Origin of the sequence: Stutzerimonas kunmingensis (assembly GCF_014764705.1) — a bacterium.
Classification (GTDB): Bacteria; Pseudomonadota; Gammaproteobacteria; order Pseudomonadales; family Pseudomonadaceae; genus Stutzerimonas.
The window spans coordinates 114,373-226,009 of sequence record NZ_JACXXG010000001.1; the positions used below are offsets into that span (position 1 = coordinate 114,373).

The 111,637-nt window shown below is 64.3% G+C and carries 110 protein-coding genes (2 of these 110 running past the window's edge); 35 read left to right on the top strand and 75 right to left on the bottom strand.

Going from position 1 to position 111,637, the window contains the following annotated elements:
* Both IEG05_RS00560 and orn read left to right on the top strand, forming a co-directional pair.
* A protein-coding gene (locus IEG05_RS00560; RefSeq protein WP_191121455.1) for a class I SAM-dependent methyltransferase crosses the window boundary here: on the top strand, window positions 1-746 show its 3' portion. Its footprint begins 61 nt before the window's first position; 746 of the gene's 807 nt are visible here — the last part of the coding sequence; the start codon falls outside the window, past its left edge; its stop codon occupies window positions 744-746.
* 28 nt (window positions 747-774) lie between these two features.
* Window positions 775-1,317, top strand: coding sequence for an oligoribonuclease (gene orn, locus IEG05_RS00565; protein WP_041015886.1), 543 nt, complete (start codon window positions 775-777; stop codon window positions 1,315-1,317).
* Window positions 1,318-1,503: 186 nt separating this feature from the next.
* On the opposite strand, the gene IEG05_RS00570 is transcribed toward orn, so the two are convergent.
* The 3 genes from IEG05_RS00570 to IEG05_RS00580 all read right to left on the bottom strand — a co-directional run bounded on the left by IEG05_RS00570 (window position 1,504) and on the right by IEG05_RS00580 (window position 4,371).
* The gene (locus IEG05_RS00570; protein WP_191121456.1) at window positions 1,504-2,145 is read right to left on the bottom strand and encodes an oxidoreductase; all 642 of its coding nucleotides are present in this window, start codon (window positions 2,143-2,145) and stop codon (window positions 1,504-1,506) included.
* A 19-nt stretch (window positions 2,146-2,164) separates the two neighbouring features.
* Window positions 2,165-3,838, bottom strand: a complete 1,674-nt coding sequence (locus tag IEG05_RS00575; RefSeq protein ID WP_191121457.1) for a C13 family peptidase — start codon at window positions 3,836-3,838, stop codon at window positions 2,165-2,167.
* 77 nt (window positions 3,839-3,915) lie between these two features.
* A complete protein-coding gene (locus IEG05_RS00580; protein ID WP_042921821.1) occupies window positions 3,916-4,371 on the bottom strand; it encodes a MaoC family dehydratase in 456 nt (151 codons plus the stop codon).
* Between the two features lie 229 nt (window positions 4,372-4,600).
* Here IEG05_RS00580 and IEG05_RS00585 point away from each other — a divergent pair, with 229 nt between their 5' ends.
* Genes IEG05_RS00585 through IEG05_RS00595 form a run of 3 tightly spaced genes read left to right on the top strand, consistent with a single transcriptional unit; the run spans window position 4,601 to window position 6,274 of the window.
* Window positions 4,601-4,963 carry a CidA/LrgA family protein gene (locus IEG05_RS00585; RefSeq protein ID WP_014818946.1) on the top strand — a complete coding sequence of 121 codons (363 nt, stop codon included), beginning with the start codon at window positions 4,601-4,603 and terminating at the stop codon, window positions 4,961-4,963.
* A complete protein-coding gene (locus tag IEG05_RS00590) occupies window positions 4,960-5,679 on the top strand; it encodes an LrgB family protein (RefSeq protein ID WP_014818947.1) in 720 nt (239 codons plus the stop codon). The genes IEG05_RS00585 and IEG05_RS00590 overlap by 4 nt, the downstream gene beginning before the upstream one ends.
* A gap of 10 nt (window positions 5,680-5,689) precedes the next feature.
* Window positions 5,690-6,274 carry an LON peptidase substrate-binding domain-containing protein gene (locus IEG05_RS00595; RefSeq protein WP_191121458.1) on the top strand — a complete coding sequence of 195 codons (585 nt, stop codon included), beginning with the start codon at window positions 5,690-5,692 and terminating at the stop codon, window positions 6,272-6,274.
* 76 nt (window positions 6,275-6,350) lie between these two features.
* On the opposite strand, the gene IEG05_RS00600 is transcribed toward IEG05_RS00595, so the two are convergent.
* On the bottom strand, window positions 6,351-8,105 hold the full coding sequence (locus tag IEG05_RS00600) for a bifunctional alpha/beta hydrolase/class I SAM-dependent methyltransferase (RefSeq protein ID WP_191121459.1): 1,755 nt from the start codon (window positions 8,103-8,105) through the stop codon (window positions 6,351-6,353).
* 169 nt (window positions 8,106-8,274) lie between these two features.
* Window positions 8,275-9,594, bottom strand: coding sequence for a bifunctional DedA family/phosphatase PAP2 family protein (locus IEG05_RS00605; RefSeq protein WP_191121460.1), 1,320 nt, complete (start codon window positions 9,592-9,594; stop codon window positions 8,275-8,277).
* A 203-nt stretch (window positions 9,595-9,797) separates the two neighbouring features.
* Between IEG05_RS00605 and IEG05_RS00610 the strand changes: the two genes are divergently transcribed.
* The 13 genes from IEG05_RS00610 to IEG05_RS00670 all read left to right on the top strand — a co-directional run bounded on the left by IEG05_RS00610 (window position 9,798) and on the right by IEG05_RS00670 (window position 21,369).
* Window positions 9,798-11,063: a glutamate-5-semialdehyde dehydrogenase gene (locus IEG05_RS00610; RefSeq protein ID WP_191121461.1), complete on the top strand. Its 1,266-nt coding sequence runs from the start codon at window positions 9,798-9,800 to the stop codon at window positions 11,061-11,063.
* Entirely contained in the window at window positions 11,063-11,722 is a 660-nt protein-coding gene (gene nadD, locus IEG05_RS00615; RefSeq protein ID WP_191121462.1) for a nicotinate-nucleotide adenylyltransferase, read from the top strand. The genes IEG05_RS00610 and nadD overlap by 1 nt, the downstream gene beginning before the upstream one ends.
* 15 nt (window positions 11,723-11,737) lie before the next feature.
* The gene (gene rsfS, locus IEG05_RS00620; protein WP_014818953.1) at window positions 11,738-12,097 is read left to right on the top strand and encodes a ribosome silencing factor; all 360 of its coding nucleotides are present in this window, start codon (window positions 11,738-11,740) and stop codon (window positions 12,095-12,097) included.
* Window positions 12,098-12,100: 3 nt separating this feature from the next.
* Window positions 12,101-12,568: a 23S rRNA (pseudouridine(1915)-N(3))-methyltransferase RlmH gene (rlmH, locus tag IEG05_RS00625; protein ID WP_014818954.1), complete on the top strand. Its 468-nt coding sequence runs from the start codon at window positions 12,101-12,103 to the stop codon at window positions 12,566-12,568.
* Between the two features lie 18 nt (window positions 12,569-12,586).
* Window positions 12,587-14,476 carry a penicillin-binding protein 2 gene (gene mrdA, locus IEG05_RS00630; protein WP_179485595.1) on the top strand — a complete coding sequence of 630 codons (1,890 nt, stop codon included), beginning with the start codon at window positions 12,587-12,589 and terminating at the stop codon, window positions 14,474-14,476.
* Window positions 14,473-15,618 carry a rod shape-determining protein RodA gene (gene rodA / locus IEG05_RS00635; protein ID WP_023444920.1) on the top strand — a complete coding sequence of 382 codons (1,146 nt, stop codon included), beginning with the start codon at window positions 14,473-14,475 and terminating at the stop codon, window positions 15,616-15,618. Before mrdA ends, rodA begins: the two co-directional genes overlap by 4 nt.
* 47 nt (window positions 15,619-15,665) lie before the next feature.
* The gene (mltB, locus tag IEG05_RS00640) at window positions 15,666-16,643 is read left to right on the top strand and encodes a lytic murein transglycosylase B (RefSeq protein ID WP_041015894.1); all 978 of its coding nucleotides are present in this window, start codon (window positions 15,666-15,668) and stop codon (window positions 16,641-16,643) included.
* Window positions 16,640-17,632, top strand: a complete 993-nt coding sequence (locus IEG05_RS00645; protein ID WP_014818958.1) for a septal ring lytic transglycosylase RlpA family protein — start codon at window positions 16,640-16,642, stop codon at window positions 17,630-17,632. The genes mltB and IEG05_RS00645 overlap by 4 nt, the downstream gene beginning before the upstream one ends.
* Window positions 17,633-17,679: 47 nt before the next feature.
* Entirely contained in the window at window positions 17,680-18,837 is a 1,158-nt protein-coding gene (locus tag IEG05_RS00650) for a D-alanyl-D-alanine carboxypeptidase family protein (RefSeq protein ID WP_125860019.1), read from the top strand.
* 67 nt (window positions 18,838-18,904) lie between these two features.
* The gene (locus IEG05_RS00655; protein ID WP_023444922.1) at window positions 18,905-19,186 is read left to right on the top strand and encodes a DUF493 domain-containing protein; all 282 of its coding nucleotides are present in this window, start codon (window positions 18,905-18,907) and stop codon (window positions 19,184-19,186) included.
* Window positions 19,186-19,842 (top strand): lipoyl(octanoyl) transferase LipB, encoded by a 657-nt coding sequence (gene lipB / locus IEG05_RS00660; RefSeq protein WP_023444923.1) that lies wholly within the window; start codon window positions 19,186-19,188, stop codon window positions 19,840-19,842. The genes IEG05_RS00655 and lipB overlap by 1 nt, the downstream gene beginning before the upstream one ends.
* A complete protein-coding gene (lipA, locus tag IEG05_RS00665; protein WP_191121463.1) occupies window positions 19,835-20,812 on the top strand; it encodes a lipoyl synthase in 978 nt (325 codons plus the stop codon). The genes lipB and lipA overlap by 8 nt, the downstream gene beginning before the upstream one ends.
* 212 nt (window positions 20,813-21,024) lie before the next feature.
* Complete coding sequence (locus tag IEG05_RS00670; RefSeq protein WP_191121464.1) at window positions 21,025-21,369, top strand: hypothetical protein; 345 nt, start codon at window positions 21,025-21,027, stop codon at window positions 21,367-21,369.
* Window positions 21,370-21,442: 73 nt separating this feature from the next.
* Here the strand turns inward: IEG05_RS00670 and IEG05_RS00675 are convergent, their stop codons facing one another.
* The 5 genes from IEG05_RS00675 to leuS all read right to left on the bottom strand — a co-directional run bounded on the left by IEG05_RS00675 (window position 21,443) and on the right by leuS (window position 27,385).
* The gene (locus tag IEG05_RS00675) at window positions 21,443-22,738 is read right to left on the bottom strand and encodes a lytic murein transglycosylase (RefSeq protein WP_191121465.1); all 1,296 of its coding nucleotides are present in this window, start codon (window positions 22,736-22,738) and stop codon (window positions 21,443-21,445) included.
* A 62-nt stretch (window positions 22,739-22,800) separates the two neighbouring features.
* A complete protein-coding gene (gene arfA / locus IEG05_RS00680; protein WP_003285150.1) occupies window positions 22,801-22,959 on the bottom strand; it encodes an alternative ribosome rescue factor ArfA in 159 nt (52 codons plus the stop codon).
* Between the two features lie 104 nt (window positions 22,960-23,063).
* Window positions 23,064-24,092, bottom strand: a complete 1,029-nt coding sequence (gene holA, locus IEG05_RS00685; protein ID WP_191121466.1) for a DNA polymerase III subunit delta — start codon at window positions 24,090-24,092, stop codon at window positions 23,064-23,066.
* Window positions 24,093-24,129: 37 nt separating this feature from the next.
* On the bottom strand, window positions 24,130-24,735 hold the full coding sequence (locus IEG05_RS00690; protein WP_041015900.1) for an LPS-assembly lipoprotein LptE: 606 nt from the start codon (window positions 24,733-24,735) through the stop codon (window positions 24,130-24,132).
* Window positions 24,736-24,778: 43 nt separating this feature from the next.
* Window positions 24,779-27,385 carry a leucine--tRNA ligase gene (leuS, locus tag IEG05_RS00695; protein ID WP_191121467.1) on the bottom strand — a complete coding sequence of 869 codons (2,607 nt, stop codon included), beginning with the start codon at window positions 27,383-27,385 and terminating at the stop codon, window positions 24,779-24,781.
* A 305-nt stretch (window positions 27,386-27,690) separates the two neighbouring features.
* On the opposite strand from leuS, the gene IEG05_RS00700 reads away from it, so the two are divergent.
* Together IEG05_RS00700 and IEG05_RS00705 are read left to right on the top strand one after the other, a co-directional pair.
* Window positions 27,691-28,098 carry a hypothetical protein gene (locus IEG05_RS00700; protein WP_104098965.1) on the top strand — a complete coding sequence of 136 codons (408 nt, stop codon included), beginning with the start codon at window positions 27,691-27,693 and terminating at the stop codon, window positions 28,096-28,098.
* A gap of 60 nt (window positions 28,099-28,158) precedes the next feature.
* Window positions 28,159-28,932, top strand: coding sequence for a YdcF family protein (locus IEG05_RS00705; protein ID WP_191121468.1), 774 nt, complete (start codon window positions 28,159-28,161; stop codon window positions 28,930-28,932).
* Window positions 28,933-29,177: 245 nt separating this feature from the next.
* Here IEG05_RS00705 and lnt read toward each other — a convergent pair whose 3' ends face one another.
* The 10 genes from lnt to IEG05_RS00755 all read right to left on the bottom strand — a co-directional run bounded on the left by lnt (window position 29,178) and on the right by IEG05_RS00755 (window position 38,741).
* Window positions 29,178-30,683 carry an apolipoprotein N-acyltransferase gene (lnt, locus tag IEG05_RS00710; protein WP_191121469.1) on the bottom strand — a complete coding sequence of 502 codons (1,506 nt, stop codon included), beginning with the start codon at window positions 30,681-30,683 and terminating at the stop codon, window positions 29,178-29,180.
* A 117-nt stretch (window positions 30,684-30,800) separates the two neighbouring features.
* Window positions 30,801-31,643 carry an HlyC/CorC family transporter gene (locus tag IEG05_RS00715; protein ID WP_003301723.1) on the bottom strand — a complete coding sequence of 281 codons (843 nt, stop codon included), beginning with the start codon at window positions 31,641-31,643 and terminating at the stop codon, window positions 30,801-30,803.
* A 9-nt stretch (window positions 31,644-31,652) separates the two neighbouring features.
* Entirely contained in the window at window positions 31,653-32,135 is a 483-nt protein-coding gene (ybeY, locus tag IEG05_RS00720) for an rRNA maturation RNase YbeY (protein ID WP_191121470.1), read from the bottom strand.
* Entirely contained in the window at window positions 32,128-33,135 is a 1,008-nt protein-coding gene (locus IEG05_RS00725) for a PhoH family protein (protein WP_003301727.1), read from the bottom strand. Before IEG05_RS00725 ends, ybeY begins: the two co-directional genes overlap by 8 nt.
* 119 nt (window positions 33,136-33,254) lie before the next feature.
* Window positions 33,255-34,568, bottom strand: coding sequence for a tRNA (N6-isopentenyl adenosine(37)-C2)-methylthiotransferase MiaB (miaB, locus tag IEG05_RS00730; RefSeq protein ID WP_191121471.1), 1,314 nt, complete (start codon window positions 34,566-34,568; stop codon window positions 33,255-33,257).
* Between the two features lie 97 nt (window positions 34,569-34,665).
* Window positions 34,666-35,202, bottom strand: coding sequence for a tetratricopeptide repeat protein (locus IEG05_RS00735; protein WP_191121472.1), 537 nt, complete (start codon window positions 35,200-35,202; stop codon window positions 34,666-34,668).
* A gap of 117 nt (window positions 35,203-35,319) precedes the next feature.
* A complete protein-coding gene (locus IEG05_RS00740) occupies window positions 35,320-35,943 on the bottom strand; it encodes a hypothetical protein (RefSeq protein ID WP_191121473.1) in 624 nt (207 codons plus the stop codon).
* 8 nt (window positions 35,944-35,951) lie between these two features.
* Complete coding sequence (gene hemL, locus IEG05_RS00745) at window positions 35,952-37,235, bottom strand: glutamate-1-semialdehyde 2,1-aminomutase (RefSeq protein WP_191121474.1); 1,284 nt, start codon at window positions 37,233-37,235, stop codon at window positions 35,952-35,954.
* A 55-nt stretch (window positions 37,236-37,290) separates the two neighbouring features.
* Window positions 37,291-37,932, bottom strand: a complete 642-nt coding sequence (gene thiE, locus IEG05_RS00750) for a thiamine phosphate synthase (protein ID WP_191121475.1) — start codon at window positions 37,930-37,932, stop codon at window positions 37,291-37,293.
* Window positions 37,933-37,946: 14 nt separating this feature from the next.
* Window positions 37,947-38,741: a hydroxymethylpyrimidine/phosphomethylpyrimidine kinase gene (locus IEG05_RS00755; protein ID WP_191121476.1), complete on the bottom strand. Its 795-nt coding sequence runs from the start codon at window positions 38,739-38,741 to the stop codon at window positions 37,947-37,949.
* A gap of 223 nt (window positions 38,742-38,964) precedes the next feature.
* Between IEG05_RS00755 and IEG05_RS00760 the strand changes: the two genes are divergently transcribed.
* A complete protein-coding gene (locus IEG05_RS00760; RefSeq protein ID WP_191121477.1) occupies window positions 38,965-40,965 on the top strand; it encodes a sensor histidine kinase in 2,001 nt (666 codons plus the stop codon).
* 148 nt (window positions 40,966-41,113) lie between these two features.
* The gene (locus tag IEG05_RS00765; RefSeq protein WP_191121478.1) at window positions 41,114-42,760 is read left to right on the top strand and encodes an acyl-CoA dehydrogenase family protein; all 1,647 of its coding nucleotides are present in this window, start codon (window positions 41,114-41,116) and stop codon (window positions 42,758-42,760) included.
* A gap of 22 nt (window positions 42,761-42,782) precedes the next feature.
* Here the strand turns inward: IEG05_RS00765 and IEG05_RS00770 are convergent, their stop codons facing one another.
* Window positions 42,783-43,625: an ion transporter gene (locus IEG05_RS00770; RefSeq protein ID WP_191121479.1), complete on the bottom strand. Its 843-nt coding sequence runs from the start codon at window positions 43,623-43,625 to the stop codon at window positions 42,783-42,785.
* Window positions 43,626-44,148: 523 nt separating this feature from the next.
* On the opposite strand from IEG05_RS00770, the gene IEG05_RS00775 reads away from it, so the two are divergent.
* Both IEG05_RS00775 and amn read left to right on the top strand, forming a co-directional pair.
* Window positions 44,149-45,660: a succinate CoA transferase gene (locus IEG05_RS00775; protein WP_023444942.1), complete on the top strand. Its 1,512-nt coding sequence runs from the start codon at window positions 44,149-44,151 to the stop codon at window positions 45,658-45,660.
* A gap of 222 nt (window positions 45,661-45,882) precedes the next feature.
* Window positions 45,883-47,358, top strand: a complete 1,476-nt coding sequence (gene amn, locus IEG05_RS00780) for an AMP nucleosidase (RefSeq protein WP_191121480.1) — start codon at window positions 45,883-45,885, stop codon at window positions 47,356-47,358.
* Here the strand turns inward: amn and IEG05_RS00785 are convergent, their stop codons facing one another.
* The 7 genes from IEG05_RS00785 to IEG05_RS00815 all read right to left on the bottom strand — a co-directional run bounded on the left by IEG05_RS00785 (window position 47,359) and on the right by IEG05_RS00815 (window position 53,348).
* Complete coding sequence (locus tag IEG05_RS00785) at window positions 47,359-49,401, bottom strand: pyrroloquinoline quinone-dependent dehydrogenase (RefSeq protein ID WP_003283008.1); 2,043 nt, start codon at window positions 49,399-49,401, stop codon at window positions 47,359-47,361. It abuts the gene before it with no gap.
* Between the two features lie 9 nt (window positions 49,402-49,410).
* A complete protein-coding gene (locus tag IEG05_RS00790) occupies window positions 49,411-49,770 on the bottom strand; it encodes a hypothetical protein (RefSeq protein WP_003283009.1) in 360 nt (119 codons plus the stop codon).
* A 161-nt stretch (window positions 49,771-49,931) separates the two neighbouring features.
* The gene (locus tag IEG05_RS00795) at window positions 49,932-50,504 is read right to left on the bottom strand and encodes a HupE/UreJ family protein (protein WP_003283010.1); all 573 of its coding nucleotides are present in this window, start codon (window positions 50,502-50,504) and stop codon (window positions 49,932-49,934) included.
* Window positions 50,505-50,533: 29 nt separating this feature from the next.
* Window positions 50,534-51,148 carry an urease accessory protein UreG gene (ureG, locus tag IEG05_RS00800; RefSeq protein WP_003283012.1) on the bottom strand — a complete coding sequence of 205 codons (615 nt, stop codon included), beginning with the start codon at window positions 51,146-51,148 and terminating at the stop codon, window positions 50,534-50,536.
* A 361-nt stretch (window positions 51,149-51,509) separates the two neighbouring features.
* Complete coding sequence (locus tag IEG05_RS00805) at window positions 51,510-52,202, bottom strand: urease accessory protein UreF (protein ID WP_191121481.1); 693 nt, start codon at window positions 52,200-52,202, stop codon at window positions 51,510-51,512.
* Window positions 52,199-52,699: an urease accessory protein UreE gene (gene ureE / locus IEG05_RS00810; protein WP_023444947.1), complete on the bottom strand. Its 501-nt coding sequence runs from the start codon at window positions 52,697-52,699 to the stop codon at window positions 52,199-52,201. Before ureE ends, IEG05_RS00805 begins: the two co-directional genes overlap by 4 nt.
* A gap of 163 nt (window positions 52,700-52,862) precedes the next feature.
* Window positions 52,863-53,348, bottom strand: coding sequence for a GNAT family N-acetyltransferase (locus IEG05_RS00815; RefSeq protein WP_102832162.1), 486 nt, complete (start codon window positions 53,346-53,348; stop codon window positions 52,863-52,865).
* Window positions 53,349-53,614: 266 nt separating this feature from the next.
* On the opposite strand from IEG05_RS00815, the gene IEG05_RS00820 reads away from it, so the two are divergent.
* Both IEG05_RS00820 and IEG05_RS00825 read left to right on the top strand, forming a co-directional pair.
* Window positions 53,615-54,487: a DMT family transporter gene (locus IEG05_RS00820; RefSeq protein WP_191121482.1), complete on the top strand. Its 873-nt coding sequence runs from the start codon at window positions 53,615-53,617 to the stop codon at window positions 54,485-54,487.
* Between the two features lie 100 nt (window positions 54,488-54,587).
* Window positions 54,588-55,451, top strand: a complete 864-nt coding sequence (locus IEG05_RS00825) for an isocitrate lyase/PEP mutase family protein (RefSeq protein ID WP_003301755.1) — start codon at window positions 54,588-54,590, stop codon at window positions 55,449-55,451.
* Between the two features lie 6 nt (window positions 55,452-55,457).
* On the opposite strand, the gene IEG05_RS00830 is transcribed toward IEG05_RS00825, so the two are convergent.
* Window positions 55,458-56,183: a TorF family putative porin gene (locus IEG05_RS00830; protein WP_191121483.1), complete on the bottom strand. Its 726-nt coding sequence runs from the start codon at window positions 56,181-56,183 to the stop codon at window positions 55,458-55,460.
* 203 nt (window positions 56,184-56,386) lie between these two features.
* Between IEG05_RS00830 and IEG05_RS00835 the strand changes: the two genes are divergently transcribed.
* Entirely contained in the window at window positions 56,387-56,653 is a 267-nt protein-coding gene (locus IEG05_RS00835) for a DksA/TraR family C4-type zinc finger protein (RefSeq protein ID WP_102838738.1), read from the top strand.
* Here IEG05_RS00835 and IEG05_RS00840 read toward each other — a convergent pair whose 3' ends face one another.
* From IEG05_RS00840 to urtA, 13 genes are all read right to left on the bottom strand, one after another.
* Complete coding sequence (locus tag IEG05_RS00840) at window positions 56,654-57,835, bottom strand: GAF domain-containing sensor histidine kinase (protein WP_191121554.1); 1,182 nt, start codon at window positions 57,833-57,835, stop codon at window positions 56,654-56,656.
* 69 nt (window positions 57,836-57,904) lie between these two features.
* A complete protein-coding gene (locus IEG05_RS00845; RefSeq protein ID WP_191121484.1) occupies window positions 57,905-59,377 on the bottom strand; it encodes an NCS1 family nucleobase:cation symporter-1 in 1,473 nt (490 codons plus the stop codon).
* Window positions 59,378-59,705: 328 nt separating this feature from the next.
* Complete coding sequence (locus IEG05_RS00850) at window positions 59,706-60,434, bottom strand: hypothetical protein (protein ID WP_191121485.1); 729 nt, start codon at window positions 60,432-60,434, stop codon at window positions 59,706-59,708.
* 344 nt (window positions 60,435-60,778) lie between these two features.
* A complete protein-coding gene (ureC, locus tag IEG05_RS00855; RefSeq protein WP_014818995.1) occupies window positions 60,779-62,479 on the bottom strand; it encodes an urease subunit alpha in 1,701 nt (566 codons plus the stop codon).
* A 149-nt stretch (window positions 62,480-62,628) separates the two neighbouring features.
* Window positions 62,629-62,934 carry an urease subunit beta gene (locus tag IEG05_RS00860; protein ID WP_191121486.1) on the bottom strand — a complete coding sequence of 102 codons (306 nt, stop codon included), beginning with the start codon at window positions 62,932-62,934 and terminating at the stop codon, window positions 62,629-62,631.
* Window positions 62,931-63,485, bottom strand: coding sequence for a GNAT family N-acetyltransferase (locus IEG05_RS00865; protein WP_191121487.1), 555 nt, complete (start codon window positions 63,483-63,485; stop codon window positions 62,931-62,933). The genes IEG05_RS00860 and IEG05_RS00865 overlap by 4 nt, the downstream gene beginning before the upstream one ends.
* Window positions 63,486-63,496: 11 nt before the next feature.
* Window positions 63,497-63,799: an urease subunit gamma gene (gene ureA, locus IEG05_RS00870; RefSeq protein WP_014818998.1), complete on the bottom strand. Its 303-nt coding sequence runs from the start codon at window positions 63,797-63,799 to the stop codon at window positions 63,497-63,499.
* A gap of 136 nt (window positions 63,800-63,935) precedes the next feature.
* Window positions 63,936-64,769 carry an urease accessory protein UreD gene (locus tag IEG05_RS00875; RefSeq protein ID WP_191121488.1) on the bottom strand — a complete coding sequence of 278 codons (834 nt, stop codon included), beginning with the start codon at window positions 64,767-64,769 and terminating at the stop codon, window positions 63,936-63,938.
* Between the two features lie 219 nt (window positions 64,770-64,988).
* Window positions 64,989-65,687 carry an urea ABC transporter ATP-binding subunit UrtE gene (urtE, locus tag IEG05_RS00880; RefSeq protein WP_191121489.1) on the bottom strand — a complete coding sequence of 233 codons (699 nt, stop codon included), beginning with the start codon at window positions 65,685-65,687 and terminating at the stop codon, window positions 64,989-64,991.
* 104 nt (window positions 65,688-65,791) lie between these two features.
* On the bottom strand, window positions 65,792-66,643 hold the full coding sequence (gene urtD / locus IEG05_RS00885; protein ID WP_003283036.1) for an urea ABC transporter ATP-binding protein UrtD: 852 nt from the start codon (window positions 66,641-66,643) through the stop codon (window positions 65,792-65,794).
* On the bottom strand, window positions 66,640-67,719 hold the full coding sequence (urtC, locus tag IEG05_RS00890) for an urea ABC transporter permease subunit UrtC (RefSeq protein WP_191121490.1): 1,080 nt from the start codon (window positions 67,717-67,719) through the stop codon (window positions 66,640-66,642). The genes urtD and urtC overlap by 4 nt, the downstream gene beginning before the upstream one ends.
* A complete protein-coding gene (gene urtB, locus IEG05_RS00895; protein ID WP_179485623.1) occupies window positions 67,716-69,287 on the bottom strand; it encodes an urea ABC transporter permease subunit UrtB in 1,572 nt (523 codons plus the stop codon). The genes urtC and urtB overlap by 4 nt, the downstream gene beginning before the upstream one ends.
* A 176-nt stretch (window positions 69,288-69,463) precedes the next feature.
* A complete protein-coding gene (urtA, locus tag IEG05_RS00900) occupies window positions 69,464-70,732 on the bottom strand; it encodes an urea ABC transporter substrate-binding protein (RefSeq protein ID WP_003298281.1) in 1,269 nt (422 codons plus the stop codon).
* Window positions 70,733-71,023: 291 nt separating this feature from the next.
* On the opposite strand from urtA, the gene IEG05_RS00905 reads away from it, so the two are divergent.
* Window positions 71,024-71,662 carry a pseudouridine synthase gene (locus IEG05_RS00905; RefSeq protein ID WP_041015929.1) on the top strand — a complete coding sequence of 213 codons (639 nt, stop codon included), beginning with the start codon at window positions 71,024-71,026 and terminating at the stop codon, window positions 71,660-71,662.
* 21 nt (window positions 71,663-71,683) lie between these two features.
* Here the strand turns inward: IEG05_RS00905 and IEG05_RS00910 are convergent, their stop codons facing one another.
* The 5 genes from IEG05_RS00910 to IEG05_RS00930 form a co-directional block, all read right to left on the bottom strand.
* A complete protein-coding gene (locus IEG05_RS00910; protein ID WP_003298283.1) occupies window positions 71,684-71,902 on the bottom strand; it encodes a DUF2788 domain-containing protein in 219 nt (72 codons plus the stop codon).
* 175 nt (window positions 71,903-72,077) lie between these two features.
* A complete protein-coding gene (locus tag IEG05_RS00915) occupies window positions 72,078-72,470 on the bottom strand; it encodes a globin (RefSeq protein ID WP_191121491.1) in 393 nt (130 codons plus the stop codon).
* 163 nt (window positions 72,471-72,633) lie between these two features.
* Window positions 72,634-73,113 carry an Lrp/AsnC family transcriptional regulator gene (locus IEG05_RS00920; protein ID WP_191121492.1) on the bottom strand — a complete coding sequence of 160 codons (480 nt, stop codon included), beginning with the start codon at window positions 73,111-73,113 and terminating at the stop codon, window positions 72,634-72,636.
* 344 nt (window positions 73,114-73,457) lie between these two features.
* A complete protein-coding gene (locus IEG05_RS00925) occupies window positions 73,458-74,348 on the bottom strand; it encodes a cation diffusion facilitator family transporter (protein WP_041015930.1) in 891 nt (296 codons plus the stop codon).
* Window positions 74,349-74,373: 25 nt separating this feature from the next.
* Window positions 74,374-74,790: a polyribonucleotide nucleotidyltransferase gene (locus tag IEG05_RS00930; protein WP_101275179.1), complete on the bottom strand. Its 417-nt coding sequence runs from the start codon at window positions 74,788-74,790 to the stop codon at window positions 74,374-74,376.
* 213 nt (window positions 74,791-75,003) lie between these two features.
* Here IEG05_RS00930 and IEG05_RS23170 point away from each other — a divergent pair, with 213 nt between their 5' ends.
* Window positions 75,004-75,504, top strand: a complete 501-nt coding sequence (locus IEG05_RS23170) for a hypothetical protein (RefSeq protein ID WP_224742619.1) — start codon at window positions 75,004-75,006, stop codon at window positions 75,502-75,504.
* A 59-nt stretch (window positions 75,505-75,563) separates the two neighbouring features.
* The gene (gene hrpB, locus IEG05_RS00940; RefSeq protein WP_191121493.1) at window positions 75,564-78,089 is read left to right on the top strand and encodes an ATP-dependent helicase HrpB; all 2,526 of its coding nucleotides are present in this window, start codon (window positions 75,564-75,566) and stop codon (window positions 78,087-78,089) included.
* Between the two features lie 2 nt (window positions 78,090-78,091).
* Here hrpB and IEG05_RS00945 read toward each other — a convergent pair whose 3' ends face one another.
* Window positions 78,092-78,907, bottom strand: a complete 816-nt coding sequence (locus tag IEG05_RS00945) for a substrate-binding periplasmic protein (RefSeq protein ID WP_191121494.1) — start codon at window positions 78,905-78,907, stop codon at window positions 78,092-78,094.
* 86 nt (window positions 78,908-78,993) lie between these two features.
* On the opposite strand from IEG05_RS00945, the gene IEG05_RS00950 reads away from it, so the two are divergent.
* The gene (locus IEG05_RS00950) at window positions 78,994-79,824 is read left to right on the top strand and encodes an SDR family oxidoreductase (RefSeq protein WP_014819011.1); all 831 of its coding nucleotides are present in this window, start codon (window positions 78,994-78,996) and stop codon (window positions 79,822-79,824) included.
* Between the two features lie 10 nt (window positions 79,825-79,834).
* On the opposite strand, the gene IEG05_RS00955 is transcribed toward IEG05_RS00950, so the two are convergent.
* Window positions 79,835-80,263: a VOC family protein gene (locus tag IEG05_RS00955; protein WP_191121495.1), complete on the bottom strand. Its 429-nt coding sequence runs from the start codon at window positions 80,261-80,263 to the stop codon at window positions 79,835-79,837.
* Window positions 80,264-80,340: 77 nt separating this feature from the next.
* Window positions 80,341-81,021, bottom strand: a complete 681-nt coding sequence (locus IEG05_RS00960) for a YciC family protein (protein ID WP_014819013.1) — start codon at window positions 81,019-81,021, stop codon at window positions 80,341-80,343.
* A 116-nt stretch (window positions 81,022-81,137) separates the two neighbouring features.
* Here IEG05_RS00960 and IEG05_RS00965 point away from each other — a divergent pair, with 116 nt between their 5' ends.
* On the top strand, window positions 81,138-81,614 hold the full coding sequence (locus IEG05_RS00965; RefSeq protein WP_191121496.1) for a LabA-like NYN domain-containing protein: 477 nt from the start codon (window positions 81,138-81,140) through the stop codon (window positions 81,612-81,614).
* Between the two features lie 97 nt (window positions 81,615-81,711).
* On the opposite strand, the gene dxs is transcribed toward IEG05_RS00965, so the two are convergent.
* The 12 genes from dxs to IEG05_RS01025 all read right to left on the bottom strand — a co-directional run bounded on the left by dxs (window position 81,712) and on the right by IEG05_RS01025 (window position 96,229).
* Window positions 81,712-83,610, bottom strand: coding sequence for a 1-deoxy-D-xylulose-5-phosphate synthase (gene dxs, locus IEG05_RS00970; RefSeq protein ID WP_191121497.1), 1,899 nt, complete (start codon window positions 83,608-83,610; stop codon window positions 81,712-81,714).
* A 109-nt stretch (window positions 83,611-83,719) separates the two neighbouring features.
* A complete protein-coding gene (locus IEG05_RS00975; protein ID WP_191121556.1) occupies window positions 83,720-84,607 on the bottom strand; it encodes a polyprenyl synthetase family protein in 888 nt (295 codons plus the stop codon).
* The gene (locus tag IEG05_RS00980; protein ID WP_125896903.1) at window positions 84,607-84,849 is read right to left on the bottom strand and encodes an exodeoxyribonuclease VII small subunit; all 243 of its coding nucleotides are present in this window, start codon (window positions 84,847-84,849) and stop codon (window positions 84,607-84,609) included. Before IEG05_RS00980 ends, IEG05_RS00975 begins: the two co-directional genes overlap by 1 nt.
* A 139-nt stretch (window positions 84,850-84,988) precedes the next feature.
* The gene (locus tag IEG05_RS00985) at window positions 84,989-85,750 is read right to left on the bottom strand and encodes a siderophore ferric iron reductase (protein WP_191121498.1); all 762 of its coding nucleotides are present in this window, start codon (window positions 85,748-85,750) and stop codon (window positions 84,989-84,991) included.
* Window positions 85,734-87,542 (bottom strand): IucA/IucC family protein, encoded by a 1,809-nt coding sequence (locus IEG05_RS00990; protein ID WP_191121499.1) that lies wholly within the window; start codon window positions 87,540-87,542, stop codon window positions 85,734-85,736. Before IEG05_RS00990 ends, IEG05_RS00985 begins: the two co-directional genes overlap by 17 nt.
* Entirely contained in the window at window positions 87,539-88,126 is a 588-nt protein-coding gene (locus IEG05_RS00995) for a GNAT family N-acetyltransferase (protein ID WP_015275595.1), read from the bottom strand. Before IEG05_RS00995 ends, IEG05_RS00990 begins: the two co-directional genes overlap by 4 nt.
* Window positions 88,123-89,277: an MFS transporter gene (locus tag IEG05_RS01000; protein WP_191121500.1), complete on the bottom strand. Its 1,155-nt coding sequence runs from the start codon at window positions 89,275-89,277 to the stop codon at window positions 88,123-88,125. The genes IEG05_RS00995 and IEG05_RS01000 overlap by 4 nt, the downstream gene beginning before the upstream one ends.
* The gene (locus IEG05_RS01005) at window positions 89,274-90,593 is read right to left on the bottom strand and encodes a lysine N(6)-hydroxylase/L-ornithine N(5)-oxygenase family protein (RefSeq protein ID WP_191121501.1); all 1,320 of its coding nucleotides are present in this window, start codon (window positions 90,591-90,593) and stop codon (window positions 89,274-89,276) included. Before IEG05_RS01005 ends, IEG05_RS01000 begins: the two co-directional genes overlap by 4 nt.
* An 11-nt stretch (window positions 90,594-90,604) precedes the next feature.
* Complete coding sequence (locus IEG05_RS01010; RefSeq protein WP_191121502.1) at window positions 90,605-92,128, bottom strand: pyridoxal phosphate-dependent decarboxylase family protein; 1,524 nt, start codon at window positions 92,126-92,128, stop codon at window positions 90,605-90,607.
* A 197-nt stretch (window positions 92,129-92,325) separates the two neighbouring features.
* Entirely contained in the window at window positions 92,326-92,823 is a 498-nt protein-coding gene (locus tag IEG05_RS01015; RefSeq protein ID WP_224742620.1) for an RNA polymerase sigma factor, read from the bottom strand.
* Window positions 92,824-92,912: 89 nt separating this feature from the next.
* Window positions 92,913-95,303 (bottom strand): putative bifunctional diguanylate cyclase/phosphodiesterase, encoded by a 2,391-nt coding sequence (locus tag IEG05_RS01020; protein ID WP_191121503.1) that lies wholly within the window; start codon window positions 95,301-95,303, stop codon window positions 92,913-92,915.
* A complete protein-coding gene (locus tag IEG05_RS01025) occupies window positions 95,297-96,229 on the bottom strand; it encodes an ABC transporter substrate-binding protein (RefSeq protein ID WP_125896897.1) in 933 nt (310 codons plus the stop codon). The genes IEG05_RS01020 and IEG05_RS01025 overlap by 7 nt, the downstream gene beginning before the upstream one ends.
* A 245-nt stretch (window positions 96,230-96,474) precedes the next feature.
* On the opposite strand from IEG05_RS01025, the gene IEG05_RS01030 reads away from it, so the two are divergent.
* The gene (locus IEG05_RS01030; RefSeq protein ID WP_224742621.1) at window positions 96,475-97,959 is read left to right on the top strand and encodes a sensor domain-containing diguanylate cyclase; all 1,485 of its coding nucleotides are present in this window, start codon (window positions 96,475-96,477) and stop codon (window positions 97,957-97,959) included.
* 241 nt (window positions 97,960-98,200) lie between these two features.
* Here the strand turns inward: IEG05_RS01030 and IEG05_RS01035 are convergent, their stop codons facing one another.
* The 3 genes from IEG05_RS01035 to IEG05_RS01045 all read right to left on the bottom strand — a co-directional run bounded on the left by IEG05_RS01035 (window position 98,201) and on the right by IEG05_RS01045 (window position 100,260).
* Window positions 98,201-98,659 (bottom strand): transcriptional regulator, encoded by a 459-nt coding sequence (locus IEG05_RS01035; RefSeq protein WP_191121504.1) that lies wholly within the window; start codon window positions 98,657-98,659, stop codon window positions 98,201-98,203.
* A gap of 1 nt (window position 98,660) precedes the next feature.
* Window positions 98,661-98,981 carry a hypothetical protein gene (locus IEG05_RS01040; protein WP_191121505.1) on the bottom strand — a complete coding sequence of 107 codons (321 nt, stop codon included), beginning with the start codon at window positions 98,979-98,981 and terminating at the stop codon, window positions 98,661-98,663.
* Window positions 98,982-99,165: 184 nt separating this feature from the next.
* A complete protein-coding gene (locus tag IEG05_RS01045) occupies window positions 99,166-100,260 on the bottom strand; it encodes a type I restriction endonuclease (RefSeq protein ID WP_191121506.1) in 1,095 nt (364 codons plus the stop codon).
* A gap of 128 nt (window positions 100,261-100,388) precedes the next feature.
* Between IEG05_RS01045 and IEG05_RS01050 the strand changes: the two genes are divergently transcribed.
* Entirely contained in the window at window positions 100,389-100,601 is a 213-nt protein-coding gene (locus IEG05_RS01050) for a hypothetical protein (protein ID WP_191121507.1), read from the top strand.
* A 313-nt stretch (window positions 100,602-100,914) separates the two neighbouring features.
* Here IEG05_RS01050 and IEG05_RS01055 read toward each other — a convergent pair whose 3' ends face one another.
* From IEG05_RS01055 to IEG05_RS01085, 7 genes are all read right to left on the bottom strand, one after another.
* Window positions 100,915-102,975 carry an AAA family ATPase gene (locus IEG05_RS01055; protein ID WP_191121508.1) on the bottom strand — a complete coding sequence of 687 codons (2,061 nt, stop codon included), beginning with the start codon at window positions 102,973-102,975 and terminating at the stop codon, window positions 100,915-100,917.
* Between the two features lie 274 nt (window positions 102,976-103,249).
* Window positions 103,250-103,456, bottom strand: coding sequence for a hypothetical protein (locus tag IEG05_RS01060; protein WP_191121509.1), 207 nt, complete (start codon window positions 103,454-103,456; stop codon window positions 103,250-103,252).
* Window positions 103,453-103,671, bottom strand: a complete 219-nt coding sequence (locus IEG05_RS01065) for a helix-turn-helix transcriptional regulator (RefSeq protein ID WP_419581649.1) — start codon at window positions 103,669-103,671, stop codon at window positions 103,453-103,455. The genes IEG05_RS01060 and IEG05_RS01065 overlap by 4 nt, the downstream gene beginning before the upstream one ends.
* Before the next feature lie 87 nt (window positions 103,672-103,758).
* The gene (locus tag IEG05_RS01070; RefSeq protein ID WP_191121511.1) at window positions 103,759-104,280 is read right to left on the bottom strand and encodes a hypothetical protein; all 522 of its coding nucleotides are present in this window, start codon (window positions 104,278-104,280) and stop codon (window positions 103,759-103,761) included.
* Window positions 104,277-105,533: a tyrosine-type recombinase/integrase gene (locus IEG05_RS01075; protein ID WP_191121512.1), complete on the bottom strand. Its 1,257-nt coding sequence runs from the start codon at window positions 105,531-105,533 to the stop codon at window positions 104,277-104,279. Before IEG05_RS01075 ends, IEG05_RS01070 begins: the two co-directional genes overlap by 4 nt.
* A 192-nt stretch (window positions 105,534-105,725) precedes the next feature.
* Window positions 105,726-106,253 (bottom strand): inorganic diphosphatase, encoded by a 528-nt coding sequence (gene ppa / locus IEG05_RS01080; RefSeq protein WP_014819027.1) that lies wholly within the window; start codon window positions 106,251-106,253, stop codon window positions 105,726-105,728.
* A gap of 106 nt (window positions 106,254-106,359) precedes the next feature.
* Window positions 106,360-107,172, bottom strand: coding sequence for a M90 family metallopeptidase (locus IEG05_RS01085; protein WP_046619172.1), 813 nt, complete (start codon window positions 107,170-107,172; stop codon window positions 106,360-106,362).
* 148 nt (window positions 107,173-107,320) lie between these two features.
* Between IEG05_RS01085 and IEG05_RS01090 the strand changes: the two genes are divergently transcribed.
* Complete coding sequence (locus IEG05_RS01090; RefSeq protein WP_191121513.1) at window positions 107,321-108,874, top strand: alkaline phosphatase D family protein; 1,554 nt, start codon at window positions 107,321-107,323, stop codon at window positions 108,872-108,874.
* Between the two features lie 6 nt (window positions 108,875-108,880).
* On the opposite strand, the gene eutC is transcribed toward IEG05_RS01090, so the two are convergent.
* The 3 genes from eutC to eat all read right to left on the bottom strand — a co-directional run.
* Entirely contained in the window at window positions 108,881-109,675 is a 795-nt protein-coding gene (gene eutC, locus IEG05_RS01095; RefSeq protein WP_191121514.1) for an ethanolamine ammonia-lyase subunit EutC, read from the bottom strand.
* A gap of 85 nt (window positions 109,676-109,760) precedes the next feature.
* Window positions 109,761-111,152: an ethanolamine ammonia-lyase subunit EutB gene (locus IEG05_RS01100; RefSeq protein WP_191121515.1), complete on the bottom strand. Its 1,392-nt coding sequence runs from the start codon at window positions 111,150-111,152 to the stop codon at window positions 109,761-109,763.
* Window positions 111,153-111,167: 15 nt separating this feature from the next.
* Window positions 111,168-111,637, bottom strand: the end of a protein-coding gene (eat, locus tag IEG05_RS01105; RefSeq protein ID WP_191121516.1) for an ethanolamine permease. The gene runs 979 nt beyond the window's last position; only the last 470 of its 1,449 coding nucleotides appear in the window; its start codon lies beyond the right edge, outside the window — the gene reads right to left on this strand; its stop codon occupies window positions 111,168-111,170.

Here is a 111,637-nt window from a genome sequence, read left to right on the forward strand (position 1 = left end):
CGCTGCTGGTGGTCTGGCTGCTATTGCTCGGACTGGTCGGCGTGCTGGGTGTGCGTCCCGGTCTCATCCTTGTGGCAGTCGCGCAGGGCTGTCTGGCGGCGCTGATCGGGGCCCGGCTCGGGCTGTCGGCCTGGTGGCTGGCGATCAACCTGATGTTCGTTCCTGGCCTGGCGTTACTGCGTGATTTCGACGTGCCGGGCTGGTTGCCGCTGGGCGCGTTCACGTTGTTGTTGCTGTTGAACTGGAATGCCTTCACCGAGCGCGTGCCGCTCTACCTGACCGGTCGTGAAGCCGAGCGCCAGTTGCGCAACCGGCTGAGCGAGCTGCCGGCGGGTTTCCGCTATATCGACTTGGGCAGCGGCCTGGCCGGCACGTTGTCGCGCCTGGCACGGGACTTTCCGGCGGCGCAGTTCATTGGCGTGGAAACCGCGCCGCTGACCTTCGCACTGTCCTGGCTGCGCTGCCTGCCGCGGCGCAACTGCCATATTCGCCTGCTCAGTCTGTGGCGGGTCGATCTCGCCGAGTACGACGTGGTCTATTGCTTCCTCTCACCGGCACCCATGGCCGCCCTGTGGAACAAGGCGCACGCCGAGATGCGTCCCGGCGCGCTGTTGATCAGCAACAGCTTCGCGGTGCCAGGGGTCGAGCCGGTTGAAGTGCAGCAATTGAATGACTGGCGCCGCTCGCGGCTGCTTATCTGGTACCCCGGTGGCGCGACACCTGACGGCGTCGATACGAGCGGCTAAACTGCGCCGCACAGCCAAGGAGCCCGCCATGCAGAACCCGCAGAACCTGATCTGGATCGACCTGGAAATGACCGGTCTGGATCCGGACAACGACGTCATCATCGAGATGGCGACCATCGTCACCGACAGTCAGCTCAACGTGCTGGCCGAGGGGCCGGTGATCGCGGTACACCAGAGCGATGAAACACTGGCGCGCATGGATGAGTGGAACACCCGTCAGCACGGCGGCTCGGGCCTGACCCAGCGCGTGCGTGAGAGCAGGATTTCCACCGCCGAGGCCGAGCAGGCGACGCTGGCCTTCCTCGAGCAGTGGGTGCCCAAAGGCAAGTCGCCGATCTGCGGCAACAGCATCTGCCAGGACCGACGCTTCCTCTACCGGCAGATGCCGACGCTCGAGGCCTACTTCCACTACCGCAATCTGGACGTATCGACGCTCAAGGAGTTGGCGGCACGTTGGGCGCCGCAGATCATGGAAGGTTTCAAGAAGAGCGGCACGCACCTGGCGCTTGACGACATCCGTGACTCCATCGCCGAGCTGCGGCATTACCGCGAGCATTTCATCAAGGTCTGAAAGGGGCGTTAACGCCTGACGCGTTTGGGGATCGTAGGGTGGGTCACGCTTCACCGATCCACCGACGAGGCCAGGTGGATGTTAAAAGCGACATCCACCCTGCGTCACTGATGATGATCGTGAGAGCGATGCCACAGCGTCGTCCATCCAGTGGTCAATCGCCGCCTTTTGGCAAGGCGCCGACAGTCATTTCCCCAATTTGCGCAGCTCGTCCGATTCGACGATGCGCACGCCGTCGCCTTCTTCCAGCGCCAGTCGCCACAGCGCGCGGGCGAGGGTGCAGGTCTCGATGCCGTGGTACTTGCCCGGCAGCAGCTGCGACAGGGGCGCCGCGATGCGTTCGCTCAACCGCGGCTCCAAGCGTGGGCCGATCAGTTGAGAGGGGCGGGCGATGGTCAGCTGTGGCCAGTCCTGCTGCTGCAATGCCGCCTCCATTTCGCCTTTGACCTTGAGGTAGAAGATCGAACTGTCCGGGTTGGCCCCCAGCGAGCTGATCACCAGCAGGTGACGCGCGCCCATCTCCTTAGTCCGGCGGGCAAACGCCAGCACCAGATCATGATCGATGGCGCGGAACGCCTCCTGGCCACCGGCCTGCTTTAGCGTGCTGCCCAGGCAGCAGAAGGCCGTGTCGATCTCGCCGCCCAGCGTTGGCAGCAACGCCAGCAGCTCTCCGACCGGGTTTTCCAGGCGCTGATGGGCCGCCAATGGCCTGCGTGTGGGCGCCAGCACGCGTTCGACGGTGGGTTCGTTGAGCAGGCGATCGAGCAGGTGCTCGCCAGTGAGTCCGGTGGCGCCGGCAAGCAGAATGCGCTGTGGCGTCAAATACATGGTCTTGCTCCTGTGGCGATCATTGGGTGGCACGCCGCTGCCGCAGCTCCTGCCAGCGTTGGACGACCGCTTCCGGCGCCCAAATTTGCGGTTCCGATGCCTGATAGTCGTCGGCCTGCTCGCGTTCGGCAACTTTTGCTGCGGCCAGCGTGAAGGCCTGCACGATATCGTCGGTTTCCTGCAGCGCTTCGGCGAACAGCGCGCGGCCGAAGTAGGTGAAGTCGCTCTGCTCGGAGCAGCCGAAGGACACCCGGTCGGCGCGGGCGGCGGTCATGATCAGCGTCTGCTCGCTCTTCAGTGGCTCGATGAAACCGCCGGAATAGCAGGCCGAGATCACCAGGATGACCTTGCGCTTGGCGAGCGGCGCGAGCAGTTGCGCCAGATCCGCTGCCGGCAGGTCGTCCAGCGAAAGACGCGGCTGGTTCAGCACCAGTTCGTGGTCCGCCGAACCGTGGCTGGTGAAATAGAGAAAGATCAGGTCTTCCTCGCCACTGCGTTCGGCCAGCGCGCGAATCGCTCGGGTCAGGTTCTCCCGGGTCGCCAGCGGCCGGTCGACGAGATGGTCGCGGTGGTTGACCAGGCTGAGTTGGCCATGGGCAGCGAAACGCTCGGCGAGCAGCTTCTGTACGTAATCGGTTTCGCGCATGAACACGCTCTGCCGGCCATCGCCGGCCACGGTCAGCGTATAGAGGTCCTGGGCAGGGCTGGAAGGCGGTAGCGCACTGATCGCACGCTCGAGCAGTGAGCCTTGTTCCAGCAGGGCGAGCTCGAGCGGGTCCGATAGCGCGTGTGCCTGCTCGTCGCGGACGCGTCGGTCATTACGCCAGCTGCCGCGCAGTTCGGCGCCGTCGGCCTGGGTCAGTACGCCCTCGCCGTCGAAGTGTCCGTGGCGGAAACCGCCGGTATAGAAGCTGCCGTCTGCGCGATCGAGACGGCCCTGGCCGTGGTAGCGCCAGTTGCGAAACTGCCCGCTGTAGCGGCTGCCATCGCTGGCGACATAAGTGCCGGTGCCGCTAAGTTCGCCGTGGACGAAGGTGCCGTTCCAGGCGTTGCCCTCGCTGTCCTCGTAGCGTCCCTGGCCATGAAACTGATCGTTCTCGAAGTGGCCGCTGTAGCGCTCGCCATGTTCGGTCGAAAAGCTGCCTTCGCCGTTCAGGTTGCCCGCGTTGAAATGCCCGCTGAGTTGACCATTGGCGTCGCTGCGGGTGCCCGGTCCATCCGGCTGGCCTTTGCTGAACTGCCCTTGATGACTGAAGCCGTCGGCATATTCCAGGCTGCCCTGGCCGTGGTAGAGGTTGTTGCGAAACACGCCTTCGTAGACCGTGCCGTCCTGGCTGAAGCGCCCGTGGCCATGCATGCGTCCGGCCTGGAATTCGCCCTCGTAGACGCCACCCTCGACATAGCTGAAACGGCCCAGGCCGTCGAACAAGCCGTGCCTGAACTCCCCCTCGTAGCGATCGCCTGTAGCGCTTTGCCAGGTGCCCAGGCCATGCCACTGGCCGTCCTTGAATTGGCCGAGGTAGTAGCTGCCGTTCGGGTAGTCGATACGACCGCTGCTCTGCAGCAAGCCGTCGACGATTTCGCCGCGATAGCGGCCGCCGTCCGGCAGCACTCCATCGGCAGGGGTGAGAGGCTCGCCCTCGCCGCAGGCGGTGAGCAGACCAAGTAACAGGACGGGAAGAAGACGCAGCATGCGGACATCCGCTCAGGCAGGACGTCCGCAGTATGCCGCAAACCGAGCGGGCTGCGACAATCGCGCAGGGTTGCCGCTCAGAGGACGCACAGCGCCAGGGTTTCGGCGATATAGGCCGGTTTTTCCGAGCCTTCGATCTCCATCACCGCGCGCGCCTTGAGCAGCCATTGCCCGGGATTCTTCTCGTAGGCATCGATCAGCGTCAGTCCCAGACGCACCCGCGAGCCGACCCTCACCGGCTGGATGAAGCGCAGGCTGTCCAGCCCATAGTTGACGCCCATCCGCGTGCCTTCCGGCACGACCATAAGGTCCCCAGACAACATCGGCAGCAACGACAGCGACAGGAAACCATGGGCGATGGTGCCACCGAACGGTGTTTGCGCGGCTTTTTCGGCATTGATGTGGATGAACTGGTGATCGCCGGTGCAGTCGGCGAACTGATTGACGCGCTGCTGATCGACGGTCAGCCACTCGGAGTGGCCCAGTTCCTTGCCGATGTAATCCTTGAGCTGTGCTACGGGTACCTGTGGCATGTGTCCTCCTGATTGTTCTTGTATGGCTGCAGCGATGTGCAGTCTGACTAGAGAGGGGCAGTGCCGGGCCCGAAGCGGCCGACTGGCTCTGCGTCATTTACTGCTCTAGATCAGCACGGGCAGGCGTCGCGGCAAACCAGCATCGGCACCGCGAATGGCCCGTCATAGCGCAGCGCGGGCGCCTGCCGGCGTTGCCCTTTATACTGTCGCAATTTTGCGGGAGGCTCCCATGCTGCTCAGAGGCCTGACCTGGCTGGTCGCATTCCAGTTGCTCGGCACCGTCCTCAATGTGCTGTTCCTGCCCATGCTGCCGGGCCCCATCATCGGCATGGTGCTGCTGTTCGCCGGCCTGCTGGCGCGCGGCCGGGCCAGCGAATCGCTGCAGCTGGCGGCGAGCAGCCTGTTGCGCTACCTGCCGCTGCTGCTGGTACCGCCGGCGGTTGGGGTGATGGCCTATACGGAGGCGATCCTTGATGACTTCTGGGCCATCGTTGGCGTGCTGGTAATTTCGCTGCTGGTCTCGCTGGTCTTCACCGGCTGGCTGATGCAGACGCTGATCCGGCGCAAGCAGCGTCAGCAGGAGGGCGCATGATCGAACTGCACTGGCAGGCCGCCTGGGAGGCGCTGATCCATCATCCGCTGTTCGGTGTGGCTATTACCCTGGCTGTCTTCCAGCTGGCGTATGCGGCGTATGAGAAGACCCGCTGGGTATTCCTGCAGCCGGTTCTGGTGTCGATGACGCTGATCGTCGGCATCCTCCTGCTATGTGGTATCGACTATGACGAATACCGCATCAGTGCGCAGTGGCTGACGCTGCTGCTGGGGCCGGCTACCGTTGCGTTGGCCGTGCCGCTGTACCTGAACCTGCGGCGGATTCGCGAGTTGTTCGGCCCGATCGTGATCACTTTGCTGGTCGCCGGTGTGTTTGCCACGGCGCTGGGCATGGCCCTGGCCTGGGCTTTCGGCGCGGATGACATGATCCTGATGACCCTGGCGCCGAAGTCGGTCACTTCGCCGATCGCCATGCTGGTGGCCGAGCAGATCGGCGGTGTGGTGGCGCTGGCGGCGGTGTTCGTGATGATCACCGGCGTGCTCGGCGCGATTTTCGGTCCGGAACTGTTGCGCCGGTTTGGCGTTCAGCATCCTGCGGCCCGCGGCATTGCGCTCGGGCTGACCGCCCACGCCGTGGGCACCGCGCAGGCGCTGCAGGAAAGCGACGAATGCGGTGCGTTCGCGGCCCTGGCCATGAGCCTGATGGGGGTAATGACTGCGGTGCTGTTGCCGCTGGTGGTTGCCTTGCTGCTGTGATGGAGTCGCCATGAGATTGCCGTTGTTCCCGCTGGATACCGTGCTGTTCCCCGGTTGTTTTCTCGACCTGCAGATATTCGAGGCACGCTATCTCGACATGGTCAGCCAGTGCCTCAAGGCCGGGCATGGCTTTGGCGTGGTGCATATCCTGGATGGCAGGGAGGTTGGCGCAGCACCGGCGGCGTTCTCTCATATCGGTTGCGAAGCGCTGATTCGCGACTGGCAACAGCTGCCCAACGGGCTGTTGGGTATCCGGGTCGAAGGCGGGCGGCGCTTCGATGTGCAATCGTTCGAAGTACTGCGTGACCAGTTGGCCGTCGCCCAGGTCGCCTGGCGCAGCGAAGCCGACAGCCAGCCATTGGCCGAGCAGCACGCCGACCTCGTCGTACTGCTCGCCGCGCTGGGTCAGCATCCGATGGTGAAAACCCTGGGCCTGGGCGGCGCGGTGAGCGATCAGGCAGCTCTGGCCAGTCAGCTGGCCTATCTGTTGCCATTCGATGCGGAGCAGAAGATCGCATTGCTGGGGCTGGACGAGCCAGCGTCGCAGCTCGAGCAGATTCAAAGCCTGCTCGAGCAATTGCAGGACGGGGCGTAAGGCGTGTCGCCCCTGTGTGTTCGCCAGCGTGACCTGGCGCCGCACCGGCCAACCTTGGTGTCGCTAGAGAAGGTCGTCAGTAGGGTTTTTGTGCCAACGACACCGTAAAGATCCCCCAGTCGTCGATACGCTGCGTGATTTTTACCAAACCTGCCGCTGCTACCAGTTGGTCAATCTCCGCTTGGGTACGCCGCCGCATCACCCATGCCTGCCCATCTCGGTGACTGGTCAGCGCTCGGGCTATGAGCTTCAGCTGTGGGTGCCAGGGTTGTCCGGTGTATACGATGTGGCCGCCCGGTTGCAGCGCTTCGGCGACGCCGGCAAGAGAGCGGCCGATCATCTGGTTGTCGCCGAACAACTCGTAGAGACCCGATACCACTACAAGCGTGGGGCGCGGCGAGAGCGCGGCCAGATCCGCCTGATCGAATGCGTCTGCCTTGATGAATCGAGCGACCTCTTCGAAACCCTTTGCCCGGATCAGGCCACTGCCGTCGCGTACATTGATATCGCTGTAATCGCGCAGGAGAATCGAGGCAGGGCGTTCTTCGAGGTCCTGTATTGCCTCGAGAATGTAGCGGCCATGGCCGGCGGCGATGTCCACGATATGTACTGGCTGATCTGCGCTTCGCAGGCGGCTCATCGCCCCACGTAACAGCTCTTCTACATGCCTTTTTCTCGGGCGTATTGCACGCCAGCCTATGGAGTTCAAATAAAGCTGGTCAATCTTGCGCCCCAGCACAGTCAGCCCTGCTGGTTCGTTTCTGTAGACATAATCGAGCGTGCTGCCGGAATCGAAACCCGCATCGAAACCGAGCTTCAGCCCATGAGAAAGCCGGGCGCCAAGGCGCATTCCCGCACGCATGGCGCGCCAATAACATCCTTCCATGGAGTTCGGAGCTACAGGGGCAGTCAGTGCTTCTGCTTCCGCACACATCGGGCCTATTCGGTCCGAATCGAGGAGCGACGGGGGCGCCATTGGCATATCGAAATTATGACGAATAAAGCGGCGGGCCTGGCTTACTGCCCGATTACGATCTCGCTCGCCGAGCGTGTCGTGAAAGAAACCCGGCAGAACGTGTTTTTCTTTTCGTAAGCTGCCAAGTCTTTCGAAAAAAGTTACTTGTGGTTTGTGTTCTACGACGAAGTCTGCGCCTGAGATAAAGAGCTGAGTTGGGATCTGGATCGCCTGCGCATCTGCAACCACGCGCCGCGCCGCTTCATGCAGCCCAAGGAGCATATTGACGGAAATGGCCTTGGTGATGAGCGGATCCTGCTGATAGCTCTGAATCCGCGCGGGATCGTGCGTCAGGAAGCGGGCCTTGACGTAGCTGTCGACGAAGAAGTTGCCGCGAAACGCTCGTATTAGCCTTAGGCCTGTCCGTGCGAATGGTATATACAGCTTTACCTTGAACGCCGGTGACGCCAGCACCAGCGCCCGAACTTTGGGCGCATAGTCGTGGGCCCATGTCGCAATAACTACCGCCCCTACACTTTGCGCAACAATTGCCAGGTCTTCCTCTTTGATGCAGTGCATAGAGCCGATGTGATCAATGAGCGTCTGCACGTCTCGAACGCTCGTCGCGAAGCTCGGGCTGTCTCCACGGGTGCCAGGCGATAGACCGTGCCCGCGCGCATCCCAGGCAAAGAAATCGCAGTCAGGAAGGTCGAGCTCATCAACGAGGTGGGACAGCCGGCCGGAATGCTCATGTCCGCGATGGAACATGACGACGGCCCGCCTTGTAGGCTCTGTGGACGAAAGTGCGGGCCAATGGCGGTAGGAAAGCTCTAAGGCATCGTGGGTGCTGAAAGTTAGAAGGCGTGACTCGCGCATCGAAATATCCTGGTCCCTGGACAGTTATTGAGTTATCCGAAACTCAACGGCAGAAGGCTGCTCTGCCAAGGTGCGGACTTTCCGCTGGTGGCGCGACATACGCAACGACGCCTCGCACATTCCTGTTTTGCACCAGAAAAAATTTCGGATCACACGCTTGAGGGAGCAATCACTGATACCGATACATCTGCATCGCTGTCGGCAGGGCCCAGACGCTGAATGCGCCGAGCAGGCCCATACATGCCGACAGGATCAGCCACCAGACTCTCGGTGCCATTGCGTGCAGCGGGCTGCGCCATTGCACCAGGGTCAGGCTGGCGGCGCAGATGCTTGCGGCCAACAGGGCGCCAGCCGTCACGTCGGTGGTCCAGTGCACACCGAGATAGACCCGCGAGAGTGCGATTGCCGTCGCCGGTAAGCTGGCGAGGACCAGCCAGGCAAGGCGCAGGCGCGGTGGCTGGCCGCGACCGGCGAGCACGCCGAGGGTGAGGAAGAAGGCGAACGCCGCTGAGCTGTGCCCGCTGGGAAAACTGTAGCTGCTCAGCGGCTCCATCAGTACTTCCGGGCGAACGCGGGCAAAGGTGGCCTTCAGGGCGCCGTTGGCCAGGGCCGTGCCCAGCAGCGTAAGAATGGCGAACAGGGCGGCGCGCCATTGGCGTGCGACCAGAAGCAGCAGGCATAGCAATACCGCGGCCCACAGTTGGGTGTGAAAGTCGCCGGCGCGGGTGACGATCACCATGATGCGGTCGAAGGTGGTGCTGCGTGCGCCCTGGATCACTGCCAGCAGGCCTTCGTCGAGTTCCTTCAGGTGCGGCCAGCCGAAAAACAAACCGAGCAGGATGGCAACGCCGAGGCCGGCCGACAGTGCGCTGACCCAACGCAAGCCGCGCAGGCTGCCGAATGCAGTTGCCGCGATCAGCGTCAGCAGCGCGCCGACCACTATCCCGGCTTCGCTCCAGAAACCGTCCTCCAGTGGCAGGCGGATGGCCGCTCCGGCGCTCCAGCCGGGCAGCAGATAAGCCATCGACCAGCCGGCGGCAGCACACAGGCTGACCAGCAGGAAGCGTCCGAACGGCATGTCGAGCATACCGGCGGTCATCGGCAGCATGGGACGCAGCGGGCCGATGAAGCGGCCTACCAGCAGGCTGGCTACGCCGTAGCGCTGAAAGTAGTGCTCGGCCTGCACCAGCCACTCGGGATGGTCGCGCAGGCCTCGCAAGCTGCGAATGCCCTGGTGATAGCGTCGACCGAGGGCATAGGAAAGCAGGTCGCCGATCAGTCCGCCGATAAAGCCCAGCAAAAGGGTTTCCCCCAGGCTCAGCACTCCGCTGCCAGCGAGTACAGCAATCGCGAATACCAGCACCGTGCCCGGGATGATCAGTCCGACTACGGCCAGACACTCCATGCAGGCGACGATCAGCAGCGCCAGGCCCAGCCATTGCGGATGCCCGGCGAGCCATTGGGTTAGGGTTTCGAGCCACTGGCCCATGCGGATTTCCTTGAATCGAGATCGCCTTTCGACCTGACGAAAGGGTGGTGGGTTTCCTCGGCGCGAGGATACTGCGCCGTGCTGGCTGGTTCGTAGCGCTGTCCGCGCATGCATTCGAGCGCCTTTCGCCCGGCGCCGCTGTGCGCGGGCGGTCGGGGTGGCTATAATCAGCCGCTTTCCCTTCAGTCAGGCCAGCTAGATCCATGACCGAGTCCGTACTCGATTACATGAACCGCCTGGGCCGCGCCGCGCGCGAGGCCTCGCGGGTGCTTGCGCGCGCCAGCACGGCGCAGAAGAACCGTGCCCTGCAGGCCGCCGCCGCCGCGCTCGACGCAGCCCGCGACGAGTTGGTCAGTGCCAATGAGCGGGACCTTGCCGGTGGCCGCGCCAACGGTCTGGACGCGGCGATGCTCGATCGTCTTGCGCTGACGCCCAAGGTGATCGACGGCATGATCGAAGGGCTGCGCCAGGTCGCCGCGCTGCCGGACCCAATCGGCGAGATCCGCGACATGCGCTACATGCCTTCGGGCATTCAGGTCGGCAAGATGCGCGTGCCGCTGGGCGTGGTCGGGATCATCTACGAGTCGCGGCCGAACGTGACCATCGACGCCGCCAGCCTGTGCCTGAAGTCGGGCAATGCGACCATCCTGCGCGGTGGTTCCGAGGCGATCCATTCCAATCAGGCCATTGCCCGCTGCATCCAGCTTGGCCTGGCCGAAGCCGGGCTGCCGGCAGCGGCGGTGCAGGTCGTGGAGACCACTGACCGGGCTGCGGTCGGCGCGCTGATCAGCATGCCGGAATACGTCGATGTGATCGTGCCGCGCGGCGGCAAGGGTCTGATCGAACGCATCAGTCGCGACGCCCGGGTACCGGTGATCAAGCACCTGGACGGCATCTGCCATGTCTACATCGACGTGGCGGCGGACGTGGACAAGGCCGTTCGCGTCGCCGACAACGCCAAGACCCAGCGCTTCGCGCCGTGCAACACCATGGAGACGCTGCTGGTTCATCAGGGCATCGCCGATCGGGTGCTGCCGCCACTGGCGGCCATTTATCGCGAGAAGGGCGTTGAGTTGCGTGGCTGTGCGCGAACCCAGGCGCTGCTTGGCGGCGATGTGCTGGAGGCCAGCGAAGAAGACTGGTCCACCGAATACAACGCACCGATCTTGTCGATCCGCATCGTCGATTCGCTGGATGCCGCCATCGAGCACATCAATCGCTACGGCTCGCAACACACCGACGCGATCGTCACCGAGAATTTCACCGATGCCCGGCGCTTCCTCACCGAGGTGGACTCCGCTTCGGTGATGGTCAACGCCTCGACGCGTTTCGCCGATGGCTTCGAGTATGGCCTGGGCGCGGAGATCGGCATCTCCACTGACAAGCTTCATGCTCGTGGTCCGGTCGGTCTGGAAGGGCTGACCAGCGAGAAGTACGTGGTGTTTGGCGACGGCCACGTCCGTACCTGATGAGCCAAGGCAGCGGCGCCCGGCGCATCGGTATACTCGGCGGCACCTTCGATCCGGTACACATCGGTCACTTGCGCGGGGCGCTGGAAGTGGCCGAGATGTTCGATCTCGACGAGCTGCGGCTGATTCCCAACGCGCGTCCGCCGCACCGTGACACCCCCAATTGCTCGGCGCAGGATCGCCTGGCAATGGTTCGCCTGGCGGTGCAAGACCTGCCGCCACTTTGTGTGGACGCTCGTGAGCTGGAGCGGGAGAAGCCGTCCTACACCATCGACACGCTGATTTCCCTGCGCGCCGAGCTGGGCGAGGAGGATCAGTTGTTGCTGGTGGTGGGCTGGGATGCCTTCTGCGGCCTGCCAACCTGGCATCGCTGGGAAGAGCTGCTCGACTATTGCCATGTCCTCGTCCTGCAACGCCCGGATGCCGGCAGCGAGGCGCCGCAGGTGCTGCGCGATCTGCTCGCCGCACGCAGCGTGCCCGATCCCCAGGTGCTTTGCGGGGGCAGCGGGCAGATTGCCTTCGTCTGGCAGACACCGTTGGAAGTGTCTGCCACACAGATTCGCCAATTGCTGGCCAGCGGCAAGTCGGTCCGATTCCTGGTTCCCGATGCGGTACTGGCTTATATCAACGCGCACGGACTGTACCGGGCGTCGAACTGAGGTTGTTTTCACGTTATGCAAACTGAAGAGTTGGTCCAGCTGGCGGTTGCCGCCCTGGAAGATCTGAAAGGCCAGGACATCACCACTATCGATGTGCGCGGCAAGACCAGTGTCACCGATTACATGATCATCGCCAGCGGCAGTTCCAGCCGGCACGTCAAGTCGCTCGTCGAAAACGTGCTGGAGCAGGTCAAGGAGCAGGGCGTTCGACCGCTTGGCAGCGAGGGTCTCGAAGGCGGTGAGTGGGCGTTGCTCGACCTGGGTGATGTCGTTGTCCATGTGATGCAGGTGCCGACCCGCCAGTTCTACGATCTGGAACGTCTCTGGCAGGGCGCCGAGCAGAGCCGCGCGCAGCACGCTCACGACCCGGAATAAGCCGTGCGTATCAAGCTGATTGCGGTCGGCTCGAAGATGCCACGCTGGGTCGAGGATGGTTGGCAGGAATATGCCAAGCGCCTGCCGTCCGAACTACCGCTGGAGCTGCATGAGATTGCGCTCAATACCCGCGGCAAGAACGCCGACGTGGCGCGGTTGATTCGCCAGGAAGGCGAGGCCATGCTGGGCAAGGTTCAGCCAGGCGAGCGCATTGTCACGCTCGAAGTACATGGCAAGCCGTGGAGCACCGAGCAGCTGGCGGCGGAAATCGAGCGCTGGCGGCTCGATGCACGCAACGTCAACCTCATGGTCGGCGGTCCGGAAGGGCTGGCACCCGAGGTTTGTGCGCGCAGCGAGCAGCGCTGGTCGCTGTCGCCGCTGACCCTGCCTCATCCGCTGGTGCGAATCCTGATCGGCGAACAGATCTACCGCGCCTGGACGCTGCTGTCCGGTCATCCCTATCATAAGTAGTCCGCGAACCCCTTCAAGATGCCGCAACCGATTCAACTCAAGGATCACGAGAAGGACGCCGTGCTGGTGCGCCGGCGCGTCATCGTCGGCCTTGCGTTCGTGTTGCTGTTGATCGGTGTGCTGGTGTCGAGGATGTACTACCTGCAGGTGGTGCAGTTCGAGCACCATTCGACGCTGTCGGAGAACAACCGCGTCCACGTGCAGCCGATTCCGCCCAATCGCGGATTGATCTTCGACCGCAAGGGCCGGGTCATCGCCGACAACCGCCCCAGTTTCAGCCTGACCGTCACCCGCGAACGCGCCGGCGACTGGAAGACTGTGCTCGATGGCGTGGTCGAGGTGCTGGAGCTCAGCGAGGAAGAGCGCGGGCTGTTCGAGAAGCGCGTGTTGCAGGGGCGCCGGCCATTCGAGCCGGTACCGATCATGTATGAGCTGTCCGAGGAGCAGATTGCGCGCATTGCCGTGAATCAGTTCCGCCTGCCTGGGGTCGAGGTGGCGGCGCAGCTGGTCCGGCATTACCCGCAGGGTCCGCACTTCGCGCACTCGGTAGGCTATGTCGGGCGAATCAACGAGCAAGAGCTCAAGCAGCTCGACCCGGTCAATTACAGCGGCACGCACCATGTCGGCAAGACCGGTATCGAGAAATTCTACGAGGACGAGCTGCACGGCCAGGTCGGCTACGAAGAGGTCGAAACCAATGCCCGCGGCAGGGTCTTGCGCGTGCTCAAGCGTACCGATCCGATACCGGGCAAGGACATCACACTGTCGCTCGATCTCGACCTGCAGGAGGCCGCAGAAGCGGCGCTCGGTGGTCGTCGCGGTGCAATCGTCGCGCTGCTGCCGAGCACCGGCGAGGTGGTGGCGATGGTCAGTCAGCCGAGCTTCAACCCCAACCTCTTCGTCACCGGCATCAGCTTTAAGGATTACGGTGAACTGCGCGACTCTATTGATCGTCCGTTGTTCAACCGTGTGCTGCGCGGCCTTTACCCGCCCGGCTCGACCATCAAGCCAATGATGGCCGTTGCCGGCCTCGATGCCGGCGTGATCACGCCGAGCAGTCGCGTGTTCGATCCGGGCTTTTTCCAACTGCCGAACGTGAAGCACAAGTACCGCAACTGGAACCGCAACGGCGACGGCTGGGTGGACCTCGACCTGGCCATCGCCCGCTCCAACGACACCTACTTCTACGACATGGCCCACAAGCTGGGCGTCGATCGCATGCACGAATACATGACCCGCTTCGGCCTGGGGCAGCGCGTATCCCTGGACATGCACGAGGAGACGGCGGGCCTGATGCCGTCACGCGACTGGAAACGGGCGCGCTATCGCCAGCCCTGGTATCCCGGTGAAACAGTGATTCTCGGTATCGGCCAGGGTTACATGCAGGCCACGCCGCTGCAGCTGGCCCAGGCCACGGCGCTAGTGGCGACCCGCGGCAAGTGGATTCGGCCGCATCTGGCGCGCAGCGTCGGTAGTGAAGCGCCGGTGGACCATGATCCGGTTCCGGACATCCAGCTTCGCGATCCGCGCTACTGGGACTACGCGACCCACGGTATGGAGCAGGTTCTGCATGGCGCGCGGGGTACGGCAAGGAAGGTCGGTGACAGCGCGGCGTATCGTATTGCCGGCAAGAGCGGTACCGCCCAGGTGGTCGCGATCCGCCAGGGCGAGAAATATGACAGTGCCAAGCTGGCCGAACGCCATCGGGACCATGCGCTGTTCGTCGCCTTCGCCCCGGTGCATGATCCGCAGATCGCCGTGGCGGTGATGGTCGAGAACGGCGAATCCGGTTCGGGCGTCGCCGCGCCGGTGGCCAAGCAGGTCATGGACGCCTGGCTGCTGAACGAGGAGGGCGTGCTCAAGCCCGAGTTCGCCCCGCCGCTGACCGCCGAAGGGAAGAAGCCATGAGCGGCAATTTCGACCGAACCCTGTCGCGCGAGGACGTGCTGCGGCGTCGCGCCAGCCTGTTGCAGCGCCTGCATATCGACGGGCTGCTGCTGGTGCTGCTGCTGATGCTGGCGGCGGGCAGCCTGTTCATTCTCTATTCGGCCAGCGGCAAGAACTGGGATCTGGTCATCAAGCAGGCGACGTCTTTCGGCCTCGGCCTGGGTGCAATGCTGGTCATTGCACAGTTCGAGCCGCGCTTCATGGCGCGCTGGGTACCGCTGGGCTATCTCGCTGTGGTAGCGCTGCTGGTGGCGGTCGAGGTCGTCGGCCATACAGCGATGGGCGCCACCCGCTGGATCAACATTCCGGGGGTGATCCGCTTCCAGCCGTCGGAGTTCATGAAGATCATCATGCCGATGACCATCGCCTGGTATCTGTCCTCGCGCAGCCTGCCGCCGAGCATCAAGCACACTGCGATCAGTCTGTCGCTGATCCTCGTGCCCTTCGTGCTGATCCTCAAACAGCCGGATCTGGGCACGTCGCTGCTGATTCTCGCCTCCGGCGCATTCGTCCTGTTCATCGGCGGTCTGCGTTGGCGCTGGATCATTGGCGCGGTCACGGCGATCGTGCCCATCGCTGTGGCGATGTGGTACTTCGTGCTGCACAACTACCAGAAGCAGCGGGTGCTGACCTTCCTCGATCCGGAAAGCGATCCGCTGGGCACCGGCTGGAACATCATCCAGTCGAAGGCGGCGATCGGTTCGGGTGGGGTGTTCGGCAAGGGTTGGCTGGCTGGCACGCAGTCGCACCTGGATTTTTTGCCGGAAAGCCACACGGACTTTATCATCGCCGTGCTCGCTGAAGAGTTCGGTCTGGTCGGGGTCTGTCTGCTGCTGCTGGTGTATGGTCTGCTGATCACCCGCGGACTGGTCATCACCGTACAGGCGCAAACGCTGTTCGGAAAACTGCTGGCCGGTGCGTTGACGATGACCTTCTTTGTTTACGTTTTCGTCAATATCGGTATGGTCAGTGGGCTGCTGCCGGTGGTGGGGGTGCCATTGCCCTTCATCAGTTATGGCGGAACTTCATTGGTGACCCTGCTGTCAGGGTTCGGGGTTTTGATGTCGATCCACACCCATCGCAAGTGGATCGCACAGGTTTGACGAGAGTGAATTTGTTGACTTCATTACGGCGTGGCTGGATGGCGCGGATGCTTGGAGGCGTGGCTTTGGCTGGCGCCGTGCTGGGAAGCCTGCCGCTGCAGGCGGCCGATTACACCGGCGCCAACGTGGACGAGTTCATCGCGGAGATGACCCGCGACTACGGATTTGCCGACGAGCAGCTGCGCGACCTGTTCAAGCAGGCCGAGCGCAAGCAGGCGATTCTCGATGCCATTTCGCGTCCTGCGGAGCGGGTCAAGCCGTGGAAGGAATATCGACCTATCTTCCTCACCGACTCACGCATCGCCCAGGGCGTCGATTTCTGGCGGGAGAACGAAGCCGCGCTGACTCGTGCGGAAACCGAATACGGCGTGCCGGCGGAAATCATCGTCGCGATCATCGGCGTGGAAACCTTCTACGGCCGCAATACGGGTAGCCATCGGGTGATCGATGCGCTGTCGACGCTGGGCTTCGATTACCCTCCGCGTCAGCCGTTTTTCCGTCAGCAGCTCAAGGAGTTCCTGCTGCTGACCCGTGAGGAACAGGTCGACCCGCTTACGCTCAAGGGCTCCTACGCGGGTGCGATGGGACTGCCGCAGTTCATGCCGAGCAGCTTCCGCGCCTACGCGGTGGATTTCGACGGCGACGGGCACATCGATATCTGGAACAACCCCACCGATGCCATCGGCAGTGCGGCCAGTTACTTCAAGCAACATGGCTGGGCTGCGGGTGAGCCGGTGGTGGCGCGGGCCAAGGTAGGCGGCGAGCGCTATGAGGAAGGGCTGACCGTCGGCCTGGAGTCGCAGAAGAACGCCGGCGAGATGCGTAGCCTGGGCTGGCAGTTCGACAAGTCGGTGGCCGACGATACGGCCATTACCGCTTTCCGCCTGGATGGTGCAGAGGGCGATGAGTACTGGCTGGGCTTGCCGAATTTCTATGTCATCACCCGCTACAACCGCAGCGTGATGTATGCCATGGCCGTGCATCAGTTGTCCCAGCTGCTGGCTGAAGCGCGAGGCGAACAATGACCGTGATCTGGACAAGGCTGGTCGCGCTGGGTGTCGCCGGGGCGCTGCTGGCGAGCTGCTCATCGACGCCGACACCGAGCAGTGCACCAAGCAAGAGTACCGGTATCAGTGGTCCCGGCGACTACAGCCGTCCGCACAAGGACGGCGCGCCCTGGTGGGACGTCGACGTTTCGCAGATCCCCGACGCCACGCCGATGCCACATTACGGCCGTTACAAGGCCAATCCCTATACGGTGCTGGGCAAGACCTACTTTCCAATCAGCGATGGTCGACGTTATTCGGCTACCGGGACGGCATCTTGGTATGGCACCAAGTTTCACGGCCAGCCTACCGCCAATGGCGAGAAGTACGACCTTTATGGCATGAGCGCGGCGCACAAGACGCTGCCCTTGCCCACTTACGTCAAGGTCACCAATCTGGATAATGGGCGCACAGTGGTCTTGCGCGTCAATGACCGTGGTCCGTTCTACTCCGATCGGATCATCGATCTGTCTTTCGCCGCGGCGAAGAAGCTCGGCTATGCCGAGAGCGGAACGGCGCGGGTAAAGGTCGAAGGCATCGACCCTCAGCAATGGTGGGCCGACCAGGGCCGACCGGTGCCGACGATGATGGCGCAGCCGGAGATGGTTGCGAGCAAGCCCGCCAGCAATGTCGCGCAGCCGATCGAACAGTACACGCCGCCGCCCCAGCAGCACGCTGCGGCCACGGTGCCGCTGGAAGTCGATGCAAAAAAAAACGCTTCGCCCGCAGCCTCTGGCCTGTTTCTCCAGGTTGGCGCCTTCGCCAATCCGGATGCAGCGCAGTTGCTCAAGGACAAGCTGAGCGGCGTGGTCTCTGCCCCGGTGTTCATCAGCTCGGTGGTACACAATCAGCAGACCCTACACCGCGTGCGCCTGGGACCCATCGACACACCGGATGAGGCCATGCAGCTCGAAGAGAGCGTACGCCTGGCCAACCTCGGACAGCCGCGGCGCGTTGCCGCTGACTGACCGCTGCAAACCTTGCCTTCGTTTTACCTGACTAATTTGAGATTCGGATGAACATCACCAGCCTCGTGCAACGCTTCATAGTCCTGGCAGTGCTGACGGTCACCCCGACCGTCTGGGCAGCGCAGATCGTACCGTCCGCCCCGCAGCTGGCGGCCAAGTCCTACATGCTGATGGACGCGGCCAGCGGTGAGGTACTGGTCGAGCACAACGGTGACGAGCGCCTGCCGCCGGCGAGCCTGACCAAGCTGATGACCGCCTATATCGCCACCCTGGAAATCCAGAAGGGTCAGATCAGCGACAGCGACATGGTCACGGTGAGCGAGAAGGCCTGGCGTACCGGCGGCTCGCGGATGTTCATCCAGGTCAACACGCAGGTGTCGGTCGACGATCTGCTGCATGGCATCATCATTCAGTCGGGCAACGACGCCAGCGTTGCCATGGCCGAGCACATCGCCGGCAGCGAAGAGGCCTTTGCCGACCTGATGAACAGCACGGCTCAGCGCCTGGGCATGACCAACAGCCATTTCATGAATGCCACCGGCCTGCCGGATCCGGATCATTATTCCTCGGCCAACGACATGGCCAAGCTGGCTCGCGCGATCATCTACGAAGACCCGGCGCACTACGCCATCTACGCGCAGAAAGAGTTCTTCTGGAACAACATCAAGCAGCCCAACCGCAACCTGTTGCTGTGGCGCGACAAGACCGTCGACGGCCTGAAAACCGGTCATACCGAAGAGGCTGGCTACTGCCTGGTGGCCTCTGCCGTGCGTGACAACATGCGCCTGATCTCGGTGGTGTTCGGTACCGACAGCGAGCAGGCCCGCGCGGCGGAGACCCAGAAGCTGCTGACCTATGGCTTCCGCTTCTTCGAGACCCGCACCTTCTACCAGAAGGGCACCGAGCTGGCTCAGGCGCAGGTCTGGAAAGGCCAGCAGGACAAGCTTAAGGCGGGCCTGGCACAGGACCTGACCATGACCCTGCCGCGTGGCCAGGCAGAGAAGCTGCAAGCGGTCATGAGCTTCAACAGCACGCTTACCGCACCGATCCAGCAGGGTGACGTCATCGGCAAGGTCGAGGTCAAGCTGGAGGACAAGGTCGTCCGCAGCACCGATCTGGTGGCGCTGGAAACCATCGAAGAGGGTGGGCTGTTCCGCCGGTTTTGGGATAGCATTCGCCTCTTCTTCTACAGCCTGTTCAACTGACCACGCGCGAGTGCACCGCGGCTGATCCCGCCGCGGCGCACGTGCGGATCACGAGTCCGTTACGCCCATGACCGATAACCAAGATGTCGCAGCACCCAAGATTGACTTCCCCTGCGAGCGCTACCCGATCAAGGTGATCGGCGACGCTGGCGAAGGCTTCCGTGAGGTCGTGATCGAAGTCATCCAGCGCCACGCGCCGGATTTCGACGAAGCCACCGTCGTCACCCGCGACAGCCGCAACGGGCGATTCCTTTCGCTGCAGGTGCTGATCACCGCCACCGGCGTAGAGCAGCTGCAGGCCATTCACGTCGACCTGCGCGCCACTGGCCGTGTTCACATGGTGCTGTGATGACCCTCGAAGTGGGCGTGCGTGAGCTCGGCCAGATCGAGTACCGGACTGCCTGGCAGGCCATGCAGCACTTCACCAACACGCGCGATGCAGACAGTGGCGACGAAATCTGGCTGCTGCAGCACCCGCCCGTATTCACTCAGGGCCAGGCCGGCAAGGCCGAGCACCTGCTGTTCCCTGGCGAAATTCCGGTAGTGCAGGTGGATCGAGGCGGTCAGGTGACCTATCACGGGCCCGGCCAACTGGTTGGTTATCTGTTGCTCGATGTGCGCCGACTCGGTATCGGTGTGCGCGAGCTGGTGAGTCGTATCGAGCAGAGCCTGATCGATCTGCTCGCCAGCTATGGCATCGAGGCGGCTGCCAAAGCGGATGCGCCAGGCGTTTACGTCAACGGTGCGAAGATCGCGTCTCTGGGCCTGCGCATTCGCAATGGCCGTTCCTTCCACGGCCTGGCGCTGAACGTGGACATGGATCTCGAACCTTTCCGGCGCATTAACCCCTGCGGTTATGCAGGGTTGCCCATGACCCAGTTGCGTGACCTGATCGGGCCGATCGACATCTCTGAAGTGGCCGATCGACTGCGTGATCACCTGGTCCGGCAGCTCGGATACGCGCAACAGAAGACCCTCGCGGGCGGAATCGAAGCTTATGAGTAGTGTAGAAACGGCAGGCAAGCGCCCGGCCAAGGTAGAGGCAGGCGTCAAACTGCGTGGTGCCGAGAAGGTTGCGCGGATTCCGGTGAAGATCATCCCCACCGATGAGCTGCCGAAGAAGCCGGACTGGATTCGCGTGCGCATTCCGGTTTCCCCGGAGGTCGACCAGATCAAGCAGACCCTGCGCAAGCACAAACTGCACAGCGTCTGCGAGGAAGCCTCCTGCCCCAATTTGGGCGAGTGCTTCTCCAGCGGAACCGCGACCTTCATGATCATGGGCGACATCTGCACCCGTCGCTGCCCGTTCTGCGACGTCGGCCACGGCCGGCCGAATGCGCTGGACCCGGATGAGCCGAAGAACCTGGCCCAGGCCATCGCCGACATGCGCCTGAAGTACGTGGTCATCACCTCGGTGGATCGCGACGATCTGCGCGACGGTGGCGCCCAGCACTTTGCCGATTGCCTGCGCGAGATTCGCAAGCTGTCGCCGTCGATCCAGCTGGAAACCCTGGTGCCCGACTACCGTGGGCGCATGGATATCGCTTTGGATATCACTGCCAGCGAGCCGCCGGATGTGTTCAACCACAATCTGGAGACCGTACCGCGGCTATACAAGTCGTCGCGGCCGGGCTCGGATTTCGAGTGGTCACTGGATCTTCTGGAGAAGTTCAAGCAGCGCGTGCCGGGCGTGCCGACCAAGTCGGGACTGATGCTCGGCCTCGGCGAGACCGACGAGGAAGTCATCGAGGTCATGCACCGCATGCGCGAGCACGATATCGACATGCTGACCCTGGGTCAGTACCTGCAGCCTTCACGTAACCACCTCCCGGTGCAGCGCTTCGTTCATCCCGACACCTTCGCCTGGTTTGCCGAAGAGGGGATGAAGATGGGCTTCAAGAACATCGCCTCAGGCCCGCTGGTGCGCTCGTCGTACCATGCCGATCAGCAGGCGCACGGATCCAAGAAAGACTGAAACCGTAAAGTTGTTGCGGCTCTTGAAGACCGCGCAGACAGTCCAGGCTGTCTGCGCGGTTTTTTCTTTTCCGTTCGCCATGCGCCTTGCGATAGCGCATGGCGCGGGAACTGCCAAGCGGTTGGCAAGAAAATTGCGGCATTACGCCGCATTAGACTTTGGTCTATAGTGGCGTTCGTTTACACCATGAGGCCAACCGAGGGCCACTGCAGATGAACGAACCCCAATTGAAGGACTTGCTTGACGATCTGGATGCCGCGAAGGTCGAGTGCGACGCGATGAGCCGCTTGGTGGTGACGCGGCTGGCCAAGCAGGACATTCCATACCGAGCGATGTTGGGGCAGGTCGAACTGGACGGTAAGGTGGTTTCACCGCACTTCTGGGTCGAGACCGACGGCTGCGTGATCGACTACCGCGCACGCCAGCGCCTTGGTGGTGATCAGCGCGTGCCACATGGCGTGGTCGCGCGCGAGGCAGTTAAGGCCCACTATCAAGGCCAGCAGGTAATCATTGACCCGCTGCCGGACTACCTCTACGAAGTAGCCATCAAACACTGACCTTGTTGCAGGGATAAAAAAAAGCCCCGGCAGTCTGCCGGGGCTTTTGTGTTTGGCGCCAAGCCCAACGCGATCAGTTGTGGGCGCGCAGTCGCCCGAGCAGCTCCTGAGTGGGATGGCCATCGGCCGGCCAACCCAGGCGTTGCTGGAAGCCGCGGATAGCCTTGCGGGTATTGGCGCCGATGATGCCGTCCGGGGTGCCCGGGTCGAAGCCCTGAGCGACGAGACGTTCCTGCAGTTCAAGGCGCTCGGAGCGGCTGAGTGGCTGTTCGCCGCGTGGCCAGCTGCCCGCGACCTCGCCTTTGCCCTGAAAATTCTCTGCCAGCAGGCCGATCGCCAGGGCATATGCCGAGGAGTTGTTGTAGCGCAGGATGGCGCGGAAATTGTCCATGATGAGGAATGCCGGGCCACGATGGCCGGCAGGCAGCAGCAGGCTGGCGCCGGCGTCTTCCTGGTCGCCGGGCAGGTTGCGCAGGCCGAGGCTGCGCCATTCGGCCAGCGGCTTGCGAATCTCGGTGTCGGCCAAGGCGTAGTCGAACCCTTCGGGTAGCTCTACCTCGAAGCCCCAGGCCTTACCCAGTTTCCAGCCGGATGCCTGAAGGTAATGCGCGGCGGAGGCAAGGGCGTCGGCCGAGCTGTTCCAGATATCGCGCTTGCCGTCGCCATCGAAATCCACGGCATGGGTGTTGTAGGTGGTCGGAATGAACTGCGTCTGCCCCATGGCACCAGCCCAGGAGCCGCGCATGCGCTGTGGCGCGACGTCGCCGTGCTGGAGGATTTCAAGCGCTGCAATCAGCTGACTCTTGGCGAATGCCGGACGGCGACCCTCGTGGGCGAGGGTCGCAAGGGAACGAATCACCGATTTGTCGCCCATGATCTGGCCGAAGCTGCTTTCCAGTCCCCAGACGGCAACCAGGGTTTCGCGATCGACGCCGTAGCGGGCCTCGATCTGATCCAGTGTGGTGGCGTGCTCGCTAAGCAAGCGGCGGCCGCTGCGCACGCGCTGTGGCGAAATGGCGCCTTCCAGGTACTGCCAGACGGGCCGGGTGAACTCGGGCTGGCTACGGTCCGCTTCGATCACCGCTGGATCGGGCTGGACGCCGGCGAAGGCCTGGTCGAAGGTCGCGGCGGAGATACCGGCCGCAAGGGCTTCAGCGCGGAACTGCTCGCGCCACTGGCTGAAGCTCAGGTGAGTGGCTTCCGAACGGACATCGGCGATGGTGGCGTCGCTAGGCTGGCTGGCGGCGGGGACGTTGCTGACCAGAGTGGACTGCGCGAGGGGTTCGGCTGCACAGGCAACGACCAGGCTCATCGCCGAAGCGGCAACCAGGGTACGTAGCAGCAGAACGGGAACGAAGGTGTGATACATGCACCGCTCTCGAAACGTGTCGTCGGCCGCAGACATTATCACGCTTTGGCGGTGTTGGGTTTTCAGGCTGCCAGAAGGACCGAAGCCTCCCAGTTGGTGGACTGGGAGGCTTCGCGGCGGTAGCTGCCTTTGCCTTTTTTCGGCGTTTCCTGGCGGAGGCGGAACAGGGGTTGCGCAACCAGGTGCTTGGCCTTGTTCGGCCGTTTCTTGCGTGTGCTCATTTCGATTCCCTCAAATGGCCCGCTATCGGGCGAGGGAATCATAGGCCTTGTGCAAAAAATGTCCAGTGCGCTGCGGCGTGAACTCGCTCTCCGCGATTCGCTCGTCAGGTACCGATCCGGCGGCCACTCAGTTGCAGGCAAATGTCCGCCAGACCGATCCAGGGATCCCCGGCGGCCTGGCCCTTGATCTGCTCGTCGATGCGTTGCGCGTCTCTCAGCAACTGGTTCCAGCCGGCCGCGTCATGCCTTTGCAGTGCTTTGGAAACCAGCGGGCGACGCTTATCCCACACCGGCGGGCGGGCCTGGCTGAAGGCACGCTCGAGCGGAGTGCCCTGGGCATATTGCTGCGCAATATTGGCCAGCAGGCGCAGTTCGCGGGCCAGCGCCCAGAGGATCACCGGTGCCTCGACGCCTTCACCGCGCAGGCCCTCCAGCATGTGCAGCGCATGGGCCGCCTGGCCGTGCAGGGCTGCGTCGATCAGGCCGAATACATCGTAACGGGCGCTATCAGCCACCGCGGCCTGGACGGTTTCCGCGGTGACCTGTCCGGCTTCGGCCAGCAGCTTGAGCTTTTCTATTTCCTGCGCCGCAGCCAACAGGTTGCCTTCGACCCGGGCGCTGATCAGTTCGACGGCTTCCTGGTCCGCGGACAGGCCCGCCTGGGCCAGCCTCTGACGTATCCACTGCGGCAGCTGCGCGGCATCCACTGGCCAGATCTGCAGGAACTGCACGTCCTTGCCATCGATCAGCGCCTTGGCCCACTTGGCCTTCTGGGTGCTGCCGTCGAGCTTGGGCAGACTGACCAGCAGCACGGTGTCCTCGGCGGGGCGGGCCAGATATTCCAGCAGCGCCGCGGCACCCTTGTCACCGGGCTTGCCGTTGGGGATGCGCAGTTCGAGCAGGCGCTTCTCGGCGAACAGCGAAAGACTCGCACCGGCTTCGATCAACTGGCTCCAGTCGAAGCCGGTCTCCACGTGAAAGACCTGACGCTCACTGAAGCCCTGCGCTCGGGTCGCTGCGCGGATCGCATCGCAGGCTTCCTGGCACAGCAGGTGCTCGTCGCCACAGACGACGTACACGGGCGCCAGCGGGCCTTGCAGATGTTTGCCGAGCTGAGCGGGAGAAAGCTTCATGGTGCGAAGACGGGGGCCTTGAGGCCCTCGTTACCTGTTACTGGATGGGCAGCTGGATGGGCGACTGTTGCGGCTGCGCGTCCTGGGCACGACGGGCAGCTTCCATGGCTTCAGCCTCGGCGCGGGCCTTGGCTTCGGCTTCCTGTTGCAGGCGGTCGAGCTGCGCCGGGGTGATGCGCTGGATACGCAGGGTCAACTGCTGCAGCAGCTCGCGGCGCATTTCCTGGCGCAGCTGATCACCTTCCTGGGACGAGCCGATCAGGTTGTTGCTGTCGTGCACGTAGACCTTCTGCACTTCGATGCTGTCCTCGAGCAGCAGCATGTTCTGCGGGCCGCGGAATTCGTAATCGAGGGTGCTGGTCAGCTCATACTCGGCGCTGCGTGCCGAGCTGGTGTAGCTGGCGGTGCGCTGGCGGGTCTGCTCGCGGGCAAGGTTCAGGCTGTACTTGGCGCCCGGGTAAACCCGCACGCCATTGCTCTTGAGTAGGTCTTCGAGCTGTTGCACCGTTTCGCCGTAGCTGTTGCGCGCCTGCAGGTCGATCTCCTTGAGACCGAACTCCACGTCACCGGTGCCGCGCAGCTGGAAGCCACAAGCGCTCAGCAGCAGTGTCAGGCCCAGCACCACCAGATTCCGTTTGTTCATCTTGTTATCCCCTTGCAGGCCCGGCGCATGCGCCGGGGCCGAATCAGTTAGCGACGATGTTGACCAGCTTGCCCGGCACCACGATGACCTTGCGGATCGTCAGGCCTTCGGTGAAGCGCAGCACGTTCTCATTGCCACGGGCAGCGGCCTCGACCTCCTCGCGGCTTGCCGCGGCCGGCACTTCGATCTGCCCGCGCAGCTTGCCGTTGACCTGTACCACCAGCGTCAGGCTGTCCTGCACCAGGGCGGACTCGTCGACCTTCGGCCATTGCGCGTCAATGATCGCGCCCTGTTTGCCGAGTCGCTGCCAGAGTTCGTGAGAGATGTGCGGGGTGATCGGTGCGAGCAGCAGGGCGACCGTTTCCAGGCCCTCCTGCAACAGCGCGCGATCCTGCTCGCTGGCGGTAGCGGCTTTCTCCAGCACGTTCATCAACGTCATCACCTGGGCGATGGCGGTGTTGAATTTGTGATGCTGGCCGACATCGACGCTGGCCTGCTTGATGGCGAGATGGATCGCGCGGCGTACGGCCTTCTGCTCGTCGCTCAGGCTGGCAGTGTCCAGCGTGCCTGCGACGCCAGCGCTGACATGTGCATGAGCCAGACGCCAGACGCGACGCAGGAAGCGGCTGGCGCCCTCGACGCCGGAGTCGGACCACTCCAGGCTCATGTCCGGCGGCGAGGCGAACATCATGAACAGGCGGCAGGTATCTGCGCCGTATGCATCGATCATGGCCTGCGGGTCGACGCCGTTGTTCTTCGACTTGGACATCTTCTCGGTGCCGCCGATTTCCACCGGCAGGCCATCGCTGGCCAGCTTCGCGCCGATGATCTTGGCCTTGGCATCACGCTCGACGATCACGTCGGCCGGGTTGAACCAGTCCTTGCCGCCGTTTTCCAGGGTGCGATAGTAGGTGTCGGCGACCACCATGCCCTGGGTCAGCAGGTTCTTGAACGGCTCGTTGGAGCTGACCAGGCCTTCGTCACGCATCAGCTTGTGGAAGAAGCGCGCGTAGAGCAGGTGCAGGATGGCGTGCTCGATGCCGCCGATATACTGATCCACCGGCAGCCAGTGGTTGGCCGCGGCCGGGTCGACCATGCCCTGTTCGTAGTTCGGGCTGGCGTAGCGGGCGAAATACCAGGACGACTCGACGAAGGTGTCCATGGTGTCGGTTTCACGCTTGGCCGGCGCGCCGCACTTCGGGCAGCTGCATTCGTAGAACTCCGGCATGCGCGCCAGCGGGCTGCCGGCGCCGTCCGGTACCACGTCTTCCGGCAGCACGACCGGCAGCTGGCTTTCGGGGACCGCGACGTCGCCGCAGCTGTCGCAGTGGATGATCGGGATCGGGCAGCCCCAGTAGCGCTGACGGCTGATGCCCCAGTCGCGCAGGCGGAACTGGGTGCGTGCCTGGCCGAGGCCCTTCTTCTGCAGCGCCACTTCGATGGCGTCGAACGCGCCGTCGAAGTCGAGGCCGTCGAAGATGCCGGAATTGATCAGCTCGCCGTGTTCGCCGTAGGCGTCCTGCCAGGGTGCCGGGGTCTGGTCGCCGGCGCTGGTGCGTACCACCGGCTTGATCGGCAGGTCGTACTTGCTGGCGAACTCGAAGTCGCGCTCGTCGTGCGCCGGGACGGCCATGACCGCGCCTTCGCCGTAGTTCATCAGCACGTAGTTGGCGACCCACACCGGCAGCAACTCGCCAGTCAGCGGATGCTGCACGCGCAGTGAAGTGGCGAGGCCCCTCTTCTCCTGGGTGGCGATGTCGGCTTCGGCGACGCCGCCACGCTTGCATTCATCGATGAAGACTTGCAGCTCGGGATTGTTCTGCGCGGCGAGCGTGGCCAGCGGGTGCTCGGCGGCCACCGCGACGTAAGTTGCACCCATCAGCGTATCGGGACGGGTGGTGAAGACCTTCATCACGCCTTCGCTGCTGATGCTGGCCACGTCGTAGGGGAAGCTGATCTCCATGCCGCGCGACTTGCCGATCCAGTTGCGCTGCATGGTCTTGACCTGTTCCGGCCAGCCATCCAGTTCGTCCAGACTCTCCAGCAGCTCATCCGCGTAGGCGGTGATCTTGAAGTAGTACATCGGGATTTCGCGCTTCTCGATCAACGCGCCGGAACGCCAGCCACGGCCGTCGATGACCTGCTCGTTGGCCAGTACGGTCTGGTCGACCGGGTCCCAGTTGACGGTGCCGTTCTTGCGGTAGATCACGCCCTTTTCGTACAGGCGGGTAAACAGCCACTGCTCCCAGCGGTAGTAATCCGGCTTGCAGGTGGTGACTTCACGCGTCCAGTCGACCGCCAGGCCGAGGCTTTTCAGCTGGGCCTTCATGTAGGCGATGTTTTCGTAGGTCCACTTCGCCGGTGCCACCTGATTCTTCATCGCGGCGTTTTCCGCCGGCATGCCGAACGCGTCCCAGCCCATGGGTTGCAGGACATTCTTGCCCTGCATGCGCTGATAGCGCGCGATCACGTCGCCGATGGTGTAGTTGCGCACATGACCCATGTGCAGCTTGCCGCTGGGGTAGGGGAACATCGACAGGCAATAGAAGGTGTCCTTGCCTGGCTGTTCGCTCACTTCAAAGGATTTCTGCGCGTCCCAATGGGATTGCGCGGCGGCTTCGATTTCGCGGGGCTGATACTGTTCGTGCATGGCTACTGGCGTTGGGATGGGGGCTGGCTCTCCGCGAATGCGTTGTCGCGGGCACGTTGGCAGGTCCGGCGGACCTGGCGCTAACGCGACCCGGCGGGCTGCGGGCGGAGGCATGGAAGCGCCGTAGCATACATGACCCCCCGCGGCCTAGGGAAACCCCATTTGCCGCTGCTCCAGAGCTCCGTCCGTCGTGCGCGGCTTGAGCGCGTCAGGCTGAGCTACGCTTGATCCAGGGGCGGGACGAATGTGAGGTGAGGTTGATGGACCGAGAGCCACGATCTGAGGACAGTAGTCTTTATGCAAGGGTGTTGCAGCGACTGAGCTCGGCCCTGCAGGAGGCCGAACGTGCTACGTCCGCTGATGCGGACGGTGCTGGCGAGCTGGAAGTACGCGGTTTGACGCCGGCGGAATTCGAGCTGATCCGTGCGTATCTGCAGCGTGATTCCCAATGGCTCTCGGGCTGGCATGCCGCGGCGGAGGAGCAGGCTCACCTGTCGCGCCAGGCGCTGCGTCCGGCTGTGCGCAGCGGTAGTCGACAACGGCACGGCGCGCATGGCCGCCACGCGCCGCTGGCGTTGCAACAGACGCTGAGTTGCGCGCTGTGCAACGCCGAAGTGAGCTGGCCGGAAGGCGCCGGTCCCGCAGCCTGCCACGTCTGCGGGTCACAGCTGCTGCGCGCCAGGCAGCGTCTGCACACCTATCCGCGGCATTGAGCAGTGGCCGACAAATCCGCCGGCTGCGGCTAGAGTGTCTGCCTTTGCCGCGGAGGTCGGATGCCTATTCGCTATTTCTTCAAGCAGCTGCTTTTGCCGCCGGGCGTGCTGCTACTCCTGCTGTTGCTCGGATGGTGGCTGCGCCGGCGCGCGCCAAAGCTGGCGGCGCTGTGCTTCGTCACGGGGTTGGTTGGGCTCTGGTTGATGAGCCTGCCGGTCGTCGTCGAATGGACGGCGCGGCTGGTTGAGCGCGAGCCGGCGCTGGCCGAGGCGCAGTGGATGCAGCTGGATGAAGAGGCCGGCGCCATCGTGGTGCTGGGGGCCGGGCGCGAGCAGAGTGATCCGGCATGGGGCGGCGATCAGCCCGGCTACATCGCGCTGGAGCGCTTGCGTTATGCGGCGCGGTTAGCCAAGACCAGCGGCCTGCCGATTCTCACCAGTGGCGGGCTGCACTACGGCCAGCCACCCAGCGAGGCGATGCTCGGCGCGGAGGTGCTGCAGCGCGACTTTGGCGTCGCCACGCGCTGGCTCGAGGAGCGTAGCCGGACGACCTGGGAGAACGCGGTTTTCAGCGCCGAGATGCTGCGTGCGGCGGGCATCGAGCGGGTGGTGCTGGTGACATCCGCCTCGCACATGCCGCGCTCGCGCTGGTGCTTCGAGCAGAACGGGATCGAGGTGATCGCTGCGCCGGTGGGCTTCATGGGCGTGCCCAATGGTCGGCCGTTGAATGGCTGGTTGCCGGAGGCCAAGGCCTTCTGGCAGAACGGCATGTTGCTCAACGAGGTCGCTGGTATGGCGGTTTACCCGCTTGTGTACCGCTCCGCGAACGACTGAGTCGAACGCATTAACCTGAGTGTACGGTCGTGGGGTGAGCTTCTGCCCGCAACTCGCCATTTGCGGTCAAGGTCGCCCCCACGTTGGTGGCTGTAGGAGCGGCCTTGGCCGCGAGCAAAGCCAGCTCGGAGCTGGACCTTTCAAGAGCGGCGCAGCGCTCGGCATAACCGCCTGGCTTGCGATGAAGCCCTCTCAGCGGCAGTCAAAAGACCCGTTCAGGTCCCAGCAGCTTCGCATAGTTGAGGCTATGCCTTGCGCCTGATCAGCGCCCAACCGAGCAGCAGCATGCATACCGCGATCAGCGGCCAGGAGCGCCAGCGCAGATACGGCGTCAGCCCCTGCATCGGGGTGACGTCGCCATACAGCACGGCCTGTTCGAACTGCGGAATCTGCTCGGTGATCTGCCCGTAGGGGTCGATCAGCACGGTGATGCCGTTGTTCGTCGCGCGGATCATCCAGCGGCCGGCTTCCAGAGCGCGCATCTGCGCCATCTGCAGGTGTTGCAGCGGACCGATGGAGCGGCCGAACCAGGCATCGTTGCTCACCGTCAGCAGCAGATCGCTCTGCGCCGCGAGCCCTGCGGCGAACTCCGGGTAGACCACCTCGTAGCAGATGTATGGCGCGATCTGCAGGCCCTTCGCCTGCAACAGTGGTTGGCCGGATTCGCCGCGGGCGAAGTCGGACATCGGCAGGTCGAAGAAGGCGATCAGGCCGCGCAGCAGATCCTGAAGCGGTACGTACTCGCCGAACGGCACCAGTTTCTGCTTGAGGTAGGTGCCGGCACCGTCACCGGTGCTGGTCAGCCCGTTGTAATAGCGCAGCTCGCCAGCCGCATTGGGCTGGCGTACCGGTACGCCGGTGATGAGTGCCGATTCGCGCTGGTTGGCGAAGCCGGCCATCATCGTCAGGTAGCCCTCGGCATGCTCCTTGAGGATCGGTACCGCGGTTTCCGGCCAGACGATCAGGTCTGCCGGGCGACTACCGAAGGTCATGTCGCGATACAGCAGCAGCTGCATCTCGAGCTTCTTCGGGTCCCACTTCATGCTTTGTGCGACGTTGCCCTGCACTGCGGCAACGGTCAGCGGTTCGCCCTTGCTGGTCGTCCAGGCATGGTCCTCGAGTGCCAGGCCTGCCAGCCAGGGGGAAAGCAGCAGCACGACGGCGGCAAGGCGTGCTTTGTCGGCAAGCAGTCGCGGGATCGCCGCGAGCAGGGTGGCGCTCAGTGCGACGGCAAAGCTCAGCAGCCAGACCCCGCCGAGCGGAGCCAGTCCGGCCAGCGGACCATCCAGCTGGCTGTAGCCAATGTACAGCCAGGGAAAGCCGGTGAGAATCCAGCCACGCAGCGCATCCAGCGCCAGCCAGAGTGCGGCGAAGGCCAGCGCGTCGCCAAGTGCGGAATGGCGATTGCGCAGCAAGCGCACCCAGAGCCAGCCGAGCAGGGCGAAGAACAGCGCCAGGCCGGCGACGAAGCCGAGAGTGAGCAATCCGGCCAGCGCCGGCGAGGCCGCGCCGAAGTCATGGATGCTGACGTAGACCCAGCTGACCCCCGAGGCGAATAGCCCAAAGCCGTAGCACCAGCCGCGCTGCGCCGCCTGCTTCGCTGCGGTTTCGCGCAGGCCAAGGTACAGCAGCGCCACCGAGAGCAGCGCCAGCGGCCAGATGTCGAAAGGCGCCAGCGACAGCGTGGTCAGTGTGCCGGCGACCAGTGCCAGCAGGTTGCCCGGCCATCCGGTACGGGTGATCCAGTGCATGGAAGTTCCTTGCGCAGCGGTGCGGGGAGGGAGGCTAAGGGCGATGAAGTTGGCCGGCAAGCAGCTGGCGGACGAGCGTCCGCGCAGGGTCGGCTGCGCGGAACGGCTCGTGCCGGCTTACGCGCCCGCGGTGCGGCTCAGGCGCAGCATATGCACACGGCGGCTGTCGGCGTTGAGCACACGCACGCGGAACCCGTCGATCTCGGTGACTTCGTTGCGCTTGGGCAGGTGCCCGAAGGTGCTCATCACCAGGCCGGCGACGGTATCGAATTCGTCGTCGGGGAAGGCGCTGCCGAAGTACTCGTTGAAGCTGTCGATCGGAGTGAGCGCCTTGACCAGGAAGTCGCCGCTGGGCAGCGGGCGGATGTAGCTGTCTTCCTCGACGTCATGCTCGTCCTCGATGTCGCCGACGATCTGCTCCAGCACGTCTTCGATGGTCACCAGGCCGGCCACGCCGCCGTACTCGTCGATGACGATGGCCATGTGGTTATGGTTGGCGCGGAATTCGCGCAGCAGTACGTTGAGGCGCTTGGATTCCGGCACGAAGGTGGCCGGGCGCAGCAGATCCTTGATGTCGAAACTGTGGTGTTCATCCTTGAGGATCAGCGGCAGCAGGTCTTTGGCCAGTAGCACGCCGATCACTTCATCGAGGCTTTCACCGACGACCGGATAACGCGAGTGTGCGGCACCGATGATGGCCGGCAGAAACTCGCGGGGGGATTGATCGGCCTTGATGCTGATCACCTGCGAGCGTGGCACCATGATGTCGCGTACCTGCAGGTCGGCGACCTGGATGGCACCTTCGACGATGGCCAGCGCCTCGCTGTCGAGCAGCTTGTTCTGATGGGCTTCGCGCAGGATTTCCAGCAGCTCCTGGCGATTCTTGGGCTCATGGGCAAAAGCCTGGGTGATTTTTTCCAGCCAGGTCTTCTGCCCGCTGATCGATCGATCTTCGCTCATGTCGTTGACTCAGGAGTCCTTGCAAGTGCCCATGACGGGCGATTCTTCGGCATAGGGATCGGGATGACCCAGCTCGGCCAGCAGTTGACGCTCCAGCTCTTCCATCTCTTCGGCTTCGGCATCGTCAATGTGATCGTAGCCGAGCAGATGCAGACAGCCATGGATGACCAGATGCGCCCAGTGTGCCGCCAGTGCCTTGCCCTGTTCCGCGGCTTCGCGCTCGACCACCGGGACGCAGATGACCAGGTCGCCGAGCAGCGGGATGTCCAGCAGTTCGTCGGGAACGTCTGCCGGGAACGACAGCACGTTGGTCGCGTAGTCCTTCTGCCGCCAGGTGCGGTTCAGCTCGCGCCCTTCTTCCTCGTCCACCAGGCGAATGGTCAGCTCCGAGTCGCCGCTACGCTGGCGTAGCGCCATTTCGCAGCAGCGCTGCAGATCGGCGAGGGCCGGCGCAGCGCCCGTGCTGGCGCACTGCAGGTCGAGCTCAATCATCGCTGGCGTCCTGCGCGGCACGCTTGCTGGCCGGCGACTGGCGATCCTCGAAGGACTCGTAGGCCTCGACGATGCGCTGCACCAGCGGATGGCGAACGACGTCCTTTGGCTTGAAGTGGGTGAAGCTGATGCCGTTGACGTCCTTGAGCACCTCGATGACGTGCGCCAGACCGCTCTTGGTGCCGCGGGGCAGGTCGACCTGGGTGATGTCGCCAGTGATCACCGCGGTGGAGCCGAAGCCGATCCGCGTAAGGAACATCTTCATCTGTTCCTGGGTGGTGTTCTGGCTTTCATCGAGGATGATGAAGCTGTTGTTCAGCGTGCGGCCGCGCATGTAGGCCAGCGGGGCGATCTCGATCACCTGTTTTTCGATCAGCCGTGCCACATGCTCGAAACCGAGCATCTCGTAGAGCGCGTCGTAGAGGGGGCGCAGGTAGGGGTCGATCTTCTGTGCCAGGTCGCCGGGCAGGAAGCCGAGCTTCTCGCCGGCTTCCACCGCCGGGCGTACAAGGAGTATGCGGCGCACCTGTTCGCGCTCCAGCGCGTCCACTGCACAGGCGACGGCGAGGTAGGTCTTGCCGGTACCGGCCGGACCGACGCCGAAGTTGATGTCGTTGTCGAGGATGGCTTTGACGTAGCGCTGCTGATTCGCACCGCGGGGGCGGATCATGCCCTTCTTGGTGCGCAGGGCGACGCCCTGGTGCGCATTCGGATTGGCCAGCTCCTCCATTCCGGATTCCTGCAGGTACAGATGCACCATGTCCGGAGAGAGCTCGGTGTTCTTGGTTTCCCGGTACAGCCGGCGCAGCAGCTGTTCGGCAGACTTGGCCGCGTCGGTTGGGCCGATCAGCTCGAACTGGTTGCCGCGGTTGCGGATTTCCAGTTCCAGGCGCTGTTCGATCAGGCGCAGATGCTCGTCGAATTGGCCGCAGAGATTGGCGAAGCGACGGGCTTCAAAGGGTTCGAGGGTGAAACGATGCGGTTCTATGGGTGCGTTCAAGGGCTTTTATATGTGGCCGTGGTCGGCGAAGTGGTGAGGGAAGAATAGCGCCGCGGGCGCAAAGCGGAAAGCGCAGTCGCGGCCCCGATGCAATCACATGGGGGCCGCATGCCTGGTTCTCAAGCTAGCAAGGTGCCACGTAGCGAGTGCGGCAGCGCGTCGTCGATGTGCACTTCGACGAATTGGCCGATCAGTCGCGGGTTGTCGCAGCGGAAGTTGACGATGCGATTGTGCTCGGTACGGCCCTGCAGCATGCCAGGGTCCTTCTTCGAGTAGTCGCTGACGAGGATGCGCTGAGTGGTGCCTACCATCCGTCGGCTGTTCTCGAAACCCTGCTGATTGATGCGCTGCTGGAGGATCGCCAGGCGCTGCTTCTTCACCTCGTCCGGGGTGTCGTCGGCCAGATCCGCGGCCGGGGTGCCGGGGCGCGAGCTGTAGACGAAGGAGTAGGAAAAGTCGAAGCCGACGTCCTCAATCAGCTTCATGGTCTGCTCGAAGTCCTTGTCGGTCTCGCCGGGGAAGCCGACGATGAAGTCCGAGCTGATCAGGATGTCCGGCACTGCGGCCTTGAGCCGGCGGATGCGCGACTTGTACTCCAGGGCGGTGTGGTTGCGCTTCATCGCCGCGAGGATGCGGTCGGACCCGGCCTGCACCGGCAGATGCAGATATTTCACCAGCTGCGGGATGTCCGCATGGGCCTGGATGATCGCGTCGGAGAACTCCAGTGGATGGCTGGTGGTGTAGCGGATACGGCCGATGCCTTCTACTGCGGCGACGGCGTGCAGCAGGTCGGCGAAGTCATGCCCGTCGTAGCGATAGCCATTGACGTTCTGCCCCAGCAGGGTGACTTCCTTCACGCCGTTTTCGGCCAGGTGGACGACTTCCGCCAGCACGTCGGCCAGCGGGCGGCTGACTTCTTCGCCGCGGGTATAGGGCACCACGCAGAAGGTGCAGTACTTGCTGCAGCCTTCCATGACCGAAACGAAGGCACTGGGGCCGTCGACGCGCGGCTCTGGCAGGCGGTCGAACTTCTCGATCTCGGGGAACGAAATGTCCACCTGCGGTTTCTTGGTGGTGCGCGCGGCGTCGATCATTTCCGGCAGACGATGCAGGGTCTGCGGCCCGAAGACCACGTCGACGTACGGGGCGCGGTCGCGAATGGCCGCGCCTTCCTGGCTGGCCACGCAGCCGCCGACGCCGATCACCAGTTGCGGATTGTCCAGCTTCAGTTCGCGCCAGCGACCCAGTTGCGAGAAGACCTTTTCCTGGGCCTTTTCGCGGATCGAGCAGGTATTGAGAAGAATCACGTCGGCTTCTGCCGGGTTCTCGGTGATCTCCATGGTCTGGTGTTCGCCCAGCAGGTCCACCATGCGCGAGCTGTCGTACTCGTTCATCTGGCAGCCATGGGTTTCGATGAAAAGCTTGCGGGTCATGTTACGGGCCGGCGTTGTGCAAAAAATGACCGGCGATTATATGCCCACGACCGAGCAGGGGAAAGCGCGGGTGGATGCCGCGGGGTTTCTCGATTGTTCAGGGGATCTGCGGCGCGTCGGCGGCCTGCAGTTGCATCAGGTAGTCGCGGAAGATCTGCCCGAGGACCTGGGTGGCAATTTCCAGCTCGTCGCGACGCATCTGTCCGGAAACTCGGTCGGCTGTATCCAGCGCATCGTCTTCGCCATTCACGGCAGCCATCTTCAGCACGATGTAGGCCTGGACGTTGTTGGCCTTGACCCCTTCGCCGCGGAAGAACATCACGCCGAGCCGGTGTTGCGCGGCTGCATGACCGCGCAGTGAGGCCTGCTCGAACCAGTACAGCGCCTTGGCCAGGTCGCGTGGCGCACGCTTGCCGTCGTAGTGAAACTCGCCCAGCTCGTAGGCGGCTTTCACATCGCCTTCGCTGGCGGCCTGCTGGCAGTTGCGCAGTGCTTCGGGGAGTTCTTCGGGAAGGGTGTCGAGCGCGCAGCGCGCGGTCGCCGGGATCAGCAGGGTATTCCCGCCGGCCAGGGCCGTGAGAGGCGAGAGAAGCAGCAGACAGCCCAAAGACAGGATGCGGCCGGTGCGGATCATGAAAATCTGGCGCCTCGAGGAGCAGGGCGGTAATGAAAGGCTGGAACGAGCCAGCCGTCACATTATGGATAAGCTGCAGCCTGCTTACAAAGCCTTTAACCGCCTGTCATCGGCTTTTTATGCGACTGCCGGACTGTCCTCACGTGTGCTGCCCGGCAGGCGCACCAGCAGAATGGTCAGCAGCGGGCTGGCGATCGCCAACAGCAGCGGTCTCAGGTCGCCGAGCGGCTGGATGATCGACCCGCCGTTCGGCAGCGGTGCCGCGCCCAGCAGAAGCGCGCCAGCCGCCAGGCCGGCAAGGGTCGGCAGGCTTGCCGGCCATTGCAGCGCGCCGGCGTAGACCACCAGCAGCGCACTGGTCAGCATCAGGCCGAAGGCGTAGGGCTCGCTCCAGCCCAGCTGTCGCGCCAGTTCGAAAAACACGCACAGCCCCAACACCACGCGACCCCAGTTCGGTCGACTCCACACCCAGCGCCGCGCCAGGGTCAGCGCAGCCACTGCGATCAGCGGCAAACCGAGCAGCAGGCTGGCGCGCTCCAGCCACTGGTGCGCCTCCTCCAGATCTATGCCAAGCACGCTCGCCGCGGCGCACGCAGCGCTGGCGGCCGTCAGGATGAAGCCAAGCAGTGCGCTGAACAGCGCTGGCTGGTCCGCCTCGCCGTAACAGCGCCGGGTGCGGCCGATCAGCAGTGCGCTGGTGCCGGCAGTCAGGGCGAGCAGGATGCTCTGCAGCAATTCCATCGTCGGGTTCACTTGAGCTTGGCGAAGGCGCGCTCGGCCGCATCCAGAGTGATTGCGAGCTCGGTGTCGCCATGGGCGATGGAAGTGAAACCGGCCTCGAACGCGCTCGGTGCCAGGTAGACGCCGCCTTCGAGCATCAGATGGAAGAAGCGCTTGAAGCGGTCGGCATCGCTGGCCATGACATCGGCGAAGGTCACAATGTCATCGGCGCCGCTGAAATACAGACCGAACATGCCACCGACCTGGGTGGTGACGAAGGGGATGCCAGCGGCATCGGCGCGGTCCTGCAGGCCTTGCAGCATACGGCTGGTGTAGGCGCTCAGTTCGTCATGGAAGCCGGGGCGGCTGATCAGGCCCAGCGTGGTCAGGCCCGCGGCCATCGCCAGTGGATTGCCCGACAGGGTGCCGGCCTGGTAGACCGGGCCGAGCGGGGCGATGTGCTGCATGATGGCGCGCTTGCCGCCAAAGCAGCCGACCGGCATGCCGCCGCCGATGATCTTGCCGAAGGTCGACAGGTCCGGCGTCACGCCGTAGTAGGCCTGGGCGCCGCCGAGGGCGACGCGGAAACCGGTCATCACTTCGTCGAAGATCAGCACCACGCCATACGCGTCACACAGGGTGCGCAGGCCTTCGAGGAAGCCCGGTGCCGGGGGAACGCAGTTCATGTTGCCGGCGACCGGCTCGACGATGATGCAGGCGACCTGCTCGCCCTTTTCCTTCAGCGTGGCTTCGACTTCTGCTAGGTCGTTGTAGGCCAGGGTCAGGGTGTGCTTGGCGAAATCCGCCGGCACCCCGGCCGAGCTCGGCACGCCCTGGGTCAGGGCGCCGGAGCCGGCTTTGACCAGCAGGCTGTCGGAGTGACCGTGGTAGCAACCTTCGAACTTGATGATGTCGTCGCGGCCGGTGTAGCCACGGGCCAGGCGGATCGCGCTCATGGTCGCTTCGGTGCCGGAGCTGACCATGCGCACCATCTCCATGGATGGCACCAGGCGGCAGACCAGTTCGGCCATCTCGGTCTCCATGGCGGTCGGCGCGCCGTAGGACAGCCCGTGTTCGAGCTGGCGGCGCACGGCATCGAGCACCTCAGGGTGGCTGTGGCCGAGAATCATCGGGCCCCAGGAGCCGACGTAGTCGACGTAGCGCTTGTCATCTTCGTCGATCACATAGGCGCCGGCGGCGTGCTTGAGAAACAGCGGGGTACCGCCGACGCTGCGAAAGGCGCGCACGGGGGAATTGACGCCGCCAGGGATGTGGGTCTGGGCGCTGGCAAAAAGGGCTTCGGAACGGGACATGCGGGCCTCGCAGAACAGGGGCTGACCGCCGTGTGGCGGGTCAGCCGTGGCGGAATCAGGGGGTATTGAACAACTGGCTGAACGCTCTGGCGCGGCGCTCGACCTCGGCCGGGCTGTCAGCGGCGAACAGCGCGTGCACCACGGCGATCATCTGCACGCCCTCGGCGATCAGGCTTGGTGCCGTTTCCGGCGTGATGCCGCCGATAGCGACAATCGGCAGGCCTATGCGGGTGCGGGCTTCGCGCAGCAGTTCGGGATCGGCCGAGGGTGCCCCCGGCTTTGTCTGCGACTGGAAGAAGCGGCCAAAGGCGACGTAGCTGGCGCCGTCACGTGCGGCCTGTTCGGCCAGCGGCAGCTGCGCATGGCAGGTGGCGCCGATGATCGCCTGGCGGCCGAGCAGGGCTCGGGCGGCGGCCAGCGAGCCATCTTCCTGGCCGAGGTGCAGGCCGACGCCCAGTCGCGCGGCCAGCTCGGCGTCGTCGTTGATGATTAGTTGCGCGCCATGCCGGGCACAGAGTTCCTGCAATGCATCGGCTTCGCGCAAGCGGCGGGCCTCGTCACTGGATTTGTCGCGGTACTGCAGCAGGCGGGCGCCACCTTTCAGCGCAGCTTCGACATACGGCAGCAAACGGCCCTCGGCGAGCAACTTGCTATCGGTGATGGCGTACAGGCCGCGCAGGCGGGTCGAATCCTTCATGCGCTGCTCTCCAGTCAGACCAGGTCCAGGGGCAGGCGGCGCGGCACGTACTGGCCGTGGCCGGGGGCCTCGGCATCGCGCAGCGTACGCCAGGTGTAGTCGAGTGCCGAGCGGACCGCGCTGGTCAGCTCCTCGCCCAGTGCCAGGCGACCGGCCAGGGCGCTGGCAAGCGTGCAGCCGGAGCCGTGATAGCTGCCCGGCAGGCGCGCGCAAGTGAAGTCGTGACGACTGCCGTCGCGGCAATACAGGCGGTTGTGCACTTCGCTCTCGTCGCCATGGCCGCCGGTGATCAGCAGGTGGCGGATATGCGGCAGCAGGCGTTCGGCACACTCGTCGGCGCTGCCCTCCGGCAGTTCGGCAAGGATCCGAGCTTCCGGCAAATTCGGCGTGGCGATGGTGGAAACCGGGAACAGCCGCTCGCGCATGGCGTAGCCGACATCCTCCTTGCCCAGCGCGCCGCCACCGCCGGCGCGCAGCACCGGGTCGCAGACCAGCGGCACGCCCGGCAGCCGGGCCATGATCTCGAGCACCGTCTCGACCATCTCCACCGAGCCGAGCATGCCCAGCTTGACGGCGGCGATGGGCAGGTCGGCGATCACTGCGTTGGCCTGGGCGAGTACCCACTCGCGGTCGAGCACGCGGAAGTCGGAGACGTTGACGGTGTCCTGCACGGTGAGCGCGGTGACGGTCGGCGCGGCGTGGCAGGCCTGTGCCAGCAGGGCTTCGATGTCCGCCTGCAGACCGGCGCCGCCACTGGGATCGTGGCCGGACAGGCAGAGGACGACGGGACGGGAAGTGAAGTTTTTCATGGCGTGCGAGCTTATCACCAAACCGCGCTGGCGGGACGCGGCAGTTGTGCGTCTATCCGCCACCGCCGCGCGCACCGGTCATCGGCCAAGTCATCCTGGCGAATCGGCTTTTTCCGGGTGCGCACGCCGCTGTGGTAGATTGCTGGCACTTTGGTTTTCGGACCGTGCGACAGAGTTCACCGACGGTAGGTTCGCAGTAGTCGCCTGGCCTGCACGAGGCATCATGCGGTACGTCTTCCTCTTCTTCCTGGCTGTTCTGCCTGCCTTGGCCGCCGCCGTCGAGCTCGACGAACACACCCGTCATTTGCCGCTCGGGCAGATGATGGAAGTGTTCGAGGACCCGCGCGGAGAGATCGGCATAGAGGACATCGCGTCGCCCGCATTCGAAAGCCATTTCCAGCGCAATCGCACGCCGGTGTTCAACGCCGGTTATTCACGCTCCGTGCACTGGGTTCGCATCGATCTAAGCTACCGGCCGCAGCTCGCCCAGGGGGCGAGGCGCTGGTTGCTGGAAGTGGCGTATCCGCCACTGGACAGCCTGCAGCTCTATCTGTCCGACGGCCAGGGTGGCTACCGCCTCGCCCGGGATACCGGCGACACCCGGCCCTGGGCCAGTCGCGAGATCCGTCAGGGCAACTACCTGTTCGAACTCGAGCTCCAGCCCGAGCAGCCGCAGCGCGTCTACCTGCGGGTGGAGAGCGAAGGCTCGATTCAGGTGCCGCTGAGCCTCTGGTCGCAGCACGCCTATCTGGAGGCGCAGCCGGGACGCATCTACGTACTGGGCATGATCTATGGCGTGCTGCTGGCGATGCTGGTCTACAACCTGTTCATCTATATCAGCATCCGCGACCAGAGCTACCTGTTCTACATTCTCTACATCGCCGCGTTTGGCCTCTATCAGGTCTCGGTGAACGGCGCCGGGGTGCAGTTTCTCTGGCCGGATCGGCCCTGGTGGGCCAACGCTGCGACCCCCCTGCTGATCGGCGCCACAGGGTTGTTCGGCTGCCTGTTCACCCGCAGCTTCCTGCGCACCGCCGAGCACAGCCGCTGGATGGACCGGCTGTTGCGGCTGATCATCGGTTTTTCGGTGGTGGTCATGGTGCTGGCACTGACCACAGACTATGGCCTGTCGCTGCGCCTGGCCACCGCGCTGGCGCTGCTCTTCACCCTGGCGGTGTTCGCCGCTGGCATCCTGGCCTGGCTGCGCGGCATGCGTGTGGCGCGCTATTTCATCATCGCCTGGAGCGCGCTGCTGGTCGGAGGGCAGATCAACACCCTGATGGTGCTCGGCCACCTGCCGCACAACTTCCTGACGATGTACGCCAGCCAGCTGGGGGCCGCGCTGGAGGTGGTGCTGCTTTCGATGGCGCTGGCCGATCGCATCAACGCGCTGAAGGACGAGCGGGCAAAGATCCTGGAGAACGCCCGCTCCGACCTGGAGCAGCTGAACCGCGAGCTGGCCGAGAGCAACCGGCTCAAGGACGAGTTTCTCTCCAACATCAGCCACGAGCTGCGCACGCCGATGATGGGCGTGATGGGCGCGCTCGAGCTGCTGCCGGCGTCGGAAACTCCGGAGGAACTCCAGCAGTACCAGCACATCGCCACCGGTTCGGCGCGGGACATGATGCGCCTGGTCAACAACATCCTCGTGCTCAGCGAGTTGCGCGCCGGCAAGCTGCGCCTGCAGGCCCAGCGCTTCAGCCTGCGCGACACGGCGGTGCGGCTGGAGCAGCAGTTCGGCCCCCAGGCGCGCGCCAAGGGGCTGGCCTTCGATCTGGAATTCGACGGCAAGCTGCCGGACCGCGTGTACGGGGACGGCGAGAAGTTCGAGCAAAGCATCTGTCATCTGCTCGACAACGCGGTCAAGTTCACCTCGCGGGGCGCAGCGACGTTGCGCTTCGGCGGCGCGGTGGAACAGCGCCAGGTGCAGCTCGAGGTAGAAGTGATCGACAGCGGCATCGGTTTCAGCGACGCCGATCAGGCCTGCCTCTATCACCAGTTCCGCCAGGTGGATGGCTCCATGACCCGTCGCTACGGCGGGCTCGGCATCGGCCTGGCGATCAGCCGCGGGCTGATCGAAGTGTTCGGCGGGCAGCTGAGCCAGCAGTCGCGGCCCGGCCTGGGCAGTCGCTTCTGCATCCGCGTGCGCTTCCCGCTGCATGGCCCCGAACAGATGCCCGCGAGTCAACCGAACGGCAACCCGCCGTCCGCGCCGATTGCCTGAGGCGCGGACCTTTTGGCCGATACCTCGCTTCAAGCGGCCTGCCGCTGCGTGTTTCACTGCTGATCCAACCGCGCCGCCCGTTGCTCGCATGCGCCGACTACGCTTGCTGACAGCCGCCGCGCATCGGCAACGAAACGAGGGCCGTCAGATGATTCCGCAGACCTGTGCCGAAACCCACGAGGTCATCAACCAGGTGCCGTCGCTCGAAGGCGCCAACCTCTACCGCCTCGACCTGCCGTTGCAACAGTGGACGCAGCGCTATCATGCCGGCTGGGCCCAGGGGCGGCTGGATGTCTACGGCGCGCTGGCCGGTGGGCCACTGATGCAGGCCGGCTTTCTCGCCAACGAGAACAGGCCGGTGTTCAAGAGCCATGATCGCTACGGCCATCGCATCGATCTGGTGGAGTTTCATCCCGCTTATCATGAGCTGATGCGCAGCGCCGTCGAGCACGGTATTCCGTCGCTGCCCTGGAGCGACCCGCAACCCGGTGCACAGGTGGCGCGTGCCGCCTTGATGTACCTGCACAACCAGGCCGAGGCCGGCAGCAGCTGCCCGCTGACCATGACCTACGCCAGCGTGCCGGCACTGCGCCTGCAGCCGGATCTCGCCGAGCGCTGGCTGCCGAAGATTCTTGCCCGCGAATACGACCCGCGCAACCTGCCGCTGGAGCAGAAGACCGGCGTCACCATCGGTATGGCGATGACCGAGAAGCAGGGCGGTACCGACGTGCGCGCCAACAGCACACGCGCCTATCCGGTTGGTGCCGGTGGCCCCGGGCAGACCTACGAGCTGGTCGGGCACAAGTGGTTCTGTTCGGCGCCGATGTGCGATGCCTTCCTCACCCTGGCGCAGACCGACAAGGGCCTGTCCTGCTTCCTGCTGCCCCGCCATCGCCCGGATGGCACGCGCAACCAGTTCTACATCCAGCGCCTGAAAAACAAGCTGGGCAACTGGGCCAACGCCTCCAGCGAAGTCGAGTACCGCGGCGCGCTGGCCTGGATGGTCGGTGAGGAAGGGCGCGGCGTGCCGACCATCATCGAGATGGTCTCCTCGACCCGTTTCGACTGCATGATCGGCTCCAGCTCGCTGATGCGTCAGGCCCTGACCCAGGCCATGCACCATTGCGCGCACCGCCAGGTTGGCGGCCGGGTCCTGCTGGAGCAGCCGCTGATGCAGAACGTACTGGCCGATCTCGCCCTGGAAAGCGAAGCGGCGCTGGCGCTGACCCTGCGCATGGGCCGTGCCCAGGACAATCGCCATGATGAGCACGAAGACAAGTTCGCCCGGCTGGTCACCGCCGTCGGCAAGTACTGGATCTGCAAACGCGCGCCGAACATGATCGCCGAGGCCAGCGAATGCCTGGGCGGTGCCGGCTACGTCGAGGAAACCATCCTGCCGCGGCTGTATCGCGAGGCGCCGGTGAATTCCATCTGGGAAGGTTCCGGCAACGTGCAGTGCCTCGACGTCTTGCGCGCGTTATCGAAGGAGCCGGGCGTGCTCGAAGTACTGTTCGCCGAGCTCGGCGACGGTCACGGCGACGCCCGCCTGAAGGCGCATATCCGGCGGCTGAAGGCGGCCTTCGGCGACACCGAGGACATCCAGTACCGCGCCCGTCAGCTCACCGAGGACGTTGCCGTCGGCCTGCAGGCCAAACTGCTGCTCGAAGCGGGCAACGCCGCCGTTTCGGATGCCTTCATCGCCAGTCGCCTGGAAGTGCATGGGCGGGTTTATGGAACGTTGCCGCGCGGGCTCGACATCGACGCGCTGCTGGCGCGCAGTGCGCCGCAGCTGTGACTCCGTGGCAGGGTTGCGTCGCCTAGCGGCGCGCCTGCCCGCGTAGCAGGTCCTTGAGCTCGGCGATTTCCCCACGCAGAGCGCGGACCTCTTCATGCAGGTCGGCCTCGATGTGCTCGCGCGCCGCCTCGATGCTCGCCTGGGTGGCTTCGTGCTCCGCATCGGTAACCGTCTGCATCGCGTTGACGATGATGGCGATGAACAGGTTGAGCATGGTGAAGGTGGCAATCAGGATGAACGGGATGAAGAACACCCAGGCGTAGGGGAATACGTCCATCAGCGGGCGCACGATGCCCATCGACCAGCTTTCCAGCGTCATCACCTGGAATAGCGTGTACACCGAACGGCCGAGGTTGCCGAACCACTCGGGGAAGTCGGCGCCGAACAGCCCGGTGGCGATCACCGCGGAAACGTAGAAGACCAGCGCCAGCACCATGGCAATCGAGCCCAGGCCGGGAATGGCCGACAGCAGCGCGCCGACCACACGACGCATCGACGGCACCATGGTGACCATGCGCATCACCCGCAGTACGCGCAGGGCGCGCAGAACGCTGAACGGGCCGCTGGCGGGCACCAGCGCGATGGCCACCACGGTGAAATCGAACAGGCGCCAGGGATCACGGAAAAACGCCGCGCGATGAACGTAGATGCGCGCTGCGATTTCCACCACGAATACGCCGAGGATCAACATGTCGAGCACTCTGAGCAGCTCGCCCCAGCTGGCCACCAGTGCCGGCGAGGTCTGCATGCCGAGGATGGCCGCGTTGATCACGATCAGCAGCAGAATGCTGCGCTGAACGGCTGGCTGCTCGATGACCTGTTGCAGTCGACGACGAGTGCTCGTTTCCACGGGTGTTGCCTGCATGATGCCTACCTGTCCGTTTCGATCATCGCCCTGCCCGCGACCGTGGGGCTACCGTTGAATACAGTCGGGCGGGCGCGAGTATGGTGGCGAAGACCAGAGCGGGGAAGTGACGGCGGTGCCCGGTTCGTTACAGGGTTTGACAGCGTTCAGGCGGCACTTTGAGCGCGGCGACAGCCTTGGTGGCCCGGTTTAACCGCGTGAAGTGCGGCGTGCGAGCGCCTCGCCGCCGGCCGGTCGCGGTTGTGTTGGGCGTCGATACCGGCTATGACCTCTCCTGTGCGGCGGCCTGCTAGTACCTTTGTATAACAGCCAAACGAGCTGGTGCTCCTAGAATGGGGCGAGCGACTACGTTACGGGGTTGCAAGTGCCGCATGATTTTTTGAGGTTCCGATATTGAGCGGCAAAAGACATGGGCGCTTTGTCTCCGGACATCAAGTGGCCGTCTCCCTGCCTCGTCAGGCCTGGCGAATTTCTTTGCAGAGCCTTCACGGACGAGCATTCGATGAGTTTCTGAGGTGAGTTCATGGCAACCGATCTAAACAAGTACATCCGCAACGCAGCGTTTCTCGACAAGGTCGTCTCGGCAGAAGAGGCCGCGTCGTGGATCGAGGACGGCATGACGCTGGGCATGAGCGGCTTCACCCTGTTCGGGGAGCCGAAGGTGTTTCCGAAGGCACTGTCCGAACGCGGCCAGCGCGAGAAATTCAAGGTCAACCTGTTCACCGGCGCGTCCATGGGCCCGGCAGCCGACCAGTCGATGGCCGAAGCCGGCATCATCAACAAGCGCATTCCGTATCAGGGCAACCCGGTGCAGCGCAAGAAAATCAACGCTGGCGAGGTGCTCTACATCGACCAGCACCTGTCCCATACCGCGGAACTGCTTCGTCAAGGCGTCCTGCCGCAGGTCGACTACGCCATCATCGAGGCGGCGGCCATCACCGAGGATGGCCAGATCATCCCGACCGGTTCGGTCGGTAACTCGCCGATCTTCGTGCAGAACGCCAAGCACGTGATCATCGAGCTGAACACCTCTGCTCCGCGCGAGTACGAAGGCATGCACGACATCTACATCCCCGGCCCGGCCGGCGAGGATTCGCGCAAGGACATCCCGGTCTACAACGTCAGCAAGCGCATCGGCTCGATCGGTATCCCGGTCGATCCAGCCAAGGTGCGCGGTATCGTGCTGTCCAGCGAGCCGGACATTCCTTCCCCGCTGTTCGAGCCGAACGCCGAAACCCAGAAGATCGCCGACAACCTGCTGGACTTCCTTCGTGAGGAAGTGAAGCTGGGACGTCTGACCAACAGCCTGGCTCCGCTGCAGTCCGGTGTGGGCTCGGTGGCCAACGCGGTGCTGGCCGGCATGAAGACTTCCGAGTTCAAGGACCTGACCGTCGCTTCCGAAGTGCTGCAGGACGGCGTTTTCGACCTGATCGACGCCGGAGTGGTGAAGTTCGCCGCCGCCACCGCCTTCTCCCTGTCGAAGAAGCGCGTGGACAACCTGGCCTCGGACCTCGCGAAGTACGCCGGCAAGGTGGTGTTCCGTCCGCAGGAGATCTCCAATCATCCGGAAGTGATCCGCCGGCTGGGGATCATCTCCTTCAACACTGCGCTGGAAGCCGACATCTACGGCAACGTGAACTCCACGCACGTCAACGGCACCCACATGATGAATGGCATCGGCGGCTCGGGTGACTTCGCCCGTAACGCACGTATCAGCATCTTCGTGACGACTTCGACGGCGAAGGACGGCAAGATTTCCTCCATCGTGCCGTTCGTCACGCATGTGGATCACACCAACCACGACGTCGACGTGATCATCACCGAGCAGGGCTATGCCGATCTGCGCGGGCTGGCGCCTGTCGAGGCGGCGGCGCGAATCATCAACAACTGCATGCACCCGGATTACAGGGCCCAAGCGCTCGCCTACCTCGAAGAGGCGAAGCAGCGTGGCGGCCACACCCCGCACGTGCTGGAAAAAGCCTTCTCCTGGCATGCCAACTTCGCCAAGAACGGCACCATGCTGCTGGACAAGTAATCGGTAGGAGCCTGTGCGGCTGATGCAGCAATGCATCGGCGGCGGGCTCGAAGCGGTGCCCGAATCCGACGTCAGGCTCTGGCGTCGGATTTTTTTTTCGCCGATGACGGCGCACATTTCCAGCGCGCCGGCGTCTCGGATGCGGCTCCAGCCGCTCGGCTGCGTATACATCCGTCACCAAATGCAGCCAAGATAGGCCCGTGTGTTAAGCCAGGATGAGCCATGACTTCCAACGAATCCAGAACCTTCACCGTCGCCACCTGCGCTGAGGAGGCGGTCGACAAGCTGGCCGAGCTGCACGCGCAGGCCACAGCGGCGCTCAACCAGGCGCTCAAGCGCTACGTCACCAGCCGCACCGAGCCCAGCGCCGCGGAGCGCAACCTGTTCCGCTACCCGCAGCTGCGCCTGACCTACGAGTGCCACGGCGAAGTGCCGGCCTCGACCCGTGCCTACGCCAAGGTCCAGGCACCCGGCGTGTACAGCGTCACTGTGACCCATCCGGCGGCGTTCCGCGCCTATCTGCTCGATCAGCTGAAACCGCTGATCCAGGACTTCAACGTCACCGTTGAGGTCGGCATGAGCGACCGCAACATCCCTTATCCGTACGTCATCGAGCAGGGCGACGAGCTGGCCGGCACCGGCGTGACCGCCGCCGAGCTGGCGCGGGTATTCCCCAGCACTGACCTGTCCGCCGCTACCGACGATATCGCCGACGGGCTCTACGACTGGGAGCACGCCGATCCCTATCCGCTGGCACTGTTCGACGGCGCGCGCGTGGATTTCTCGCTGCGTCGACTGGTGCACTACACCGGCAGTGACTGGCGCCACGTGCAGCCATGGATTCTGCTGACCAACTACCACCGCTACGTCGACCAGTTCATCCGCCACGGCCTGGACATGCTGCGCGACGAAACCCGCTTCGTGCGCATGGTGCTGCCGGGCAACGTGGTTATCGAGCGCGGCATGGAAGAGGGCGAGGCGCAGGCGATCATCGGTGGCGTGATGTGGCACCGCTACCAGATGCCGGCCTATCACCTGATCGCCGAGGACGGCCACGGCATCACCCTGGTCAACATCGGCGTCGGCCCGTCCAACGCGAAGAACATCACCGATCACCTGGCCGTTCTGCGTCCGCATTGCTGGCTGATGATCGGACACTGCGGCGGGCTACGGCAGTCGCAGTCCATCGGCGACTACGTGCTGGCGCACGCCTACATGCGCCGCGACGGCATTCTCGACCGCGTACTGCCGCCGCACATTCCGCTGCCAGCACTGGCCGAAGTACAGCAGGCGCTGCAGGACGCTGCGGCCACGGTCACTGGCGAGCAGGGCGAAGCGTTGAAGAAGCGCCTGCGTACCGGCACTGTGCTGACTTACGACGACCGCAACTGGGAACTGCGCTGGGCGCAGGAACGGCCGCTGATCAACCTGTCGCGCGCCGTGGCGGTGGACATGGAGAGCGGCACCATCGCCGCCCAGGGCTACCGCCTGCGGGTGCCCTACGGGACACTGCTGTGCGTATCGGACAAGCCGCTGCACAGCGAGATCAAGCTGCCCGGCTCGGCCAACGCGTTCTACGAGCGGGCCGTTACCCAGCACCTGAAGATCGGTATCACCGCACTCGAACTGCTGCGCAACCAGCTCAACTCGCTGCACTCGCGCAAGCTGCGCAGCTTCGACGAGCCGCCATTTCGCTAGTCACTCCTCCAGCGTTTCGGTGGAGCTGGAGTCCCCCGGGGTGGGCAAGCTGTAGACCACCAGGTAATCGCCGATCTTGGTCTCCATGAAATGGTGACCGCCGGCAAAGATGGCCAGGTACTGGCGTCCGTTGACCTCGTAGGTCATCGGCGTCGCCTGGCCGCCAGCGGGCAGCACGTCCTGCCAGACCACTTCGCCGGTATCGATATCGATGGCGCGAATGAGGTCGTCCGTAGTGGCGGCAATAAAGATCAGCCCACCGGCGGTGATCACCGAGCCGCCATTGTTGGGCGTGCCGATGGTGAAGGGCAGGCGCGAGGGGATGCCGAAGGGGCCATTGTTGCGGGCGGTGCCCAGTGGCTTGTCCCACAGTACCTCACGGGTGGCCAGGTCGATGGCCATGATTCCGCCGTAGGGTGGCCGGGTGCAGGGGATACCGGTCAGGCCGTTGCGCCATGGCTTGATCGAGATGGCGTAAGGAGAGCCTGCCTGGGGCACCGGCCCGCCGGAATCGGTCGTCCCACCCGGCTCGCCCAGCGGCACCATGCCTTTCTCATCAGCCTCTTCGCGACGGATGAGCTGATCACGCATCGGCAAGTCGGTGTAGTTGGCGACAAAGATGCCGCGCTCGGGGTCCAGCGAACCACCGCCCCAGTCGTTGCCGCCGTTGTAGCCGGGGTATTGGATGAAGGGCCGCTCGACGCTCGGCGGGGTGTACATCCCCTCGTAGTCGGACTGCAGGAATTGAATCCGGCACCAGAGCTGATCCAGGGGTGAAAAGCCCCAGGCGTCGCGTTCGGTGAGCTTGGGCTTGGCGAGTGTCGGCATGCCGACCGAGAAGGGCTGAGTCGGCGACAGCTGTTCGTCGGGCAGCTTGCTGGCCGGCACCGGGCGCTCCTGCACCTCGGTGAGCGGCTCGCCGGTGCGCCGGTCAAGCACGAAGATATCGCCCTGTTTGGTCGGCAGAATGACAGCCGGGACGCTCTGGCCCTCTCCCATGGGAAAGTCGGCAAGCGTGCCCTGCGAGCCCAGGTCATAGTCCCAGACATCGTTGTGCACCGTCTGGAAAACCCAGGCGACTTCGCCGCTGGTGATGTCGAGCGCGACCAGGGCGGTGGAGTAGGGGTGCTCGTAGTCTTCTCTGTTGCCGCTGAAGTAATCCACAGCCGAATTGCCCATGGGCACGTAGACCAGGCCGAGCTCGTCGTCGGCCGAAAAGGTCGTCCAGGCATTGGGCGTGCCGCGCGTGTACTGCTCGCCCTCGGCCGGCATGCCCGTCTCGCCCGGACGCCCCATGTCCCATGCCCAGGCGAGCTCGCCGGTTTCGGCATCGTAGCCGCGGATCACCCCGGATGGCGCATCCTCCTTTTGCCCGTCGAGCACCTGGTGGCCGACCACGACCACGTTACGCACGATGGTCGGTGCCGAGGTCACCGCGACGTAGCCGGGGGGCGAATCGCCCATCCCTTCGAGCAGATTGACCTGCCCGGAGTTGCCGAAGTCCTCGCACGGCTGGCCGGTGTCTGCATCGACGGCGATCAGCCGCGCATCGAGCGTGCCCTCGATGACGCGCCGCGCGCAGGCCTGGGCCGGCTCTGGATCGGGCACCTCGTAATAGCTGACGCCCCGACAGGCTGCTGAATAGGGGATGTGATCGATCGGCACCTGTGGATCGAAGCGCCAGCGTTCGCGACCACTTCCGGCATCGAGCCCGATCAGGATATTCATGGCGCTGCACAGGTACAGCGAGTTGCCGACTTTCAGCGGGGTGTTTTCCGGGGCCCACTTGTCGTCCACTTCCGGTGGCGGCATGTCGCCGGTCTGGTACACCCAGGCGGGCTCGAGCTGGTCGACATTGTCGCGCGTGATTTGCCTGAGCGGCGAATAGCGGGTGGCTGCGTTGTCGCGGCCGTACGACGTCCAGTCCGAAGGCGCGGGGGAGGCCGCTGTCGCCCGTTCGGTGGTCGGGCTGTTCTGAGCCTGGGCGTGGTGAATGTCGGGCAGGCTTAATGTCAGCGCGGCGAGCGCGATCCAGAGGCGCATAGGTCTACCTCAATTCGAGTGGCGGCGAACCGTGGGGATGAACAGCAATGTAAGCAGCGCGATGACCGCGGGCGCGACCAGACGGGGTACCAGGGGCCAGGGCTCGAGGCCCACTTCCCAAAGTGCCCAAACCAGCGTGGCCACGAATACCAGCCAGTAGAGCCACACGCCTTGAATGCGCATGAATAACAGCAGAATGCCGGAGACCAGCATGCCGATACCGGCGGGCAGGTAATACCAGGAGCCTCCCAGCGTCACCAGCCAGAGGCCGCCCGCCGCCAGCGCCAGGCCATAGAGTGCGAGGACGATGGCAAATGCCTTCAGGGCCCAGTAGGCAAAGCCGTGCGTAGAGTAGGTGGTCAACAGCATCGCTCCCTTGTCAGTGGGTAGCCCGTTCTGCGGTGCGCTTTAAAGGCCGCACCGTAGAACGCGTCCACTAGCTTTGGTTTGTGCTGTCGCCGAGGGTTCCCGGTGATTCAGGATGGGACTGGGTTATAAGCGAGGGTTATTGTGGGCATGCCTGTCACCTATCAGGCGACCAGCAGCCAGGCGCCGGTAACCGCCGATACGGCCCCCGCGATGCGAACCAGCGGCGCTGCGGCCTGCGGCAGGCCGCGCACCAGCCCGTAGCCCAGGGCATGCAGCGCAGCGGTGGCCGCCACAAAGCCGACGGCGTAACCCCATGGGCTGGACAGCTCCGGCAGTTCCAGTCCGTGGGCGACGCCATGGCTGGCGGCGAACAGCGCGGTCAGCGCTGCGGCGACGACCAGCGGCGGGCGAATTGCCAGGGCTACCAGCAGGCCGAGGGCCAGAACCGAGCCGGCAATACCGGTTTCCATCAGCGGCATTTCGATTCCGGCGAAACCGGCCAGGCCGCCGAGCAGCATGGTGGCTACGAAGGTCAGCGGCAGCGCCCAGCGCGCCTTGCCAGTCTGTTGGGCGGCCCACAGTCCGACGGCAACCATCGCCAGCAGGTGGTCGAGGCCGAAGATAGGGTGGGCGATACCGGACATCACGCCGGCATGGTCATGCCCGGGGTGAGCCAAGGCCAGTGCCGGGCTGAGCAGCAGGAGGGTGGCGAGCAGTGGTTTGCGCAGGTTCATAAAGACTCCTTGGGATGAGCGGTCGGACGTCAGGCGGCGCTGAGCATTCCCTGTTTTTCGATAAAGGAGATGATTTCCTCGAGACCCTGGCCGACCTTCTGGTTGCTGAAGACGAACGGGCGCTCGCCGCGCATCTTGCGGGCGTCGCGATCCATCACCTCCAGCGAGGCGCCGACCATGGGTGCGAGGTCGATCTTGTTGATCACCAGCAGGTCGGACTTGCAGATGCCCGGGCCGCCCTTGCGCGGCAGCTTGTCGCCAGCGGACACATCGATCACGTAGATGGTCAGGTCCGACAGCTCCGGGCTGAAAGTCGCCGAGAGGTTGTCGCCGCCGGACTCGACGATGATCAGGTCCAGGCCGGGAAAGCGCCGGTTGAGCTGCTCCACGGCTTCGAGGTTGATCGAGGCGTCCTCGCGGATCGCCGTGTGCGGGCAGCCGCCAGTCTCCACACCGATGATCCGCTCCGGCGCCAGGGCCTCGTTACGCACGAGGAACTGGGCGTCTTCCTGGGTGTAAATGTCGTTGGTCACCACGGCGAGGTTGTAGCGGTCGCGCAGGGCCTGGCACAGGGCGAGGGTCAGGGCGGTCTTGCCGGAACCGACCGGCCCGCCAATGCCGACGCGCAGGGGTTGGGTGTTCATGGGTGTTCTCCTCTGGAAGGCGGTGTGACTGCCTTGGGGTTGATGCGAAGGGCGTGCTGCTGCCGATTGGGGCAGGGATGGGATTCGTTGGCTGAGTGTGGTGATCGTGCCGCGAGAGCCGTGAAGGGCCATGGATGGCCCTTGCGCGGCGACCCTCGGAGCAGCGATGGAACGAGGGAAGTCGAGCGCAGCGAGACCCGGATGCAGGGGCAAGACTTTTTGGTTCCTTTTGGGGGGCCGGCCATCCGGGCGATTGCCAAAAAGAACTCGCCCAGCAGGGCGAAACCTAAGCCATCCGCCGTTGGCGCTGTCGAGCTGCGCGCCGCAAAAGGTGCCGCCAGCACCCACGTGCCAACACCTCTCATGACCTAAACAACCGACTGTACTGCCGCTCATGCGCCATGCTGGTCAGCACCAACCCGAACGGCGCGCTGCCCCAGGCCGCTTCCGGCAGCTCGCTGGCGTCTCGCTGCGCCTGGCTCAGGACCGGCACCAGCTGCGAGGTCAACCGCTGCGCCGCCTGCTGCCCCAGCGGCAGGGTCTTCATCAGCACCGCCAGCTGGTTTTCCAGCCAGCCCCACAACCAGGCGGCGAGAGCATCGGCGGGCGTGATCTGCCAGGCGCGGGCCGCGAGCGCCCAAGCCATGGCCAGGCCCGGTTCTCCGGCAGAGGCAAAGCAGTCGCGTGCCTGTTGATCGAGTTCCGGCAGGCCGTCGAGCAGCTGCGTCAGGGAATAGCCCATCTGCCGGCTTTCCAGCTGAAGTTCGCGGGTTTCGCGGCTGGCGCGGTGCTCGGCGGCCAGAAGCAACAGACGCGGCCAGTCGTCCTGTGCCGCCGCTTCGCAATGCGCGAGCAGCAGCGGCGCCTCGAAGCGCGCGAGGTTGAGCAGCAGTTGATCCTCCAGCCAACGCCGAGCGCTGTCGGAGTCGTTCACCCAGCCGTTTTCAACCGCCATTTCCAGACCCTGGGAATAGCTGTAGCCGCCGATCGGCAGCTGCGGGCTGGCCAGCCGGAGCAGCGCCCAGGCCGAGCCGGGAGCGGCCGTCGCGTTCACGTCCGTACGCCGAACTGGTGCAGGCGCGGCGCGTAGCTGAACTCCGCCTCGCCTGCGTGGGAATGATGGTGGCCGCCACCATAGGCGCCATGCTCCGGCTGGAAGGGGGCTTCGATGTGTTCGACGCCGGCGCCCAGCTGCAACAGCATGTCCTTGAGAACGTAGTCGTCGAGCAGCCGCAGCCAGCCATCGCCGACCTGCAGGGCGACATGGCGGTTGCCCAGGTGATACGCCGCGCGGGTCAGTTCGAAAGCGCTGGTGCAGGTGACGTGCAGCAGTTGCTCGGGCCGAGCACGCACGCGCACGACACGGCCATCACCGGCGAGCAGGCATTCGCCATCGTGCAGCGGCGGCTGGCCGCGTTCGAGAAACAGGCCTACATCCTCGCCGCTGGTACTGAAGCAGCGCAGGCGACTCTTGCTGCGCGCGTCGTAGGTCAGTTCGAGTTCGGCCTGCCACTCGGGGCGGGCGTCGATGCGTTGGCGAATCACCAGCATGTGCAGAGTTCCGGTCGGATCGTTCCCGGAACAAGAGCAAGTGGCTTGCCAACCGGCCCCATATATCCTGATCGCGGCGCCTTTCGGGCATGCGTGCCTGATAATGGGGCTTTGAGCGCACCGTCATAGTGCGCCTGTCGGGGTCGGGTAAGGTGCGTGCGCCTTACTGGTGCAGGTCGCGCACCATGTACACGGCAGGGATCTGGTAGCTGGCCAGATTGCCGGCCTGCGGCGGGTCGAGTTCGTCGTGGGCTTCGTAGCCCAGACGCGACCAGAAACCGGTGGAGTCCTGCACCGACACCAGTGCCGAATAACGCAGCTGTGCGGCACCAGCCTGTTGCAGGTTGTGCCGCACCAGTGCCGGGCCGATGCCGCGGCCGGCGGCCCGTCCGGCCACGGCCAGGTCATGCAGGTAAAGGCAATCGGCTTCGCCGTCGGTGCAGAACTCCCCGTCCAGCGGCGTCACCTTACCCAGTCGCGAGTGGTAGGCGAACAGATAGGCGCACACACCCTCGTCATCCTCGGCCACCCACGCCAACTGCGGAAATGTCGCCAGACGTGAGCGGATCACCGCCTCGTCTTCCAGAACCTCGGCGGCATAGGATTGTTCCTGGATCGCCAGGACGGCAGGGATATCGCGCTCCTGCATCGCTCTCAACTGGTACATCACGGCTACACTCGAACGCCGCGAAACGCCGCGCGGCTCGGCAAAAAGCCGGCGATCATACGCGAAATGCCGGCGTTCCGCTTGCCGCCGGGCGGCGCGTCCGGGCTCAGTCAGCGCACGCAGTGGAACGGACAGGGCAGTGACGCCACCGTCCTGGTTGGGCTGAATGGTTTCAGCTGATTGGTGCAGCGGTGCGACAAGATGACAGGCATAATGGTTAGTCTGCTAACAAGTGGCTGAGGCCTGCGTTGAACGATCACCATCACCCGCTCTACGGCGTTCTGCTGATATTGCTGTCGGGCCTGTTGCTGGCCAGTCATGACGGGCTGGCCAAACACCTCTCGGAAATCTACCCGGTGTTCCTGGTCATCTGGGCCCGTTACGTCGCGCAGACGGTGCTGATGACCGCGCTGTTCGTGCCGCGCATGGGCCAGCGCGTGTTTCGCACCCTGCGCCCGTGGCCACAGTTGCTGCGCGGGTTGAGCCTGGTCAGCGTGAGCCTGCTGTTCATCAACGGCCTGCATTTCATCCCGCTGGCCGAGGCCACCGCGGTGATCTTTCTGACACCGGTGCTGGTGACCATCGCCTCGGCGCTGCTGGGCGAGCGGGTCAGCCGCAGTCAGTGGCTGGCCGTGGGCTTCGGTCTGCTCGGGGTGGTGATCATCGTGCGCCCCGGTTCGGCGCTGTTCACGCCGGCGGTGCTGTTGCCCTTCGGCGCGGCCCTGTCGTTCACCGTGTATCAGCTGGTGACCCGGCGCCTGGCCGGTACCGACCATCCGGTGACCAGCAACTACCTGACCAGCTTGGTCGGCTGCGTGACCCTGAGCGTATTGGTGGTCTTCAACTGGCGGACGCCAACGCTGCACGACGCGCTGCTGATGGGCGCGCTCGGCGGCATGGCGATGCTCGGCCACCTGCTGCTGACCAATGCCTTCCGCTTCGCCAGCGCGGCGACCCTGGCGCCGTTTACCTACGGGCAGATCGTGTTCGCCGGGGTCGTCGGCTATGTCGCCTTCGATCACGCGCCGGATGCCGGGGCGCTGATCGGTATGGCGGTGATCATCGCCAGCGGCCTGTGCATGGCCTATGTGCAGCGCTGCCAGGGGCCGGCCGAGGGATAAACAGCGAAAATGTGCCATTCGGCCGACCAGGCAGCTTCTCAACAACACTGAAATGAAAAGACAGGGCGAATCGACCCTTGCGTGCACCCATGGAGCCTATATGCCGCGACTCTCTCATCACGACCTGCGCCGCAACTTTCGCGAGCTGCTCAACGCCGACCGCTGCTTCCACACCGCCTCGGTGTTCGACCCGATGTCCGCGCGCATCGCCGCCGACCTCGGTTTCGAAGTGGGCATCCTCGGCGGCTCGGTGGCCTCGCTGCAGGTCCTCGCCGCGCCGGACTTCAACCTCATCACCTTGAGCGAGTTCGTCGAGCAGGCCACGCGTATCTGCCGCGTCGCTCAGCTGCCGGTACTGGCCGACGCCGACCATGGCTACGGCAACGCGCTGAACGTGATGCGCACCGTCTCCGAACTGGAGCGCGCCGGGATTTCCGCGCTGACCATCGAGGACACCCTGCTGCCGCCCAAATTCGGTCGCCGCTCCACCGACCTCATCGGCATGTTCGAGGCGGTTGGCAAGATCCGTGCGGCGCTGGAGGCGCGAGTCGACCCGGAAATGGCCATCATCGGCCGGACGAATGCCGGGGTGATCGGCTTCGAGGAAGTCATCGCCCGCGCCCAGGCCTACGAGAAGGCCGGCGCCGATGCCATCTGTCTGGTCGGCATCGAGGACTTCGACCATCTGGAAAGCATCGCCAGCCAGCTCAGCAAGCCGCTGATGCTGGTCACCTACGGCAACCCCAACCTGCGCGACAACGCTCGGCTGGCGGCGCTCGGCGTGCGCATCGTGGTCAACGGCCACGCGGCCTACTTCGCGGCGATCAAGGCCACCTACGACTGCCTGCGCGAGCAACGCCAGGTCGATGCGCTGGACCTGAACGCTTCGCAGCTGTCGGTAAAATACTCCACGGCCGATGAATACGTCGTCTGGGCCGAGGAATACATGCAGGTCAAGGAATAGCCGCGCTCAGAACAGCTGCCGCTCGGCGCGGAAGGTCAGCAGGCCGTCGCAGCGCGGGTTCTGTCCCGAGTAGGCGCTGCACGCCTGGCCGCTCAGGCTGGAGTCGCTGTAGGACAGGTTCAGCTGCAGGCCCAGCCAGGGCCGCGAGAGGTCCAGCGACCAGTCGCTGAACAGGTCCACGCTGTCGCCACCGTCGAGATAATGCGGTGCGGCCAGCGCGTGGCTTGAGTACTTCACGCGGACGCCGACGGCGAAAGGCGTCACCGTGCCCAGGTCCAGATAAAGCGTGCTGTCGGTACGCCCGGCGGCGCTGTTCAGCGCCGCGCCGAGGCGCCGGTCGCCCAGCGTCAGGCCACCGTAGTATTCGTGACGATCCCATTCGGGCAGTTCCGGAAAGCTGTAGCGCATCAGGCCGATCTCGTAGCCGAGTTGGTCATGATCGTTCTGCTGCGCATAGCCGAGATAGGAATTCACCTCGAGTTGCCTGCCGTCGACCAACCCGACGCTGGGGGACCACTGCCCGACATACAGCCCGCTGGCATGGGTGAGATCGAGTCCGCCATGGAATGCATTGCCGGTGCTCGGTTGCACCAGCCCCTGAGCCATGCTGCGGGCGGGCTCGGTGCTCAGCTTGAGGTCGAAGGTGCCCAGTTCGCGCTCAAGCACCTGTGGTTCGCTGGCGCAGCCCGCTGCCAGGAGCAGGCTGGTTATGATCGGTAAGATGCGCTTCATGCTGGCTGCCCTGCCGGTTCGCAAATGCCCGAGGCGCTGAGCCGTCGGCGTGAACCGGGGCAGGATAGGCGACTGTGCCGCTCGTGCAGCGCCATCCGTCGATTGCCCGGCGTCATTCGATGGGCGGTATCGCCTGGGGTGAGCATCCGCCCGCGCAATGACTCCAAAGCAGAACAGCATCGAGCCGATGCGGGAGGTGAGCAATGGCGACAGGTTGGGCAGGTGACGGTGCCGTCCAGGAGCAGATCGACAGCACAGTCGAAGACGCGGTGCAGCGTGCCCGCAGCAAGCTCGCCCGCGGCGAGAGCCTCAAGCATTGCGAGGAATGCGGCGCGGCCATTCCCGAAGCACGGCGTCTAGCGGTACCCGGCGTCAGGCTGTGCATCAAGTGCCAGGCCGAGCAGGACAAGGAAGACGCCAGGTTCAGCGGCTATAACCGCCGTGGCAGCAAGGACAGCCAGCTGCGCTGATCAGGCGCGCTGCAGCGGCATGCGGAAGGTGAAGATGGTACCGGCCTCGGCGCTGGAGGTTACCTGCATGCCGCCGCCATGGGCTTTGGCCACCTGGTCAACGATGAACAGCCCCAGTCCAAGCCCGTTGCGCGAGGTGCCGTCTTCCTGGGAATAGGCATGGAACAGTCGTCCCAGCCGCTGCGCCGGGATTGGCGTGCCGCGATTGTGCACCGCCAGCTGGAAGTGCTCGTCGATCACCTCGGCCTTCACGATCACCGGACCAGTGCTGGCGCCATGGTGCAGCGCGTTGGTGATCAGGTTGGCCAGCAGCTGGGCGATCCGGTCCGGGTCGCATTCGAACACCGGCAGCTCTGGCAGCTGTTCGAGAATGACTCGGCGTGGATGGGCGGTGCGCAGTTCGGTGACCACCTGCATCAGCGTGAGATGCAGGTTGGCTGCGGCGGTCCAGTTCAGCGGTATGCCATTGCCCAGCTGGCCGCGCGCGAAATCCATCAGATCATCGACCATGCGCGAGGCGCGCTGGCTGGACGTGCGCACATGCTCGGCGAGCTGCTGCGTGCCGCGTTCCGTCGAGCGCCGGACCAGCAGATCGCTGGCCGCCTGGATCGAGGCGAGCGGGGTGCGCAGGTCGTGCCCGAGCAGGGCGATGAACTGCTCGCGCTGGTGGCCAGTGATGCGCTCGTCGGCCAACGCTGCACGGGTGGCCTGCTGCTGCTCCTCGGCTTCGATCTGCAGGGTCAGCAGGCGCGCGAAGGATTCGAACATTGCCCGCGTTGCCGGGCTGGACAGGTCGCGTGGCAGTGGATCGAGCGCACAGAGCGTGCCGAAGAAACTACCGTCGGCGCGCAGCACCGGCACCGAGATATAGCTTTCGAAGCCATACATCTGCGGCGTGTGATGGTTGCAGTAATCGGGGTCGGCGCTGACCTGGCTGATGATGATCGGCTGGTGCGAGGCGTGGATCTCGCTGCACAGCGTCGTGGTGATATCCAGCTCGCCACCGACCTTCAGGCCGAACTCGATGCGATCGAGCACGGCGCATGCGGTCCAGTTCGTCTCGGTGACGCGGGCAACCGCAGCGAAGCGCAGGCCGGTGGTTTCGCTGACCACCTGCAGGATGGCCGGGACGGCGCTGATGCGCTGGACGGTGAGCAGGTCGTCGAGGATGGATGGCACCATCTGCAGGCCCTGAGCGACGTAAAAAAGGCCGGCCACTTTAACATGGCCGACCTCTTCTGCAGGCGGCGGTCAGCCGAGCGGAGCGGGTTGCGCCGCGCCGGTGAGCGGCGACTGGTTACGCATCAGTCCGAAGTGCAGCACGCCGCCGAACAGCGCGCCGAGCAGCCACGCGAAGCCGGACAGGCTCTCCAGGCCCGGCACCCACACCGAGGCCACGGAGAACACAGCGCTGACGCCGAAGGCGATCATCGCCTTGCGGTTCCAGCCGGCATTGAAGTGGTAGATCCCGCTGCGCTCGGTGGAGAACAGCTGCTGCAGGTCCAGGTGCTGGCGGCGAACCAGGTAATAGTCGGCGACGATGATGCCGTACAGCGGCGCCAGCACCGCGCCCAGCGTGTCGACGAAGGCGGCGATACCCACCTCGCTGATGAAGGCCACCCACAGCGCGCCGATAAAGAAGGCGATGGCCGCGGTAATGAAACCGCCGGTACGCGCGCTGATTTTGGCTGGCGCCAGGTTGGCGATGTCGTAGGCCGGCGGGATGAAGTTGGCGACCAGGTTGATGCCGACCGTGGCGGCAAAGAAGGTGATGGCGGCCACCACTGTCAGGGTCACGTTGTCGATGCGCGCGACGATGTCGGTCGGGTTGGTCAGCGTTTCGCCGAACACCACCACGGTCCCGGCGGTGATCACCAGCGCGATCAGCGAGAAGATCGCCAGGCTCACCGGCAGACCGAGGAAGTTGCCGATGCGCATCTGCCGTTCGCTCTTCACGAAACGGGCGAAGTCACCGTAGTTGATCACCACGGCGGCGAAGTAGGCGACCATGGTGCCGACCACCGCGGCGAACGCGGCGATCGGTCCGCCGGCGTGCTCTCCGCTGCCGCTGAAGATGTCGCCGAGGGCGCCGAGCAGGCTCGGGCCGGCCTGATACCAGATGGCGATCATCAGTACGATCATCACCAGGTAGACCAGCGGGCCGGCCCAGTTGAGAAAGCGCGTTACCCAGTCGACGCCACGGACGAACAGCGCCACCTGGAACACGCAGACGATCACGTAGGCGGCCCAGTCGATGGCCGTCAGGCCGAGCAGCGTGGCGGCCTGTGGCTCGCTGCCGAGCAGTGTCCGCAGCAGCAGGGCCACCGCGGTCGAGGCGAAATAGGTCTGCACGCCGTACCAGAAGATCGCGACGATGCCGCGTACCATCGCCGGGAAATTCGCGCCGCGTACCCCCATGCTCGCCCGCGCCATCACCGGGAACGGAATGCCGTACTTCACGCTGGGCTTGCCGGTGAGCTGCACCAGGCCCATGACGATGAAACCGGCCAGCACGATGCCCGCCAGGACCGCCCAGCCATTGAGGCCGTAACTGATGAACAGCGTGGCTGCGAGGGTGTAGCCGAACAGGCTCTGGATGTCGTTGGACCACACATTGAAGATCTCGAACCAGCCCCATTTGCGCTCAGCCGGGGCAAGTGGCGCGAGATCGGCGTTGTACAGGCTGGGATCGATCTGCTTGATCTGGAAATCGTCATGGTTCATGGGAGGGCGCTCTGAGCAAGACTGTGGATTTTTTGTATGCAGTTCTTGTTCCGCGTAAGGCAGAGCTCGCGAATTGACCGGCTGTGGCGCAGCGCGCTACGTCGACAACCCCTGGATTCTAGGCGCTCCCAGACAGTTCGCCTGGATTTTTTGTATACAGAAAGGGTGGCGAGTTTAGGCGGGTAGAGTGCAAAGCCCTGTCTGTGGATGCGCCGCTCGAGAGCCTGAGGTGCGTGCAGTGCACCAGCAGGGTGCTTTCCGATGGCACATAAAAAAGCCAGGCCTGCGTGGGGCCTGGCTTTCCGACCGAATCGGCCGATGGACGCGATTACTGCTGGGTAACGATCGCGGTGTTGTTGCTGCCGGTCTGGCTGACGCTGGCGTAGTCGGCAAAGCCTGCCTGGGTCACGGTCGCGAAGTTGTCGGCGCCTGTCTGCAGCAGCACGGCCTGGCTGGAATCACCGAACTGATCGACCAGCGCGAGGTTGCCGTCGCCCTGCTGCTCCAGATCGACGGAGTTGCCGATTCCGGCCTGATCGATATCGGCCACGTTCATGTTGCCGGTCTGGATGAGATCGACGATGCCTTCCTGGCCGCTCTGGGAGATCAGCGCTTCGTTGCCCTCCCCGAACTGATCGGCAATGGTGCTGTTGTACGCGCCGTCCTGGATCAGCACCACATCGTTGCCCACGCCGTCCTGGGTCACGTCGGCGCTGTTGGCAAAGCCGGCCTGCTCGACGATCGTGCTGTTGTCCCGGTCGTACTGGCTGATGAACACCTCGCCCTCGACGCCGGTTTGAATGACATCGGCTTGGTGCAAGGCACCCTGCTGAGTCACCTCGGAAAAGTTGTCCTGGCCGAGCTGGGTGGTCGTGGCGCTGTTCTGCTGCGAAGCGCCGGTCTGATAAATGTACGAAGCCTGGCCGACGCCTTCCTGGTAGACATCGGCGATCTGGTCAACACCGTTTTGTTCGATAACCGCTTCACTGCTGGCCGCAATAGCCTGGGTGGCAGAGACGGCGAGTACAGCAGCGAAAAGCGCGTTGGTTTTGAACATCGATTGTTTCTCCGTAGGATTCAGTCAATCACGCCGCTGGTTTTTCAGCTGACGCGGTTACCCGAAATCGCCCGCTTTCCCCTCGAACGCGACACCGGCAATGCCTCCCGCCAGCCACGGTAGCCGGTGGTCGCTGCGCATCCGTGCATCCCTGGGTAGAGCGTTGCGCTTGGGTTGTCAGACGGTAATTCCATGCCCGACTTTCCCAATCCATCGAACGGTTGATTCACTCGCGAACCGACGAAGTGCAGCGCGAGCATCGACCTTGCGGTGATGGCAAAACGCGCGCTGGGTGGAAGGCAATTGGCCCCCGTCCCGGCGCGCTGCCGATCAGAACAGGTCGATCAGAACAAAAAGTAGCGCTGCGCCATCGGCAGCACCTCGGCCGGTTCGCACCAGAGCAACTGCCCATCCGCGCGCACCTGATAGTTCTGCGGGTCTACCTGAATATCCGGCGTGTAGTCGTTGTGGATCAGATCCTTCTTCTGCACCGAACGGCAGCCCTTTACCACGCCGATCTTTTTCTTCAGGCCCAGCTGCTCAGGCACGCCGGCCTCGAAGGCTGCCTGGCTGATGAAGGTGAAACTCGACGCATGCAGCGAGCCGCCGTAGCTGGCGAACATCGGTCGGTAGTGCACCGGTTGCGGTGTCGGGATCGAGGCGTTGGCGTCGCCCATCAGGCTGGCGGCAATGGCGCCTCCCTTGAGGATCAGCGTCGGCTTTACGCCGAAGAAGGCCGGGCGCCAGAGCACCAGATCCGCCCACTTGCCTACTTCGACCGAGCCCACCTCATGGCTGACGCCGTGGGTGATCGCCGGGTTGATGGTGTACTTGGCGATGTAGCGCTTGGCGCGGAAGTTGTCGTTGCCGGCGCCATCACCGGGCAGGGCGCCGCGCTGCTTCTTCATCTTGTCGGCGGTCTGCCAGGTGCGGGTGATCACCTCGCCGACGCGGCCCATGGCCTGACTGTCGGAGCTGATCATCGAGAAGGCACCCAGGTCATGCAGGATGTCTTCGGCAGCAATCGTCTCGCGGCGAATCCGGCTTTCGGCGAACGCCACGTCCTCGGCAATGCTCGGGTCGAGGTGGTGGCAGACCATGAGCATGTCCAGGTGCTCGTCGATGGTGTTGCGCGTGAAGGGCCGCGTCGGGTTGGTCGAGCTCGGCAGCACGTTGGGGAAGCCGCAGGCCTTGATGATGTCCGGCGCGTGGCCGCCACCGGCGCCCTCGGTGTGGTAGGTGTGGATGGTGCGGCCCTTGAATGCGCCGAGGGTCGTCTCGACGAAGCCGGATTCGTTGAGCGTGTCGGTATGGATCGCCACCTGCACGTCGTACTGATCCGCCACGTTCAGGCAGTTGTCGATGGCCGCCGGGGTGGTGCCCCAGTCTTCGTGCAGCTTGAGGCCGATGGCGCCGGCCTTGACTTGCTCGATCAGCGGCTCGGGCAGCGAGGCGTTGCCCTTGCCGGTGAAGCCGATGTTCATCGGGAAGGCGTCAGCGGCTTTGAGCATCATCGCCATGTGCCAGGGGCCGGGCGTCACCGTGGTGGCGTTGGTGCCGGTGGCCGGTCCGGTGCCGCCGCCAATCATGGTGGTGACGCCGCTCATCAAGGCCTCTTCGATCTGCTGTGGGCAGATGAAGTGGATGTGCGAGTCGATGCCGCCGGCGGTGAGGATCATCCCCTCGCCGGCAATCACTTCCGTCGCGGCGCCGATGGCGATGGTCACGTCCGGCTGGATGTCCGGGTTGCCGGCCTTGCCGATGGCGGCGATACGGCCATCCTTGAGGCCGACGTCGGCCTTGACGATGCCCCAGTGGTCGAGGATCAGCGCGTTGGTGATCAGGGTGTCGACCACATCCGCGGCGCACAGCTGGCCCTGGCCCATGCCGTCACGGATAACCTTGCCGCCGCCGAACTTCACTTCCTCGCCGTAAGTGGTGAAGTCCTTTTCGACCTCGATCCACAGCTCGGTATCGGCCAGGCGCACCTTGTCGCCAACGGTGGGGCCGAACATATCGGCGTAGGCTTGTCTGCTGATCTTCATCGGGGCTCCTTGGTCGGTCCCTGTATTGGCTCTGCCCTCACCCCAACCCTCTCCCGGAGGGAGAGGGGGCTGATCGGCGTTGGTCCATTCCGTCGCGGTGGCTGCTTTTCTCCCTCTCCCCTTGGAGAGAGGGCTGGGGTGAGGGGCTTTTAAAGCGCGCCCATCACTCGCCCGGCGAAACCGAAGACCCGGCGATCGCCGGCCAGCTCGACCAGTTCCACCTCGCGGCTCTGTCCCGGCTCGAAGCGCACCGCGGTGCCGGCCGGGATGTTCAGACGCATGCCGCGCGTGGAGGCGCGGTCGAAGGTGAGCGCGTCGTTGGTTTCGAAGAAGTGGTAGTGCGAACCGACCTGGATCGGCCTGTCGCCGCTGTTGGCCACGCAGAGGGTCAGGGTGCGGCGGCCGGCGTTGAGATCGATCTCGCCGTCCTGGATCTGGTATTCGCCGGGAATCATGGTTGGGACGTCCTGTTCAGGGTCAGTTGCATCATGGTCAGGTCCAGCCAGCGGCCGAACTTGCAGCCGACCTGGCGCATCTGGCCGACGTGGATGAAGCCGAGCTGCTGGTGCATATGCACCGAGGCGCGGTTCTCGCTTTCGATAAAGGCGACCATCACGTGCTTTTCCAGCTGCCGGGCGCGCTCGATCAGCACCTTCATCAGGCTGCGGCCGATGCCGCTGCCGCGGTGGTCGGGGCTCACGTACACCGAGTTCTCCACGGTGTGGCGAAAGCCGTCATGCGGGCGCCAGGGGCCGAACGAGGCGTAGCCGGCCACCTGGCCCCCCTCGTCGATGGCCACCAGCACCGGGTAACCCTGATCGTGGCGCTCGGCCAGCCAGGCGCGGCGGTTGTCGAGGTCGACGATCCGGTCGTTCCAGATTGCCGTGCTGTTCTCAACCGCGTCGTTGTAGATCCGCAGGATGCCTGCGAGGTCGGTGTCCAGGGCGTCGCGTATCTGCACGTTGAGTTCCTTCAAAAGCGGTTCAAGGTCGTTCGCAGTAGACATTGACCCGCGTTTCAGGGAATAGGTTGATGCACGGTGACCAGCTTGGTGCCATCCGGGAAGGTAGCCTCGACCTGGATCTCCGGGATCATCTCCGGCACGCCTTCCATCACCTGCTCGCGGCTGAGCAGGGTGGTGCCGAAGTGCATCAGCTCGGCGACCGTTCGGCCGTCGCGTGCACCTTCGAGCAGTGCCGCGGAAATGTAGGCCATGGCTTCCGGGTAGTTGAGCTGCAACCCGCGCGCCAGACGGCGTTCGGCCACCAGGCCGGCGGTGAAGATCAGCAGCTTGTCCTTCTCTCTTGGTGACAGATCCATAACAGCTCCAGTCGTAGGGTGGGCGTCGCTTTTCGCATCCACCGGCTCGTGGTCGAGACCACGCAGCGATCATTGGGCGGCACTTGGCAAGCGCCGGCGTAGGGTGGGCAACGGCGCAGCCTTGCCCACCGGTCATTTAGGTACTCCAGATGCGAGGCGGTACCGCCTCGCGGCCCAGCAGTTCAGGGCGCAACAGCCGCCATAGGTCGATCAGCCAGGCGCGCGCATGCAGCGCTTCGTCGGCCAGGCAGCGCGCGACCACCAAGCCCGGCAGCTGGGTCAGGTCGCCACGCACGCGGCTGGGCAATTCACGGCAGCGTTCCATCAGCTCGGCGTCGATTTCGCCGCTGACGATCAGGGTCGCAAACACCGAATGCCCGTCCAGGCCGATCGGTGAATCCAGCAGGCCGTCGCCGCCGGCGATGCGCTGGCGTTCGTGCCAGATGAGCTGACCATCGCGGCGGATACCCAGATGCGCCTGGAAATGCCCGGCGTCGAAGCGCTCGCCTGCTGCCGGCCGGCCGAGCGCAACCATGTCCCAGTAGAACAGCCGCGCGTCGCCTTCCAGCTCGATGACCGTGCTCAGCTCGGCCTGCGCCGCGGAGTAGACGATGGTCTCCTGCGGTAGCCATTCCAGCGTGGCGCCGGTTTCGACGCGCAGGCGCAAGTCCTGATACGCCGGGCCGACTGCGCGATACCACTTGGCCGCACCGGGGCTGGTCAGTTGCGCCCAGGCACCGGCGGCAACCGAGGCGCTGATATCCAGCCGATCCCCACCGGCAATGCCACCCGGCGGGTGCACGATGATGTGCTGACAGACCTCAGGTCCCTCTGGGTAGAGATGCTTCTGCACTCGCAGCGGCCCACTGTGTCGACGCAGCACCGGCCGCGTGGCACTGGCGCACAGCGCATAACCGAGCTCGAGCTCGGCATGCCAGTGGGGGGTGAACAGCGGTGCAGGGGCGTTCATGGGCGCAGGCTTTTCGATCTGTCGGTCAGGAAAGCAGAGCAATCGCCATGCCTGTTGTGCGCTGCCCTGGTGCGTCGTCCTGTGGCGCGGCCTGATAGCACGGCGCTGCAGCGCTTTCCGCCGCGAGTTGGCGTCCTGATCAGGCGTCTCTGCTGGTGCTCCTGTGCTTCGGGCTGGTGCGTTGAGCTTTTTATGCGTCGTTGTGGTGCATTATTCCGATCAGATCGCGACCAGCCCGCGTATGCCTTCGGCCTCCATCGTCTCGCCGCGCCCCTGCTGAATGATTTCGCCACGGCTCATCACCAGGTACTGGTCGGCCAGTTCGGCGGCGAAGTCGTAGAACTGCTCCACCAGGAGGATCGCCATGTCGCCGCGGGCTGCGAGCTTCTTGATCACCGCGCCGATCTCCTTGATCACCGAGGGCTGGATGCCTTCGGTGGGTTCGTCGAGGATCAACAGGCGCGGCTTGCTCGCCAGCGCGCGGCCGATGGCGAGCTGCTGTTGCTGGCCGCCGGAGAGGTCGCCGCCGCGGCGGTGCTTCATTTCCTGCAAAACCGGGAACAGTTCGTAGATGAACTCCGGTACTTCCTTGGCTTCCCTGGCGCTGAAGCGGGACAGGCCCATCAGCAGGTTTTCCTCGACGGTCAGGCGGCCGAAGATCTCGCGCCCCTGCGGCACGTAGGCGATGCCGGCGTGCACACGCTGGTGCGGCTTGAAGCCGGTGATCGGCTTGCCCTCCCAGTTCACCGCGCCTTCCTTGGCCGGGATCAGGCCCATCAGGCACTTGAGCAGGGTGGTCTTGCCGACGCCGTTGCGCCCGAGCAGGCAGGTGACTTCGCCGACCTTCGCCTCGAACGAGAGGCCGCGCAGGATATGGCTGCCGCCGTAGTACTGGTGCAGTTGCTGGACTTGCAGCATATCGATGTCCTTGTTCGTATGTCCGCGTGGAAAAGGCTTTGCCGTTTTCCACCCTACGTTCGGCGGGCGTAGGGTGGATGGCCGAAGCCATCCACCTTTTTTGCTCAACGCCCCAGATACACCTCGATCACCCGCTCGTCCGCCTGCACCTGTTGCAGCGAACCCTCGGCCAGCACCTGGCCCTGGTGCAGCACGGTGACGTGGTCGGCGATGGTCTCGACGAAGCCCATGTCGTGCTCGACTACCATCAGCGAATGCTTGCGCGCCAAGGACTTGAACAGCTCGGCGGTGAATTCGGTCTCGGCATCGGTCATGCCGGCCACCGGTTCGTCGAGCAGCAACAGCTGCGGCGACTGCATCAGGAGCATGCCGATCTCGAGGAACTGCTTCTGCCCGTGGGACAGCAGCCCGGCCGGGCGATGACGCGACTGGCCTAGGCGGATGGTCTCGAGCACTTCGTCGATGCGGTCCTTCTGCTCGCCGGAAAGCCTGGCCCTGAGGCTGGCCCATACCGACTTGTCGGTCTTCTGCGCCAGTTCCAGGTTCTCGAACACCGAAAGCGCCTCGAACACCGTGGGCTTCTGGAACTTGCGGCCGATGCCGGCCTGGGCGATGTCCACCTCGCTCATGCGGGTCAGGTCCAGGGTTTCGCCGAACCAGGCGCTGCCGCTGGTGGGGCGCGTCTTGCCGGTGATGACGTCCATCATGGTGGTCTTGCCGGCGCCGTTGGGGCCGATGATGCAGCGCAGCTCGCCGACGCCGATGTACAGGCTGAGATCCGTCAGCGCCTTGAAGCCGTCGAAGCTGACGTTGATGTCTTCCAGGCTGAGGATGGTGCCGTGGCGTACGTCCAGGCCCTTTTCGGCGACCCGGCCGAGGCCGATGGCATCGCGGGTCAGGCCACCGCCGGTGGGGTCGAAGCCGTCGATGACGGCGCTGCAGGGTACGGTTTTCATTCTTCGCCCCTCCGCTTGATGAGGCCGATGACGCCCTTGGGCAGGTACAGGGTGACGACGATGAACAGCGCACCGAGGGCGAACAGCCAGTATTCGGGGAAGGCCACGGTGAACCAGCTCTTCATGCCGTTGACGAGGCCGGCGCCGAGCAGCGGGCCGATCAGCGTGCCGCGCCCGCCGAGTGCGACCCAGACGGCCGCCTCGATGGATTGCGTCGGCGCCATCTCGCTGGGGTTGATGATGCCGACCTGCGGCACATAGAGCGCACCGGCGAGGCCGCAGAGCACGGCCGACAGCGTCCAGATGAACAGCTTGTAGCCGCGCGGATCGTAGCCGCAGAACATCAGGCGGTTCTCGGCATCGCGCAGGGCGGTGAGCACCCGGCCGAACTTGCTGCGCGCCAGGCGCCAACCGAGATAGAGGCTGCCGACGAGCAGCGCGACCGTGGCGAAGAACAGCGTGGCGCGGGTCGCCGGCGCCGAAATCGAGAAGCCGAGAATGGTCTTGAAGTCGGTGAAGCCATTGTTGCCGCCGAAGCCGGTTTCGTTGCGGAAGAACAGCAGCATGCCGGCGAAGGTCAGCGCCTGGGTCATGATCGAGAAGTACACGCCCTTGATCCGCGAGCGGAAGGCAAAGAAGCCGAAGACGAAGGCCAGCACGCCGGGCACCAGCACCACCAGGCACATGGCCCAGAGGAAGCTCGACGTGCCGTACCAGTACCAGGGCAGTTCGTTCCAGGCGAGGAAGCTCATGAACGCCGGCAGGCCGTCACCTGCGCTCTGCCGCATCAGGTACATGCCCATGGCGTAACCGCCAAGGGCGAAGAACAGGCCGTGGCCGAGGGACAAGAGCCCCGCGTAGCCCCAGACCAGATCCAGCGCCAGGGCGACGATGGCGTAGCAGAGGATCTTGCCCACCAGGGTCAGGGTGTAGGCCGAGACGTGCAGGGCATGCTCGGCCGGCAGCAGGTGCAGCAGCGGCATGGCCAGCAACACGACCAAAGCGATACCGAGGGCGACGGCGGTGAGCTTCGGCCCGGCTTTCTGTGCGGCGGTGAGGGTGAGTGGCTGGTTCAATCGATGACCCTCCCCTTGAGAGCGAAGAGTCCCTGAGGACGCTTCTGAATGAAGAGGATGATCAGCGCGAGGATGAGGATCTTGCCCAGCACGGCGCCGATCTGCGGTTCAAGGATCTTGTTGGCGATGCCCAGGCCGAAGGCGGCGAAGATGCTGCCGGCCAGCTGGCCGACACCGCCGAGCACCACCACCAGGAAGGAGTCGATGATGTAGCTCTGGCCGAGATCCGGGCCGACGTTGCCGATCTGGCTAAGTGCAACACCACCGAGGCCGGCGATACCGGAGCCCAGCCCGAAGGCCATCATGTCGATGCGCCCAGTGGGCACGCCGCAGCACGCGGCCATGTTGCGGTTCTGCGTGACCGCGCGCACGTTCAGGCCCAGACGTGTCTTGTTCAGCAAGAGCCAGGTCAGGAGCACCACGAACAGCGCGAAGCCGATGATCACCATGCGGTTGTACGGCAGCACCAGGTTCGGCAATACCTGCAGGCCGCCGGAGAGCCAGCCGGGGTTGGCGACTTCGACGTTCTGCGCGCCGAACAGCACGCGCACCAGCTGGATCAGGATCAGGCTGATGCCCCAGGTCGCCAGCAATGTTTCCAGCGGACGTCCGTAGAGGTGGCGAATCACCGTGCGTTCCAGCGCCATGCCGATCGCGGCGGTGACGAAAAAGGCTACCGGCAGCGCCACCAGTGGGTAGAACGCCAGCGCTTCAGGGGCGAAACGCGCCATCAGCACCTGCACCATATAGGTGGTGTAGGCGCCGAGCATGAGCATCTCGCCGTGAGCCATGTTGATCACGCCGAGCAGGCCGAAGGTGATCGCCAGACCGAGGGCGGCGAGTAGCAGGATCGAGCCCAGCGACAGGCCGCTGAAGGCCTGGCCGAGCAGCTCGCCGATCAGCAGTTTGCGTTTGACCTGCGCCAGGCTGGTCTCGGCGGCCTTGCGCACGGCGGCGTCGGTTTCCGCCTCGTCGGCCAGCAGGTTTTCCAGCCTTACCCGCGCCAGCGGAGCACCGGTTTCGCCAAGCAACCGCACGGCGGCGAGGCGCACGGCCGGGTCGCTCGCGGTCAGCTGCAGGTTGGCTAGCGCCAGGGTCAGCGCTTCGCTGACGGCAGCATCTTCCTCTACGTCCAGGCGCTGCTGGAGCAGTTCGAGCTGTTCCGGCTTGCCGCTGCGCTGCAGGCGCTTGGCCGCAGCGAGGCGCTGCGCGGGGTCTTCGGCGAACAGCTGGTGGCTGGCCAGAGCGGTGTTGAGCAGACCGCGCAGGCGGTTGTTCAGGCGCAGCTTCTTCGGCGTGCCGACCGGCTCGGCGTCGCCTTCGAGGGCACGGTAGGCCCCGTTTTCCTCGATAAAGGGCGTCTTGTTCTGGTCGATCCCCACGCGGCTGGCGCGCAGCGCTTCGATCAACGGCAGGCGCTCAGGCGCGGGCACGGCGGCCCAACTTTCCAGCAGCTTGGCCTGTTTGGCCGGGCTGGCCTTGGCGTAGTCGGCTGCGTCTCCGGCCTGTGCCGCCCAGGGCAGGGCGAGCAGGAGCAGCAGCAATAATCGGTGCAGGGCAGTGTTCATCTGTGCATTCCCCAGGGGGCGCCGTGTGCTCTCTTGGCGGAGCTGGCGGCGGTGGGTGGGCGGATGAGATCGTCTCGACTACGCGTCTCGATCCGCCCAACGAAAGCCGAGTGATCGCAGGGTGGATCGGGACGCGGAGTTGGCGCGTCATCCATCCACCGCGGCGACCGCAGCGGTTAGTTCGACTTCACCGCGTAATCCGGCTTCTTGTCGTTGCCCGGGATGTAGGGGCTCCACGGCTGGGCGCGGACCGGGCTTTCGGTTTCCCAGACCACCGAGAACTGACCGTCGTCCTGGACTTCACCGATCATCACCGGCTTGTGCAGGTGGTGGTTCTTCTCGTCCATGGTCAGGGTGTAGCCGCTTGGCGCCTCGAAGGTCTGGCCAGCGAGGGCGTCGCGCACCTTGCCGACGTCGGTGGTGCCGGCTTTCTCAACCGCCTGCGCCCACATGTGGATACCGACGTAGGTGGCTTCCATCGGGTCGTTGGTCACGGCCTTGTCGGCGCCAGGCAGGTTCTGGGCCTTGGCGTAGGCTTTCCACTTGCTGACGAAGGCTTCGTTGACCGGGTTTTCAACCGACTGGAAGTAGTTCCAGGCGGCCAGGTGACCAACGAGCGGCTTGGTGTCGATGCCGCGCAGTTCTTCCTCACCGACCGAGAAGGCGACGACCGGAACGTCAGTGGCTTCCAGGCCCTGGTTGGCCAGCTCCTTGTAGAAGGGCACGTTGGAGTCGCCGTTGATGGTCGACACCACAGCGGTCTTGCCGCCGGCGGAGAACTTCTTGATGTTGGCGACGATGGTCTGGTAATCGCTGTGACCGAAGGGGGTGTAGACCTCTTCGATGCTCGATTCCGGCACGCCCTTGCTGATCAGGAAGGCGCGCAGAATCTTGTTCGTGGTGCGCGGGTAGACGTAGTCGGTGCCGAGCAGGAAGAAGCGCTCGGCGCCGCCGCCGTCTTCGCTCATCAGGTACTCGACCGCCGGGATGGCCTGCTGGTTTGGCGCCGCGCCGGTGTAGAAGACGTTCGGCGACAGCTCTTCGCCCTCGTACTGCACCGGGTAGAACAGCAGGCCGTCGAGTTCTTCATAGACCGGCAGTACCGACTTGCGCGATACCGAGGTCCAGCAACCGAAGGTCACCGCCACCTTGTCCTGCGTCAGCAGCTGGCGGCCCTTTTCGGCGAACAGCGGCCAGTTGGAGGCTGGGTCGACCACCACCGGCTCGAGCTGCTTGCCGAGCACGCCGCCCTTGGCGTTGATCTCGTCGATGGTCATCAGCGCCATGTCCTTGAGCGAGGTCTCGGAGATGGCCATGGTGCCGGACAGCGAATGCAGGATGCCGACCTTGATGGTCTCGGCGGCCTGCAGGGTGAACGGGAACAGGCCGCTGAGCATCAGGGCACTGGCGGCGAGGGTGGTCTTGATCAGAGGACGGCGTTTCATTGTGGGGCTCCTTGGCTGTCCGTGCGCAACTGTGGGCTGAAAACATCGGAACGCCAGGAGCAAGGGCAGCATCCGTGCCAAATGGCGCAAAGCCTTCTGCGACGCAGCTTTGCGCCGATCTGGGGTTGATCGGGCTGCTTTCGCTGTGAGCCATGCTGGTGCACGCGAAGGCCAGTGGTGCACCGCGGGAGGCCGCTTTGCCCGATTTCAGTGCCGCGCCGAGTGGCTCCGCCACTTGCAGCTGCCGGGTGTCACTTCTAGCATGGCCGGCCCGTATCGAGACCCGTCGCCATGCCCCGTCCACCGCGTCCTCCATCCTCGCGTCCGCCTGCACGAACCGCGCGCCCATCCGCGCCGCGGCGCGTGGCCAAGGCACCGCCGGCCGAGCCACGCCTGTTGTTGCTGAACAAGCCGTTCGACGTGCTGACGCAATTCAACGATGCCGATGGCCGCGCGACGCTGAAGGATTACGTGCAGGTGCCGGGCGTCTATCCGGCTGGCCGGCTGGATCGCGACAGCGAGGGGCTGCTGCTCTTGACCAACGACGGTCAGTTGCAGGCGCGCATCGCCGACCCCAAGCACAAGCTGCCGAAGACCTACTGGGTGCAGGTGGAGGGTGAGGTCAGCGCCGAGCAGCTGCAGCGCTTGCGCGATGGCGTCCAGCTCAATGACGGCCTGACCCTGCCCGCCGAAGCGCGGCAGCTGGACGAGCCCGAGCTATGGCCACGCAACCCGCCGGTGCGCTTTCGCAAGAGCGTGCCGACCAGCTGGCTGGAATTGGTGATTCGCGAGGGGCGTAATCGCCAGGTCAGACGCATGACGGCGGCGGTCGGGTTGCCGACCCTGCGTCTGGTGCGGGTGCGCATCGGGCCGTGGGCGCTCGATGGCCTGCAGCCGGGTGAGTGGCGGGAGGTGCCGGCGCAGCTGTAGTGCACCGGCTGGCGCCTCAACTCAGTGCGGGATGCCCTGAGTGACTTCGATGACGTAACCGATGACCGGCTTGGCGAGAAAGGCGAACAGGCACAGGCCCAGGCCGAGGAAGAGAATGGCAGTGCCGAGGCGACCGGCCTTCGACTTCTTGGCCAGGTCCCAGATGATGAACGCCATGAAGGCCATCAGCCCGCCGACGAGCACGATCATCATCCACTTTTCGAAAACTTCGGGCTCCACAGGGATCTCCTGACTGACTTCGACGAATGCGCCCGTGGCAGGCCGGGCGCGAAAGCGGCGCAGTATACGCTGGCATTAGTCGGCGCGTGTGCCACCGCTGGTTGGACGGTCGAGCTCGGAAAGCGTTCGGATCGCGCGAGGCGGGCGCCGGTGCGGCGAAATGTCTCACCGGTATTCAGTAGGCCGCCTTGATCACGTCGATGCCCTTGTTCAGCACCGTGCGCCAGGCCTGCAGGTCCTGCTGTTGCAGCTCCCCGTCGTGCTGGCCGATGGTTTTCAGCAACGCCGCGATCCACAGGTCATAGAGTTCCGGGTGGATATTCAGCTGCTCGCGGGAATGGCTTTTGCCCAGCGCGCGGAGTTTGGTATCCGGCATGCCGCGGGCGAACAGCACCAGATTGAGCATGCCGGCGCGCAGCAGCTGTTTCTGCGCGGTCATGTCGGTGCGCACGAACTTCTCCCGGATCGCAGGCGAGCTGGCGAGGAAGGACGCATAGAAGTCATCGAAGAAGTCGGGACTGGCGCAGCAGCGGCCGTAGCTCTGCATGACGCGGTTGGTGTCTTTCATGGGCATTCCCTTGCACGAGGGCATTTTGCAGCGAGGCCCGCCGGTGAGCGGGCGATGAACGATCCGCCCCGGCCGGGATCATCCGTATGCGAGGCGGTGCAGAAGGGGGCGGATTATAGGCAGCAACCCTGCGAAGTGTGGGGCGAAAGCTGTGAGCCATGTCTCAGCTGCGCAAATGCTCCAGCGGCAGCTCCGTACTCGATGACACCTGGCGCAATACGAAGCTGGAACGCACGCTGGAGACGCCTTCGATGCGCGTCAGGGTGCCGAGCAGAAACTGCTGGTAATGCTCCATGTCGGGCACCACGACCTTGAGTTGGTAGTCGGCGTCTATCCCCGTGACCAGACTGCATTCGAGTACCTCCGGGCATTTGCCGATCACGCCTTCGAAGTGCTCGAAGCGCTCCGGTGTGTGCCGGTCCATGCCGATAAGCACGTAGGCGGTAAGGGTCAGGCCGAGCTTCTTGCGGTCGAGCAGGGCGACCTGGCGGGCAATGTAGCCGTCGTCTTCCAGCTGTTTGACCCGGCGGGAGCAGGGCGAGGGTGACAGGCCGATGCGTTCGGCCAGTTCCTGATTGGAGATGCGGGCGTCGTGCTGCAATTCGGCGAGGATGCGCAGGTCGTAGCGATCTAATTTGCTCATGGCGAATCTCGTTTGGGAATAGATTGCGCATGATGATGAATGCAGGGTGATTGATTGCGCAAGCGATGCCTTGATCAGCAATATTCGCAATCCAGTGCTGGGTGGTGCGGCGTAAGCTTTATCTCAACTTCAGCCCCCGGCAGAAACGGACACGGCACAGCATCCCCGCCGTGACCACCGAAGGTCTTACCAAGACCGACGGTCCGGGCCCCCGGTGCTCACGAGGCGCCGCGCGAAGAAGCCGTTATCATCGGCCAGACGAATCGAAGAGACCACGCTCAGGCGTGGTCTTTTTCGTTTTGGGCGTGTGGTGGTGCCTTGGAAATGGAATCCGAAAACTCCAATCACCGCTTCGGCGGCGCTACCTCAAGCGGATCGGCATGCACCAGCACCTCCGCATTCGGATAGCGATCGTGAATCGCGTTCTCCACCGCCACACACAGATCATGCGCCTGCGACAGCGGCAGGTCCCCCGGCAGCTCCAGATGCAACTGCACGAACCAGCGGGTGCCCGAAATGCGTGTGCGGAAGTCATGGCAGCCATGCACGCCCGGCACTTCGCAGACCAGCTTCTGCATCTGCTCGCTGATCTCCGGCGACAGTTCGGTATCCATCAGCACCGCGCCGGCCTCACGGACGATGGTGATGGCGCTCCAGAAGATGTACAGCGCGATACCGATGCCGAACAGTGCGTCCAGTCGCTCCCAGCCGAAGCTGGCCAGCACCAGCGCGAGTAGGATGCTGGTGTTGAGCAAGAGGTCTGAACGGTAGTGCAGCGAGTCGGCGCGGATGGCGGTGGAGCCGGTGAGCTTGACCACGTGGTGCTGGTAGCTCAGCAGGATGGCGGTCATCAACAGCGAGAAGATCATCACTGCGATACCCAAGCCCTGCGCGCCCAGCGGTTGCGGGTTCAGCAGGCGGTCAACGCCCTGCACGCCGACGAGGATCGCGCTAACGCAGATGAACGCCGCCTGGCCGAGCCCGGCTAGCGCCTCGGCCTTGCCGTGGCCGTAGCGATGGTCGTCGTCGGCCGGGCGCAGCGAGTAGTGAACCGCGAGCAGGTTGAGCAGCGACGCGGCGCCGTCGAGCAGCGAATCGGTGAGGCCGGCGAGCAGGCTCACCGAGCCGCTCAGCCACCAGGCCACGGCCTTGCTCAGCGCCAGCAGGATTGCCGTCGCCAGGGCCGCAGCGGTCGCCCGGCGCATGAGCCGGGCGTGGTCACGATTGATGCTCATCGCTGGCCGTTATCCGCGCGAGTCATCAGGCCGCAGGGCGCAGACCGAAGGCGGCCAGTTGCTCGACGCTGCCGTTGTGCTGGATCAGGCGCGGGTCGTCCAGCGGCAGGCTGCGGCCGATTTCCTTCTCGATGATGGCTTTCAGGCGGGCCTGATCGATCTGGCCGTCGGCGCCAATGGCTTCCTGCAGCTTTTCCGGGGCCATGGAGTACTCGTCGTCGGGCAGGTAGATCGCGCCGGTGGCGAAGTCGACGCCGAAGGCGATCAGGCCGGGGAGGAGGTAAAAGATCAAACCAACCGCATTCAAAGCTGCAATCGCTGGGTCTATGCGGCCTTCGATCTGCCCACGGCGATCCGGGTAGAACAGCGTGCCGCAGGCGGTCAGCTGGGTGAACAGGGAAGCGGCCAACACGCCGCCGATGATTCGGTTACGAGTACGCATAAGGACCTCCTGGAAAAGTGGCGCAACTATACAAGGCCGGAAGACAGCTGGATGATGTTTTCTCGATATCAGACCATGCCGCGGGCTCGGGTGTTCGGCGTGTGCGCTGACGCATGGGGTGGCTTTACCCAGTCCTTACCGAGGCCTGACGGACCGCTGCATCGGCCGGGCAGATAATCGCGCTGCGATTTCATCCCATCCCGGAGTTCAATCATGTCCAGGTCACTGCCGCGCGCCGCGCTTGGCGCCGTTCTTTCCCTCTGCATCGCCTTGCCGGTCACCGCCGCACCACCCGGTCCCGGGCCGGGTGTGCATAGAGGGCCGGCGGGACCGGGGACGCAGCATGTACCGGGCCCGCGTCACGGCCACGGCCTGCCGGCCGGTGCGCGGGAAATCTGGATCGGCAGCATGCTCTACTTCATTGCCGCCGGTACCTATTACCTGTGGAATGTAGAGCGCAATGTCTACGAGCCGGTCAGTCATCCGCTGCTGCCGGCCAGCGAGGCCACGCGATATGATGTCATCGCCTATCCGGCCAAGGACCAGAGCGCCGAGCAGCAGAGCCGCGATCGCTACGAGTGTCATACCTGGGCCGTGAGCCAGAGCGGTTTCGATCCGGCCAGCGCCCGGACGGCTCCGGCGGCGAGCGTTGCCGACATCTACAAGCGCGCCCTTGGCGCCTGCCTGACCGGACGCGGCTATAGCGTCAACTGATGCGCCCAGCTTCGGGCGGGCGCCTCGGTTGTTGAATCGTCTGCCCGAAGCGAGTGCCCATGAATTCCCTACCGATCGACGAAGTCCTGCCGGCGTTGCGCCAGGCCCTGCAACAGCGCGATGAAGCCGTGCTCGAAGCACCGCCCGGCGCCGGCAAGACCACTCGCGTGCCGCTGGCGCTGCTCGACGAAGCCTGGCTGGGCGGGCAGAGCATCATCATGCTGGAGCCGCGCCGTCTGGCTGCCCGCGCAGCGGCTGAGCGGCTGGCCAGTGAGCTGAGCGAGCGCGTCGGCGAAACCGTCGGCTACCGCATCCGGCTGGACAGCAAGGTCGGGCCGAACACGCGCATCGAGGTAGTCACCGAGGGCATTCTCGCGCGGCGGCTGCAGGACGACCCGGCGCTGGAAGGCGTCGGCCTGGTGATCTTCGACGAATTCCACGAGCGCAGCCTGGACGCCGATCTGGCCCTGGCGCTGACGCTCAATGCGCGGCAGCTGCTGCGCGACGAGCCGCTCAAGCTGCTGCTGATGTCGGCGACGCTGGAGGGCCAGCGCCTGTCGGCACTGCTCGACGATGCGCCGGTGGTGCGCAGCGAGGGGCGCATGCACACGGTCGAGCAGCGCTGGGGCCGTCTCGTTGCGGCGAATGAGCGTATCGAGCCGCGCGTGGTGCAGACGGTGCTGCAGGCGCTGGAGGACGAGCAGGGCAGCGTGCTGGTGTTTCTGCCGGGGCAGGCCGAGATCCGCCGCGTCAACGAAGCGCTCGCCGATCAGCTGGGCGGGCGCGGCGACATCCTGCTCTGCCCGCTGCACGGCGAGCTGGAGCTGGCGCAGCAGCGCGCGGCCATCGAGCCGGCACCGGCGGGCATGCGCAAGGTGGTGCTGGCGACCAACATCGCTGAGACCAGCCTGACCATCGAAGGCGTGCGCATCGTGGTGGACGCCGGACTGGCGCGGGTGCCGCGCTTCGATCCAGGCAGCGGCATGACCCGGCTGGAAACGCGGCGCATCTCCCGCGCCTCGGCTACGCAGCGCGCTGGCCGCGCCGGGCGCCTGGAGCCGGGCGTCTGCTATCGGCTGTGGTCCGAGGATCAGCACGCGCAGCTGGCGGCCTATGGCGAGGCGGAAATCCTCCAGGCGGACCTTGCGGGTGTCGCGCTGCAACTGGCGCGCTGGGGTGTCGAGCCCGACGAGCTGGCCTGGCTCGATCGCCCGCCGGCGGCGGCTTACGCCCAGGCTCAGGCGCTGCTCGAGCGCCTTGGCGCGTTGCAGCACAACGAACATGGCGGCTGGCAGCTGACCCGCCACGGCCAGGCCATGGCCGAGTTGCCGGCGCACCCGCGGCTGGCGCACATGCTGCTGCGCGGGCATGGCTTGGGTATTGGCGCGCTGGCGGCGGATGTCGCGGCGCTGCTGGTCGAGCGTGACATTCAATCCGGCGGACAGCGCAGCGGCGGCGCCGACCTGGCGCTGCGTCTGCACCAGTTGCAGAGCAGCCGTGGCGCTGCGGTGCAGCGGGTGCGGCAGCTGGCCCGGCAGTTTCGTGGCCTGCTGCGCGGCACTCCGGGGCAGGGCGACGGAGCGCTGGACGAACAGCACGCGCTGGCCACGCTGCTGGCTTTCGCCTACCCCGACCGCGTCGCCCGGCAGCGCCGCGAAGGTGGCGGTGGTTATCGTCTGGCCAACGGGCGCGCGGCGCTGTTCGGTGAGCCGGATGCATTGATGAAGGAGCCCTGGCTGGTGATCGCCGAGCTGGGCAGCCATCAGGGACAACGCGAGGAGCGCATCTACCGGGCGGTCGCGCTGGACCCGGCGCTGTTCGACGGACCGCTGGCCGAACAGGTGTTTCTGCGCGATGAGCTGGAGTGGGACGAGCGCGAGGGCGTGCTGCGCGCCGAACGGCAGCGGCGGATCGGCGAACTGGTGCTCAGCCGCGAACCACTGCCGAACCTCGACGATGACGCGCGGGCTCGCGCGCTGCTCGGCCTGGTACGGCGCAAGGGCCTGGAACTGCTGGCCTGGACGCCGGAGTTGCGCCAGTGGCAGGCGCGCGTCGGCCTGCTGCGTCAGCTCGATCTGGACGCAGGCAACAGCAGCGACTGGCCGGACGTCAGCGATGCCGCACTGCTGGAACGGTTGGACGACTGGCTGCTGCCCTATCTCGGCAAGGTGTCGCGCCTGGCGCACTTCGCCCAGCTCGATCTGGCCGGCATGCTCGCCACGCTGCTGCCCTGGCCGCTGCCGCAGCGCCTGGACGAGCAGGCGCCGGTGGCGGTCAGCGTGCCGTCCGGCTCGCGTGTTCGTCTCGATTACGGTGAGCAGCCGCCGGTGCTGGCGGTGCGTCTGCAGGAGCTGTTCGGCCTGGCCGACACGCCGCGGATTGCCGGTGGCCGACAGGTCGTCAAGCTGCACCTGCTGTCGCCGGCGCGGCGTCCGGTACAGGTCACCCAGGACCTGGCGAGCTTCTGGGCCAACACCTACGGCGAGGTAAAGAAGGATTTGAAGGGGCGCTATCCCAAGCACTACTGGCCGGACGACCCGCTGATCGCCGAACCGACCGCACGGGCCAAGCCACGCGGGCAGTAGGCTCAGTCCGACGGCAGGCTGAGGTCCTCGCCGGCGACGCGCAACGCTTCATAGGCGTCGTCGAGCGCCGTGACGATGGCGCTGGCATCGCGAGCATGACGCGAGACGATGAAGTGGATCGGCACCTGGGCCAGGCGCTGGTAGGGCAGCGTCTCCATCCGTAGCCGCTGGCGGGCCTGTTCCACTGGAATCTGGTAATCGAGCAGGTAATCGCCACGGTTGCGCTGCAGCATTTCCAGCGCGGAAAGGTGATTGCTGGTGCGCAGCAGGCGCAGGTCGAGGCCGGGATCGTCCAGTAGCGCGTTGACGTTCGGCCAGTAGCTGTAGCCGCCGATCAGGATCAGCGACTTGCCGGCAAGGTCGTCCGGCAGGCGCGGCGCCGGCGTACCGGCAAGGCGGTAGAGGTTGAGATTGATCTGGCTGAGCGTATGCCGGCCTTCCAGCGTATGGGTCGCCAGCTCCGGCTTGCCCTGGGCTCCAGGCCAGAGGTCGATGCTGCCATTCTCCAGCGCCGCGTAGAGGCGGGCGCCGGGCAGCCCTCGAAAGCGCACGCCGTAGCCGGCCTGACGCGCGACGCGGCGGGTCAGTTCGGCCAGCTCGCCGCGTGCCATGCCCTGGGCATCGGTGTAGATGGCCGGGGCGAACTCGTAGTAGCCGACGTTGAGGACGCGTTGCGAAACGGGATTGGCCAGGACCGCGGCTGGTAAGCCGAGAAGGGAGGCCAGGGCCAGATAGATGAATGCTTTCAATGGATCGATCGCTGCCTTGCGCTGTTCCAACAAGCATGCGCAGCCGATGCCCGGTTGTCCATGAGCCATATTGCTGCAGCAGCGTGAGGAATGTCGGCCTATATCGACCTATGCTCATACCGAAAGGCAGGCGTGCGGCACGAAGGAGTAGGGGTATGCAGCGCAAGGTGTTCGATCGCAAGGTGTTCAACCGCAAGCTGGTGGTGATCACCGGCGGCTGTGCAGGGATCGGCCGCGCGCTGGCGGTGCGCATGGCACAGGCTGGCGCGCGGCTGGTGATCTTCGATCTGCATCAGGATGCGCTGGATGGCCTGGTGCAGCATCTGGCCGATCACCACAATGCCGATGCGCTGGGGTTGTGCTGTGACGTCAGCGATGCCGAGGCGGTGCAGCGCGCGATTGCGCTGGTGGTGGAGCGTTACGGCGGCATCGACGTGCTGGTCAACAACGCCGGCATCACTCACCGCAGCCCGGTAGCGAATACCAGCCTGGCAGTGTTCGAGCGGGTGATGGCGGTGAATTTCTACGGCGCGCTGCATTGCACTCAGGCCGCGCTGCCCAGTCTGATCTCCCGCGGCGGGCAGATCATTGTGCTCAGCTCGCTTTCGCAGTATTCGCCGGTGCCCAACCGGGCCGCCTACAACGCCAGCAAGCATGCCTTGCACGGGCTGTTCGAGACGCTGCGTTGCGAGCTTCGGGAAACCGATGTCAACGTCATGCTGGTCTGCCCCGGCTACACCGCCACCGATCTGCGCAAGAACGTGTTGGTCGGCGATGGTTCGACCGCGCCAACCCCTGCGTTGGACATCGGCCGAGTCGCTTCGCCGCAGGATGTGGCCGAGGCGATCTATCAGGGCGCGCTGCGCCGACGCCGGCTGCTGGTGCTGTCCAACCTGGACTGGAAGGCCCAGCTGCTGGCGCGCTGTTTTCCGCGGCTGTACCAGAGCCTGCTGTTGCCGCGGCTGCTTGGCGGGCGCGCATCCTGAACGTGGCGGGCTAGCTGCCGCTGCCGTAGAGTTGCTGCATCAGCGCCTCGTCCCAGTAGGACGCCTCGATCTTGTGGCTGTCCAGATCGCGTACGAAACAGCCGTAGTAGGGCTCGCCATATTCCGGGCGCGGGCCGGGTGCGCCTTCATCGCTTGCGCCGGCGGCGATCGCCGCGCGATGGAAGGCGTCGACCTCGGCCTGATCCGCAGCGAAAAAGCCGACATGGGTGCCGTTGCCCATCGACGCGCTGCCGCCGTCGATGGGGCGCTGAATCCAGAATTCCGGGTATTCACGGCCCCAGGCGACGGCGCCGGGGTGTTCGAGGATTCGCTTGCAGCCAAGGGTGGCGAGGACCTGGTCGTAGAAGGCAACCGCCTCGTCGAAGCGGTTGCTGCCCAGTGAAATGTGCGAAAGGATGCTTGGGTTCTGGTCGGCCATGGCGGGGTCTCCTGATGTGGCCGGAGCAAGCCTAGCAGGCTCTGCGCGCCTCGCCTGAACCTCCGTCGAAAGACCGCTCAGCCGTTGTCCGGCTGGCGTGTCGGCGGCTCGGTGCAGAGCATGAAGCAGCGGAACAGCATGATCGTCGGCAGCAACTGCAGTAGGCCGACCACGGCGTCCAGCAACATCGCCGGCAACAGTGGTGGCGTCTGCTCGGCGAACAGCTGGGCGGCGATCCAGATTTCCAGCATCCAGATCGGCAACAGCACGGTCATCACGCAGCCCAGTATCAGCAAAAAATGCCCGCGGGTGAGGGCGAAGCTCTCCTTCAGCGCCGCCAGCGGTGTCAGGCCACGCAAGACCAGCAGGTACTCGGCGAAGGCGATCTTGACCATGACCCAGATGCCGGGCAGCACGAACAGCGAGGCGCCGAGCATGATCAGCAGTGAGCCGAGCCCCGAGAGCACGGCCAGCGCTGGCCACAGCGGCAGGGCCCGGGCGTAGACCGCACGCAGCGCCGGATCGTGGCCACGGCTGCGCGCATCCAGATAAAGGATCAGCGCGCCGACGTACAGCGGATAGAAGATCAGGCCCACCAGCAGGTCCAGAGCGGGCAGGACGTTTTCGCCGAGCCAGTGATCGAGCGCCAGGCGTGTCGCGCTTTCGAGCAGGATCAGCGGCAGGCAGAGCCGGACGATGGTCAGGAAGTGGCGGGAGTAGAAGAACCAGGCGTCACGCAGAATGGCAAGAACGTTCATTGCAGACCGAAGGTGAGTAATCGTTTCGGGGCGCCACTGTAACGGATGCGGCAAGGACGGGACATGTGCGATTTCGCCGTCCATACTGGAGCCCCCTTTCAGATTCGGGCCGCCGCGTGAAGAAGATCGCCCTGTTCGCCGATGTACAGAACCTCTACTACACCGTGCGGCAGGCCCATGGCTGCCACTTCAACTATTCCGCGTTGTGGGCCGATGTCAGCCGTCGCGGCACCATCGTCGAGGCCTATGCCTACGCCATCGAGCGCGGTGACGCACGCCAGCAGCAGTTTCAGCAAATCCTGCGCAACCTCGGTTTCACGGTGAAGCTCAAGCCCTATATCCAGCGCAGCGACGGCTCGGCCAAGGGTGACTGGGATGTGGGCATCACCATCGACGTGCTGGATGCGGCGGCACGGGTCGACGAGGTGGTGCTGGCGTCCGGCGATGGCGATTTCGACCTGCTGCTCGATCGGGTGCGGGCCGGCGGCGCCGAAGCGACCGCCTATGGCGTACCGGGACTTACCGCGCAATCGCTGATCTGTGCGGCGACGCGTTACGTGCCGATCGAGGGTGATTTGTTGTTGCGTGGCTGAACATCCGCCCACTTTGAGGGGAGCGAGTCTGCCGATAGTGCGACTCGGAGTGGCCAGTGTAGGGTGAATGACGCTCCACCCATCCACCAAAACGACGTCAGGCTTTGCCGAGTGCCGCAAGCCGCTTGCGTACGGCCGCTTCGATGCCGGCCGCATCCAGGCCGCACTCGGCGAGCATTTCGCTGGGCTTGGCGTGCTCGACGTAGTAGTCGGGCAGGCCCAGATGCAGCATCGGTTTGAGAATGCTTTCGCCAGTGAGGAACTCGGCTACCGCGCTGCCGGCGCCAGCCATGATGCTGTTCTCTTCGATCGTCACCAGCAGCTCGTGGCTGCCAGCCAGTTCGCGCAGCAGGGCTTCGTCCAGCGGTTTGACGAATCGCATGTCGACCACCGTGGCGTCCAGCGCCTCGCCGACCTGCAGCGCTTCGGGCAGCTGCACGCCGAATACCAGAAGTGCGACGTTACTGCCCTCACGGCGCACCACGGCTTTGCCGATCTTCAGCGGCTCCAGGCCCGGCTCGATGGTGGCGTTGGGGCCGCTGCCGCGCGGATAGCGCACCGCGGCCGGGCCTTCGAAGTGGTAGCCGGTGGTGAGCATGCGGCGCATCTCGTTCTCGTCGCTGGGCGTCATCACCAGCATGCCGGGGATGCAGCGCAGGTAGGAGAGGTCGAAGCTGCCAGCGTGGGTCGGGCCGTCTTCGCCGACCAGTCCGGCACGGTCGATGGCGAACAGCACGTCGAGGTTCTGCACCGCGACATCGTGGATCAGCTGATCGTAGGCGCGCTGGAGGAACGTCGAATAGATCGCCACCACCGGCTTCATGCCTTCGCAGGCCATGCCTGCCGCCAGCGTCACAGCGTGCTGCTCGGCGATGGCGACATCGAAGTAACGCTGCGGGTAGCGCTCGCTGAAGGCCACCAGGTCCGAGCCTTCCTTCATCGCGGGGGTGATGCCGGTCAGGCGCGGGTCGGCGGCGGCCATGTCGCACAGCCACTGGCCGAACACATTGGAGTACTTGGGCCCTGAGGGCTTCTTCGGTTTGACCGGGGCGCCGACCGGCTCCAGCTTGCTGATCGCATGCCAGGTGATCGGGTCGGCTTCGGCGGGGGCGAAGCCCTTGCCCTTCTTCGTCACCACATGGAGGAATTGCGGGCCGTCGAGGTCGCGCATGTTGCGCAGGGTGGCGATCAGCGTCGGCAGGTCGTGGCCGTCGATGGGGCCGATGTAGTTCCAGCCCAGCTCCTCGAACAGCGTGCCCGGCACCAGCATGCCCTTGGCGTATTCCTCGGTGCGGCGGGCGATTTCCCAGGCACCCGGCAGGCGCGAGAGGATCTTCTTGCTGCCTTCGCGCATGCTCGAGTAGGTGCGGCTGGAGAGAATCTTGGCCAGGTAGTTGGACAGCCCGCCGACGTTGCGCGAGATCGACATGTCGTTGTCGTTGAGCACCACCAGCATGTTGGCGCCGACTTCCGGGGCGTGGTTGAGCGCCTCGAAGGCCATGCCGGCGGTGAGCGCGCCGTCGCCGATCACCGCGATGGACTTGCGCTGCTCGCCTTTCAGACGGGCGGCGACCGCCATGCCCAGGGCGGCGCTGATCGAGGTGCTGGAATGACCGACGCCGAAGGTGTCGTATTCGCTCTCCGAGCGGCGCGGGAAGGCGGCCAGGCCTTCCTTCTGGCGCAGCGTAGCCATGCGCTCACGGCGGCCGGTTAGGATCTTGTGCGGATAGGCCTGGTGGCCGACGTCCCACACCAGCCGGTCGTCCGGGGTGTCGTAGACGTAGTGCAGGGCGATGGTCAGCTCGATCACGCCGAGGCCGGCGCCGAAGTGCCCGCCAGTGTGGCCGACGCTGTACAACAGCTCCTGGCGCAGTTCGTTGGCAAGCTCTTCGAGTTCCGCCTCGCCCAGTCGGCGCAGCTGTTCGGGGGTCGCCGCTCGGTCAAGAACGGGCGTCGTGGGGCGAACCCGAGGGATCTCGTGAAAAGTCTTGGGCATCAGGCGGATCGTTGTTGTTGAAAAAAGAGCGGCAGTTTACCCGATGGGCCCTTCGATAAGAACGGCCCTGGGTCCGGTAGGGGTTTGACTGCGTTCGACGCGAAAACGCTCAGTTGCGTCGTTCGACGATGTAGCGCGCCAGCTCGCGCAGCGGCTCGGCGGCGGTATCGAACGGCCGCAGGGCGTGCAGCGCTTGGTCGCGTAGCTCCAGCGCATAGGCCTTGGCCGCGTCCATGCCGAGCAGTGCCGGGTAGGTCGGCTTGTCCCTGGCGATGTCGGCGCCCTGGTGCTTGCCCAGGGTCGCGGTGTCGCTTTCGACGTCGAGAATGTCGTCCTGGACCTGAAAGGCCAGGCCGATGGCGCGGGCGTACTGGCTCAGTGAGGCGAGGTTGTCGGCGTCGGCATGGCCGCTGGCGAGCGCGCCGAGCTGCACGCTGGCTTCGATCAGCGCGCCGGTCTTGTGCCGGTGCATCAGCTCCAGGGCGTCGCGATCGAGCTTGAGGCCGACCGAGCCGAGGTCGATGGCCTGCCCGCCGACCATCCCGGCCGGCCCGGCGGCGCGGGCCAGCACGGCGAACATGCGCAGGCGCAGCGTGGCGTCCAGCGGATTGTGCGCGGCCTCGGCCATGGCCTCGAAGGCCAGGCTCTGTAGGCCGTCGCCGGCGAGGATCGCGCAGGCCTCGTCGAACGCCTTGTGCGTGGTGGGCTGGCCGCGGCGCAGGTCGTCGTCGTCCATGGCCGGCAGGTCGTCGTGCACCAGCGAGTAAGCGTGGATCAGCTCGACGGCGCAGGCGGCGCCGTCAGCATCGGCCTTGTCACCATTCAGCGCTTCGCAGGCGGCGTAGACCAGCAGCGGGCGGACCCGTTTACCGCCGTTCATCACGCTGTAGCGCATGGCCTGATAGAGGCGTTCGAGTTGCGGCAGTGGTGCGGTGAAAAGGATTTCGAGGCAAGCGTCGACGCGCCGCTGAGCGCTTTTCTGGTAGGCGCCGATCATCATGCTTCGGGGTCCGACTCGAAGGGAGCTTCCTGCAGGCTGCCGTCGCGCTCGAGGAGAATCTGCACCTTTTGCTCGGCCTGGCTCAGCGCCGTCTGGCAGTCGCGGGTCAGCCCGATGCCCTGTTCGAAACAGGTCAGCGAGTCTTCCAGCGACAGCTCGCCGCTTTCCAGGCGCTCGACCAGCTGTTGCAGCTCGGCGAGGGATTGTTCGAAATCGAGGGCAGCTTTCTTGCGGGCCATGCGGGAACCTGTCGTCGGCAGCGAGTCGGAAACGGGCGCGACATTAGCAAAGAAACGCCCGCGGCAGCCACAAGGTTCGCCCGCGTGATGTGTATCCAGCTGCGTAAGGTGTCGGGATGCTGCCTGAGGTCAGCGAGCGCTAACCATGCTGCTCGCGCAGGCGTCGAGTGCGCTCGGCGAGCGGCAGCTTCGGGCAGCTGTCGCAGAGCTCGCCATCGGCGCGGCGGAAATGCTGGCAGCAGGCCTTGCGCTGCAAGCCGAGACGGGTGCCGCCATCGGTCAGCTGCACCGCTAGCAGGCCGCTGGCGCCCTGCATGCCGCACGCATCCAGCCAGGCATCGGCGCGACGGCAGAGCTGCAGGTTGCCGCAGCCATCGGTCCGTTGCGCGTGCAGCAGCGCGGCCAGCACGCAATCCGCGGCGAGGCGTTGCGCGAGCTTCGGATGCAGGCCGAGCAAGGTGCGGCAGGCCGCGTGGGCCTTGGTGCAGAACTGGCGGATCTGTTGCCCGGCATGCCGCAGCAGGCGCTGAGCGTCGGCGTGCAGCGGCTGGTGTGCCGGCAGGCAGAAACCGGCGACGAAGCCCTGCTGCAGACCTTGCGCCATGCCGTCCAGCTCGGGTGCCTGGCCGTCGAGCTGTACGGCCAGCACCTGCAGATAGATCGGCTGCCAGACCAACAGCGTCCAGCAGCGCGCCGCCCAGTAGTGCCGGCCCGCTTCCGGATGCGCCGCCTGCCAGTGCGCCAACAGGGTAGTCAGCGACTGCGGGCGATCCAGCATCAGCTCGTCGGGTCGTGGCGAGCCAACCCGTCCGTCCAGTCCGGGCAGGGCGTTGCGCACCCGCAGCAGCAGGTCGTTCAGTGCCTCGTCATCCGCCCATTGGGTTTCAGCGTTCCGGAGCATAGGGCGCGACGGGGTTTTTCAGGGTGCCGGCGAATTTCAGCGCACCGGCCGGATCGGCCAGATCCAGCATCTGCCGGTTGTTGCCCAGCTGCAGGCGGTTCAGGCAGGAGCGGGCGAATTCCTCGGCGAACAGGTCGTAGCGGGCGAACTTGTCGCGCAGCTGCGGCTGGCTGGCCTGATAGTCAGCGATGCAGTCGGCCACCTGTTGCCAGAAGCGCTGCTCCGGAAGGCCTACCTGCTCATCGAGGATTTGACCCAGATAGCGGAAGAAGCCGTCGAACACGTCGGTGAAGATCGACAGCACCTTGAGCTCGTCGGGCACCGATACCGCCAGGCGACCTACGGCCTCGGGAATCTGCGCGTCGGCATCGAGAATCACCGCTTCCTCGCCGATGTCCTTCATCAGCACGCGAACCGGTACATGGTCTTCCAGCACCAGGATCAGGTTCTCGCCATGCGGCATGAACACCAGATCGTGGGCGTAGAAGCAATGCAGCAGCGGCGTCAGATAGGCGTTGAGATAGCGGCGCAGCCAGCGGTCGGCGGTCAGGCCCGAGGCGCTGATCAGCGTCGACAGCAGGGTGCGTTCGTCGCCATCGCTGTGCAGCAGCGCGGCCATGGTCATCAGCCGCTGGCCGGGTTCGATGTGGCCCAGCGGGCTCTCGCGCCAGAGCGCCGAAAGCATCTTGCGATAGGGGCTGCTGGCCGGCAGCGCCTGCTCGTAATACGGGTTGCGATAGCCGATGGCTGCGACTTCGCGCAGCAACTGGAAGCCGCAGTCGCGCAGCACGGGGTCGCTGGCCACGCGCTTGGCGAGGTAGGCGTTGATCGCTGGCGTCGCCTGCATGTAGTACGGCGACAGCCCACGCATAAAGCCCATGTTGAGGATCGACAGGGCGGTCTTCACGTAGCGCCGCTGTGGCTGGCTCTGGTTGAAGAAGGTGCGGATCGACTGCTGCGCCAGGTAGCGGTCATTGCTCAGGCCGAGATAGACGATCTGCCGGTTGGCGATCTCGGCGGCGAAGCCGATGGCGAGGATGTTGTGCCACTGCCAGGGGTGCGCGGGCATCAGCAGGTAGTCGTCGGGGTCAAGCTGCAGCGCTCGCAGCTGGCTATGAAACACCTCGAGCTGACCACCCAGCTCCTCGCGCAGCAGGGTCGGCTGGTCGAGCCCGTCGATGGCGCTGTAGCTGGCGCGGCTGCGGTGCACGGCAAGCCAGACCAGGCGCACCGGACTCGCCGCTTCCGGCGCGTAGGCGCGGTAATCCTGAGCGTCGAAGCCCATCCGCCCGTTGTTGGCGACGAAGCCCGGGTGGCCTTCGCGCATGCCGGTCTCGACCTGCTGGAAGTCCGCCAGGGCCAATTGGGCGGCTCTCAGCGGGCTGTTGGCGAGCTTGTAGGCGCTGCCGAACAGGGTGCTGCTGATCTCGTCGAGGTAGACCGGCAGGTTGTTTTCCGAGATGCCCAGAGTGTCGGCGAACTCGATGATGAAGCTCAGCGCGTCCAGTGGCTGTTGCTGGCCATTGCTGAGTTTCTCGATGGAGTCGGTAACGATGGACCAGTGATCCAGCGCCAGTCGTCGCGCCTTGAAACGGTACTCGGTCGAGCTGTCCGGCACTGCGACGCGGTAGTGACTGTCGCCCAGCGGCTCAGGGCTGAACAACTTCTCGTGGCTGAACTCGCCCAGGGCTTTCTTCAGCAGCAGGCGATTGGCGCGGGCCCAATGTTCGGCCTGCAGGTGTTCGGTGGCCAGATCGCCGGCGGCGTTTGGCAGGTGCACGAGCTGATTCATTGCGGATTCTCCTGAAGGGTGGCGAGGAACTGCGCGCGGGTGCAGAACGCCAGGCAGGCATCCTTTTCCGGTAGCTGCAGCAGGCGCTGGTAGACGAAGCCGACGCGCTGGTTCAAGGCATGCACCTTGGCGTTGCGCGCATCGGGCTCGACGACGATGCGCCGAGCGAATGGGTCGGCGAACTGATAGGCGAGAATGCTGCGCATCACTTCCAGGCTGAAGCCGTGCACCGGGCGCTCGCAGGGGGCGAGCAGCAGGTGCATGCCGCGGTCACCGGGGCGCACCTGGTAGTGGTCGGCGAGGCGGTCGTGGGCCGGGTGATAGCCCTCGAACAGGAACGCGGGCTCGCCGTTGCACATGCCGAGGGCAATGTCGCGATGGCTGCTGCGTTGGATTTCGTCGACGTAATTGGTCAACTGCGCCAGGCTCAAATGGCCCATGGCCCAGAAGCGCGCGTAGTCGCGGCGCAGCCAGTCATGCAGCAACGGCAAATGTTCTGGTTGCACGGTTTCAAAGTGCATGGCGCCAAGCGCGCAGTAGCGAACGAAGCGCGGACCATCCGCGCGGGAAAGAGCGGTATTCATGATTTGGCTCCACAGAGGGGCGCATGCGTCGCTGCTGAAACCAGCAGCCAGCGCAGCACGCAGGCGGTGAGAACGAGGCCGAGGGCGGAAAGGAAGAACGGCGCGGCGAGGCCGGCATCGCGCACCACCAGCCCGGCCAGCCAGGAGGCGGCGAGCACGCCGAGGTTCTGGAAGATGTTGACCAGGCTGTAGTCGCGGCCGTAGTGCTCCGGCCGGCTGAGGGCGAACAGCCGTGCATCCAGCGCGACGGTGAGCTGGTACAGCGCCCAGCCGAATAGCACGCGCCCGGCCAGTACCAGCGGCATCTGCTCGATGCCCTGCAGTGCCAGTCCGGCCGCGCCCAGCAGCAGCCAGGCGGTCAGGTGCTGCCCGGCGTGGTAATGCAGGGCTAGGGCGAGCAGCGCCAGCATGCCGGGAATGGCGTAGACCAGGCCGGTGATCCAGCTTGCCTGGGGCCCACCAAGCTGCTCCCAGTACACCGTAAAGAACGGCCGCGCCAGGTAGATGCAGAAGTAGAACGCCAGCATCAGCAGGCACAGCCGGGCGATTGCCAGGTGCTCCCCGCGCGGCCGTGGTGGCGTGCTTGCATCGACCCGAGTCGGTTGCGGCGCATGGCGCAACAAGAGCAGGCTGACAGCCATCTGCACGAAATCCATCAGGCCCATCAGCACGAACATCCGCGCCGGGCTGAGGTAGTGCAGCACCCCGCCACCCAGCGTCGCGCCGGCAATCGCACCCAGATGCACCACCACCGAGAGCAGGCCGATGGTACGCACCTGCTGGTCGGCCCCCACCAGGCCCATCACGTAGGGGTACATCAGCAGATAGCTGGCCTTGAAGGCGATCATCGTCAGCGACACCGGCCAGAACAGCCATTGCTGCTCGATCGTTGCGCAGGCCAGTGCCAGCAGCCCAGCCATCAACTGGCCGAAGATCAGCAGCCGCAGCGGATGCGCATGCCTGGACAGGCGCACCCACAGCGGCAGGGCGAGCATCGCCACCAGGCACACCGCGGCAAGGTACAGCCCGACCTGCTCGCTGCGCAGTTCGCCGAAGCGCTCGGCGAAGTACTGCGGGTAGAACGGCATCAGCAGGCTGTCGCCGAGCACTGCCAGCAGCGTCATGCCGATTAGCGCGCGTCGCAGTGTCATCGCGCCGCCACCGCGCCCTGGGGTGTAACCGGCTGCGGCAGACTGAACTGCTGGAAGGCGATCTTCGTTTCCACCGCGTAGTGCTCGCGCCCGCAGATCTCGCGCAGGATGCAGGCATTGCGGTAGCAGCCCATGCCGAGATCCGGCGTCACCAGGCCGTGATCGACCAGCCCGGCGTTCTGCACGAAGACCTCGCCGCCGTTGCGGTCGATGCTGTAGTTGCGCGCCACGGCGAAGCGTTCCGGTGCCTGCCAGGCGATACGCTCGGCGATCGGCTGGATGAAGCGTGGCAGGCGGTACTGATACCCGCTGGCCATCACCAGTGCATCGCAGCGGTGGCGATAGCTCTGCTCCAGCTCATGCTGGAAGAACTCCAGCTCCAGCGTGCCATCGCCCAGGCGCTGGCAGCGACGCAGCTCTGCATTGGTCAGCAGCTGGGTCGGCACCTCGCCCTTGAGACTCTGGTTGTACAGCTCGTCGTAGATGGCGTTGATCAGCGTGGCGTTGATGCCCTTGTACAGGCCCTTCTGGCTGTCGATGAGCTTTTCCCGGGTGCTGCGCGGCAGGCTGTGGAAGTAGTCGATGTACTCGGGGCTGGTCATTTCCAGCGTCAGCTTGGTGTATTCCAGCGGGAAGAAGCGCGGCGCGCGGGTGATCCAGTTCAGCTGATAGTCGTGGCGGTCGATTTCCTGCAGCAGGTCGTAGTAGATCTCCGCCGCGCTCTGGCCGCTGCCGACCACGGTGATCGAGCGCTTGCCCTGCAGGCGCGGCTTGTCCTGCAGGTAGTTGCCGCTGTGGCTGACGTGCTCGGCCAGTGCCTCGCAACAGGTCGGCAGATAGGGCGTGGTGCCGGTGCCGAGCACCAGACGGCGGGTGAGGAACTCGAAGCCCTCGCCGCTGCGCGTGTGTACGCCGCGCACCCGGTAGCAGCGGCGCTCGTCGAGGTAGTCGACGTGCTGGACGAAGTGCTCGAAGCGCAGGCTGTCGAGCTGCTCGACCACCCACTGGCAGTACTGGTTGTACTCGCGGCGCATCAGGAAGAAGTCTTCCTTGATGTAGAAGGCGTACAGCCGCCCCGCCTGCTTGGCGTAGTTGAGGAAGCTGAAGCGGCTGGTGGGGTCGGCGAGGGTCACCAGATCAGCCATGAACGGCGTCTGCAGGGTGGCGCTGTCGAGCATCATGCCAGGGTGCCAGTTGAAACCCTCAGCGCGGTCGAGAAACAGGCAATCGAGCCCGTCGATGGGCTCGGCCAGGCAGGCCAGGCCGAGGTTGAACGGGCCGATGCCGATGCCAATGAAGTCATACATCTTGTTCATGTGCGATCTCCTTACTGGTTGGCGGCGGTGGGTAGGCCGTCGAGCAGGCGAGTGCCGTGGCCGCGAATCAGCTCGACGATGGTGCGCAGGTCGTCCAGCGTGGTTTCCGGGTTGAGCAGGGTGAACTTGAGGTGCTGGCGGCCCTCGACCACGGTGGCGGCGATCACCGCCGCGCCGGAGCGGAAGATCGCCTTGCGGATCTCGCGGTTGATCTCATCCAGACGCTCGTCGGCCACGCCCGGGGCGACGAAACGGAACACCAGCGTGCTCAGGCGCGGGGCGAAGACCTCGAAGGCCGGGTCCTCGGCGAGCAGGCGATGGGTGTCGGCAGCGCGGTCGATGACCTCCTCGAACATCGCACCGATATGCTCGGCACCGAGGATGCGCAGGGTCAGCCAGAGCTTCAGCGCGTCGAAGCTGCGGGTGGTCTGGATGCTCTTGTTGACCAGGTTCGGCGTGCCCTCGCGGGTCTGGCTGCGCGGGTTGAGGTAGTCGGCGTGGTGAGTGATGTAGCTCAGGTGCTGACGCTGGCGAACGAAGAAACCGCTGCAGCTGACCGGCTGGAAAAACGACTTGTGATAGTCGACGGTGACCGAGTCGGCATGTTCGATGCCGGCCAGCCAGTCGCGGTAGCGCGGTGCGACCAGCAGACCGCCGCCATAGGCCGCGTCGACGTGCAGCCAGACGCCATAGTGCTGGCACAGCGCGGCGATTTCCGGCAACGGATCGATGCTGCCGAAGTCGGTGGTGCCGGCGGTGGCGACCACGGCCATGGGCAGCTCGCCCAGGCGCTGACAGTCGGCCAGGGCCTGGGCCAACGCCGGCACGCTCATGCACTGGGCACTGTCGGTTTCGATGCTGCGCACGGCGTCGTAGCCCAGGCCCAGCAGCGCGGCGGATTTCTGCACGCTGAAGTGGCTGGCGCGGGAGGCGAAGATACGCAGCCCGACGGCCTCGGCCGGTAGGCCATGGCGCAGGTTGCCGCCGTGGCCCGGCAATCGATTGCAGACATGCTCGCGGGCCAGCAGCAGGCCCATCAGGTTGGACTGGGTGCCGCCGCTGGTGAACACGCCGTCGGCCTGGCCGCCGAGGCCGATACGCTCACAGGTCCAATCGATCAGGCGCTGTTCGATCAGCGTGCCGCCGGCGCTCTGGTCCCAGGTGTCCAGCGAAGAATTGAGCGACGACACCAGCACTTCGGCGAGCAGCGCCGGCAGCACCACCGGGCAGTTGAGGTGGGCGACGTAGCGCGGGTGGTGGAAGTACACCGCGTCGCGCAGGTAGAGCTGATCCAGCTCGCGTAGCGCGGCACCGGCGTCGCCCAGCGGGCGCTCCAGATCGACGCGTTCGAAATCGGCGGCCAGTTCCTGTGGAAGGATGCCGCTGAACGGCTGCTGCTGGCGCTGCAGACACTGCTGCACCAGGTTCAGCCCCTGCTGCATGAGCTGGCGGTAGTCATCGTGATTGCTGCGGGTGAACAGCCCGTTGCTGACGGGGCCGGGGGCGAAGGGCACTACGGTACTGGACGGGGTCATGCACATTCCTCGGGCCGAGCGCGGCCGCGACCCAGAGCGGGCCGTTTTCGCGGCTTCGGTGGTTTCTTGTCTGGCGGCTGGACCGCACGAAAGCATCTGCGAGGATGCCGTTTAATCGAGAATAACTCTCAATTGCGCAAGGGCACAGGCAAGACGAATCAGCGCGGAAAAACCATTACGGCGTCGAAGAAAAAAAGTTACGGCCGCTCCAGCCGCTGGCGCGCCTTGGCCAGCTGGGCGATCACGGTATTCACCGAGATGCCAAGGCGTCCGGCTATCTCGGCCTGGCTGAGACCTTCCAGCCGGGCCAGTTCGAACACCTCGCGGCAACGCGGCGGCAGGTCATCGAGCTGGCGCAGCACGCACTGCAGCGCGCAGTGGTTTTCAACCAGCCCGCAAGGGTCGGCCTGCACGGCTTCGATGAGTTCGAGCGGAGCTTCGTCTGATGCACCGAGCAAGGCGCGATGGCGCATGGCGTCGCGGAGCAGATTGGTGGCGATGCGAAAGAGATAGGCCTTGGGATTGTCGAGACGCTGCTCGGGCATGACCTGGGCGAGCTTCAGCCAGGCATCCTGCGCCAGGTCCTCGGCCAGCGTGCGACAGCCGCCGAGGCGCGTGAGGTGGGCGACCAGTTGCTGGCGATGATGGACGTAACACTGCAGGCAGGAATCGGAAATCTTGTTGTTGTCGCGCATGGGAGCGTGCCACCGAGAGGGGCAACGAAACTATCCCAGACGCGAACTATTCGCAATTGCAGGCTTAATGCTGGCACGCCGGTCGGTGCTTATCCGTCCAGCGGCAGCTGCAGGTTGATCGGTCGACCGTTCTGCTGCAGGCGGCACTGCGCTGCCGGCTGCGGCCGTGCGTAGTGGAATCCCTGCAAGCTGGGGCAGCCGTTGAGCCGCAGGAACGCCGCCTGACGCTCGTTCTCCACGCCTTCGGCGACCACGTGCAGGCCGAGGTGGCTGGCCATGGTGAGGATGCCGCGCACCAGCGCGACCGACTGTTCGCTATCCGGCAGCCCGCTGACGAACTCGCGGTCGATCTTGATGCCATCGAAGCGGAAGCGCTGCAGGTAGGTCAGCGAGGCGTAGCCGGTGCCGAAGTCGTCGAGCAGCAGCGGCAGTCCGGCGGCCTTCAGGCGGCCGAGGGTCTGCTGGACATGCTCATCGGCTTCGAGCAGCGCACTCTCGGTGACCTCCAGTTCCAGCATGCTCGCCGATGCGCCTTCTTCCTCAAGAATCGCCAGCAGGCTGCCGGCCAGATCCGCCTGGCGGAAGTCCAGTGGCGACAGGTTGACCGCGATGCGCAGCGCATGCCCCATGGCGTGCCAGCGACAAGCCTGGCGGCAGGCCTCGCGAAACACCCAGCGGGTCGCTTCGATGATCATGCCGCTCTCTTCCAGCACCGGAATGAACTCCCCGGGCGGCACCAGGCCGCGGTCCGGCGAAGCCCAGCGCAGCAGGGCTTCCATGACTTCTGGCTCACCCTGGGCGTTGACCTGCGGCTGGTAGTGCAGCACGAACTCTTCGTGATCCAGGGCGTGTCGCAGCGCCTGCTCCAGCTCACGGCGGCTGGCGGCTGCGTCGCTGAGTGCTTCGTTATAGATGACGGTGCGATTGCGTCCGGCGTCCTTGGCCGCATACAGAGCCAGGTCGACGCGCTTGAGCAGCTCGGTAGCGCTGTGCCGGCCGTCGCTGACCGCGATGCCGATACTCGGGCTGACGAAGCACTCGTACTGACCGATGCGCACCGGCAGCTCGAAACGCTCGATGATGCTTTTCGCCAGCTGTTCCGCACGCCGGGCATCGCTGCTGTCGAGCAACAGCATGAACTCGTCGCCACCGTTGCGCGAAAGCAGGGATTTTTCCGGCATCAGCTGGCCGAGGCGATCGCCGATCTGTATCAGCAATTTGTCCCCTATTTCGTGGCCGAGGCTGTCGTTGATGCGCTTGAAGTGATCCAGGTCGAGGTAGAGCAGGCTCAACGGCAGGCGAGCTGCCAACAGCTGGTCGAGGCGCTGCATCAGGTAGTTGCGGTTGGCCAGCTGGGTCAGCGGATCGAAGTGGGCGAGAAAGCGCAGCCGTTGTTCGGCGCGCAGTCGGTCGCTGATATCGCGCAGCAGGACCAGGAAATGGCGCACGCCGTAGCGCTGGAAGGGCGTGCAGCTGATTTCCAGCGGAATGTCCTGACCGTTTCGGCGGCCGGTCAGCTCCAGCGTGGTGTTCGCCGGCGTGCTGCGCAGGCGCGCGGTGGCATCGCTCTCTGCCAGGCGGTCGCCCGGCAGGTTGCCGATGAGCTCCTCCGGGGTACAGCCGAACAGGGCGGCAGCCGCCGGGTTGGCCTGCAGCACGCGCAGCTCGCGGTCGACCACCAGCATGCCGATCGGCGCCGTGTCGATCAGGTCGCGTAGCAGCTGTTCGCTTTCGCTGAGGGCCAGCTGCCGCTCGTGCAGCTGGTTCATCATGCGACTGAGGGTGGCGGCGAGCCGGCCGATCTCGTCGCGGCCGGCCACCGCCAGGGCCTGTGGCCGCTGGTCGATGGCGAACTGCCGTGCGGCCTGGTCGATGCGCGCCAGGCGGCGCGTCAGCAGGCGTCCGTAGATGCGGTTGAGGATCAGGCCGAGCAGCAGCAATAACGTAAGGGTCTGGGCCAGATAGAACCAGGCGTCACGCTTGGTCTGCGCGAGCATCGGCGTGAAGTCGTATTCGGCCAGCAGCGCTTCGCGCACCGGCGTGCCATCCTGTGCGACACGGTCCAGCGGGTAGATCGCCAGCTGTCGCGCGCCTTCGCCGGCCCAGGCGGGTCGACCGCTGTCGACACGGGCCTTGAGCGCGGCAGCGTCGATCAGCTCGAGCCGCTCGGCGGTCAGGCCCAGCCGGGTGGTGGCGATTATCTGCAGGTCAGGGCCGATCACCATTGCCCAGCGCACCCCCTCCAGGCTCGCCAGATCGGCCAGCTCCGTCTCCAGCTCGGCGTTGCGCCCCAGCCGGCGATGGTCGCTCAGGCTGCTCTGCAGCAGGGCGAGGTGCTGCGCGGTGTGGTCGCGCCAGTCGGTAAGCGTTTCCTCGATCCGCGTCGGCAGGTGCCAGGTGGTCAGGAGCACCGTGAACATCAGGCCGAAGATGCCCAGCAGCAGGGGCAGCGATTTTCGCAGCGACAATCTTGTCAGCATTCGAGCACCTCACAGCGGGGGACCAGCCCCTCATGCCGGACGTTGTTCAGCAGTTGTCGTTCGCCCATGTACTGGTTCAGACGTTCGATGCTGCGGTGTAGCTGGCCGTCACGGAGCCATTCGCGATTGACCGCGCGATCGCCCATGAGCAAGCCGTCCAGCGTGACCTGCAGCGCAGCGGGCGTCAGGCCCAGGCGTGCGAGCAGGTGTGGGTCGGTCTTGGCGCGCTGCTCCTGCCAGGCGCGCAAGGCGTCGAACCAGAGCGCTCTGAGGCGCCTGCGCTGCTCAGGATTGACCCGCTGGCGATCGACGACCAGAACGTCGACGATCTCGCCCGGCAGTTGGCGGCTGTCGAAGATGCGGCGCGCGCCGCTGGCCTCCAGCGCTGGCCCTTCCGAGGCGAAGGTGATGACCGCATCGACACGGCCGGCGGCATACGCCTCGACCTGCTCATGAACCGGCAGGCTGACCACCTCCAGGTCTGCAATGGTCAGCTGCGCCTGATCAAGCACGCGGGAGAGGAAATAGGCACCGAGCGCAGTGTTCTCCACGCCGATTCGCCGGCCGCGCAGGTCGTCGAGGGTGGCTATCGGCGCGCGGGCGAAAAGGACGTCCGCGCCAGCGGAAACATTGGTGACCAGGATGATCTCCAGATTCAGATCGGCGCTGGCTTGCAGCAGCAGCGTTTCGTCCAGGGTCAGCATGGCGGCATCCAGCATGCCATTGCGAAAGCCGCGCAGCACGCCGGTGGTGGTTGGGTACTCGACCAGGCGAACGCCGCTCGGCGCCGTCCAGTGCAGTTCGTCCGCCAGATAGAACGGGGCATAGCCGAGCCAGCGGTTACTGCCGACCCGGACGGCGTCCGGGTCGGGCTGGCAGCCGAGCAAGGCGATGAACATCAGCAATATGATTGAGCCCCGGACCATGCGATCACTCCGTGATACCTGTATGCCACCATAGCGAAACTGTACGGTCACGGGAATCCCTGCTAAAGCAGTGGGTATTCCCACCGAGTGCACTAGAGAACTCGCCGTTAACGCGATGACCTGGGCCGTAATGCCTGCTGCGCGGACGTGGCAGCTGAGCTGCGACAACGTGTCCGGCGGGCACAAGCGCGCGTCTGGTAGCTTCCAGAACAAGAACTTCGCGTAGGACGCGACGGAGCGGAAGCTTGAAACGCAAGGCAGGACTACTGGCGGCACTCATATTGACCCTGACGCTGGTGCCAATGTGGGTCTTCGTTATCAATGAGATAAAGCACGAGCGCGTCCTCGCCACGGACGCCGCGCGCAACGACGCGATGAACCTGGCCACCGCCTTCGAGGCGCATGTGCACAGCGTGATAAGACTGATGGATACCGTGCTCCTGGATATGCGCGAAGACGTGCTGGAGCACGCCGATTTCGCCAGTTATGTGGACGAGGAGCTGGCTGTCTATGGCAATTTCCTCACGCAACTGGCAGTGATCGACAAGGACGGCCGACTGGTTTTTTCCAACCTCGACGCGAATATCAAGCCTGTGGATCTAAGTGATCGCGAGCATTTCCGCGTACATCGGGACCACCCCGGGGAAGACCGCCTGTTCATCAGCAAGCCGGTGCTGGGCAGGGTGTCGAAACAGTGGACCATCCAGTTCACTCGTCCCATTCATCAAGACGGTGAATTCGCCGGCGTTCTGGTGCTCTCCATTCCCACCAGCTTCTTCGCTGACTACTACCAGCAGATAAACGTGGGCCCCAATGGCAGCATCGCGCTGGTTGGCACTGATCGCAGCTTGCGTGCGATTGCCGCGGGAGCGCCCGTCGTCGGTCGTTACGGGCGTTTCAAGGTGCCGGAAGACAAGCCCTATTTCGATCCGAATGCCCCTGCGCGCGGTTATTACGAAGGGGTGAGCGCGATCGATGGTGAGTATCGTCTGGGCGCCTACCGGCGGCTCGCCGATGATGGGGTCGTGGTCGTGGTGCTGTTGTCGCCGAAGGATTTCATGGCTGCGTTCGATGAGCGCCGGGAGCTGCTGATTGCCTCCGCTGGCATCATCTCGCTGCTGCTGGCGGCGGTCGCGCTGCTGATATTCGTCCTGAGCAACCGCTATTTCCAGAGCACGGAAAAGCTGCGTCAGGCTCACGATCAACTGGCGCAGCTGGCCAATACCGATGTGCTGACGGGGGTGAGCAGCCGTCGATCGTTCCTGGCCGGCCTGGAAGCCGAGCTTGCCCGGGCTCGCCGCCACGATGAAAGCCTCAGCCTGCTGATGCTCGACATCGACCACTTCAAGCGCGTCAACGATGTGCACGGCCATCCGATCGGCGACGCGGTGCTCAAGCAGTTCACCGCGACATGCGCCAGCATGCTGCGCGCGCACGATCTGTTCGGCCGTCTCGGTGGAGAGGAGTTTGCAATCGCACTGCCGCATACAGATCTCGACGGCGCACGCAGTGTGGCTGAGAAGATCCGCATGGCCATCGAGCAGGCGCCATTGACGACCGCAGCGGGCAACATCGGGATCACGGTTAGCATCGGCGTGGCCCAGACGCATGCCGGGCAGCATGAGATCGATCAGTTGATCGCGTGGGCGGACAAGGCGCTCTATGACGCCAAGCACGGAGGTCGAAACCAGGTTCGCGTCGGCCGCCCGGAGGACGAAGCGGAAGGCTAAATCGCGGGCAATAAAAAAGCCGGCTTGTGGCCGGCTTTTAATGAACATAAGCTTCTGATAATAAAGAAAATATCAGTTCTCATGCTATGTGCCCCCACATTCCTTCCCACATATATCTAGCGCGTGACTGCTTTGATTCGTTAAGCCACTTAGCCTTACGTCGTTGACTACAGATGGCTTGCGTTAGGGTAGAGAGGCGGGCTGAAGTAAAAGCCCCGCAAGGTGCGGGGCTCGGCGCAAATTAGGCGCACTGGTCAATCTGTGCTTCCCAGCCCGCTTGGGTCTCAGTGAAGCAGAGCTTGCGTTCCTGGCGTTCAAGATTCTTGATCTGGGTTAGCAGAGCACGTATCTCTCCGCCCTCGTGCTGGATCTCTAGAAAAAACTTCCGGAGATTCGCGTCCGCCAATTTGGGAATAGGATTTTCGCCGTATTCCCATTTCTTGACCGCATCTGCTGTGTAATCAATGAGTTCCCCAAGCGTTTTGCGGGACATTTTCAGCTCAGAGCGCAAAAAACGAAACTCGGCTCCAGTCAACCTGCTTTCTTTTTCGACGAGCGAATGGGCGATTGCTGTATGCAACTCCTTAATATCCGCAATGTTGAAATAGCTATCCCCACTACCGTCAGTAGTCTCGGTATAGCCATTGGCGAGCCAGACGTTGGGTAGGCCGCATGCTACGTAATGAAACATGCCAGACATGTCAGTCCTCCTCTTTCGTTGCGAAAAGAACACGAAGTTGGCCTTCGGGCTTTAGCATATGAACATCCACATAGATGGTGCCGTCACTGGTATGACATACCAGTTTTGCGTAAGTGCCGGTTTCTTCAAAATAGATGTATTCTTCCATGATGTCACCGTGCTCTAGACACTCCCAGATCTCAGCCATATAGACGGCCTGACCCTTCATGGTCTGGTTGAGGTTAGCCTGATAGACTACCTTGCCCATATCTTCGGTGGCGAAGCGGCGGATCTGCTCAAGAACGCGCCTGGGATGCCTAGCCATTTCCATGACTTTAGCCATGAAATCCCCCATGACTTAGCCGGCGAGTATAGGTATCTGATACCACTTTCGCAACGGCTTTGGTATCTGATACCACTTCCATCCATCGCATTCCCAATTTCTTTCCTTTTTTGTAGCGCGCATCACAGTCAGCTCGACCGGTGTAGCTCTGCGCGGCTTTGGCCGTAGGCCGGGTACGCATGCGTCAGCATGCATAGCCTTTGGCAGTGTTCTTTAGAGCCTCTGCGAACCCGAATATGTCGTCGAGCGAATCGATCGGGTGACGTGTTTCGTTCTTGTCAGCATCGAAGGTGCCGAGATACTTTTGCTGGCGGTTGAAATGCAGGCGAGCCAAGGGCTTGCGGTTATTGTCGTCTAGCAGCACACCGAAATAGCTTTGAGTGTCTCTTGCAGCGATGCGCTTAACGTCCACCTCCGAGCGTACGATCGCCTTGATGATGTTGAACCCTTCGATTTCTTCCACGGTGGTTTCGATTTTCGTCTTCTCGGATTCGTCGTCTGCTGGGCTCTCGAATGGGTCTTTCTCGTCGACGGGCGCCTGGCTTGTGATTACTGGCCGTACGCTGCCTGTCATCGCCGACTTAAGGCGTTCGTTAATTTGGTCCCCAAGGAACTGCGACGTGGCTTTCCGAGTGAGCTGTGCGAATTGCTCGCGTACTTTCTGAGTAATGACCCCGTCGTAAACCCGGGAGGCGATGAGCTTAACGAAATCGTCGTCAGGCTCGCTAAACTGCGCTGCCAGTACGCGTTTGATTTGGCCAACGTACTTCAGCTCACCCGCTGCGCTGATGATTGAGTCAACATCGAATGCGCCTTTGGTCAGCTTCTGCAGCTCTGGCACTACATGATCATCGATGTCGAGCAGATCAAACTCAAGGAACGGCTTTTCGTCCATTTTGTTTGGCGCGTCCAAGTCGGTAAAAAAGCGATAGACCTGGCCGTTGGTTAGTATCGAGATTCGCGCAGTGGTGACGTGGAAGTAGCGGAAGAGTTGGCTGGCGTGGTTGATATTTAGCGGTTCGCCGACCTTCTTACTCTCGATTAAGATCTGGATCTGCCCATCTTTCAGGATGGCGTAGTCGATTTTTTCCCCCTTCTTCGTTCCGACGTCACAAACGAACTCAGGGACGACTTCTGTGGGATCGAATACATCGTAACCAAGCACGCTCTGAATAAACGGCATCACGAAGGCATTCTTGGTGGCCTCCTCAGTTTGGATTACCGATTTTTGCTGACGAATCTTCGCCGCGAGGCTCGCGAGCTTTTCTTGAAATTCCATCATCCCTCCTTTGGACCTTGCTAGTCGCGGCCAAGAAGTAGGCCGCCAACGTACCCTTGATATTATTCTGCCAGTGCTCTCTTATGGATACTACTGACGTTAGCGGGGTAGGTGGGGAGGGAATGCGTATGGGAAACGCTGATGAGCCGATCGGGCCGATCGTGTATGTGTACGCAGTGCTCAATCTTGTCACATGGATTGTAAAAGTCGGTGTGTGGATCGCTGCGATTTGGATGGCGCTGAAGCCAGATGGAAGTGTGCTTGCAGCAATCCTTATGATCTTTATCGGGAGTTTTATCAGAACCAGAAGCTACGGCGAAGACGCCGCCCGCGCTCGCTAATTACTGTCAGCGCAGAAGTGGTCGCTCCGGGTCCCATCCAGCGTATTTAGCCATCCGCGGGGACGCGGAGTCCCGGGCTTCGCGAAATTCGAATTTTCCCTATAGGCACCCCCGCTGTTCCGCATTCCGACTGGATTTCTGATTTTTCCTAGTTGGACTATCGGAGATGCGTAGGTGCGTTAGTAGGGGCGTGGGTAGTGCTTAAGTTCACTGCCCCCACCAGCGCAGACTAACGACGCGCTCCAAAGCGCGTTAGTACGCTTGGGGGGTATGGGGGGTAACGCATACGCACTTTTACCCCCGCCAGCAGCGATCAAATATCCAGGTCGTCGAGTAGGTCCGTCATCGTTTCCGGGACAAAACGCGTTTTCTTGTTCCTGTACTCATCCTTCCATTCTTCGCGCCGTAACTGCCCGGCCGCTTCCAGGCGAACCAGCAGGCGATTGAATCGCGCTTTACCTTCTTTTCTGCTCCAGTCCGCTGGGGCGCCTTCCATGGCGTGCAGCAGGTGCCAAGTGGTCGCTGGTCCGGACCTCGCCGCGCTCACATCCAGACCCTTTGCGATAGCCTCCCGCATAAGCGCCAGGATGGTTTCGGCTTCTCGCTGTTCGGCTGTGGCTGCGCATTCGGCATAGCCATCAATCATGGTTAGCGGGACCGGTACTGCGTTAACGAAGTCCAGGCGAATTTGCCTGTCCAGGCGCTTCGCAAGGTTTGATTTCTCATGAACCAGCGCTAGCGCCCCTGCATCGTGGAGCATGGCCAGGCGGGAACGAACGGAGTTGTTCCACGCCGTGCTACCGCTGTAACGACTTCCTGCTGCGTTTGAGCTTGCGCGTACGGTGGCTTTATCGACATACGCTAGCACCAGCACAGCCGCGTCTGACTCCCGCGCAATGTGGCGCATGAATCGGATAAATGTCCGCACCTCTTGGCGATCGTTTTCGTTTCCGGCGAAAGCGTCAGAGGCATTGTCGATTACGATCAGATCAAACTGTTCATTCAGCAATGCGGCACGTAATTCCGTGAAAACCGATGTGGGATAGAGCTTCCCGTCTTGGAGGGCCATTAGAGCGCCGGTACCCTTTGTCCCGTCAGCGACTCGCACGTTCCTTCCAACGCTGGAGGCGTCGAGGTCATAGGTTCTGATCACTTCGCGCAGGCGCAGGCGACAGATATTGGCGGGGTCCTCCAAGCTTACGAACAAGGCGCGCCCCCGTGCTGCGACCAACGTGTCCCAGTCGCGCCCGCAGGCCACGTGTGCAGCTAGGGCTAAGGCCAATGTGGACTTGCCGGTCCCCCCATCAGCTGAAAGTAACGTCACCTCTCCGCGGGGCAGAAGCGGCTCAAATAGAAAGCGAACTGGCGGGATGTCCGCGATCATCAGGTCATCCAGCTCCACCCACTCCAGCGCCGGGCCGTCCGGCTTGATCGGTGCGTATCCCTTTGCCTTGGCGCCGGCCAGCATCCGCTCCAGCTCAGTGCCCATAAGCTCAGCTGCACGATCAGCGCCGCGCGCAGTGGCTACGGCCGGCGTAATAAAGTTGGCGAACAGCTCCCTGATATCGTTCTCAGCTAACCCCGCATGTGTCCACTTACCGACGAGCGCTAGTGCGTTTGCATGAACGTCCGCGCCTGCCCGCAGATCGCCGATTGCACCTGCCAGGTTCACACGCGTAGGCACCAGCGCCAACAGCTCCGCGGTATCGTCATCGTCCGCCGTGGCTGTGGTGCCTTCAGGTCCGTTGCTGGCGCTGTACCGCTCCCGTAGTTCCGAGCCGTACCGTTTCCCGCTCGCCTCAATCAGCCGTACAGGTTGCGGCCTACCTTTGTTATGGAGGAATCCAGGCAAGCGCATAACGCGGGGCAGGTCGCAGACGCTCGGATCACTGCCCCATGCTGCTGCAATCTGTTTTTGCCGGCTCATGAACTCGCCAAGCTCCAGCTCATCCGTAAGCCAGTAAGCGTGCAGCTTCCCGGCGCTGCTCTCGACCATGATCGATGGCGGCAGCTCATCGGCTCGCAGCCGTTCCAAAGTATCTGGCGCTGGGTTATCGAAGTCAGCAAACAGCGCGCGGGGACGGATAATGTTCTCCTTTTTGCGCCCGTCGCCATCCGTTGCGTTAACGGTCACGAATACGCCAGCCCCCTTGGCGTTCATCTTCTCCAAAAAGGCGGAGTGCTCATCAAGCGTGCCGTGCCGCATTTGGGCGAGCAGTGGACGCTTTGCTGGGGTGTCGTCGAAGGTCTGGAATGTCACTGGCTCGCCAGGCGCCAGCGCCTCAAGATAGCGACGGGCTTCGTTCAGATCGCGCTTCGGGGGGCAGGTCGCGGCTGGTGCCCCGATCAGGTCGTCATATTCTGCGTCCGTCACGACTTCACCCCGGCAGCCAACAACGCGGCTTCGGCTTCCTTGCGGGTGCAGGCCAGCACATATTGCATGATCTGAATACCGCTTGCCGATGGGACTTCTTGATCGGCGAGCCAAGAGGCCAGTTCGAAATGCGAGCAGCCGTTGCGGCGCGCTAGCTTCCTAAATCCAGCCCAGTTCGCGAGGCGTGCGCGTCTGCTTTCCGATCGGTGATATCCAAGGGCATTGGGCGCTCCGATAAAAAGTTCAGGCCGCAAGCCCATCGACCGGCAAGGGATCATTTTCCCGCCCTCAGTTGTTCAGCAATCAGCGCGCGGACAGCTGCCAGCTCAGCGCGTACTGCGCCGATAGCGTCACTGTTTACCTCGGCGGGTTGCTGGTCAGCATCCGGGTCATCGAACTGCGTTGCAATCAATGCCAGTACAGCGTCAGCGCGGGCGATGGACAGAGATAGTGCGTCAATCGGGAAGTCTTGCAAGCTCATGCACGCTCCCCCAGCTTGTCGGCGATCCAAGCATCTACTGACGCGGCACTCCAGCCGACAGCGCGCGAACCAATCTTGCACGAGTGCGGAAAGTCCCCGCGCTTCATTAGCTCATAAATCCAGGCGCGCCCAAATCCGGTGGCGGCCATAACTTGTGGCAGGCGATAAATCGAACGGGCGGGACGTGTGTGGCGGGACAAGCTGGTCATTTGCATCGCTCCAGTAGTGTCGTTTAACGACTAGCGATGCCTATTCAATACCCCGCTAAGCTTTGGAAAAATCCCGAACAGCGAATCGGGATATTATTCTTTTCGTTCACGACCAGAACGCCTTGCTGCGTCGGGCCTGTACCACATCCATTCCTCTCGCAATGTCTTCAGTTTTGGTGGGTTATACCCCTCCGCCTTCAAGTGTGCATGAACCTCCACCGCCATCTTCCCCGTCCTAATAGTCGGATCAGCGCGCCAACGGTCCAAAGCGAAGCACCACGCTTCGTTTTGCATAAATCGCGTCTGGGTTCGCGCGGCGCGGGCCTCCCGTCCTTCCCGCTCTAAAACATCCGGTGCGGCTAGTTCAAGCATATGCACGCACAGCCCTGCGACGATGGTCGTAAGGTGCTGCCGCTGGGCTGGGTTCAGTGTGGCCTCTAAACTGCCTATGGCGCGTCGAACGTACTCCAAGTCGCTGTCGTCCCCCGGTTCTATAAGCCGCAGCTGAGGGGCTTGCGGGTCGCCCTGAGCCATCAGTTGCGGCAGGATCGCCAGCCCGAAATCCTCAACGATCTCAGTCAGCCCCAGACGCTTCAGCGGGTCGTAATCGGTCACGACTGTGTCCCCGCGCGGCTGGTGCGCTTGAAGTCTGCGGCAATAACGTTCGCGGCTGCCGGTGTGGTGATGTAATGCGCCCATTCGGCCATCAGTGCCCGGCGCTTCTCCAAGAAGTCAGAGCGGGAATAAGCGGCCTCGGTCTGGTCGCGCTCGTCATGCGCCAGCGCTAGTTCGCAGACTTCACGTGGGTAGTGCGTGCGCTCGTTTGCCCAGTCCCGGAAGCTCGACCGGAAGCCGTGGCGGGTGATGTCGTCATGACCCAGGCTGTGCAATAGGGTACGAACGGCATTCGCATGGATCGCTCCGGTTTTACCTTGACCCGGGAAAAGGAAAGGGCTGTCCTCGATACGTGGCAGGCTCTTGAGCATTTCCACAACGGGCGGCGCCAGGGGTATCTCGAACGCCTTGCGCATCTTCATTCGCACCGCCGGCAGCGACCAAACGCCCGACTCCAGGTCGAACTCGTCCCAGGCGGCCAAGCGGATCATCTGCGCTCGTGCGCCAGTTAAAATCATCAGGCGAGCGGCCACGGCGGCGCGTGAATCGTGGGCGGCGAGGGTGGCCATCAATGCCGGTACATCCTGCCATTTCATCGCGGCAAAATGCTCGCGTTTGCGGGCTTTCTTCTTTTCGGCGCGGCTTAGTAGGTTGTCCAGGTGCCCACGCCAGCGGGCGGGGTTGTCGCCATTGCGCAGCTTGCGAGCCTTTGCCGCGTCCAGTACCTGTTCAATTTGTCCGCGCACTTCGTCCGCGGTGCGGGTTTTGCTGCCCCAGATCGGTTGGAGGACACGTAGCACATCCTCGATTTCGATATCTCCGGCGGATTTCTTGCCGATGATGGGGAATGCGTACAGCTCAAGCTTGCGCAGCCAGCCCTTGCGCCACTTCTCTGACCAGGTAGCGCTATGCGCGGTGTGGTAGTCCATGGCCAGGCCTTGGAAGGTCACACGCTGAGCTTCCTTGGCTCTTTGTGCCTCCCGTTCGGCTTCGCGCTGGGCATCCCTGACTGCCATCGGGTCGATACCGTTCGCCAGTTTCTTACGGTGTCCTGCTGCGATCAGGCGCGCCTCCTTCAAGCTCACTTCGGGATAGCTGCCCAAACCCATATCGCGGCGCCGGCCTGCAATCTGGTATCGCAGCAGCCAGGACTTGCTCCCGGATGCCCTCACGACAAGGCGCAACCCGTCCCCGTCTTCATAGGTGCCCGACTCACGCAGGTTCTCTACCTGCTTCGGGTTCAGCTTGCCCATGCTTCACTCCCTGATTCTGTCCCCACACTTGTCCCCACACTTTTGCGCTGGATGGTGCTAGTTTTGGGTGGCTGCCAATGGACAGATATTAGGCTGTAACCCGCATGGCGTCTAGGGTTGGGCGGAGGTGGGTAGAAATCACTAGACAATAAAAAAGCCGGCTTGTGGCCGGCTTTTCTTCAGTGCTTCGACTTACTTCTGGTAAGCCTCGGCAGCTTTGATGATGGCGGCACGGGCGGCGTCGGCGCCTTCCCAGCCTTCGACCTTGACCCACTTGCCCTTCTCGAGATCCTTGTAGTTCTCGAAGAAGTGCTTGATCTGCTCAATCAGCAGCGGCGGCAGGTCGGTGTATTCCTTCACGTCCACGTACAGCTGGGTCAGCTTGTCGTGCGGAACGGCGATCAGCTTGGCGTCGCCGCCGGCTTCGTCGGTCATGTTCAGTACGCCGACCGGACGGCAGCGGATGACCGAGCCCGGGGCAACCGGATAGGGGGTCACGACCAGCACGTCGAGGGGGTCGCCGTCGTCGGCCAGGGTGTGCGGAATGAAACCGTAGTTGGCCGGGTAGAACATCGGCGTGGCCATGAAACGGTCGACGAACAGGCAGTCGGTGTCGTGATCGATTTCGTACTTGATCGGCGCGTGGTTGGCCGGGATCTCGATGGCGACGTAGATGTCGTTCGGCAGGTCTTTGCCAGCCGGGACTTTGCTGTAGCTCATGAACGATGGGCTCCTGATCGGCCAGCGCGGCCTGGGGGCGGAAAAAGTGGGCGCGATTATAGGCGCAATGTCGCGTGCAATGCACGCCGGCTTCGACGCGCCCGGCCTACGCAGGTTCCCGGTAATCGGGATGTTCGGCCTGCAGGCGTTGCAAGCGCGCCAGCGGGTCCTGCCGATAGAAGTCCGCCAGCTGCGCGTAGACCTCGGGAAAGGCCCGATGCAGCACGTCGGGGGCGCTGAAGAAATACTCGCTGGTAACGGCAAAGAACTCTGCCGGGTTCTCGGCGGCGTAGGGGTCGATCGGTGTCTCGGCATCCGGGTCGTCGTCGAGTATGCGGTCGAGCTGGTCGTAGGCGCGCTGCATGGCGCTGGCCCAGGCGTCGATGCGCATCTGCCGGTGCAGCGGCGGCAGGCCATTGGCGTCGCCGTTGAGCATGTCCAGCTTGTGCGCCAGCTCGTGGATCACCAGGTTGTAGGCCTCCCAGCCGCCACTCTGCTGCACTCCAGGCCAGGCCAGGATCACCGGGCCCTGCAGCCAGGCTTCGCCGCTGTGCTCGGCGTCCCATTCATGCTCGACGCCGGCGGCGTCGCGATGCTTCTGCGGGCTGAGGAAGTCGTCGGGGTAGATCACGATCTCGTGAAAGCCGCGATACCAGCCGAGATCGGCCAGGTGCAGCAGCGGCAATTGCGCCTGCAGCGCCAGGCGTAGGCGGTCCTCGGCTTGTAGTTCGACCCCTGCCAGCGGCGTCAGGCGCTTGTCGTGCAGAAACAGCACGGCGCGCTCACGCAGACGGCTCAACTCGTCCCCGCTCAGGCCATCGAGTATCGGCAGGCTGTCGAGCACCTGCTGCCACAGCTCCGGCGCGACCGGGTTGCGGGCAAGGATGCGTTTGCGCTGCCAGGCGCGGAAGGACCACATGGGCGGAGGCTCCAGTGAAGTGGGCGCCCACATTAAGCGTGGCTGCGGGATGCGACAAGCAGTGAAGTGCCGTCGGTCGGTGCGTCACGGGACTGTCAAGCGGGGCCGCTACATCAGGAGAACCACCCATTCGCAAGGAGACCCCGAGATGACCGCACCGGATCAGAAACGCCGCCAACTGCTGCAGGGCATCGGCGCCGGCATCGCCCTGCCGGCCCTGGGCATTGCACCCGCCATCATCGCCGCGCCGCGCGAGCGCCCGCAGATGCTCGACGGCGTGCAGGCCGGCGATGTGGCGGACGGCCGCGCATTGATCTGGAGCCGCTGCGACAGGCCTGGACGACTGGTCGTCGAGTGGGATACGCGCAGCCGCTTCGGCAATCCGCGGCGAATGCTGTCTTCGATCACCGATGCCGGTCAGGACTTCACCGCCCGCGTCGATCTGCGTGGGCTGCCGGCAGATCAGTCGATCTTCTACCGCGCGCGCTTCGAGGATGCCCGCAGCGGCGTGCTCAGCGAGCCCTGGTTCGGCCATCTGCGCAGCGCACCAACTCGCCCGCGCAATATCCGTTTTGTCTGGGGTGGCGATACCTGCGGCCAGGGCTACGGCATCAACCCGGACTTCGGCGGCATGCGCATCTACGAAAGCATGCGCATGCGCCGACCGGACTTCTTCCTGCACAGCGGCGACGTGATCTACGCCGACGGGCCGATCCCAGCCGAGCTGACTGCCGAGGACGGCAGCATCTGGCGCAATCTGGTCACCGAAGAGAAGAGCAAGGTCGCCGAGACGCTCAATGAGTTTCGCGGCAACTACCGCTACAACCTGCTGGACGAAAATCTGCGCGCCTTCAACGCCGAGGTGCCGCAGATCTGGCAGTGGGATGACCACGAGGTGACCAACAACTGGTCGCCGAGCAAGGAGCTGGATGACCGCTATCAGCAGGTGCGCGACATCGATACGCTGGTGCAGCGCGCACGCCAGGCCTATCTGGAATACGCACCGATGCGCCTGGCCCGCGGCGACAAGCTCGGGCGCATCTACCGCAAGGTCAGCTACGGGCCGCTGCTGGATGTGTTCGTGCTGGACATGCGCAGCTACCGTGGGCCGAACACTCACAACCTGCAAGCGGAGCAGGGCAGCGACACGGCGTTTCTCGGCCGCGAGCAGCTGCGCTGGCTCAAGCGAGAGCTGCGGGCCTCGCGCGCGACCTGGAAGGTCATCGCCGCGGACATGCCCATCGGCCTGCACGTACCGGACGGTCCGCGCTGGGAGGCAATCGCCAATGGAAACGACGGTGAGGCGTTGGGCAGGGAGCTGGAAATCGCCGACCTGCTGACCTTCATTCAGCGAGCACGAGTGCGCAACACCGTCTGGCTGACCGCGGATGTGCACTACTGCGCGGCGCACCACTACCACCCGAATCGGGCGGCGTATCAGCAGTTCGAGCCGTTCTGGGAGTTCGTCGCAGGTCCCTTGAACGCCGGCAGCTTTGGACCGAATGCGCTGGATGGCACCTTCGGCCCAGAGGTGGTGTTCCAGAAGGCGGCGCCCACGCCGAACAGCTCGCCGCGGGCCGGCTTCCAGTTTTTCGGCGAGGTGGAGATCGACGCGCAGAGCGGTGCGCTGGGCGTGAGTCTGCGCGACATCGACGGCTCGGTGGTCTACAGCCAGACGCTTGAGCCCTGGCAGCCCGCCTGAGCCGGCTCAGCCGAGCAGGAAGTTGCCGGCGCGAGGTTCGCCTTCCAGCGCCGGTACTTCCGCTTCGTCCTTGAGCTGTACGCCAGAGAGCTGCCGGCGGCTGGCTTCGCGCATCAGATAGAGCAGGCGGTGCGCGGCGAGGTTGTAGCTCAGGCCTTCTGGGCGAATGTTGGAAATGCAGTTGCGCTGCGCATCGTGCCGGCCGACCTGCGGCGCCCAGGTGAAATACAGGCCCAGGCTGTCCGGCGAGCTGAGCCCTGGGCGTTCGCCGAGCAGGATCACCACCATGCGCGCCTTGAGGCGCTGGCCGATTTCGTCGGCAATCGCGACGCGGCCCTGTTCGACCAGGGTGATTGGCCCGAGCGCCCAGCCTTCGGCCTGACACTGCTCCCCGATCTTCAAGGCCATCGGTGCGGCGTGGCGCTGCACCGCCAGTGCGGAGAGGCCGTCGGCGATCACCAGCGCCAGATCGCAACCGTCGCCCGCATGCTCATCGAGCGTTGCGGCGCTGGCTTCGTCGAGGCGCCGACCGAGGTCCGGGCGCTGCAGGTAGATCTGCCGGTCGGTGGCGGCGCTGCGCAGATGCAGGCAGCCAAGTTCATGTTTCTTCAGCTCGCCAGCCAGCGCTGCGCAGTCCAGCGGCAGATGCACCGCGTCGCGCGCCTGGGCGTGGGCGAACTGGAAATCCAGCTGTGCGTCGGTGGGCAGGCTGACACCAGCCCGGCCAAGGGCGATGCGTGCCGGGGTCACCTGGCGCAGGTGCTGCCAGGGATTCTCTATCGTGGGGGAGCGATCGGGCATGGCTACCTCGGAGCGTGACGGTCGGACGCGTGAAGAAGCGCGCAGCGTTTTCCACCTGAGGATGGGCGAGGTAGCAAGAGCGGCTTCATGCCATTTTCTCCAGCGCCCGGCGGAACGGCTCGGGCAGCTCGCGGCCGAGCTGCAGGCGGTTGCCGTCCTGCCGGAGGATCTGCATCTTCGCCAGCCACTCCTCGAATTCCGGCGCGGGCCTGCGGCCCAGCACCTGGCGCACGTAGAGCGCGTCGTGGAAGGAGGTGGTCTGGTAGTTGAGCATCACATCGTCCGAGCCCGGGATGCCCATGATGAAGTTGATGCCCGCTGTGCCGAGGAGGGTCAGTAGCATGTCCATGTCGTCCTGGTCGGCTTCGGCGTGGTTGGTGTAGCAGATGTCGCAACCCATGGGCACGCCGAGCAGCTTGCCGCAGAAGTGGTCTTCCAGCCCGGCGCGGATGATCTGCTTGCCGTTGTAGAGGTATTCCGGGCCGATAAAGCCCACCACGGTGTTCACCAGCAGCGGCTTGTAGCGGCGTGCGACGGCGTAGGCGCGGGCTTCGCAGGTCTGCTGATCGACGCCGTGGTGGGCGTTGGCCGACAGCGCGCTGCCCTGGCCGGTCTCGAAATACATCAGGTTGTCGCCGAGGGTGCCGCGCTTCTGCGACAGACCGGCCTCGTAGCCTTCCTGCAGCGTCGCCAGGCTGATGCCGAAGCTGGCATTGGCCGCCTCGGTGCCGGCGATGGACTGGAACACCAGATCCAGCGGCGCGCCGCGATTGATCGCCTCGATGGAGGTGGTGACGTGGGTGAGGATGCAGGCCTGGGTCGGGATCTCGTAGCGGCTGATCACCGCATCGAGCATCTTCAGCAGCTCGCAGATGCCGGCGGTGCTGTCGGTGGCCGGGTTGATGCCGATCACCGCATCGCCGTTGCCGTAGAGCAGGCCGTCGAGGATGCTCGCAGCGATGCCGGCACCGTCGTCGGTCGGGTGATTGGGCTGCAGCCGGGTGGACATGCGCCCGGCCAGGCCGATGGTGTTGCGAAAGCGGGTGACGACCCGGACCTTCTGCGCGACCAGGATCAGGTCCTGTACTCGCATGATCTTCGACACCGCCGCGACTATCTCTGGCGTCAGGCCCGGTGCCAGAGCCTTTAGGGACGACTCGTCGGCATCCTCGCCGAGCAGCCAGTTGCGGAAATCGCCCACGGTCAGGTGGCTGACCGGGGCGAAGGCAGCGGCGTCATGGCTGTCGATGATCAGCCGAGTGACTTCATCGCTTTCGTAGGGAATCAGCGCTTCTTCGAGAAAGCGCTTGAGCGGCACCGAGGCCAGGCACATCTGCGCCGCCACGCGTTCGGCGTCGCTGCCCGCCGCGACCCCGGCGAGCAGGTCGCCGGAGCGCGCCGGGCTGGCCTTGGCCATCACCTCGCGCAGGTCGTCGAAGCGCCAGGTGGTGCCGCCCACGCTGTGCGAGTAAGCCATGTCAGCCTCCTTCTCTCAGTGCAGCGATGCTTCGGCCTTCTCGATTGCCGCGAATTCCTCTTCCGGCGTGCCGGCCACCAGATGATGTCGACTGTAGATCGCAAAGTAGGCGATGAAGATCCCGTAGATGATCGCGGCGCCGATCACCACGCGAGGATCGACCAGGAAGCCCGCGATGACCGCGATGCAGGCCAGCACCAGCGCCACGCCCGAGGTGACGATGCCACCGGGCGTCTTGTACGGGCGTTGCAGGTCCGGCCGGCGCAGGCGCAGGACGATGTGCGAGGCCATCATCAAGACGTAGGAGATGGTTGCGCCGAACACCGCGACGAGGATCAGCAGGTCGCCCTGGCCGGTCAGCGACAGCAGGAAGCCGATCACGCCGGGGATCACCAGTGCCAGCACCGGCGCCTTGTTCTTGTTGGTCAGCGACAGCTTGCGCGGCAGGTAGCCGGCCCGCGACAGGGCGAAGATCTGCCGCGAGT

Coding starts and splice junctions, on each gene's coding strand:
- hemL (WP_191121474.1), bottom strand. CDS start 37,235: ATGTCCCGTTCCGAAGCCCTTTTTGCCAGCGCCCAGACCCACATCCCT.
- urtA (WP_003298281.1), bottom strand. CDS start 70,732: ATGAAACGCCGTCCTCTGATCAAGACCACCCTCGCCGCCAGTGCCCTG.
- ureA (WP_014818998.1), bottom strand. CDS start 63,799: ATGGATCTGTCACCAAGAGAGAAGGACAAGCTGCTGATCTTCACCGCC.
- IEG05_RS00595 (WP_191121458.1), top strand. CDS start 5,690: ATGAGATTGCCGTTGTTCCCGCTGGATACCGTGCTGTTCCCCGGTTGT.
- hrpB (WP_191121493.1), top strand. CDS start 75,564: ATGAATTCCCTACCGATCGACGAAGTCCTGCCGGCGTTGCGCCAGGCC.
- holA (WP_191121466.1), bottom strand. CDS start 24,092: ATGAAGCTTTCTCCCGCTCAGCTCGGCAAACATCTGCAAGGCCCGCTG.
- ureG (WP_003283012.1), bottom strand. CDS start 51,148: ATGAACACCCAACCCCTGCGCGTCGGCATTGGCGGGCCGGTCGGTTCC.
- IEG05_RS01085 (WP_046619172.1), bottom strand. CDS start 107,172: ATGTGGTCCTTCCGCGCCTGGCAGCGCAAACGCATCCTTGCCCGCAAC.
- lnt (WP_191121469.1), bottom strand. CDS start 30,683: ATGCACTGGATCACCCGTACCGGATGGCCGGGCAACCTGCTGGCACTG.
- IEG05_RS01035 (WP_191121504.1), bottom strand. CDS start 98,659: ATGTCTGGCATGTTTCATTACGTAGCATGCGGCCTACCCAACGTCTGG.
- IEG05_RS00655 (WP_023444922.1), top strand. CDS start 18,905: ATGACCGATAACCAAGATGTCGCAGCACCCAAGATTGACTTCCCCTGC.
- IEG05_RS00945 (WP_191121494.1), bottom strand. CDS start 78,907: ATGGCTCATGGACAACCGGGCATCGGCTGCGCATGCTTGTTGGAACAG.
- IEG05_RS00650 (WP_125860019.1), top strand. CDS start 17,680: ATGAACATCACCAGCCTCGTGCAACGCTTCATAGTCCTGGCAGTGCTG.
- IEG05_RS00930 (WP_101275179.1), bottom strand. CDS start 74,790: ATGCGTACTCGTAACCGAATCATCGGCGGCGTGTTGGCCGCTTCCCTG.
- mrdA (WP_179485595.1), top strand. CDS start 12,587: ATGCCGCAACCGATTCAACTCAAGGATCACGAGAAGGACGCCGTGCTG.
- miaB (WP_191121471.1), bottom strand. CDS start 34,568: ATGACCCGCAAGCTTTTCATCGAAACCCATGGCTGCCAGATGAACGAG.
- IEG05_RS00645 (WP_014818958.1), top strand. CDS start 16,640: ATGACCGTGATCTGGACAAGGCTGGTCGCGCTGGGTGTCGCCGGGGCG.
- IEG05_RS00785 (WP_003283008.1), bottom strand. CDS start 49,401: ATGCGCCTCTGGATCGCGCTCGCCGCGCTGACATTAAGCCTGCCCGAC.
- IEG05_RS01045 (WP_191121506.1), bottom strand. CDS start 100,260: ATGGAATTTCAAGAAAAGCTCGCGAGCCTCGCGGCGAAGATTCGTCAG.
- orn (WP_041015886.1), top strand. CDS start 775: ATGCAGAACCCGCAGAACCTGATCTGGATCGACCTGGAAATGACCGGT.
- lipB (WP_023444923.1), top strand. CDS start 19,186: ATGACCCTCGAAGTGGGCGTGCGTGAGCTCGGCCAGATCGAGTACCGG.
- mltB (WP_041015894.1), top strand. CDS start 15,666: ATGCTTGGAGGCGTGGCTTTGGCTGGCGCCGTGCTGGGAAGCCTGCCG.
- thiE (WP_191121475.1), bottom strand. CDS start 37,932: ATGAAGGATTCGACCCGCCTGCGCGGCCTGTACGCCATCACCGATAGC.
- IEG05_RS00990 (WP_191121499.1), bottom strand. CDS start 87,542: ATGAATCAGCTCGTGCACCTGCCAAACGCCGCCGGCGATCTGGCCACC.
- IEG05_RS00755 (WP_191121476.1), bottom strand. CDS start 38,741: ATGAAAAACTTCACTTCCCGTCCCGTCGTCCTCTGCCTGTCCGGCCAC.
- IEG05_RS00605 (WP_191121460.1), bottom strand. CDS start 9,594: ATGGGCCAGTGGCTCGAAACCCTAACCCAATGGCTCGCCGGGCATCCG.
- urtE (WP_191121489.1), bottom strand. CDS start 65,687: ATGCTGCAAGTCCAGCAACTGCACCAGTACTACGGCGGCAGCCATATC.
- IEG05_RS00915 (WP_191121491.1), bottom strand. CDS start 72,470: ATGAAAGACACCAACCGCGTCATGCAGAGCTACGGCCGCTGCTGCGCC.
- IEG05_RS01005 (WP_191121501.1), bottom strand. CDS start 90,593: ATGAACAAGATGTATGACTTCATTGGCATCGGCATCGGCCCGTTCAAC.
- ybeY (WP_191121470.1), bottom strand. CDS start 32,135: ATGATTGAGCTCGACCTGCAGTGCGCCAGCACGGGCGCTGCGCCGGCC.
- ureC (WP_014818995.1), bottom strand. CDS start 62,479: ATGAAGATCAGCAGACAAGCCTACGCCGATATGTTCGGCCCCACCGTT.
- IEG05_RS00860 (WP_191121486.1), bottom strand. CDS start 62,934: ATGATTCCCGGCGAATACCAGATCCAGGACGGCGAGATCGATCTCAAC.
- IEG05_RS00600 (WP_191121459.1), bottom strand. CDS start 8,105: ATGCGCGAGTCACGCCTTCTAACTTTCAGCACCCACGATGCCTTAGAG.
- IEG05_RS00830 (WP_191121483.1), bottom strand. CDS start 56,183: ATGAAGCGCATCTTACCGATCATAACCAGCCTGCTCCTGGCAGCGGGC.
- IEG05_RS01000 (WP_191121500.1), bottom strand. CDS start 89,277: ATGACACTGCGACGCGCGCTAATCGGCATGACGCTGCTGGCAGTGCTC.
- IEG05_RS00705 (WP_191121468.1), top strand. CDS start 28,159: ATGCCTATTCGCTATTTCTTCAAGCAGCTGCTTTTGCCGCCGGGCGTG.
- dxs (WP_191121497.1), bottom strand. CDS start 83,610: ATGCCCAAGACTTTTCACGAGATCCCTCGGGTTCGCCCCACGACGCCC.
- IEG05_RS01020 (WP_191121503.1), bottom strand. CDS start 95,303: ATGCTGACAAGATTGTCGCTGCGAAAATCGCTGCCCCTGCTGCTGGGC.
- amn (WP_191121480.1), top strand. CDS start 45,883: ATGACTTCCAACGAATCCAGAACCTTCACCGTCGCCACCTGCGCTGAG.
- IEG05_RS01100 (WP_191121515.1), bottom strand. CDS start 111,152: ATGGCTTACTCGCACAGCGTGGGCGGCACCACCTGGCGCTTCGACGAC.
- IEG05_RS01065 (WP_419581649.1), bottom strand. CDS start 103,671: ATGCAAATGACCAGCTTGTCCCGCCACACACGTCCCGCCCGTTCGATT.
- IEG05_RS00775 (WP_023444942.1), top strand. CDS start 44,149: ATGGCAACCGATCTAAACAAGTACATCCGCAACGCAGCGTTTCTCGAC.
- IEG05_RS00920 (WP_191121492.1), bottom strand. CDS start 73,113: ATGAGCAAATTAGATCGCTACGACCTGCGCATCCTCGCCGAATTGCAG.
- IEG05_RS00740 (WP_191121473.1), bottom strand. CDS start 35,943: ATGGAATTGCTGCAGAGCATCCTGCTCGCCCTGACTGCCGGCACCAGC.
- IEG05_RS01050 (WP_191121507.1), top strand. CDS start 100,389: ATGGGAAACGCTGATGAGCCGATCGGGCCGATCGTGTATGTGTACGCA.
- IEG05_RS01010 (WP_191121502.1), bottom strand. CDS start 92,128: ATGACCCCGTCCAGTACCGTAGTGCCCTTCGCCCCCGGCCCCGTCAGC.
- IEG05_RS00590 (WP_014818947.1), top strand. CDS start 4,960: ATGATCGAACTGCACTGGCAGGCCGCCTGGGAGGCGCTGATCCATCAT.
- IEG05_RS23170 (WP_224742619.1), top strand. CDS start 75,004: ATGTCCAGGTCACTGCCGCGCGCCGCGCTTGGCGCCGTTCTTTCCCTC.
- IEG05_RS00980 (WP_125896903.1), bottom strand. CDS start 84,849: ATGGCCCGCAAGAAAGCTGCCCTCGATTTCGAACAATCCCTCGCCGAG.
- IEG05_RS00925 (WP_041015930.1), bottom strand. CDS start 74,348: ATGAGCATCAATCGTGACCACGCCCGGCTCATGCGCCGGGCGACCGCT.
- IEG05_RS00610 (WP_191121461.1), top strand. CDS start 9,798: ATGACCGAGTCCGTACTCGATTACATGAACCGCCTGGGCCGCGCCGCG.
- IEG05_RS00985 (WP_191121498.1), bottom strand. CDS start 85,750: ATGCTCCGGAACGCTGAAACCCAATGGGCGGATGACGAGGCACTGAAC.
- IEG05_RS00670 (WP_191121464.1), top strand. CDS start 21,025: ATGAACGAACCCCAATTGAAGGACTTGCTTGACGATCTGGATGCCGCG.
- IEG05_RS00875 (WP_191121488.1), bottom strand. CDS start 64,769: ATGAACGCCCCTGCACCGCTGTTCACCCCCCACTGGCATGCCGAGCTC.
- IEG05_RS01075 (WP_191121512.1), bottom strand. CDS start 105,533: ATGGGCAAGCTGAACCCGAAGCAGGTAGAGAACCTGCGTGAGTCGGGC.
- IEG05_RS00675 (WP_191121465.1), bottom strand. CDS start 22,738: ATGTATCACACCTTCGTTCCCGTTCTGCTGCTACGTACCCTGGTTGCC.
- IEG05_RS01015 (WP_224742620.1), bottom strand. CDS start 92,823: ATGCGCGACAACAACAAGATTTCCGATTCCTGCCTGCAGTGTTACGTC.
- IEG05_RS00690 (WP_041015900.1), bottom strand. CDS start 24,735: ATGAACAAACGGAATCTGGTGGTGCTGGGCCTGACACTGCTGCTGAGC.
- eutC (WP_191121514.1), bottom strand. CDS start 109,675: ATGCCCGATCGCTCCCCCACGATAGAGAATCCCTGGCAGCACCTGCGC.
- IEG05_RS00580 (WP_042921821.1), bottom strand. CDS start 4,371: ATGCCACAGGTACCCGTAGCACAGCTCAAGGATTACATCGGCAAGGAA.
- IEG05_RS00795 (WP_003283010.1), bottom strand. CDS start 50,504: ATGAACCTGCGCAAACCACTGCTCGCCACCCTCCTGCTGCTCAGCCCG.
- IEG05_RS01060 (WP_191121509.1), bottom strand. CDS start 103,456: ATGAGCTTGCAAGACTTCCCGATTGACGCACTATCTCTGTCCATCGCC.
- ureE (WP_023444947.1), bottom strand. CDS start 52,699: ATGCTGGTGATTCGCCAACGCATCGACGCCCGCCCCGAGTGGCAGGCC.
- IEG05_RS00835 (WP_102838738.1), top strand. CDS start 56,387: ATGGCGACAGGTTGGGCAGGTGACGGTGCCGTCCAGGAGCAGATCGAC.
- IEG05_RS00865 (WP_191121487.1), bottom strand. CDS start 63,485: ATGTCTACTGCGAACGACCTTGAACCGCTTTTGAAGGAACTCAACGTG.
- leuS (WP_191121467.1), bottom strand. CDS start 27,385: ATGCACGAACAGTATCAGCCCCGCGAAATCGAAGCCGCCGCGCAATCC.
- urtD (WP_003283036.1), bottom strand. CDS start 66,643: ATGAAAACCGTACCCTGCAGCGCCGTCATCGACGGCTTCGACCCCACC.
- IEG05_RS00815 (WP_102832162.1), bottom strand. CDS start 53,348: ATGCAGGAGCGCGATATCCCTGCCGTCCTGGCGATCCAGGAACAATCC.
- IEG05_RS00905 (WP_041015929.1), top strand. CDS start 71,024: ATGCCCCGTCCACCGCGTCCTCCATCCTCGCGTCCGCCTGCACGAACC.
- IEG05_RS00975 (WP_191121556.1), bottom strand. CDS start 84,607: ATGATCGGCGCCTACCAGAAAAGCGCTCAGCGGCGCGTCGACGCTTGC.
- urtB (WP_179485623.1), bottom strand. CDS start 69,287: ATGAACACTGCCCTGCACCGATTATTGCTGCTGCTCCTGCTCGCCCTG.
- IEG05_RS00995 (WP_015275595.1), bottom strand. CDS start 88,126: ATGAATACCGCTCTTTCCCGCGCGGATGGTCCGCGCTTCGTTCGCTAC.
- lipA (WP_191121463.1), top strand. CDS start 19,835: ATGAGTAGTGTAGAAACGGCAGGCAAGCGCCCGGCCAAGGTAGAGGCA.
- IEG05_RS00715 (WP_003301723.1), bottom strand. CDS start 31,643: ATGAGCGAAGATCGATCGATCAGCGGGCAGAAGACCTGGCTGGAAAAA.
- IEG05_RS00585 (WP_014818946.1), top strand. CDS start 4,601: ATGCTGCTCAGAGGCCTGACCTGGCTGGTCGCATTCCAGTTGCTCGGC.
- ppa (WP_014819027.1), bottom strand. CDS start 106,253: ATGAGCTACAGCAAAGTCCCGGCTGGCAAAGACCTGCCGAACGACATC.
- IEG05_RS00760 (WP_191121477.1), top strand. CDS start 38,965: ATGCGGTACGTCTTCCTCTTCTTCCTGGCTGTTCTGCCTGCCTTGGCC.
- IEG05_RS01025 (WP_125896897.1), bottom strand. CDS start 96,229: ATGGTCCGGGGCTCAATCATATTGCTGATGTTCATCGCCTTGCTCGGC.
- IEG05_RS00770 (WP_191121479.1), bottom strand. CDS start 43,625: ATGCAGGCAACACCCGTGGAAACGAGCACTCGTCGTCGACTGCAACAG.
- IEG05_RS00575 (WP_191121457.1), bottom strand. CDS start 3,838: ATGCTGCGTCTTCTTCCCGTCCTGTTACTTGGTCTGCTCACCGCCTGC.
- IEG05_RS01040 (WP_191121505.1), bottom strand. CDS start 98,981: ATGGCTAAAGTCATGGAAATGGCTAGGCATCCCAGGCGCGTTCTTGAG.
- IEG05_RS00765 (WP_191121478.1), top strand. CDS start 41,114: ATGATTCCGCAGACCTGTGCCGAAACCCACGAGGTCATCAACCAGGTG.
- IEG05_RS00570 (WP_191121456.1), bottom strand. CDS start 2,145: ATGTATTTGACGCCACAGCGCATTCTGCTTGCCGGCGCCACCGGACTC.
- IEG05_RS00850 (WP_191121485.1), bottom strand. CDS start 60,434: ATGTTCAAAACCAACGCGCTTTTCGCTGCTGTACTCGCCGTCTCTGCC.
- nadD (WP_191121462.1), top strand. CDS start 11,063: ATGAGCCAAGGCAGCGGCGCCCGGCGCATCGGTATACTCGGCGGCACC.
- rsfS (WP_014818953.1), top strand. CDS start 11,738: ATGCAAACTGAAGAGTTGGTCCAGCTGGCGGTTGCCGCCCTGGAAGAT.
- IEG05_RS01090 (WP_191121513.1), top strand. CDS start 107,321: ATGACCGCACCGGATCAGAAACGCCGCCAACTGCTGCAGGGCATCGGC.
- IEG05_RS00790 (WP_003283009.1), bottom strand. CDS start 49,770: ATGCTGTTGACCACCTACTCTACGCACGGCTTTGCCTACTGGGCCCTG.
- IEG05_RS00845 (WP_191121484.1), bottom strand. CDS start 59,377: ATGAACCATGACGATTTCCAGATCAAGCAGATCGATCCCAGCCTGTAC.
- IEG05_RS00960 (WP_014819013.1), bottom strand. CDS start 81,021: ATGAACGTTCTTGCCATTCTGCGTGACGCCTGGTTCTTCTACTCCCGC.
- IEG05_RS00825 (WP_003301755.1), top strand. CDS start 54,588: ATGCCGCGACTCTCTCATCACGACCTGCGCCGCAACTTTCGCGAGCTG.
- arfA (WP_003285150.1), bottom strand. CDS start 22,959: ATGAGCACACGCAAGAAACGGCCGAACAAGGCCAAGCACCTGGTTGCG.
- IEG05_RS00840 (WP_191121554.1), bottom strand. CDS start 57,835: ATGGTGCCATCCATCCTCGACGACCTGCTCACCGTCCAGCGCATCAGC.
- IEG05_RS00735 (WP_191121472.1), bottom strand. CDS start 35,202: ATGATCCGCACCGGCCGCATCCTGTCTTTGGGCTGTCTGCTGCTTCTC.
- IEG05_RS00955 (WP_191121495.1), bottom strand. CDS start 80,263: ATGGCCGACCAGAACCCAAGCATCCTTTCGCACATTTCACTGGGCAGC.
- rodA (WP_023444920.1), top strand. CDS start 14,473: ATGAGCGGCAATTTCGACCGAACCCTGTCGCGCGAGGACGTGCTGCGG.
- IEG05_RS00950 (WP_014819011.1), top strand. CDS start 78,994: ATGCAGCGCAAGGTGTTCGATCGCAAGGTGTTCAACCGCAAGCTGGTG.